At 35.8% G+C, this 84,365-nt stretch carries 93 protein-coding genes and 1 pseudogene (1 of these 94 only partly in view); 90 read left to right on the top strand and 4 right to left on the bottom strand.

From position 1 onward, the window contains the following. The 5 genes from ACYPXO_RS05125 to ACYPXO_RS05145 all read left to right on the top strand — a co-directional run. Nucleotides 1-148: the final stretch of an NAD(+)/NADH kinase gene (locus tag ACYPXO_RS05125; protein WP_459639577.1), read on the top strand. 662 nt of this gene lie to the left of the window's left edge; 148 of the gene's 810 nt are visible here — the last part of the coding sequence; its start codon lies off the left edge, out of view; it ends in the stop codon at nucleotides 146-148. Between the two features lies 1 nt (nucleotide 149). Continuing rightward, on the top strand, nucleotides 150-602 hold the full coding sequence (gene argR / locus ACYPXO_RS05130) for an arginine repressor (RefSeq protein ID WP_459639578.1): 453 nt from the start codon (nucleotides 150-152) through the stop codon (nucleotides 600-602). A 9-nt stretch (nucleotides 603-611) separates the two neighbouring features. Continuing rightward, the gene (gene recN, locus ACYPXO_RS05135; protein WP_459639579.1) at nucleotides 612-2,288 is read left to right on the top strand and encodes a DNA repair protein RecN; all 1,677 of its coding nucleotides are present in this window, start codon (nucleotides 612-614) and stop codon (nucleotides 2,286-2,288) included. A 90-nt stretch (nucleotides 2,289-2,378) separates the two neighbouring features. Continuing rightward, complete coding sequence (gene spoIVB, locus ACYPXO_RS05140; RefSeq protein ID WP_459639580.1) at nucleotides 2,379-3,434, top strand: SpoIVB peptidase; 1,056 nt, start codon at nucleotides 2,379-2,381, stop codon at nucleotides 3,432-3,434. Between the two features lie 74 nt (nucleotides 3,435-3,508). After that, complete coding sequence (locus tag ACYPXO_RS05145; protein ID WP_459639581.1) at nucleotides 3,509-4,117, top strand: hypothetical protein; 609 nt, start codon at nucleotides 3,509-3,511, stop codon at nucleotides 4,115-4,117. Nucleotides 4,118-4,149: 32 nt separating this feature from the next. Here ACYPXO_RS05145 and ACYPXO_RS05150 read toward each other — a convergent pair whose 3' ends face one another. Beyond that, complete coding sequence (locus ACYPXO_RS05150) at nucleotides 4,150-4,740, bottom strand: hypothetical protein (RefSeq protein WP_459639582.1); 591 nt, start codon at nucleotides 4,738-4,740, stop codon at nucleotides 4,150-4,152. Nucleotides 4,741-4,831: 91 nt separating this feature from the next. After that, the gene (locus ACYPXO_RS05155) at nucleotides 4,832-5,479 is read right to left on the bottom strand and encodes a hypothetical protein (RefSeq protein ID WP_459639583.1); all 648 of its coding nucleotides are present in this window, start codon (nucleotides 5,477-5,479) and stop codon (nucleotides 4,832-4,834) included. A gap of 280 nt (nucleotides 5,480-5,759) precedes the next feature. Here ACYPXO_RS05155 and spo0A point away from each other — a divergent pair, with 280 nt between their 5' ends. The 51 genes and pseudogenes from spo0A to ACYPXO_RS05410 all read left to right on the top strand — a co-directional run bounded on the left by spo0A (nucleotide 5,760) and on the right by ACYPXO_RS05410 (nucleotide 51,361). Further along, the gene (gene spo0A, locus ACYPXO_RS05160) at nucleotides 5,760-6,551 is read left to right on the top strand and encodes a sporulation transcription factor Spo0A (RefSeq protein WP_459639584.1); all 792 of its coding nucleotides are present in this window, start codon (nucleotides 5,760-5,762) and stop codon (nucleotides 6,549-6,551) included. A gap of 64 nt (nucleotides 6,552-6,615) precedes the next feature. Then, entirely contained in the window at nucleotides 6,616-8,052 is a 1,437-nt protein-coding gene (gene glgA / locus ACYPXO_RS05165; RefSeq protein ID WP_459639585.1) for a glycogen synthase GlgA, read from the top strand. 18 nt (nucleotides 8,053-8,070) lie between these two features. Continuing rightward, the gene (gene metF / locus ACYPXO_RS05170) at nucleotides 8,071-8,937 is read left to right on the top strand and encodes a methylenetetrahydrofolate reductase [NAD(P)H] (protein WP_459639586.1); all 867 of its coding nucleotides are present in this window, start codon (nucleotides 8,071-8,073) and stop codon (nucleotides 8,935-8,937) included. A gap of 8 nt (nucleotides 8,938-8,945) precedes the next feature. Next, complete coding sequence (locus ACYPXO_RS05175) at nucleotides 8,946-9,590, top strand: Vitamin B12 dependent methionine synthase activation subunit (RefSeq protein ID WP_459639587.1); 645 nt, start codon at nucleotides 8,946-8,948, stop codon at nucleotides 9,588-9,590. A 3-nt stretch (nucleotides 9,591-9,593) separates the two neighbouring features. Beyond that, nucleotides 9,594-11,972 (top strand): homocysteine S-methyltransferase family protein, encoded by a 2,379-nt coding sequence (locus tag ACYPXO_RS05180; protein WP_459639588.1) that lies wholly within the window; start codon nucleotides 9,594-9,596, stop codon nucleotides 11,970-11,972. A gap of 10 nt (nucleotides 11,973-11,982) precedes the next feature. Further along, complete coding sequence (locus ACYPXO_RS05185; RefSeq protein ID WP_459639589.1) at nucleotides 11,983-13,491, top strand: 4Fe-4S dicluster domain-containing protein; 1,509 nt, start codon at nucleotides 11,983-11,985, stop codon at nucleotides 13,489-13,491. Between the two features lie 62 nt (nucleotides 13,492-13,553). Continuing rightward, nucleotides 13,554-13,676, top strand: coding sequence for a hypothetical protein (locus tag ACYPXO_RS05190; RefSeq protein ID WP_459639590.1), 123 nt, complete (start codon nucleotides 13,554-13,556; stop codon nucleotides 13,674-13,676). 149 nt (nucleotides 13,677-13,825) lie between these two features. Continuing rightward, nucleotides 13,826-16,465 carry an alanine--tRNA ligase gene (alaS, locus tag ACYPXO_RS05195; protein WP_459639591.1) on the top strand — a complete coding sequence of 880 codons (2,640 nt, stop codon included), beginning with the start codon at nucleotides 13,826-13,828 and terminating at the stop codon, nucleotides 16,463-16,465. A 143-nt stretch (nucleotides 16,466-16,608) separates the two neighbouring features. Then, nucleotides 16,609-16,785 carry a 30S ribosomal protein S21 gene (rpsU, locus tag ACYPXO_RS05200; RefSeq protein ID WP_006864570.1) on the top strand — a complete coding sequence of 59 codons (177 nt, stop codon included), beginning with the start codon at nucleotides 16,609-16,611 and terminating at the stop codon, nucleotides 16,783-16,785. A 71-nt stretch (nucleotides 16,786-16,856) separates the two neighbouring features. Further along, a complete protein-coding gene (locus tag ACYPXO_RS05205; RefSeq protein WP_459639592.1) occupies nucleotides 16,857-17,444 on the top strand; it encodes a putative ABC transporter permease in 588 nt (195 codons plus the stop codon). A gap of 12 nt (nucleotides 17,445-17,456) precedes the next feature. Next, complete coding sequence (locus ACYPXO_RS05210; protein WP_459639593.1) at nucleotides 17,457-17,645, top strand: hypothetical protein; 189 nt, start codon at nucleotides 17,457-17,459, stop codon at nucleotides 17,643-17,645. A gap of 113 nt (nucleotides 17,646-17,758) precedes the next feature. Then, nucleotides 17,759-18,130, top strand: a pseudogene (locus tag ACYPXO_RS05215) (D-alanyl-D-alanine carboxypeptidase family protein); the annotation flags it as partial. 168 nt (nucleotides 18,131-18,298) lie between these two features. Beyond that, a complete protein-coding gene (locus ACYPXO_RS05220; protein ID WP_459639594.1) occupies nucleotides 18,299-18,463 on the top strand; it encodes a hypothetical protein in 165 nt (54 codons plus the stop codon). A 270-nt stretch (nucleotides 18,464-18,733) separates the two neighbouring features. Beyond that, nucleotides 18,734-18,919 (top strand): hypothetical protein, encoded by a 186-nt coding sequence (locus ACYPXO_RS05225; RefSeq protein WP_459639595.1) that lies wholly within the window; start codon nucleotides 18,734-18,736, stop codon nucleotides 18,917-18,919. A gap of 3 nt (nucleotides 18,920-18,922) precedes the next feature. Next, a complete protein-coding gene (locus tag ACYPXO_RS05230; RefSeq protein ID WP_459639596.1) occupies nucleotides 18,923-19,279 on the top strand; it encodes a hypothetical protein in 357 nt (118 codons plus the stop codon). Nucleotides 19,280-19,444: 165 nt separating this feature from the next. Next, nucleotides 19,445-19,624 carry a hypothetical protein gene (locus ACYPXO_RS05235; RefSeq protein WP_459639597.1) on the top strand — a complete coding sequence of 60 codons (180 nt, stop codon included), beginning with the start codon at nucleotides 19,445-19,447 and terminating at the stop codon, nucleotides 19,622-19,624. A gap of 15 nt (nucleotides 19,625-19,639) precedes the next feature. Further along, nucleotides 19,640-19,798, top strand: a complete 159-nt coding sequence (locus ACYPXO_RS05240; protein ID WP_459639598.1) for a hypothetical protein — start codon at nucleotides 19,640-19,642, stop codon at nucleotides 19,796-19,798. 7 nt (nucleotides 19,799-19,805) lie between these two features. Continuing rightward, nucleotides 19,806-20,369 carry a Fic family protein gene (locus ACYPXO_RS05245; protein ID WP_459639599.1) on the top strand — a complete coding sequence of 188 codons (564 nt, stop codon included), beginning with the start codon at nucleotides 19,806-19,808 and terminating at the stop codon, nucleotides 20,367-20,369. 152 nt (nucleotides 20,370-20,521) lie between these two features. Continuing rightward, nucleotides 20,522-23,575 carry an SrtB-anchored collagen-binding adhesin gene (locus ACYPXO_RS05250; protein WP_339080857.1) on the top strand — a complete coding sequence of 1,018 codons (3,054 nt, stop codon included), beginning with the start codon at nucleotides 20,522-20,524 and terminating at the stop codon, nucleotides 23,573-23,575. 3 nt (nucleotides 23,576-23,578) lie between these two features. Beyond that, nucleotides 23,579-24,652 carry a DNA cytosine methyltransferase gene (locus ACYPXO_RS05255; RefSeq protein WP_021378170.1) on the top strand — a complete coding sequence of 358 codons (1,074 nt, stop codon included), beginning with the start codon at nucleotides 23,579-23,581 and terminating at the stop codon, nucleotides 24,650-24,652. A gap of 200 nt (nucleotides 24,653-24,852) precedes the next feature. Continuing rightward, a complete protein-coding gene (locus tag ACYPXO_RS05260; protein ID WP_032513861.1) occupies nucleotides 24,853-25,176 on the top strand; it encodes a YdcP family protein in 324 nt (107 codons plus the stop codon). Between the two features lie 16 nt (nucleotides 25,177-25,192). Next, nucleotides 25,193-25,561 carry a YdcP family protein gene (locus ACYPXO_RS05265; protein ID WP_032513863.1) on the top strand — a complete coding sequence of 123 codons (369 nt, stop codon included), beginning with the start codon at nucleotides 25,193-25,195 and terminating at the stop codon, nucleotides 25,559-25,561. A gap of 17 nt (nucleotides 25,562-25,578) precedes the next feature. Then, on the top strand, nucleotides 25,579-26,976 hold the full coding sequence (locus ACYPXO_RS05270; RefSeq protein ID WP_021378134.1) for a helicase HerA domain-containing protein: 1,398 nt from the start codon (nucleotides 25,579-25,581) through the stop codon (nucleotides 26,974-26,976). Between the two features lie 267 nt (nucleotides 26,977-27,243). Beyond that, a complete protein-coding gene (gene mobT, locus ACYPXO_RS05275) occupies nucleotides 27,244-28,470 on the top strand; it encodes a MobT family relaxase (protein ID WP_074141888.1) in 1,227 nt (408 codons plus the stop codon). Then, complete coding sequence (locus tag ACYPXO_RS05280; RefSeq protein WP_021378164.1) at nucleotides 28,454-28,597, top strand: DUF3789 domain-containing protein; 144 nt, start codon at nucleotides 28,454-28,456, stop codon at nucleotides 28,595-28,597. Before mobT ends, ACYPXO_RS05280 begins: the two co-directional genes overlap by 17 nt. Further along, complete coding sequence (locus ACYPXO_RS05285) at nucleotides 28,598-28,819, top strand: hypothetical protein (RefSeq protein ID WP_032513866.1); 222 nt, start codon at nucleotides 28,598-28,600, stop codon at nucleotides 28,817-28,819. A 73-nt stretch (nucleotides 28,820-28,892) separates the two neighbouring features. After that, complete coding sequence (locus tag ACYPXO_RS05290) at nucleotides 28,893-29,654, top strand: EFR1 family ferrodoxin (RefSeq protein WP_021378150.1); 762 nt, start codon at nucleotides 28,893-28,895, stop codon at nucleotides 29,652-29,654. A 98-nt stretch (nucleotides 29,655-29,752) separates the two neighbouring features. Beyond that, entirely contained in the window at nucleotides 29,753-29,974 is a 222-nt protein-coding gene (locus tag ACYPXO_RS05295) for a hypothetical protein (protein WP_032513868.1), read from the top strand. After that, the gene (locus ACYPXO_RS05300; protein WP_021378156.1) at nucleotides 29,971-30,456 is read left to right on the top strand and encodes an antirestriction protein ArdA; all 486 of its coding nucleotides are present in this window, start codon (nucleotides 29,971-29,973) and stop codon (nucleotides 30,454-30,456) included. Before ACYPXO_RS05295 ends, ACYPXO_RS05300 begins: the two co-directional genes overlap by 4 nt. Before the next feature lie 16 nt (nucleotides 30,457-30,472). Next, the gene (locus ACYPXO_RS05305) at nucleotides 30,473-30,976 is read left to right on the top strand and encodes an antirestriction protein ArdA (protein ID WP_021378148.1); all 504 of its coding nucleotides are present in this window, start codon (nucleotides 30,473-30,475) and stop codon (nucleotides 30,974-30,976) included. A gap of 85 nt (nucleotides 30,977-31,061) precedes the next feature. Continuing rightward, nucleotides 31,062-31,451, top strand: coding sequence for a conjugal transfer protein (locus tag ACYPXO_RS05310; RefSeq protein WP_032513869.1), 390 nt, complete (start codon nucleotides 31,062-31,064; stop codon nucleotides 31,449-31,451). After that, nucleotides 31,438-33,888 carry a conjugal transfer ATPase TcpF gene (tcpF, locus tag ACYPXO_RS05315; RefSeq protein WP_021378160.1) on the top strand — a complete coding sequence of 817 codons (2,451 nt, stop codon included), beginning with the start codon at nucleotides 31,438-31,440 and terminating at the stop codon, nucleotides 33,886-33,888. The genes ACYPXO_RS05310 and tcpF overlap by 14 nt, the downstream gene beginning before the upstream one ends. Further along, complete coding sequence (locus tag ACYPXO_RS05320; RefSeq protein WP_050585677.1) at nucleotides 33,888-36,053, top strand: CD3337/EF1877 family mobilome membrane protein; 2,166 nt, start codon at nucleotides 33,888-33,890, stop codon at nucleotides 36,051-36,053. The genes tcpF and ACYPXO_RS05320 overlap by 1 nt, the downstream gene beginning before the upstream one ends. Beyond that, nucleotides 36,050-37,060 carry a bifunctional lytic transglycosylase/C40 family peptidase gene (locus tag ACYPXO_RS05325; protein ID WP_021378140.1) on the top strand — a complete coding sequence of 337 codons (1,011 nt, stop codon included), beginning with the start codon at nucleotides 36,050-36,052 and terminating at the stop codon, nucleotides 37,058-37,060. Before ACYPXO_RS05320 ends, ACYPXO_RS05325 begins: the two co-directional genes overlap by 4 nt. Before the next feature lie 17 nt (nucleotides 37,061-37,077). After that, complete coding sequence (locus ACYPXO_RS05330) at nucleotides 37,078-37,989, top strand: conjugal transfer protein (RefSeq protein ID WP_021378154.1); 912 nt, start codon at nucleotides 37,078-37,080, stop codon at nucleotides 37,987-37,989. Between the two features lie 140 nt (nucleotides 37,990-38,129). After that, on the top strand, nucleotides 38,130-38,756 hold the full coding sequence (locus tag ACYPXO_RS05335; protein WP_021378141.1) for a TetR/AcrR family transcriptional regulator: 627 nt from the start codon (nucleotides 38,130-38,132) through the stop codon (nucleotides 38,754-38,756). Next, complete coding sequence (locus ACYPXO_RS05340) at nucleotides 38,753-39,640, top strand: ABC transporter ATP-binding protein (protein ID WP_021378142.1); 888 nt, start codon at nucleotides 38,753-38,755, stop codon at nucleotides 39,638-39,640. The genes ACYPXO_RS05335 and ACYPXO_RS05340 overlap by 4 nt, the downstream gene beginning before the upstream one ends. Then, the gene (locus ACYPXO_RS05345) at nucleotides 39,637-40,434 is read left to right on the top strand and encodes an ABC transporter permease subunit (RefSeq protein ID WP_021378153.1); all 798 of its coding nucleotides are present in this window, start codon (nucleotides 39,637-39,639) and stop codon (nucleotides 40,432-40,434) included. The genes ACYPXO_RS05340 and ACYPXO_RS05345 overlap by 4 nt, the downstream gene beginning before the upstream one ends. A gap of 179 nt (nucleotides 40,435-40,613) precedes the next feature. Beyond that, on the top strand, nucleotides 40,614-41,300 hold the full coding sequence (locus ACYPXO_RS05350; protein WP_021378152.1) for an ABC transporter ATP-binding protein: 687 nt from the start codon (nucleotides 40,614-40,616) through the stop codon (nucleotides 41,298-41,300). Continuing rightward, nucleotides 41,290-43,848 carry an ABC transporter permease gene (locus ACYPXO_RS05355; RefSeq protein WP_459639600.1) on the top strand — a complete coding sequence of 853 codons (2,559 nt, stop codon included), beginning with the start codon at nucleotides 41,290-41,292 and terminating at the stop codon, nucleotides 43,846-43,848. The genes ACYPXO_RS05350 and ACYPXO_RS05355 overlap by 11 nt, the downstream gene beginning before the upstream one ends. Nucleotides 43,849-43,912: 64 nt before the next feature. Further along, nucleotides 43,913-44,578, top strand: a complete 666-nt coding sequence (locus ACYPXO_RS05360) for a response regulator transcription factor (RefSeq protein ID WP_074138619.1) — start codon at nucleotides 43,913-43,915, stop codon at nucleotides 44,576-44,578. Between the two features lie 2 nt (nucleotides 44,579-44,580). Then, nucleotides 44,581-45,606, top strand: a complete 1,026-nt coding sequence (locus ACYPXO_RS05365) for a sensor histidine kinase (RefSeq protein WP_339080843.1) — start codon at nucleotides 44,581-44,583, stop codon at nucleotides 45,604-45,606. 283 nt (nucleotides 45,607-45,889) lie between these two features. Beyond that, on the top strand, nucleotides 45,890-46,312 hold the full coding sequence (locus ACYPXO_RS05370) for a sigma-70 family RNA polymerase sigma factor (protein WP_050585678.1): 423 nt from the start codon (nucleotides 45,890-45,892) through the stop codon (nucleotides 46,310-46,312). A 4-nt stretch (nucleotides 46,313-46,316) separates the two neighbouring features. Beyond that, on the top strand, nucleotides 46,317-46,556 hold the full coding sequence (locus ACYPXO_RS05375; RefSeq protein ID WP_032513874.1) for a helix-turn-helix domain-containing protein: 240 nt from the start codon (nucleotides 46,317-46,319) through the stop codon (nucleotides 46,554-46,556). Between the two features lie 452 nt (nucleotides 46,557-47,008). After that, a complete protein-coding gene (locus ACYPXO_RS05380; RefSeq protein WP_021378144.1) occupies nucleotides 47,009-47,860 on the top strand; it encodes a metallophosphoesterase family protein in 852 nt (283 codons plus the stop codon). Nucleotides 47,861-47,914: 54 nt separating this feature from the next. After that, the gene (locus ACYPXO_RS05385) at nucleotides 47,915-48,061 is read left to right on the top strand and encodes a hypothetical protein (protein ID WP_021378161.1); all 147 of its coding nucleotides are present in this window, start codon (nucleotides 47,915-47,917) and stop codon (nucleotides 48,059-48,061) included. A gap of 91 nt (nucleotides 48,062-48,152) precedes the next feature. Beyond that, nucleotides 48,153-49,766, top strand: coding sequence for a recombinase family protein (locus tag ACYPXO_RS05390; protein WP_066450146.1), 1,614 nt, complete (start codon nucleotides 48,153-48,155; stop codon nucleotides 49,764-49,766). Beyond that, nucleotides 49,753-49,974, top strand: coding sequence for a hypothetical protein (locus tag ACYPXO_RS05395; protein WP_459639601.1), 222 nt, complete (start codon nucleotides 49,753-49,755; stop codon nucleotides 49,972-49,974). The genes ACYPXO_RS05390 and ACYPXO_RS05395 overlap by 14 nt, the downstream gene beginning before the upstream one ends. A 302-nt stretch (nucleotides 49,975-50,276) precedes the next feature. Next, nucleotides 50,277-50,501: a hypothetical protein gene (locus tag ACYPXO_RS05400; RefSeq protein WP_459639602.1), complete on the top strand. Its 225-nt coding sequence runs from the start codon at nucleotides 50,277-50,279 to the stop codon at nucleotides 50,499-50,501. Nucleotides 50,502-50,654: 153 nt separating this feature from the next. Further along, nucleotides 50,655-51,005, top strand: a complete 351-nt coding sequence (locus ACYPXO_RS05405) for a type II toxin-antitoxin system Phd/YefM family antitoxin (protein WP_459639603.1) — start codon at nucleotides 50,655-50,657, stop codon at nucleotides 51,003-51,005. Continuing rightward, nucleotides 51,005-51,361, top strand: coding sequence for a type II toxin-antitoxin system RelE family toxin (locus ACYPXO_RS05410; protein WP_459639604.1), 357 nt, complete (start codon nucleotides 51,005-51,007; stop codon nucleotides 51,359-51,361). Before ACYPXO_RS05405 ends, ACYPXO_RS05410 begins: the two co-directional genes overlap by 1 nt. Nucleotides 51,362-51,456: 95 nt before the next feature. Here the strand turns inward: ACYPXO_RS05410 and ACYPXO_RS05415 are convergent, their stop codons facing one another. Both ACYPXO_RS05415 and ACYPXO_RS05420 read right to left on the bottom strand, forming a co-directional pair. Then, on the bottom strand, nucleotides 51,457-51,720 hold the full coding sequence (locus ACYPXO_RS05415; RefSeq protein ID WP_459639605.1) for a hypothetical protein: 264 nt from the start codon (nucleotides 51,718-51,720) through the stop codon (nucleotides 51,457-51,459). A gap of 5 nt (nucleotides 51,721-51,725) precedes the next feature. Then, nucleotides 51,726-52,091: a helix-turn-helix domain-containing protein gene (locus tag ACYPXO_RS05420; RefSeq protein WP_459639606.1), complete on the bottom strand. Its 366-nt coding sequence runs from the start codon at nucleotides 52,089-52,091 to the stop codon at nucleotides 51,726-51,728. Nucleotides 52,092-52,304: 213 nt separating this feature from the next. On the opposite strand from ACYPXO_RS05420, the gene ACYPXO_RS05425 reads away from it, so the two are divergent. The 34 genes from ACYPXO_RS05425 (at nucleotide 52,305) to ACYPXO_RS05590 (ending at nucleotide 84,281) form a co-directional block, all read left to right on the top strand. Beyond that, nucleotides 52,305-52,490 carry a helix-turn-helix domain-containing protein gene (locus ACYPXO_RS05425; protein WP_459639607.1) on the top strand — a complete coding sequence of 62 codons (186 nt, stop codon included), beginning with the start codon at nucleotides 52,305-52,307 and terminating at the stop codon, nucleotides 52,488-52,490. 287 nt (nucleotides 52,491-52,777) lie between these two features. After that, a complete protein-coding gene (locus ACYPXO_RS05430; RefSeq protein ID WP_459639608.1) occupies nucleotides 52,778-53,032 on the top strand; it encodes a hypothetical protein in 255 nt (84 codons plus the stop codon). Between the two features lie 10 nt (nucleotides 53,033-53,042). Continuing rightward, a complete protein-coding gene (locus tag ACYPXO_RS05435) occupies nucleotides 53,043-53,360 on the top strand; it encodes a hypothetical protein (protein ID WP_459639609.1) in 318 nt (105 codons plus the stop codon). A 246-nt stretch (nucleotides 53,361-53,606) separates the two neighbouring features. Further along, entirely contained in the window at nucleotides 53,607-54,527 is a 921-nt protein-coding gene (locus ACYPXO_RS05440) for a hypothetical protein (RefSeq protein WP_459639610.1), read from the top strand. Further along, the gene (locus tag ACYPXO_RS05445; RefSeq protein WP_459639611.1) at nucleotides 54,527-55,120 is read left to right on the top strand and encodes a hypothetical protein; all 594 of its coding nucleotides are present in this window, start codon (nucleotides 54,527-54,529) and stop codon (nucleotides 55,118-55,120) included. The genes ACYPXO_RS05440 and ACYPXO_RS05445 overlap by 1 nt, the downstream gene beginning before the upstream one ends. Nucleotides 55,121-55,359: 239 nt before the next feature. Then, nucleotides 55,360-55,560 carry a hypothetical protein gene (locus ACYPXO_RS05450; RefSeq protein ID WP_459639612.1) on the top strand — a complete coding sequence of 67 codons (201 nt, stop codon included), beginning with the start codon at nucleotides 55,360-55,362 and terminating at the stop codon, nucleotides 55,558-55,560. 568 nt (nucleotides 55,561-56,128) lie between these two features. Continuing rightward, nucleotides 56,129-56,575, top strand: coding sequence for a hypothetical protein (locus ACYPXO_RS05455; RefSeq protein ID WP_459639613.1), 447 nt, complete (start codon nucleotides 56,129-56,131; stop codon nucleotides 56,573-56,575). Nucleotides 56,576-56,589: 14 nt separating this feature from the next. Then, nucleotides 56,590-56,997 (top strand): hypothetical protein, encoded by a 408-nt coding sequence (locus tag ACYPXO_RS05460; protein ID WP_459639614.1) that lies wholly within the window; start codon nucleotides 56,590-56,592, stop codon nucleotides 56,995-56,997. 51 nt (nucleotides 56,998-57,048) lie between these two features. After that, the gene (locus tag ACYPXO_RS05465; protein ID WP_459639615.1) at nucleotides 57,049-57,864 is read left to right on the top strand and encodes a hypothetical protein; all 816 of its coding nucleotides are present in this window, start codon (nucleotides 57,049-57,051) and stop codon (nucleotides 57,862-57,864) included. Nucleotides 57,865-57,944: 80 nt separating this feature from the next. Next, entirely contained in the window at nucleotides 57,945-60,440 is a 2,496-nt protein-coding gene (locus ACYPXO_RS05470) for a SpaA isopeptide-forming pilin-related protein (protein WP_459639616.1), read from the top strand. 22 nt (nucleotides 60,441-60,462) lie between these two features. Next, the gene (locus ACYPXO_RS05475) at nucleotides 60,463-62,337 is read left to right on the top strand and encodes a SpaA isopeptide-forming pilin-related protein (RefSeq protein WP_459639617.1); all 1,875 of its coding nucleotides are present in this window, start codon (nucleotides 60,463-60,465) and stop codon (nucleotides 62,335-62,337) included. Further along, nucleotides 62,327-63,151, top strand: coding sequence for a class C sortase (locus tag ACYPXO_RS05480; protein WP_459639618.1), 825 nt, complete (start codon nucleotides 62,327-62,329; stop codon nucleotides 63,149-63,151). Before ACYPXO_RS05475 ends, ACYPXO_RS05480 begins: the two co-directional genes overlap by 11 nt. Further along, nucleotides 63,141-63,776: a hypothetical protein gene (locus tag ACYPXO_RS05485; RefSeq protein WP_459639619.1), complete on the top strand. Its 636-nt coding sequence runs from the start codon at nucleotides 63,141-63,143 to the stop codon at nucleotides 63,774-63,776. Before ACYPXO_RS05480 ends, ACYPXO_RS05485 begins: the two co-directional genes overlap by 11 nt. Before the next feature lie 108 nt (nucleotides 63,777-63,884). Then, a complete protein-coding gene (locus ACYPXO_RS05490) occupies nucleotides 63,885-64,382 on the top strand; it encodes an antirestriction protein ArdA (protein ID WP_459639620.1) in 498 nt (165 codons plus the stop codon). Between the two features lie 41 nt (nucleotides 64,383-64,423). Beyond that, entirely contained in the window at nucleotides 64,424-64,750 is a 327-nt protein-coding gene (locus ACYPXO_RS05495) for a DUF961 family protein (RefSeq protein ID WP_459639621.1), read from the top strand. A gap of 35 nt (nucleotides 64,751-64,785) precedes the next feature. Further along, nucleotides 64,786-65,172, top strand: coding sequence for a DUF961 family protein (locus tag ACYPXO_RS05500; RefSeq protein WP_459639622.1), 387 nt, complete (start codon nucleotides 64,786-64,788; stop codon nucleotides 65,170-65,172). A gap of 67 nt (nucleotides 65,173-65,239) precedes the next feature. Beyond that, nucleotides 65,240-65,671 carry a hypothetical protein gene (locus tag ACYPXO_RS05505; RefSeq protein WP_459639623.1) on the top strand — a complete coding sequence of 144 codons (432 nt, stop codon included), beginning with the start codon at nucleotides 65,240-65,242 and terminating at the stop codon, nucleotides 65,669-65,671. A 14-nt stretch (nucleotides 65,672-65,685) separates the two neighbouring features. Continuing rightward, nucleotides 65,686-67,125, top strand: a complete 1,440-nt coding sequence (locus tag ACYPXO_RS05510) for an FtsK/SpoIIIE domain-containing protein (protein WP_459639624.1) — start codon at nucleotides 65,686-65,688, stop codon at nucleotides 67,123-67,125. Between the two features lie 446 nt (nucleotides 67,126-67,571). Continuing rightward, on the top strand, nucleotides 67,572-68,846 hold the full coding sequence (locus tag ACYPXO_RS05515) for a replication initiation factor domain-containing protein (RefSeq protein WP_459639625.1): 1,275 nt from the start codon (nucleotides 67,572-67,574) through the stop codon (nucleotides 68,844-68,846). 1 nt (nucleotide 68,847) lies between these two features. Then, nucleotides 68,848-69,216, top strand: coding sequence for a hypothetical protein (locus tag ACYPXO_RS05520; RefSeq protein WP_459639626.1), 369 nt, complete (start codon nucleotides 68,848-68,850; stop codon nucleotides 69,214-69,216). Between the two features lie 74 nt (nucleotides 69,217-69,290). Beyond that, complete coding sequence (locus ACYPXO_RS05525) at nucleotides 69,291-69,680, top strand: TcpE family conjugal transfer membrane protein (RefSeq protein WP_459639627.1); 390 nt, start codon at nucleotides 69,291-69,293, stop codon at nucleotides 69,678-69,680. Next, a complete protein-coding gene (locus ACYPXO_RS05530; protein ID WP_459639628.1) occupies nucleotides 69,673-72,120 on the top strand; it encodes an ATP-binding protein in 2,448 nt (815 codons plus the stop codon). Before ACYPXO_RS05525 ends, ACYPXO_RS05530 begins: the two co-directional genes overlap by 8 nt. Next, a complete protein-coding gene (locus ACYPXO_RS05535; protein WP_459639629.1) occupies nucleotides 72,121-74,136 on the top strand; it encodes a CD3337/EF1877 family mobilome membrane protein in 2,016 nt (671 codons plus the stop codon). Nucleotides 74,137-74,144: 8 nt separating this feature from the next. Continuing rightward, complete coding sequence (locus ACYPXO_RS05540) at nucleotides 74,145-75,182, top strand: phage tail tip lysozyme (RefSeq protein ID WP_459639630.1); 1,038 nt, start codon at nucleotides 74,145-74,147, stop codon at nucleotides 75,180-75,182. A gap of 11 nt (nucleotides 75,183-75,193) precedes the next feature. Further along, nucleotides 75,194-75,991 (top strand): hypothetical protein, encoded by a 798-nt coding sequence (locus ACYPXO_RS05545; protein ID WP_459639631.1) that lies wholly within the window; start codon nucleotides 75,194-75,196, stop codon nucleotides 75,989-75,991. 11 nt (nucleotides 75,992-76,002) lie between these two features. Continuing rightward, nucleotides 76,003-76,914, top strand: coding sequence for a conjugal transfer protein (locus ACYPXO_RS05550; protein ID WP_459639632.1), 912 nt, complete (start codon nucleotides 76,003-76,005; stop codon nucleotides 76,912-76,914). Between the two features lies 1 nt (nucleotide 76,915). Further along, nucleotides 76,916-77,122, top strand: coding sequence for a hypothetical protein (locus tag ACYPXO_RS05555; protein ID WP_459639633.1), 207 nt, complete (start codon nucleotides 76,916-76,918; stop codon nucleotides 77,120-77,122). Nucleotides 77,123-77,397: 275 nt separating this feature from the next. Further along, a complete protein-coding gene (locus tag ACYPXO_RS05560; protein ID WP_459639634.1) occupies nucleotides 77,398-78,975 on the top strand; it encodes a recombinase family protein in 1,578 nt (525 codons plus the stop codon). A 19-nt stretch (nucleotides 78,976-78,994) separates the two neighbouring features. Next, a complete protein-coding gene (locus tag ACYPXO_RS05565) occupies nucleotides 78,995-79,957 on the top strand; it encodes a DNA/RNA non-specific endonuclease (protein ID WP_459639635.1) in 963 nt (320 codons plus the stop codon). Next, a complete protein-coding gene (locus ACYPXO_RS05570) occupies nucleotides 79,957-80,772 on the top strand; it encodes a D-alanyl-D-alanine carboxypeptidase family protein (protein WP_459639641.1) in 816 nt (271 codons plus the stop codon). The genes ACYPXO_RS05565 and ACYPXO_RS05570 overlap by 1 nt, the downstream gene beginning before the upstream one ends. Nucleotides 80,773-80,828: 56 nt before the next feature. Next, entirely contained in the window at nucleotides 80,829-81,698 is an 870-nt protein-coding gene (locus ACYPXO_RS05575; protein ID WP_459639636.1) for a metallophosphoesterase, read from the top strand. Between the two features lie 11 nt (nucleotides 81,699-81,709). Continuing rightward, a complete protein-coding gene (locus tag ACYPXO_RS05580; protein ID WP_459639637.1) occupies nucleotides 81,710-82,459 on the top strand; it encodes a segregation and condensation protein A in 750 nt (249 codons plus the stop codon). 14 nt (nucleotides 82,460-82,473) lie between these two features. Next, a complete protein-coding gene (scpB, locus tag ACYPXO_RS05585; RefSeq protein ID WP_459639638.1) occupies nucleotides 82,474-83,043 on the top strand; it encodes an SMC-Scp complex subunit ScpB in 570 nt (189 codons plus the stop codon). A 68-nt stretch (nucleotides 83,044-83,111) separates the two neighbouring features. After that, entirely contained in the window at nucleotides 83,112-84,281 is a 1,170-nt protein-coding gene (locus ACYPXO_RS05590) for a D-alanyl-D-alanine carboxypeptidase family protein (protein WP_459639639.1), read from the top strand. Nucleotides 84,282-84,365: the final 84 nt, after the last annotated feature.

Raw genomic sequence — 84,365 nt, forward strand, 5'->3', positions numbered from 1 at the left:
GGTTGTTGCCTTTGATGGAACAGATGTGTTAAAAGTGCGGACAGGGGATAGGATTAGAGTAAAAAAAGCAGATGAAACAATGAAACTGATGAAAATAAATCAAGTGAGTTTTTTGGAAACACTTAGAAGAAAAATGAAAGGAAACTAAAATGAAAGTAAAAAGACACGCGAAAATCGTAGAATTGATTCACAAATATGATATTGAAACACAGGAAGAATTGGCGGATTACTTAAATGAAGCCGGATTTCAAGTGACTCAGGCAACAGTTTCCAGAGATATTAGAGATTTGCGGCTGACAAAAGTACCTACCAGCACAGGAAGACAAAAATATATCGTACTTCGTACACCGGATGAGGATTTGAGAGATAAGTATCGCAGAGTGTTGCAGGACGGTTATCTTTCTATGGATAAGGCACAAAATATTCTTGTTATAAAAACTGTTCCGGGAATGGCTATGGCTGTTGCGGCAGCATTAGATGCGATGAAATGGAATGAAGTTGTGGGGTGTATTGCGGGAGATGATACTATTATGTGTGCAATACGAAGTGAAGATGCAACAACAGAAGTTATGGAAAAAATCAGCAAGATTGTTTTTCAATAGGAGAAGGGAATGCTACAAAATTTACACATAAAAAATCTCGCGTTGATTGACGAGATTGAAGTTGATTTTGAAAAAGGTTTAAACATACTGACTGGGGAAACCGGTGCGGGAAAATCTATTATTTTAGGTTCGATTCATTTGGCGCTTGGTGGAAAGTATAATGCCGATATGTTGAGAAAAGGCGCGTCCTATGGGTTGGTAGAACTAATCTTTCATATACAGGAAGAAGAAACGAAAAAGGCGTTGGAAAGGTTGGACATATTTCCGGAAGAAAATGAGATTGTATTCAGTCGTAAATTAATGGAAGGACGTAGTGTCAGCAGAATTAATGGGGAAACTGTTTCCATAAGTAAAGTAAAAGAGGCGGCGGCAATACTTATTGATATTCACGGACAGCATGAACATCAGTCTTTGCTGTATAAGAAAAATCATTTAGATATATTGGATGCTTTTGCGAAAGAAAGCATTGCTGAAATAAAATTAGAAGTAAAAGAAAAGTATGCGGCGTATAAGGCACTTAAAGATGAACTGGAGCAGGCAAAAACAGATGAGGCAGATAGAGCAAAAGAGATAGATTTTATTCAGTTTGAAGTGAAACAGATTCGAGAGGCAAATCTAAAATCAGGCGAAGACGCAGACTTAGAAGAACAGTACAAAAAAATGGTAAACGGTAAGAGAATAGTAGAGAATGTAGATGAAGTTGTCGGCTATATGGGAGAATATACCGGAGATGGAATTAGTGATATGCTAAATCGGGCAATTCGCTGTCTTGGAGAAATTTCTCATATAGATACCTTTTCCGCTACTCTGTATGAACAACTTTCGGACATAGATAATCTGTTGAATGATTTTAATCGGGAACTTTCGGAATACAGACATACTTTAGAATTTTCTGAGGAAGAATTTTATGAAACAGAAACAAGATTGAATGAAATTAATAGATTGAAGGCAAAATATGGACAGACAATAGAAAAAATTCTCTTGTATTGTGAAGAAAAAGAAAAACGTCTTGAGTGTTTAAATGACTATGACGCCTATGTAGAACAGTTACAGAAAAAATATCGTATGGCAGAGAAAGAACTGGAAAGGGTAACGAAAGAATTATCGAAATATCGACAGAAAGCTTCTCTTTTATTAAAGGATGCTATCAAAGAAGGGCTTTTGGAATTAAACTTTTTGGAAGTACAGTTTGAGATTGCTTTTGAGGAATTAAAAGAATTTACCGTCAATGGAAAAGATGCGGTTGAGTTCTTGATTTCCATGAATCCGGGAGAAACAGTAAAACCATTGGGTGAGGTCGCTTCAGGTGGTGAATTATCTCGAATTATGCTTGCTATTAAGACGGTTCTTGCTGATAAAGACGCAATAGAAACATTGATTTTTGATGAGATAGATGTGGGAATAAGCGGACGTACGGCACAGAAAGTTTCTGAAAAAATGTGTGTCATCGGGCGAAAACATCAGGTTATCTGCATTACGCATCTGGCACAGATTGCGGCTATGGCAGATACACATTTTGCCATTGAAAAAAGGGTAGATAGTGGAAAGACAAAGACGGAAATCAGTAAACTGACAGAAGAACAATCTATACAGGAATTGGCAAGAATTCTTGGAGGAGCAAAGATTACCGATAAAGTAATCGAAAGTGCGATGGAAATGAAAAATCTTGCTTTAAATGTAAAATAGTGCCAGTGTAAAACAATTAAAGATTCACATACTAAAACAGATATTCAAAAGAGTATCTGTTTTTTAATATATTTCAAGGAGGTATAGATAGTGAAAAAATACTGGTATCGTAGATGCTTGATTATTGCACTTGTATTTGCAATGGCTATAGAAGGTGGAATACTGCTTACGGAACAGCAGCGTAAACAAGAAGTAAGTGTGGAATCTATATCCAATGATTTACTTATTCCCGGAGGTGTGCCTGTTGGAATTTATATGGAAACAGACGGAGTTATGATTCTTGGAACGGAGAAAATAAAGTCGGTTGATGGTGTGAAATATGAGCCTGCGAAAAGGTTAGTCAGGGAGGGGGATTATATTCAGGAAATAGATGGAGTAAAAGTAAAAAATAAAAAAGAACTGTTGAATCAAATGTCTTATGTAAATCCTTCAGGAACAGTTTTGAAGTTGAAAAGGGGAAAAGAAAATTTATCAGTCAAAATTCATCCGGTAAAATGTAAAGGAAAATCATATAAATTGGGTATATGGGTTAGGGATAACACACAAGGACTCGGAACAGTTACGTTTTTGAATAGGAATAGTAAATATGGGGCGTTGGGGCACGGAATACATGATATGGATACAGGAAAACTTTTGCAGATGTCATCGGGCAGACTTTATGAAACGAGTATTCAAGATATAAAAAAGGGTGTAGACGGTGAACCGGGTGGTATGGAAGGAATTATCATTTATAATAAGTATAATATTTTAGGAAGTATTGAAAAAAATACAGAAGAAGGAATTTATGGAAAAATGGATGTGATTCCGCCGGAATTAATGAAACAACAGCCTTTGCAAATAGGAAAAAAGGAAGAAATCAGAGTGGGCGATGCAAAAATCAGATGTTCGGTTGACGGAGAAGTAAAAGAGTACGCTATTCGTATCACCAAAGTTGATTTGCGGGAGAGAGAAATAAATAAAGGAATTATTCTCGAAGTGACAGATAAAGAATTATTGGAAAAAACAGGTGGAATTGTTCAGGGAATGAGCGGAAGTCCAATTATACAGAATGATAAGATTATCGGAGCGGTTACCCATGTGTTTGTGCAGGATTCGGCAAAAGGATATGGGATTTTTATTGAAAATATGCTGGAGGCGTTAGAATAAAGTATGACAGGGTAGTTGTCCCTGTCATTTTAATGTTACGGGTGATATAATAAGTAGTAAAGGAGGTATACAAAATGGACATAATAGTAATTGGTATTATATTTTTACTTTTATTATTAATCGCTATTGCCTTTTCAGTGTTAATCGTATTTCTTTTTCGTAATTTTCATGATGTACGAGGATTTAATCGCAATGGCATTCATCGGAATGGTACAAAATATGATGACTTTGGCTATGACAAAAATGGATATGATCGGGACGGATATGATTGTCATGGATTTAATATTAACGGATATAACAGGGAAGGATATAATAGAAGAGGTTATAATCAAGAAGGAAGAAATAGTAAAGGGCAGTATAATAGAATTTTTGATACAAATTTCGGAAAAGACGGATTTTATAGTCCCAGAACATCTTTCGTTATTGTGACAAATCATGCAAAACAACGTATGTTAGAACGTTTGCCATCTCGATTAGTACAAGATATCGATAAACTTGCATATGAAGCCTTTTGCTACGGTAAAAGTAAAAGACAAATCAAAAAAAGTTCCGCTGTATTAATAGAAGAAATTGAAAATCGATATGATGGAAGTGTCATACTGATATATGGCGGGTACATATATGTTTTTTCAAAGGACTGTAAATTGATTACAGTATATAAAAATACAAGAATCCCATTATAAACGAGAGTTTATATGATTGACTGTGTTGCGTATTATTTTATTATACCTAAAAATATCGGTAAGAATTTTAATGATAAGAAAATTCCAAAGGTAAGAAAAAATAGACCTGCTATTACCGAAATTATAGTTCCTGCCTTGACTTTTTTAATTAAAATATATACTGCCGGATGCTTGGGATCGACATATATGCTATACACATTCCCCGTTATCATATTTCGATTTAATTGTTTATAAGATATATTTTGTGTTGTTTGCTCGTGATAAATAGTTTCATTATATGTGTATTCAAATATCGGAGATTGTGTAGAAACGCCATTATTTCCGTAATAGGTATTATAACCACAGTACACACCGTCTACCTTTTCTTTGCAACGTCTTAGAGAATATAAATCATTCAAACCAACCAAAAGAAGTATTAAGCCAAACATAATTGTCCCTAGAGGATAAACCAATATTTCTCCATAAGGTAAAACTATAGATAAGATAGAAATTGTAGCAGACCCAATGAAAGAAATAAATATAATCAAACAAATCAGCGGCATAACTTTGTAACGTTTCTTTTTAAGTATTATAAAAGATGCTATAGCAAATAGCACTGTTAATATATGAATAATAATTGTCATTATCGCACCTCCGCAAAGATTATTCTAAAACTTAATAGGTGTCAATTTTTAAAATTTGACTGTATTGTTTGTGTATAAAACCGAATTTTGCTTATCCAAAATGAAATGGTACTATTAGGTCAAGAGTGGCTGCCATACCGCAAGTTAATACAAGCATAATCATTGTATCCTTTATGGTGGTTCGCCTTAAAACTATTACTGCACAAATGAATGTTATCAATTCTAATATTGAACGTATTTCAAAATAACCACTACCATAAATAAATGTCGTATTAAATAGAACAGCAAGTATCGGCACTGATAGTATAAATGCAATTTTACTTTTCCCCTTTGCATACCAGCAGATAAAAGCAAATATTGGAGAAACAATTGTAAAAACGCCCCAAATCATTGCATAATTTACAGGAAAAAATCCAGCTATGAATTTTGAATATAGGTAATAACTTGTAACCATTCCCGCAAAAAACACAAATACATTGATGGATGATCTAACAGATGAATTGCTATAAACTGAGATGCCCAAGGCAAGCAACAACCATATAGCAAAACGTCCTAAAAAATTACTAATGTCTAAATAATTCATAATGAATGGCAAATCATTTGCAGGGGTAGTGTCTAAAAACTTTGAAATAATTCCTAAAACAACCCCGATCAACAATATAGACGCAGTATTTATAATTTGCTGTTTAAGAGGTATTGGGTTTTTTGTACTTCGTACAGTATTCAAAAAGTTCTTCATTTTTTATCTCCATAATTTTAAAATTACAAATGATTATATCATGCCTAAAAGAAATCGTCACTTATTTCTTTAGATCAAATGGTTATGTAGATTTTTATTTTGGTAAATGTAAGAAGAACGGGGAAGATAAAATAATTAATACATCTGTAACATTCCTGTTCTTCTAAATAAGTAAGAAAAATGTCGAAATCGTCCGACAATATTTTCTTGTATCCGCAAAATGAGTCGGATATAATGGGCGGGTAATTATATGTTGATAAAAAGTAGGAGGTTTCGATTCATGGGAAACTTAAATGTAGCAATTGCTGACGATAATGAGAGAATTTTGGAACTTTTAGATGAAATCATAAGTACGGACAATGAACTTACCGTTGTCGGAAAGGCGAATAATGGGGAGGATATGTGTCACATCATCAAAAACAAAGAACCGGACGTAGTGTTATTGGATTTGATTATGCCGAAAATGGACGGAATTAGTGTGATGGAGAAGATAAATACAGATGATAGCATAAAGAAAAGACCTGATTTTATTGTGGTGACGGCTGTAGGACAGGAAAGAATAACGGAGGATGCCTTTAGAAAAGGGGCAAACTATTATATTATGAAGCCGTTTAATAATGAAATGATCATTAATAGGATTAAAAGCACAACGGGAGGAAGGACAAGGGTAAGTAAGAAGCAGCCGGTATCCATTTCACAGCCTCAGATATTGACAAAAGAAAGATTAGAGGAGTATGTGACAGATATGCTTCATGAAATAGGGATACCTGCGCATATTAAAGGGTATCATTATTTAAGAGATTCTATTATTATGGTAGTAGAAGATATGGACGTATTAAATGCAATTACAAAAATTTTATATCCGTCAGTGGCGAAAAAACATCAGACAACGGCGAGCCGTGTGGAGAGGGCGATACGCCATGCGATTGAAGTGGCATGGGGTAGAGGAAAACCGGACACACTGGAAGAATTGTTTGGTTATACAATCAGTAATGGGAAAGGTAAACCGACAAACTCGGAGTTTATCGCATTGATTGCAGATACAATTCAATTAAAATACAAACACAGATAAATCTTTTCAACTGGATATAATTGCGTTATAATGGAATTACTATACGAAAGGTGGAGGAACGAGTATGAGAAAAATCTTATTTGCGGCATCAGAATGCGTTCCGTTTATTAAAACAGGCGGATTGGCAGATGTAGTGGGAAGTTTACCGAAGTATTTCGATAAGAAAAAGTATGATGTTAGAGTCATGTTGCCGAAATATATGTGCATGAAACAGGAATGGAAAGATAAAATGGAGTACAAAACTCATTTTTATTTAGACCTGTCATGGAGAAAACAGTATGTAGGCATTTTAGAAATGGAATTGGATGGAATTAAGTTTTACTTTGTAGATAACGAATACTATTTTGCAGGCTCGACACCTTATGGCAATATTTACGAAGATGTAGAAAAATTTGCTTTCTTTTCCAGAGCTGTTTTGAGTGCGTTGCCATTAATTGATTTCAGACCTGATATTATCCATTGTCATGACTGGCAAACGGGATTAATTCCTGTATATTTAGATAATTTCCGTTTTGGAGGAGAATTTTATCAAGGAATTAAAACCGTGATGACAATACATAATTTAAAATTCCAAGGAATATGGGATAAAAAGACAATTCAGGATATTACAGGATTGCCGGATTATTATTTTACGGCAGATAAATTGGAAGCATATAAAGATGCCAATTATTTAAAAGGCGGTATTGTTTATGCGGATAGGGTAACGACAGTAAGCCGCTCCTATGCAGAAGAGATTAAGACGGAATTTTATGGAGAGCGTTTGGACGGGCTTATGAATGCGAGAGCGAACTGTTTATCGGGAATCGTGAACGGAATTGACTATGATGTGTATAATCCGAAAACAGATAAAATGATTGCTAAGAAATATTCGGTTGATAGTTTCCGAAGAGATAAGAAGAAAAATAAACTTGCACTTCAGGAAGAATTAGGTCTGGAAGTAAATGATAAGAAGATGATGATAGGAATTGTATCACGTCTTACAGATCAAAAAGGTTTTGATTTAATTGCATATATTATGGATGAACTGTGTCAGGATGATATTCAACTTGTTGTCTTAGGAACAGGTGAGGAAAGATATGAGAATATGTTCAGACACTTCGCATGGAAATATGATAAAAAGGTTTCTGCAAATATTTATTACTCAGAAGAAATGTCGCATAAAGTTTATGCTTCCTGTGACGCATTTTTAATGCCTTCCCTATTTGAACCTTGTGGTTTAAGTCAGTTGATGAGTCTTAGATATGGAACAGTTCCGATTGTTCGTGAAACAGGTGGGCTTCGTGATACGGTAGAGCCATATAATGAGTTTGAAAAGACAGGTACAGGATTTAGTTTTTCAAACTATAACGCACACGAAATGCTCGGTATTATTCGTTATGCAGAAAAGGTTTATTATGAGAAAAAACGTGATTGGAACAAAATCGTTGAACGTGGCATGAAGAAAGATTTCTCATGGAAAAATTCTGCTAAACAATATGAGGCACTGTACGAAGAAATGTAAACAACAAAGGAGTAAGGTATGAAGATTATTGACAGACTAAATGAAGACAGAATAAATATTTCTTTTGAGGTGTTTCCGCCAAAGACGGAAGCAGGATTTGACAGTGTAATAAAAGCGGTAGATGAGATTGCAACGGTTGACCCTGCTTTTATTAGTGTGACATACGGTGCGGGTGGTGGAACAAGCAGCAATACAGTTCATATTGCCTCGCACATTAAGCATGATTTACAAGTAGAAAGTTTGGCGCATTTGACCTGTGCATCTTCAACAAAAGAAGAAGTGCGTCAAGTTATTTCCACATTGAAAAAAGAAGGAATTGAAAATATATTGGCTCTTCGGGGAGATATTCCAAAAGAAAGAGAATTTCCTGTTGCCAGTCAGTATAGATATGCCTGTGAACTCGTTGAAGAGATAAAACAGAATGGAGATTTCTGCATTGGGGCAGCCTGTTATCCGGAAGGTCATGTGGAAAATGAACATAAGAAAGACGACATACAGTATCTGAAAGAGAAAGTCGACAGCGGGGTGGATTTTTTAACAACCCAAATGTTTTTTGACAATAGTATTCTTTATAATTTCTTATATAGGATTCGCGAAAAGGGGATTACCGTTCCGGTTTTACCGGGGATTATGCCGGTGACAAATGGTAAGCAGATGAAACGCATCTGTGAATTGTCAGGGACAGTCTTGCCACAGCGTTTTAAAGCAATTGTAGATAGATTCGGAGATAATCCGAAGGCAATGCAGCAGGCGGGTATTGCATATGCGACAGACCAGATCATTGATTTGCTGGCAAACGGAATTGAAAATATTCATATTTATTCCATGAATAAACCGGAAGTTGCAAAGGCGATTATGGCTAATTTGAAAGAAATTATAAAGTAGGAGAAAGTATGGAAAAACGAATACGGGAAGCGATTCGTTATCTTGGTTTTGGTAAAAATGCGGTGGATGACCGTACATTTGCTCTTATTATAAATTCTTTCAGAGAATTGGAAGAAGTGGCAGATGAACGGGTTGTTTATCGCATTTTTTCATTGGATATAGGACAGGATAATCGGATAAAAATCGGAAATATGATAATAGACAGTATGAATTTAAGGAAAAACCTGAAAGGATGCCACGAGGTAATTCTTTTTGGTGCTACTCTTGGCACGGGAGTGGATATGTTGATGAAACGGCGGGCAGTTACGGATATGGCGAGCGTAGTTGTTTTACAAGCGTGTGCCACGGCAATGTTGGAAGAATTTTGTGACAGGTGTGTGGATCAAATTTCAGAGGAATTAAATCGTGAAGGATTGTATCTGCGACCAAGATTTAGTGCCGGATATGGAGATTTTTCTATTTCACATCAAGAAGAAATACTAAGGATGACAGATGCGCCAAAAAAGATTGGGCTTACCATGACAAATGGAAGTATGCTGACGCCGACAAAGTCCATTACAGCGGTGCTTGGAATAAGTGATAAAAACATATTGTGTCATCGAGAAGGGTGCGAAGTGTGTGAAAAAACAGATTGTGATTACAGAAGGGAATAGACAATGATATTAGAACAACTAGGAAAAAAAATACTCTTTTTAGATGGTGGTATGGGAACGCTTTTGCAGGAGAAAGGACTTTTGCCGGGAGAACTGCCTGAAACTTGGAATATAAAAAGAAAAGAAATTGTAGCAGATATTCATCGCCAATATTTTGAGGCGGGAAGTGATATTGTTCTGACAAATACATTTGGTGCAAATGCCATTAAGTTTCATGATGATTATTATAATTTACAGGAAATTGTGGGGCAGGCAATTGCAAATGTGCATGAAGGTGCAAGAAGATGTAATAAAGCCAGAAACGATTACTGTGTTGCTTTAGATATTGGACCGACAGGAAAACTTTTAGAACCTATGGGGGATTTGTCTTTTGAAGATGCGTACAATACTTATGCGGAAGTAGTGCGTTATGGAAAAAATGCGGGGGCAGATTTAATACATATTGAAACGATGAGTGATACATATGAATTGAAGGCGGCTGTCCTTGCAGCGAAAGAAAATACAGATTTACCGATTTTTGCAACGATGATTTTTAATGAGAATGGAAAACTTCTGACAGGAGGAGATGTACCATCGGCAGTTGCAATGTTGGAAGGGCTTCGTGTTGATGCTATCGGACTAAATTGCGGAATGGGGCCAAAGCAGATGCTTCCCATTTTGAAAGAAATGAGGAAATACACATCGCTTCCGATTATAGTTAAGGCAAATGCAGGGCTTCCGAAACAAAAAAATGGGGAAACGTATTATGACATATCCCCTGAAGAATTTGCAAATGCAATGGCAGAAATCGTTGAGGAAGGCGGTTGTGTAATCGGAGGATGTTGTGGGACAACTCCAAAACATATTTCGGAAATGAAAAAAGTATGTGAACATAAGAAAATAAAAGTTCCGGAAAAGAAAAATGATACGATAGTATCTTCTTATGGAAAAGCAGTTGTTTTTGGTGAGAAACCGATTATCATCGGAGAGAGAATTAATCCAACCGGGAAAAGTAAAATGAAACAGGCTCTGAAAGAAAATCATTTGGATTATCTTTTAAAGGAAGCCATTACCCAACAAGAAAAAGGGGCGGACATTCTGGATGTGAATGTAGGACTTCCGGATATAAACGAACCTGAGATGATGAAAAAAGTTATACCGGAAATTCAAAGTGTAACAAATCTTCCTCTTCAAATTGATACGGTAAATGTGACAGCACTGGAGAGTGCAATGCGTTTATATAATGGGAAGCCTATGGTAAATTCTGTTACGGGGAAACAGGAATCCATGGATAAGGTGTTCCCGCTTATTCAGAAATATGGCGGGGTTGTAGTAGGTCTTACACTTGATGAAGAGGGGATACCAAAGACGGCAAAAGGCAGACTTGCGATTGCAGAAAAAATTATTCGTGAAGCAGCGAAATATAGTATAGATAAAAAGGATATTGTCATTGATGTTTTGACAATGACGATTAGTTCAGAACCGAAGGGTGCAAAGACAACTTTAATGGCGCTGGAAATGGTAAAAACAATGTGCGGTGTCCATACAGTTTTAGGAGTGTCAAATATTTCCTTCGGGTTGCCGGCAAGACCTGTCATTAATGCTAACTTTTATACAATGGCGATGCAGAAAGGGTTGAGTGCAGGAATTATTAATCCATCCTCAGAGGCAATGATGAATTCTTATTATGCTTATTGTGCATTGATGAATTTAGATGAAAATTGTGAAAAATATATATCAAAATGTATGTCAAAAGAGAAGGAGATAAAACCGCTCACAACTATTACACTTAAAACGGCAATTGAAAGAGGATTGCGTGAGGAGGCTTCTCAGTCGGTAAAGGAATTGCTTAAAGAAGAGAAACCGTTGGACATCATCAACAGTTATCTTATACCGGCACTGGATACGGTGGGAAAAGGATTTGAAAAAGGAACGGTCTTTCTTCCGCAACTTTTGATGAGTGCCGAGTCTGCAAAAGAAGCATTTGCCATTTTAAAGGAGGAACTATCCAAAACAGGTCAGACAGACGAAAAAAAGGAAAAAGTTATTTTAGCAACAGTAAAAGGGGATATTCATGATATTGGGAAAAATATCGTAAAAGTCCTTTTAGAAAACTATTCTTTTGACGTAATTGATTTGGGAAAGGATGTATCCCCGGAAAAGATTGTGCAAACAGCAAAGAAACAGAATGTAAAACTGGTAGGATTAAGTGCGTTGATGACAACAACTGTAGTCAGTATGGAAGAAACAATAAAACAGTTGCGTAAAGAGATTCCAAGTTGTAAAGTGATGGTAGGAGGAGCTGTTCTTAATCAGGAATATGCAGATATGATAGGGGCGGATTTTTATGGAAAAGACGCTATGCAATCAGTTTATTATGCACAGAAAATATTAAAACATTAGGAGGAGAAAAATGCGAGGACTAAAAACACCTGTAAGATACATTAGAAGAAAAGTATTTGAGGAAGTAGCAAGAGTGGGATTTACATCTACGCCGGAAACGTTAATTGAGGATATTGAAGAAATTCCATATCGTCTTGTCAATGAAGATACTGAAAAATTCAGAGAGAGCGTATACCGTTCTCGTGCGATTGTAAGAGAAAGACTTCGTCTTGCGATGGGAATGTCGCTTCGCCCTGAAGATAAGCCGGTGCATTTAACAGCGGGAATTGAAGAGAGTAATATTTCGGCAAAATATTATGAGCCGCCTCTTATGCAAGTTATTCCATCAGCCTGTGCTTCTTGCGAGGAAAAGGAATATGAAGTCAGCAATATGTGTAAGGGATGCTTGGCACATCCTTGTAAAGAGGTCTGTCCTGTAGGTGCAATTTCCATGAAAGACGGACATTCGTTTATCGATCAGACGAAGTGTATTAAATGTGGCAAATGTAAGGCAAATTGTCCGTATGATGCTATTGCAAAAAAGGAGCGTCCATGTCAAAAATCATGTGGCGTAAATGCAATTGGTTCGGATAAATATGGTCGCGCCAAAATTGATAATGATAAATGTGTTTCCTGCGGTATGTGTATGGTTTCCTGCCCATTCGGAGCAATTTCTGATAAATCGCAGATTTTCCAGTTGGCGAGAGCATTAAGAGAAGGCGGAGAAATTATTGCGGAAATTGCACCTGCATTTGTGGGACAGTTTGGTGCAAATATCACACCGAGAAATATTAAGGCAGCTTTACAGGAACTTGGATTTAAAGAAGTATATGAAGTTGCTTTGGGAGCAGATATTGGAGCAATCTCAGAGGCACATCATTATGTAGAAAAAGTTGTTACGGGAGAATTACCATTCCTGTTGACATCATGCTGTCCGTCATGGTCTGTTTTAACAAAAAAATATTTTCCGGATTTAGTAGATCAGGTTTCGCAAGAATTGACACCTATGGTTGCTACTGCAAGAACAATTAAACAGGAACACCCAAATGCAAAAGTAGTATTTATCGGACCGTGTGCATCTAAGAAACTAGAAGCATCACGCAGAACAGTACGAAGCGATGTGGATTTTGTTATTACTTTTGAAGAATTGCAGGGAATGTTTGACGCAAAAGGAATTAATTTGGAAAAATACGAAGCGGAATCATCTTTCCATGATGCTACAGGAGCAGGGCGTGGATATGCGGTGGCGGGAGGCGTTGCGTCAGCCATTGAAAAATGTATCAACGAATATTATCCTGATGTGGAAGTCAATATAGAACATGCGGAAGGACTTGCGGAATGTAAAAAAATGCTTGTTCTTGCGAAAGCAGGAAAAATGAACGGTTGTCTGATTGAAGGAATGGGATGTCCAGGAGGTTGTATTGCAGGAGCAGGAACAAATATCGAAATTCCAAAAGCAAAAAAAGCGCTTGGCGATTTTGTTGCAAAATCTTCAAAAGGTTTACCGGCAAAAGAACTGGAAGAAATAGAATTGAAATAAATCTTTTTTTGTGTTATGATAAATAAACCGTGATAAGTTTAATGTATGGAGGTGCATAGATTATGGCATTTTGGGCAACATTAATTCAAACAATCATAAAAATGGTCATCGTTGGCGCAGCAGCTTTTGGTGGCATTATGTTAGGAAAGACGTTACGCAAAAGAAAGAATGAAAAAGATAAATAAGTATGAGGACGGGATGGTTTTTCCATCCCGTTTTTCTATAGAAAGAATAAAAGAAACTTATTTGACAAAAGAAGAAACTAACTTTATAATTAATAGTTAGCAAATTAATCAGAAATGATTGTTAATATTTTATGAGCAGGAGGACAATAATGCAACCATATGGAGTAAATGAATTGAGAAAAATGTTCCTTGATTTCTTTGAGAGCAAAGGACATTTAGCGATGAAAAGTTTTTCGTTAGTGCCACATAATGACAATAGTTTATTATTAATTAACTCAGGAATGGCACCGTTAAAACCATATTTTACAGGACAGGAGATACCGCCGAGAAATCGTGTGACAACCTGTCAAAAATGTATCCGTACAGGAGATATTGAAAATGTAGGAAAGACAGCAAGACATGGTACATTTTTTGAAATGCTTGGAAATTTTTCCTTTGGCGATTATTTTAAAAGAGAAGCAATTAAATGGTCATGGGAATTTCTTACAGAAGTAGTCGGTTTGGATGCTGACAGACTTTATCCTTCCGTATATGAGGAAGATGATGAAGCCTATGAGATTTGGAATAAAGAAATGGGTATTGCACCGGAGCGTATTTTTAAATTTGGTAAAGAAGATAATTTCTGGGAACACGGTTCAGGTCCTTGTGGTCCATGTTCGGAAATTTATTATGACAGAGGTGAAAAATACGGTTGTGGAAGTCCGGATTGTACAGTAGGATGCGAATGTGACAGATATATGGAAATTTGGAACAACGTATTTACACAGTTTGATAATGACGGAAAAGGACATTATGAAGAATTAGAGCAGAAAAATATTGACACAGGTATGGGATTGGAACGTCTTGCGTCTATCGTACAAGACGTAGATTCTATTTTTGATGTAGATACATTGAAAGCACTCCGTGAACATATTTGTACACTTGCAGGAACAGAGTATGGAAAAGAATATAATAAAGACGTATCTATCCGTGTAATCACAGACCATATTCGTTCCGTAACATTTATGATTTCAGATGGTATTATGCCTTCAAATAATGGAAGAGGATATGTGCTTCGTCGTCTGCTCCGTCGTGCCTGCCGTCATGGTCGTATTTTAGGTATTGAAGGGCAGTTTTTAACAAAACTTTGTGAAACGGTTATCAACGGTTCTAAAGATGGTTATCCTGAATTGGAAGAGAAGAAAGATATGATTTTTAATGTCATTCGTCAGGAAGAAGAACAGTTTAATAAAACAATCGATCAGGGCTTAGGTATTCTGTCTGAAATGATTCAGGAGATGACAGAGAAAAAGGAAACAACATTGTCGGGAGATAATGCGTTTAAGTTATATGATACATATGGATTTCCTCTTGATTTAACAAAAGAAATTTTGGAAGAAAAGGGATTTTCAGCAGATGAGGAAGGATTTAAAGTTTCCATGGAAGAACAGCGTGTAAAGGCACGTCAGGCGCGTGGTGTAAGTAATTATATGGGTGCAGATGCAACTGTATATGATGAAATTGATCCTTCTGTTACAACAGAATTTGTCGGATATGACAATTTAACATATGATTCAGAAATTACAGTTTTGACAACGGAAAATGAAATTGTAAATACACTTTCTGAAGGTGATAAAGGGACTATTCTTGTAAATAAAACACCATTTTATGCAACAATGGGGGGGCAGGAAGGTGACAAAGGAGTTATCACAACAGATAATGCCGAGTTTGTTGTAGAAGAAACAATTAAACTATTAGGTGGAAAAGTCGGTCATGTTGGAAAGGTAACAAAAGGAAGTTTTGCAGTTGGTGAGAAAGTAAATCTTTTCGTAGAAGAAAACGGACGTGCAAATACTTGTAAAAACCACAGTGCTACACATTTACTTCAGAAAGCATTGAAAACAGTTTTAGGTTCTCATGTAGAACAGAAAGGTTCTTTAGTTACACCAGATAGACTTCGTTTTGACTTCGTACATTTTTCAGCAATGACACCGGAAGAAATTGCAAGAACAGAAGAATTAGTCAATGCTGAGATTGCAAAAAATAATGCGGTTGTTACGGAAGTAATGAATATCGAACAGGCAAAAGCAACAGGAGCAATGGCGTTATTCGGTGAAAAATATGAAGAAGACGTTCGAGTTGTATCTATGGGCGACTTTTCAAAAGAACTTTGTGGTGGAACGCATGTTGCTAACACTGGTATGATTACGACATTCAAGATTCTTTCAGAATCAGGAGTTGCTTCGGGAGTACGACGTATAGAGGCGCTTACAGGAAACGGAGTATTTGCATACTATCGTGAAATGGAAAAAGAATTGAACGAAGTGGCAAAAGTTGCAAAGGCAACACCGGCACAGTTAAAAGACAAAGTAGAACATATGTTATCTGAAATTAAATCATTACAGAGTGAAGTAGATGCATTGAAGAGTAAACTTGCTAAAGATGCACTCGGAGATGTCATGAACGAGATAATAGAGGTTAAAGGTGTGAAGTTGCTTGCAACTGCAGTAGAAGATGTTGATATGAACGGTCTTCGTGATTTAGGAGATCAATTAAAAGAAAAATTAGGAGAAGGTGTAGTTGTTATTGCATCTTCCGTAAACGGTAAAGTTAACCTAATTGCCATGGCAACAGAGGAAGCAATGAAAAAAGGTGCTCATGCGGGTAATTTAATTAAGGGAATTGCGGCACTTGTAGGCGGCGGCGGTGGTGGTCGTCCAAATATGGCTCAGGCTGGAGGCAAAAATCCAGAAGGAATTTCTGATGCAATCGCCAAAGTACAGGAAGTGTTAGAAGGACAAATTTCTTAAGAAAATTAAAAAAAGTGTTTTTTTGAAAAGAAATAGTTGACGAAACGATAAAATATGCTATAATACAGTGTAGTGCAATAAAAATACCCGAACAGTCGTATGATGCACAATATAGGGCTGGAGGGGAGGTTAGGTGTGAGACTATGTCAAATGTAATCGTAAAAGAAAACGAAACGTTAGATAGTGCTTTACGCAGATTCAAAAGAAACTGTGCAAAAGCTGGTATTCAACAAGAAATTCGTAAAAGAGAACATTACGAAAAACCAAGCGTAAGACGTAAAAAGAAATCTGAAGCTGCTAGAAAACGTAAATTTAACTAATATGTGCAAAAAATGAAGGGAGTGTTGTAAAATGCTCCCTTTTTATACTAGTATTAATGAGGATAAGATGAATGTGGAATGCAACGTTATTTGGAATTGAAAGTTATAAGATGATATTATGGTTTTTGACGTACAGTATTTTGGGCTGGGTAGTCGAATCTATTTATATGTCTATTTGTAACCGCAAATTGACAAACCGAGGATTTGCGAAAGGTCCTATCTGCCCGATTTATGGTGTGGGTGCATTGACAGTGTTCGTTATTTTAAAACCGTACAGTCATAATATGATTTTACTTTTTCTACTTGGTTCAGTGCTTGCGACAACACTTGAATATGTAACTGCAATTATTATGAATAAGATGTTTGGAGAAATCTGGTGGGATTATACGGATAAGCCGTTTAATTACAAAGGAATACTTTGTTTAGAAAGTTCGATTGCATGGGGATTTTACACGATTATTTTATTTACATTTTTGCACGGTTTTGTTGACGGATTGGTAAATCGTATTCCATTTACCGTTGGAAGAACGGTGGGTACAATTATACTGGTATTAGTTGCAATAGATTATACAATTATGATGTATAAACAAAAGAAAGAAAGTTTACCAAAACGTGTGGTGAGATTGAAAGAAAGTATTTTGTTAAAAATACGGAGATAGGAAGTGAGCAGAATGAACTCCAAAATGGACGTAAAGAAGTTTTTGATATATTACGGAATTATGTCGGTTATTATCATTGTTTTAGGAAGAATGTTTCCGGAATGGGTAAAGGATAATACGATGTTGTATTATATCATTCTTGTAGGAGCAGCGTTTCCGGCAGATATATTATCAAGACGTGGAAATAAAAAGGATAAATAAATGAGAGCATAGTTATTGGAAACGGTAACTATGCTTTTTGCATTTCGTCGTATGACATAATTCTTGCTTTTCTTGCTTATAATGGTAACATAATATAGGTAAGGAGCGATAAAATGAAAGGAATTGTATCTGTGCTGATAAGTTGTGTGCTGCTTGGACAGTGCGTTTATGCCGCACCGAAAAGTGAAATGGAAATTGAGGCAAAATCAGGAGTTGTGGTGGAAGCGTCTACAGGAAAAATGATTTATGAAAAAAATGCGGATGAAAAGTTGCCGCCGGCAAGTGTTACGAAAGTAATGACGATGCTTTTGATTTTTGATGCCGTTGAGGCTGGAAAAATAAAAATGGAAGATACGGTTACAGTGTCGGAATTTGCGGCATCAATGGGAGGATCACAGGTATTTTTAGAACCGGGGGAAACTCAAACCGTAGAAACTATGCTGAAATGTATTGCGGTTGCGTCCGCAAACGATGCGTGTGTGGCGTAGAGAGATAGGAGAACATTGAAAACCCTTATAAGACATATACATATGATAAATTAAACATTTGAATAAGTCTATATGTGTAAGAAATAAATGTAGATTTATTCTAGTGTTTAATGAGAATAGGAGAAAATTATGGATAGAAGAGTTTGGAGATGCGAGGAATAAAATATGTGTACAAATAATCAAGTAGGTCGAAGATTAGATTTCGGTAAATTTAGCAATAGAAATACAAAAATGGTTTCTTCTGAAGAAGCATTAAGAGATGTAAAGTCTATTGAATGGTCAGAAGATGTATTAAATGGAAAGCAGAAAGTTATTATTAGGAAACAATAATAAGATAGAGATGAAAAAGAAATATATGTAAAGTAGGGAGTATTGTTTTAGCGGAAAACATAAATCAGATGATAAGAATATTGAAAAAATGTTTTCTAAAGTGTTTAGTATTCTTTGAATAGGTTTTAGTGAGTGTGGGCATATAATAAATTAAATCTGTTTGTTAATCTATATGTATTATAAGTGTGTATGGGTTTATTGCGGTGCTTAATGAGAATAGAAAAATAGCATACGATTAACATTGATTGTAATTAAAAGAGGTGTTATAATATGAGTAATAAGAAGGAGGAGTCTGAAATGAACGCAATGATAAATATTGAGAGACCTTGTACAGTATCTGAATCAATCAAACAATCATGTCAGGAAGTTAAGTTAATGCGTGAAGGAAAGATTCCGAAACGTAGTTGGCGAGAGTTCCGGCAACAAATGAAAAATGATACATTAAAGGATGAATAGCGGATGCAATTTGATATTATACCAACGCCTAGATTTGAAAAAGATATTAATTACTATTTGAAGAAGAAAAATTTCAAAAACATCATGGATGATGTTGACGAGATAGTGGAGGAGTTAGAAAAAGGAAATCTTGTGGGTGATGTTATACCAGGTCTTGTATTTGAAGATAATGAAACTATAAAGGTACGTATGGCAAATACAGATACTAAGGTTGGCAAATCTAATGGATATAGAATTATATATTATGTAGTAAAAAGTGATTGCGAGATTTACTTATTGACAATTTATTACAAGAAGGAAGATAAAAATATTCCAAGTAATAAAGAATTAGAAGGATTGGTTAGAAAGTATTGTATGTAAAAACAAAAGGTATATCGGAGATGAATTTCTTCGGTATGCCTATTTTTGTCTTATTTATGTTGTTATGAATTATTTAATAAGAATATGGTGCTTTTGCGTAGAGTTGTGATATTGAGAATGTACTGTTATAATAAAAATAAAGTATGAGTGGCAAGGGAAACTGTTATGTGTGATGTAAAAAAATATGAGAAACTATATCAGGAAATAGAAAAATTAAAGCCGGAAGATACTTTGCAACTAATGTTGGAGGCTGAAACAGAAGAGCAGAGAGAGTTTTATCAGGTAGTAGGAGATTTTTTGCTTCAGAAGAAACAAAGAGAAATTATTGAGGGAAATGTGTTTTAGGAGAAAGAAAAGAACATGATAAAGGTTAGTGAAAAATGCCTTTTGGAGAACGCAGAGTTGTATATGAATAAAATTGTGGAAAAAGATGAGGATGTTATGAGTGTGAGAGACAATGGAAAAAATATTGTATTACTTTCAGAACAGCAGTTATTGAAATGGGGAAAGGAAATTTAAAAAGTATATGGATATAAACAAATTATTAGAGAAAAAACAAATTATAGATAAGGAAAAAACTTCGATTGATAAGATAACATTATCTTCTTATGAAAAGGATTTTGAGTTGACTTATACGCATAATTCAACTGCGATTGAAGGAAATACCTTAACACTTATGGAAACTAAAGTTGTATTGGAAGACGGTATTTCTGTAGGAGGAAAAGCGTTAAGGGAGATATATGAGGTAATCAATCATAAAAAGGCGTATAGATACATTAAGAAGTGTATTGCAGACGGGAAGAAGTTAGATGAAAATATTGTGAAGGATATTCATCAGATTTTGACGGAAAATATTATTGCAGGCGGTATATATCGTAATCAGGAAGTTAGAATTAGTGGTGCAGGTCATATTCCGCCAGTGAGTACGGATATGTATATTCAAATTAAGAATTTCTATGCTGACTTAGAATGGAAAGAACAGACTTTAAATCCAATCGAATATGCAGCATGGACTCATGCGGAGTTTGTGCGTATTCACCCTTTCATTGATGGTAATGTAACATTGAGATATTGTGAAAATGTGGCATAAACAGCGACAAACTTCTTTTTACAATCTCTTATAAAATTGAATAACATATAATATATTAACGGGGAACGCTAGAAATGGTGTTCCTTTTCTTATTTCAGACGTTCAAAATTGAGCGTCTATTTTTTTACCCAAAATGAAAGGAGCATTTAAGAATGAAGAACATATTAAAACGAGTATGCACGGGATTTCTCGCGTTGGCAACAGTAATCACTACCCTGCCGGCGACAACGGCTCATGCAGTGGAAAAACAATACTGGACAGAATCTGATGAGCGTGTCGGTATCGTAGAACAGGTAATGAATGACGGTTCTATCAAGGCAACATTTAACGAGGGCTATATGAAAGTCGAGGGCGAAACTGCCTATTGTATCGACATTAACACAGCTTTCCAAAATGGCTATAAGACACGAGCAGACGCAAGTACGCGTATGAGTGCCAACCAGATTTCTGATGTGGCTTTATCTATTGAATATGTAAAGCAGTATGCAGAAAAACACAAAGAATTAAATTACAAACAAGTCTATCTATTAGAACAGGTTGTTGTTTGGCAAAGATTGAGTGTGCATTTAGGCTGGCAATGCGATAACGTGCGTGCGGCATATAGTGAAATTTCAAAGGCTACACAAGAGGAAGTGTTTGCAGGCGCAAAAGCCTTTGTAAAAGAAAATAAAGGACGTTATGAATGTGGCGGATATATCTATTCCGGCGAGGGTCAGGAACTTGGACAGTTTTGGGCGAAGTTAAATGTTGGAAATGCTAAACTTCAAAAGGTTTCCAGTAATGCCGGCATTACAGATGGCAACGCCAACTATTCTCTTACCGGTGCGACTTACGGTGTCTTTGCTGATAAAGAGTGCCAAAAACAACTTGCCACTCTTACGACTGATGAAAATGGAAATACAGATGTTGTAGAGGTAAAAGCAGGCACAGTCTATATCAAAGAATTGTCTGCGCCACTTGGGTTTCAGGTGGATACAACGGTGTATTCCTTAAATGTGGAAGTTGGTAAGACTGCAACCTTAAAAGTTAGCGATACACCAAAAGTAACCGATACCTTAATTGAACTTTTTAAGATTGATATGGAAACACAGAAGAACAATCCACAGGGAACGGCTTCTTTAGCGGGTGCTGAGTTCAGATGGAATTATTATGACGGTTTCTATACAAAAGATAATCTTCCATCAAAGCCAACACGCACTTGGACAACAAAAACCGTTGAAGAAAAAGATAAGCAAGGAAATGTTCATTACATCACAAAATTAGCGGACACATACAAAGTTTCCGGCGACGCGTTCTATATGCAGAATGGAAAGGCAGTCCTTCCTCTTGGAACATTGACTGTTGAGGAAGTGAAAAGTCCGTCAGGATATTTATTAGAGGGCGCCTATATGCAGGCAAATGGAAGTTCTGAACAGATAAAAGGTGTCTATCTTACACAGATTGCAGAGGACGGCGACCTTGCGGTATTGACAGGTGCTAATCAATTTTCTGTATCGGATAAAGTTATTCGCGGTGGTGTGAAAATTCAAAAACGAGATTTAGAAACAGGCGATACCAAACCACAAGGAAGTGCCACGTTAAAAGATACTGCTTTTGACATCATTTCCTTAAATGAAAATGAAGTATTGGTTGAGGGCAAATTACACAAGAAAAATGAGGTTGTAAAAACCATTCATACGGATATTTCCGGTGTTGCAATGACTTCGGACAATCTTCTTCCTTATGGAAAATATAAGATTTCTGAACAGAAAGCACCAGAGGGATATTTGACTGATGGTGCAAAAGAAATCGAGTTTGAAATTACAGAAAACGGTAAAATCGTGGATTTAACGGATAAAGACCATTCTATCTACAATCAAATCAAACGCGGCGACATTGAGGGTGTCAAAATTGGTGCAGGTACGCATAAACGCTTGGCTGATGTTCCGTTCAAAATTACAAGCAAGACCACAGGCGAAAGCCATATTGTTGTAACTGATGATAACGGACAGTTTTCTACTTCATCAGACTGGGCGAGCCATAAGCACAATACCAACAAAGGACAGTCAAGTGAAGATGGTGTGTGGTTTGGAACTTCTGAACCGGACGACAGCAAAGGGGCACTTCCCTACGATACTTACATCATTGAAGAATTACGATGTACAAGCAATCAGGGGTTCAAACTTATTCCGCCATTTGAAATCGTGGTTTCAAGAAATAACCATGTGGTTGATCTAGGTACATTAACTGATGAATACGAAAAGGAAATTACTATTCATACAACTGCAACCGGTAAAGATGGCGAAAAAACAATCCTTGCAGGAAAAGAGGTAACAATCGTTGATACTGTGAAACTGGACGGACTTGTGAAAGGTACAAAGTATCAGTTAAAAGGCTGGCAGATGGTAAAGGAAGAAAATGCAGAACTTATCATTGATGGAAAACGTGTAGAAAATGACTATACCTTTGTCGCTGATGATGAAGAAATGAAAGTGGAAATTGCCTATACATTCAATGCGTCTGCTTTAGGTGGCAAGAACCTTGTTACCTTTGAAGAATTATATGATTTAAGCAATCCAGACGAACCGGTCAAAGTTGCCGAGCATAAGGATATTGAAGATGATGGACAGACTGTACTTATCACAGAACGCATTATCCGTATTCATACAACGGCTGCTGATCTGGACGGAAACAAGGAAATTCAGGCGGATAAAGAAATAACTATTATTGATACGGTTACTTTAGAGGGCTTGGAAGTCGGTACAAAATATCAGTTAAAGGGCTGGCAGATGGTAAAAGAAGAAAATGCAGAACTTTTGATTGATGGAAAGCGTGTAGAAAATGACTATACCTTTATCGCAGATAAGGAAAACATGACAGTAGAAATTGCATTTACCTTTGACGCCTCTACTCTTGGTGGAAAACAGTTAGTAACCTTTGAGGAACTATATGACTTGTCAAATCCTGATGAACCGAAGAAAGTGGCGGAACACAAAGATATTGAGGACGATGGACAGACAGTAACCATTAAGGAAATTCCAGAAGAACCGGAAGTTCCTGAAAAGCCGGAAGAACCAACAACACCGGAGAAACCATCTCAACCAACAGACAGTCCAAAAACCGGAGATAACACAAATGTGATGGCGTTTGTTGTGCTGTTGCTTGCTTCTGCCGGTATGCTTAGCGGTACATATCTTTGGAAAAAGTATCGTAAGAAAGAGGACTAAATCATGGCAATTACATTAGGGAGTTTGTTTGATGGGATTGGTGTATTTCCTTTGGCAGCCTCCAACTATGGCATTGTTCCTTTATGGGCGAGTGAGATTGAAAAAGTTCCTATTTCTATCACAAAGAAACACTTCCCTCAAATGCAGCATTTGGGGGATATTACAAAACTTGACGGTGCGAAGATACCACCCGTGCATATCATCACATTTGGTTCGCCCTGTCAGAATTTATCAACGATCGGAGCGCGTGAGGGGCTTGCCGGTGCAAAATCCGGTCTGTTTCATCATGCAATCCGTATCATACAGGAAATGAGGTGTGCTACTGATGGCAAATATCCAGTTATCGCTGTTTGGGAAAACGTTAGAGGAGCGTTTTCTTCAAACAACCGGTTGGACTTTAGAGCCGTGCTGGAGTCGTTCGCAGATACCGAAATTCCAATGCCTGCTTCTCGAAGATGGGCAAACGCCGGAATGGTTCGAGGGGGTAAAGTTGATGTGTGCTGGCGACTCTTGGACGCTCAGTATTGGGGAGAACCCACCCTCTCTCAAAGAAGAAAACGTATCTTCGTCGTGGCGGATTTTAGAGGACAGCGTGCCGCAGAAATATTATTTAAACCCCACAAATTGCACGCACATATTGACCCTAGCCGAAAGAGCTGGCTGTCCTCCGGCGAAAGAAATCGAATATCTGTTAATCAAGCAAGGGGGAAAATACCAGTCCTATGTCCCTTTGAGGAAAGAAGAACCAGAGGAAGTGCAAAATATCAGGACACGCAGGGGTTCGTCAGAAGTTTTGGACGGCCAAATGACCCTTTTCCCACCTTATTAGCCGGTGGTCCGGGTGTATTCTCCTTTTGGTATGAGGGCGAAGAAAAAGAGGGATTTATCCGTTATCTGACGCCGATTGAAAGTGAAAGGCTCATGGGCTTGCCGGACGATTGGACAAAGTATGGCAATACAGGAACTATCAACAGCGACTATGCAAGATGGCGAGCGTTAGGAAATGCGATTGCTGTTCCCTGTGCAGAACATATCATGGCAGGGATTGCAGAAGTCTTAAAGGAAAGTGAGGATTGAGAAAATGAAAAGACGATCAAGAGCACCGCCTAGATGTTGAATGATTTACACAAGCCATTTATGAAACTGTTTCTTTGTCGTCAGTTTTTGAAAAAAAGTGATGAGAAAAAACAGTACACTAAGGGGTATGGGGAAATGTAGTGTCCCCATGCTTTATCAGGAAAAATAGAAAACAGAGAAAGAAAAGAGGTAAAACATATATGGAATTAAAATTTGTAGTGCCAAACATGGCACAGACTTTTGGAAACTTGGAATTTGCAGGCGAAAACGAAGTCCGTCAGCAGAGAGTCAATGACAGAATGACGGTTGTAAGCCGCAGTTATAACCTGTACTCTGATGTGCAGCGTGCCGATGATATTGTGGTTACACTTCCGGCAAAAGCTGGAGAAAAGAACTTTCAGCCGGAACAGAAAGTGAAACTCATTAACCCACGCATTACCGCAGATGGCTATAACATCAATGGGCGCGGATTTACAAACTATATCTTACTGGCTGATGATATGTTACCGGTGGAAAGCAAATAAAGGAGGATTTTAGACTATGAGATTAGCAAACGGAATTATAATTGATAAAGAAAAAACATTCGGACAGTTGAAGTTTTCTGCCTTGCGTCGTGAGGTTCATGTGCAAAATGAGGACGGAACAATCAGCGAAGAAATCAAGGAAAGAACCTATGATTTGAAATGTCGTGAACAGGGACGCATGATACAGGTGTCTGTACCGGCAAATATTCCATTGAGGGATTTTGAGTATAATGCGGAAGTGGAACTTATCAATCCGGTGGCGGATACGGTTGCAAATGCGACCTATCGAGGTGCGGATATTGACTGGTACATCAAGTGCGACGACCTTGTATTAAAGAATAAAGGACAGACACCAAACAATCCAAATGCAGCGCCTAAAAAATAGGCAGATAAGGAGTAGGTATGGCTTTATTCAAATATAAAGGAAATCGTATCCGCGCAAGCGATCAGCATTTGGTCTATCGCTTTTGTATGGGCACTTTGATACTGCTGTTCCTATGTATCGTGGTGTTGCTGAACCTAAAACAGATTGTTCATACAGATTGGGGAAATTTTAATCTGACAGAGATGGAATTTCCCCTTTCTTCCTACAACTTCATAACCTTACTGATAGCGGCTGGTGTTTGTGCATTGGTCGCTTTTCTCTATTATCGGTTTTGTTATGACAGTTTCAAGAAGATGGTCCATCGGCAAAAGTTGGCGCGCATGATATTGGAGAATAAATGGTATGAAGCAGAACAGGCAAAACAAAGCGGATTTTTCACAGACTTGCCATCTTCCACAAAAGAAACAATCACTTGGTTTCCTAAAATCTATTATCAGATGAAAAATGGGTTACTGCATATTCAATGTGAAATCTCTATGGGAAAGTATCAGGAGCAGCTTCTTAATCTGGAAGATAAACTGGAAAGCGGGCTGTATTGTGAAATGACAGATAAGGTGCTGCATGACGGATATATTGAATATACCCTGCTTTATGATATGGTCGCAAACCGCATTTCCATTGAGGAAGTCAAGGCGGAGCATGGCGGACTAAAACTGATGAAAAATCTTATTTGGGAGTATGACGCACTTCCCCACGCTCTTATTGCCGGTGGTACCGGTGGCGGAAAAACCTATTTTCTGCTTACCATCATTGAAACGCTGCTACAGACCAATGCGGTACTTTTTATCTTAGACCCGAAGAATGCCGACCTTGCGGACCTGGGAACAGCTATGCCGAATGTCTATCATACAAAGGAAGAAATGATAAATTGCGTCAATTCCTTTTATGATGGTATGGTTTCACGCAGCGAAGAAATGAAACAGCACCCGAACTATAAAACAGGCGAAAACTATGCGTATTTAGGACTGGCGCCTCACTTTCTTATCTTTGATGAATATGTGGCATTTTTTGAAATGCTGGGCGCTAAGGAAAGTATGAATTTATTAAGTCAGTTAAAGAAGATCGTCATGCTTGGCAGACAGGCAGGCTATTTTCTCATTGTGGCATGTCAAAGACCGGACGCAAAGTATTTTACAGACGGGATACGTGATAATTTTAATTTTCGTGTTGGTTTGGGGCGTATGAGCGAACTTGGTTATGGTATGCTTTTCGGTTCTGATGTGAAAAAGAAATTCTTTCAAAAGCGTATCAAAGGGCGTGGCTACTGTGATGTGGGAACGAGTGTCATTAGTGAATTTTATACACCTTTAGTACCAAAAGGACACGATTTTCTAAAAGAGATTGGCAGGCTTGCAAGTAAAAGGCAGGTTCTGTTTGAAGAACAAGGAAAGGACAATGACAATGTGGTGGAATAACGAAAACAATGCAAGAAGAACGTACAGCAACAAAGCCGGTCGCGGTCAGCAGCGCGTACAAGACCGCGTCAGACCGGCGTGTTGTGGTGCAGGGCTTGCCCTGCGCCACCGTCATTGCCCCTCGGTATCTAACAGAGGGGCACAAAAAAACAGGAAACAGTCCAAAAAAGTCGTAAAAGACTGATAAACAGTGGACTTTTGCTTGTTTTAAGGCAAAGTGATAATGCCTATAAAATATCACATTTTATAAGATGGGAGTGATGATAACTGAATGATAAAGAGTGGTTAGAAGCATTTAAGGAAAAGCGAGCCTTATATGGTGTTACACAGTTACGGCTTGCGGTCATGGCAGGTATTAGCCGTGAGCATTTAAGCCGTATTGAAAGTGGCAAGGTATCGCTGACCTTAGAAATGAAAGAAAAATTATTGACAGCCTTAGAAAAATTCAATCCTGATGAACCGCTATTTCTTTTGTTTGATTATGTGCGTATTCGATTTCCCACAATGGATATAAAGCATATCATCAAAGATGTTTTAAGACTGAATATACAGTATATGTTGCATGAGGATTGGGCGTATTTCAGTTACACGGAACAATACTATATCGGCGATGTCTTTGTTTATACTTCTGCTGATGAAGAAAAAGGTGTTCTGTTGGAACTGAAAGGCAAAGGCTGTCGGCAGATGGAAAGTTATCTGCTTGCACAGGAGCGGAGTTGGTATGACTTTCTGATGGATTGTTTGGTTGAGGGTGGCATTATGAAACGCTTGGATTTGGCAATCAATGACAGAACTGGAATACTTGATATACCGGAACTGATTGAAAAGTGTAAAAATGATGAATGTGTTTCGGTATTTCGTCATTTCCGCTTCTATGCTTCCGGCGAGATTTCCCATCAGCGAGAACGCAACCACAAAGAAATGGGAACGACCATGTATATCGGCTCTATGAAAAGTGAAGTGTACTTCTGTATTTATGAAAAGAACTATGAGCAGTACATCAAGGCGGGTGTTCCGTTAGAAGAAGCACCTGTGAAAAATCGTTTCGAGATACGATTAAAAAATGAACGTGCCTATTATGCGGTGCGAGATTTGCTGACCTATTATGACGCAGAGAGAACGGCATTTTCTATCATCAACCGCTATGTGCGATTTGTAGATAAGGAAGAAAACAAGCCAGTCAGCGAGTGGAAACTGAATGAAAAATGGGCTTGGTTTATTGGCGAAGGCAGACCGCCTTTGAAATTGACAACAAAACCGGAGCCGTACACGTTAGGGAGAACATTACGCTGGATTTCAAGACAGGTTGACCCGACACTTCTTATGTTGGAAGAAATCGCAAAGAAAACAGGTGTCAATTACTTAAAAGAAATACGCCAGTACACAAAACTGACAGAAAAGCATGAGCAGATTATCCGTCAGCAGACAACAACGATAGAAGAAATCGTGTTAAGTGATGAAGAAAGGAATGAGAAAGATGTGGGTATTTTTTAAGGATTTACTGCTGGTATCTGTTGGAATGGGTATCGGCGTAGTCCTGATGTGTATATTACAAGTCGGCAAGGACGCTGACAATGTGATGAATGAATTAAAAGAAAATAAAGAAAGTGAGGAACAGTAAATGAATTTCGGGCAAAATTTGTATCAATGGTTTTTATCAAATGCACAGTCTTTAGTGCTTATGGCAATCGTAGTAATCGGTATCTATTTAGGATTTAAGAGAGAATTTTCCAAACTGATCGGTTTCTTAATCGTTGCTTTAATCGCGGTTGGATTGGTATTCAACGCCGGCGGTGTGAAAGATGTGCTTTTGGAATTGTTTAATAAGATTATCGGGGCATAGAAAGTTATTGTTGATGTAATATGTGAATGGTATAATATGGATATGTCAAAATAAAACTTTAGGAAGTGAAAAAATGATTGGAATATATTTAAGTGGTACGGGAAATACAAAACATTGCATTGAGAAACTGGTAGGATTGATAGATAATTCTGCAAAAGTATTTCCGTTAGAAATGCCTAATCTTATTGAGGAAATAAAGAAAAGCGACACGATTATTTTGGGATACCCGACACAATATTCAAATGCACCTTATATGGTAAGAGATTTTATAAAACAAAATAGTTCTTTGTGGAAAGATAAGAAAATATTTTGTGTAGCAACAATGGGTGCTTTTAGTGGAGATGGTGCCGGGTGTACTGCCAGACTATTAAAAAAGTATGGGGCTTCCATTTTAGGCGGACTTCATATAAAAATGCCCGACTCTGTATGTGATAGTAAACTACTTAAAAAGACACTTGAAGAAAACAGAGAAATAGTAAAGCAGGCTGATAAAAAAATAGAACTTGTTGCAGAAAAAATAAAACAAGGGCAATATACCAAAGATGGTATTTCCTTCTTCTCCCATCTAATAGGGCTATTTGGGCAAAGATTGTGGTTTTACAATAAAACAACAGGATACACGGATAAGTTAAAAATCAATCAAGATTGTATTGGTTGCAATTTATGTGTTTCCTTGTGCCCTATGAAAAATATTTCTATTCAAAATGGAAAGGCTGTTGCCGGCAATCAATGTACGATGTGTTATCGTTGCATTAGCCATTGTCCTAAAAAAGCAATCACGCTTTTAGGAAATCAGGTAACAGAACAATGTCAGTATGAAAAATACTGTGAATAAAATTCTCTAGTAAATTTGATATATTTATATACGCAAAGCAGTTAGTCTTTTAGATTGGCTGCTTTTTCTGTGCCTAAATTTCAGATTGGAGTGATGATATGAGCGATATTTTTAAGGATATGCAAATGAAAACAGGTTGCGAGTACATTTCCGACCTGCCCTCTCACAAGAGAATTGTTTGGAAAGAATTGAAAAAACAAAATCTTTCCCAGTATGACAAAAAACAGTTAGAGGATTTTTCCAACTATGTGTTTGGGTTATCCTATGACACTTTACAGGCTGTTATAAAGCAGCAGAAAGGACGTGAAAAACGAGTATGAAAGAATTACGTGTATGTATGGAAAGCGCGCTTCCTGATGAAGAAGTGAAAAAAGCATGGTTTACCTTGCCGATTGATGAAGAAGATGTATTAGAAAAATTGGGTGTTGATGTGGAAAGTGATGATTACCGCATTATTGAAACTGATGTACCATTCAAGACAGATATAAAAGAAAATACAAGCGTTTGGCGTCTGAATGATCTGTTCTATACCTTTCTTACGCTTCCTCATTTTATGCAGTTAGATTGTGAGTTATTGTTGGAACGATTGCCGAGTTTGGACTTGCTACACGCCTATCACGACGCAATCCATTTTTATGAGGGTGCTGTCAGCATGATCGAGGTGGCAAGGCGAAAAATGATAGAATACAATTCCGTTTCGGAAGAAGCCATACATTATATGGATTTAGAAAAGTTTGCCGGATATTTGGAAGAAAACGGACGCTTTCTAAAAACGGAGCACGGTATCTATCAGTTGCCGTAGGAATGAGGTGGTATGTATGACTGATGATATGCAGGTATATATCGCAAATCTTGGAAAATACAATGAGGGTTACTTAGTCGGCGCTTGGTTCTCTTTTCCCATTGATGAGGAAGATGTGAAAGAAAAGATTGGTTTGAATGAGAACTACGAAGAATATGCAATCCATGATACCGACAACTTTCCTATGGAAATCGGGGAATATGTTTCGATTGAAGAACTCAACCGTATGTATGAAATGATGGAAGATTTGCCGGAGTACGTTGTGGAATGTCTGGACGAGTTTGTCGGGCATTACGGCTCTTTGGAAGAAGTGGCGGAACATAAAGACGAGGTTTATTTTTACCCGGACTGTGAAACCATGACGGACGTTGCCTACTACTACATTGATGAATTGCAGACGCTTGGAGAAATTCCCTCACAATTACAAGATTATATTGACTATGAGGCCTATGGGCGCATGCTGGATATGGTTGGAACATTTATTTCCACAAGCCGAGGTATGTGCGAGATACCATATTAAAAGAAGAACGGATACGGACAGTCTGAAATACGGCTGTCCTTTCCTTTATAAAAAACACAATGGAAAGGAGTTTTAGTAAAAAGATATGAAGAAAATCAAAAGTTATACAGGAATATGGAACGTGGAAAAAGTGCTGTATGCTATCAATGATTTTAACCTGCCGTTTCCTGTTACCTTTACACAGATTACATGGTTTGTGATTACGGAATTTATCGTGATTGTATTTGCGGATATACCACCGCTTTCCATGATCGAGGGTGCTTTCCTCAAATACTTTGGTATTCCGGTGGCACTCACTTGGTTTATGAGCCAAAAGACTTTTGATGGCAAGAAACCATACAGTTTTCTAAAATCGCAACTCTGTTTTTATTTTCGACCGAAAGTAACGTATGCAGGAAAAGCCGTAAAACTGCGTACAGAAAAATTCCATGAAACGATTACGGCAGTAAGGAGTGTGAAGTATGTTCCCGATTAAATATATGGATAACAACCTTGTGTGGAACAAGGACAATGAGGTATTCGCCTATTATGAACTGATACCTTATAACTATTCTTTTCTATCTGCGGAAGAAAAATTTATCGTGCATGATAATTTCCGCCAACTGATTGCACAATCCCGTGAGGGTAAAATCCATGCACTTCAGATTGCAACGGAAAGTTCGATTAAGAATATTCAGGAGCAGTCAAAGAAATTAGTGAGCGGAAAACTTCGTGATGTGGCAATCCAAAAGATTGATGAACAGACAGACGCGCTTGTTTCCATGATTGGCGATACGCAAGTTGATTATCGCTTCTTTCTTGGATTTAAGTTAATGGTGCCTGATGAAACGCTCAATCTCAAAAATATCAAGAAATCTGCATGGCTGACGTTTCAAGAGTTTCTCCATGAAGTGAACCATACGCTGATGAATGATTTTGTATCCATGCCAAATGATGAAATCAACCGTTATATGAAGATGGAAAAATTATTGGAAAATAAAATTTCTAGGCGTTTTAAGGTGCGACGTTTGGAAGTGAGTGATTTTGGTTATTTGCTGGAACACTTGTATGGCAGAGATGGGATTGTCTATGAAGAATATGATTACCCATTACCAAAGAAGAAACTGAAAAAAGAAACGTTGATAAAAACGTATGACCTGATACGACCGACAAGATGTCTGATAGAAGAAAATCAGCGATATTTAAGGCTGGAACATGAGGACAGCGAAACCTATGTTACTTATTTTACGGTCAATGCGATTGTTGGAGAATTGGATTTTCCATCAAGTGAAATCTTCTATTATCAGCAGCAACAGTTCACATTTCCGGTGGATACTTCCATGACGGTGGAAATCGTGGAAAACAGAAAGGCACTCTCCACTGTTCGCAATAAGAAAAAGGAATTGAAAGATTTGGATAACCATGCCTTTCAATCCGGCAGCGAAACAAGTTCTAATGTGGTGGACGCTTTAGACAGTGTGGACGAACTGGAAACAGATTTAGACCAAACAAAAGAAAGCATGTATAAGTTATCCTATGTAGTACGTGTCTGTGCTGATGATCTGGACGAGTTAAAAAGGCGCGCTGATGAAGTGAAAGATTTTTATGACGATTTGAGTGTGAAACTGGTACGGCCTGCCGGAGATATGCTCGGACTTCACTCTGAATTTTTACCGGCAAGCAAGCGTTATATCAATGATTATGTGCAATATGTGAAAAGTGATTTCTTGGCAGGGCTTGGTTTTGGCGCCACACAGCAGTTAGGAGAAAACACAGGGATTTATATCGGCTATTCCGTAGATACGGGAAGAAATGTGTATCTCCAACCCTCACTTGCCAGTCAAGGCGTAAAAGGTACAGTTACCAATGCGCTTGCTTCTGCTTTTATCGGAAGTCTTGGCGGTGGAAAGTCCTTTTGTAACAATCTGCTTGTGTATTACTCTGTGCTGTTTGGCGGACAGGCAGTGATTTTAGACCCAAAATCCGAAAGAGGAAATTGGAAACAGACGTTGCCGGAAATCGCTCACGAGATAAACATTGTCAATCTGACAAGCGATAAAGAAAATGCAGGACTTCTTGACCCCTTTGTCATTATGAAAGATGTTGAGGACGGAGCGACTTTGGCAAAAGAAATCCTGACTTTTTTAACCGGTATTTCTACCCGTGACGGAGAAAAGTTTCCGGTGCTGATTCGTGCCATTGGTAAAGTCAAAGACAGTAAGCAGAGAGGACTTTTGAATGTGATAAAAGAACTGAGAAAAGAAGAAACGGTTATCGCAAACAATATCGCAGACCATATCGAAAGTTTTGTTGATTATGATTTTGCACAACTGTTATTCTCGGACGGTTCGGTAGAAAATGCAATCAGTTTGGATAATCAGTTGAATATCATTCAGGTGGCAGATTTGGTGCTACCGGATAAAGATACTTCTTTTGAGGAATACACGACCATTGAATTGTTGTCGGTGGCAATGCTGATTGTCATTTCTACCTTTGCTTTGGATTTCATTCACAGCGACCGTTCTATTTTTAAGATTGTGGATTTGGACGAAGCATGGGCGTTCCTCAATGTCGCACAGGGAGAAACCCTTTCTAACAAGTTGGTGCGTGCCGGACGAGCCATGCAATCAGGTGTTTATTTCGTTACCCAGTCTGCTTATGATGTATCAAAAGAAAGTCTGAAAAACAATATTGGCTTGAAGTTTGCATTTCGCAGTACCGACATCAACGAGATAAAACAGACCTTAGAATTTTTCGGGATTGATAAAGAGGACGAGAACAATCAAAAACGCTTGCGTGATCTGGAAAACGGACAATGCTTATTACAGGATTTATATGGCCGTGTCGGTGTGGTACAGATACACCCTGTTTTTGAAGAATTGCTCCATGCCTTTGATACAAGACCTCCGGTTTCAAGAGACGAGGTGGTGTGATGAATGAAAGATGGAAAGTTTCAAAGATAACAAAAAAGAATATCAAATCTATCAAACGATATATGACAAAACAAAAAGTATTGCGTTTTATCAAAATGACGCTTCTTGTGATTGGAATAACATTGATACTGCTCTCTTTACTTGGAACGGTGGCACAGGCGGCAGGATTGGTTGATGATACGGTCAGCGCAGAAAATCTCTACTCCAAATATCCGTTACAGAATTATACCCTAGATTTTTATGTGGATAATTCATGGGGCTGGCTGCCGTGGAACTGGCTTGATGGGATTGGAAAAAGTGTGCAGTACGGACTTTACTGTATTACCAATTTCATTTGGACAATCAGTCTATATTTAAGCAATGCCACCGGCTATGTCGTACAAGAAGCCTATAAACTGGATTTTATCAATGATATGGCAGACAGTATCGGAAAAAGCATACAGACCCTTGCAGGTGTCACGCAGAATGGGTTTTCTTCGACAGGATTTTATGTGGGATTTCTTTTACTGATTATCTTGATCGTGGGAATTTATGTTGCTTATACCGGACTGATAAAAAGAGAAACGAGCAAGGCATTTCATGCTGTGATTAACTTTGTGGTGGTGTTTTTATTATCGGCGTCTTTTATTGCCTATGCACCGGACTATATCAAAAAGGTCAATGAGTTTTCCAGTGATGTGAGCACCGCAGCACTTGATCTAGGCACAAAAATCATGCTTCCAAACTCGGACAGTGAGGGAAAAGACAGTGTAGATTTGATACGTGACAGTCTATTCTCTATTCAGGTGGAACAGCCGTGGCTGCTGTTACAGTTTGGAAATTCCAACAAGGAAGAAATCGGTGCGGAACGTGTGGAGTCCTTAGTATCCGTAAGTCCTGATGAGGAAGATGGAAAAACAAGAGAAGAAGTTGTGAAAACGGAAATTGAAGATAACGACAACACCAACCTTACGATACCGCAGGTCATCAATCGTTTAGGTATGGTGTTTTTCCTTTTGTTCTTCAATTTGGGAATTACGATATTTGTGTTTTTACTTACAGGTATTATGATTTTCAGTCAGATACTCTTCATTATCTTTGCCATGTTTCTGCCTATCAGTTTCCTGCTTTCCATGATACCGGGGTATGAAAGCATGACAAAACAGGCAATCGTGCGGGTGTTTAATACGATTATGACAAGAGCAGGCATTACGCTTATCGTAACGGTAGCGTTCAGTATTTCCAGTATGTTTTATAACATTTCCACAGACTATCCGTTTTTTATGATTGCATTCTTGCAGATTGTATGTTTTGCGGGAATTTATATGAAATTAGGCGATCTGATGAATATGTTTAGTCTAAATGCCAACGACAGTCAGGGAGTGGCGCGCCGTATCTTCCATAGACCATATATGTTTATGCGCCATCGGGCAAGAAGAATGGAACGCAGAATGACACGGGCAGCCTCTTTAGGCGTTGCGGCTGGTACAGGTGCGATGGCAGGAAGTATGGCAGGAAAACAACATACACAGGCAAATGAACAGCGTTCCCGTAATAATGTTTCCAAAGGCTCTTTCAAAGATGTTCCCCAAAAAGCCGGCGCTATGGTAGGCGCAGTGATGGATACGAAAAACAAAATGAAAGAGAAAGCCGGTGCTGTTCGTGAAAATATCAAGGATATGCCGTTGCAAGCGTCTTATGCGGTTCATTCCGTCGGCAGACAGGCGAAGGAAAGTGTTTCTGATTTTAAGCGCGGTATTGTGCAGGAACGAGAACACAGACAATCCGGTCGTGAGGAAAAGCGTCAGCAGCATAGACAGAACATTGCGGATAAGCGCATGGCATTACAAAAAATGCAGGAACAGTCTGGAATACATAAGACACATGAAAGACCGGTGGCGGTTTTCAAAGAAAATGCGTTAGAAAACAGGTCAAAAGTACAGGAAGTGAAACGACCGGTAACGAGCGAAAAATCAAATGCACCGGTTATAAAAAGACAACAGAAAATGAATGTGGAACAGATTGAAAAAGTAAGACCACTCTCCTCTTATGAGAAGAACCATCAAAATGATGGTGCAAATAGACACAGTATAAAATCACAATCGGTACAGACGGTGCAAAAATCACAGGTGCATAAGGACACAAACCGTAAGGTCGTATCAAAGAAAGGACAGAAGAAAAAATGAGATTAAAACAGGTGTTACTATTGGGAAGTCTGTTCCCTTTTCTACTGGCAGTAACGCTGTTCTTCGGTGTACTTGTGAGCGCGGATAATGATGATAGTGGCGGCGACTATTCTTCCGGTGTTACCGGAATGAATTTATCCGCAGAGGTGTTGAAACATCAGCCTATGGTGGAAAAGTATGCCAAAGAATACGGTATATCCGAGTACGTCAATATTTTATTGGCTATCATACAGGTGGAAAGCGGCGGTACAGCAGAAGATGTTATGCAGAGTTCAGAAAGTCTTGGGTTACCGCCTAATTCCTTAGATACAGAAAGTTCGATCAAGCAGGGGTGCAAGTATTTTGCGTCTCTGCTTTCTTCCTGTAAAGAACAAGGAATAACCGACATCAATGTGGCGATACAGTCTTATAACTTCGGCGGTGGTTATGTGGGATATGTTGCAGGCAATGGGAAAAAGCATACATACAATCTGGCGGAAAACTTTGCGAAAGATAAATCCGGCGGAAAGAAAGTAACTTATACGAACCTGATTGCCGTAAAAAAGAATGGTGGCTGGAGATATAGTTATGGCAATCAATTTTATGTGGAACTTGTCAATCAGTATCTTTATGTTACGCAGTTTGATGATGAAACGGTGCAGGCGATTATGAATGAAGCCTTGAAATATAACGGCTGGGAATATGTGTTTGGCGGTTCTTCCCCAACCACTTCCTTTGATTGTAGCGGACTGACGCAATGGTGTTTTGGAAAGGCTGGTATCTCTTTACCGAGAACAGCGCAGGCACAATATGACGCAACACAACATATCCCGATTGCACAGGCGAAACCGGGCGATTTGGTGTTCTTTCACAGTACCTACAATGCGGGAAGTTATGTAACTCATGTCGGTATCTTTGTTTCGCCGACACAGATGTATCATGCGGGAAGTTCCGGGATTGGATATACCGATTTGACAAGTAGTTACTGGCAACAGCATTTGATTGGCGCCGGACGTGTAAAACAATAGAAAGTGAGGATTTTCAAATGAAATGGAAGAAAAAGAAACAGACAGAAAATAAACAAGAAATGAAAGAAAAAAAGATACCTACCTTAAAAGTGGGTACGCATAAAAAATCTGTGATTGCCTTATGGGCAGTGCTGATCGTGAGTGTCAGTTTTGGAGTATATAAAAATTTTACTGCCATTGATATGCACACAGTCCACGAAAAAGAAACGGTACAACTTCGATTGAATGATACCAACGGGATAGAAAATTTTGTCAAGAATTTCTGTAAAGCCTATTACACATGGGATAACAGCAAGGAAACGTTGGAGAAGCGAACTTCTTCTATCAATGGGTATCTGACAGAAGAATTACAGGTGTTAAATGCGGATACCATCAGAACAGATATACCAACATCTTCGACCGTTAGTGATGTGCTGATCTGGAATGTGGAACAATCCGGCAATGATGAATATGAGGTATTATATGAGGTTGTGCAATCCATCAAAGAGGGCGACCAAACAAGAAGTGTGCGTTCTTCCTATATGGTTACGGTTCATGTAGATACAAAGGGAAATATGATTATCGTACAAAACCCTACCCTAGCGCCTATGATGGAAACATCAGACTATGAACCAAAGACGGTAGAAAATGACAGTCAGGTGGACGCGGATACAGTTAGCGACGCTACCGCATTTTTAGAAACATTCTTTAAGTTATATCCAACTGCAACGGATAAAGAACTTGCTTATTATGTGGAAGAAAATGTGATGGAACCAGTGCAGCGAGAATATCAGTTTGCGGAAGTTTTAAATCCCGTATTTACAAAAGACGGCGATAATATCAAAGTGAATGTATCCGTGAAATACTTGGATAATTTAACAAAGGCGGAACAGATTTCACAGTATGAATTGATACTTCATAAGGATAGCAACTGGAAGATTGTAGGATAAATGATATTAAAGCGTGTATGTCTGAAAAGAGGTACACGCTTTTCAAAAAACTTCAATTATTATGATAAGAGAGCCTTGAAAAAAATGGTCAATGACTTAAAATAATAATTGACCAGATTAGTCAAAGTGAGGTTGTTGCAATGAATGGATATGAGAAATTTTTAGAACTTCCTAATGAAAAACAATTAAGAATTATAAATGCTGGATTTGAATACTTCGGTAAATATGGGTATAAAGGTGCAAATACAGAAGATATTGCGAGCAGAGCTGAAATTTCTAAAGGATTGTTATTTTACTATTTTAAAAATAAAGAAAGTTATTATTTGTTTTTATGTGAATTTTGCCAAAATTTAATGCTGAAAAGTTTTCAAGAAACGAACTTTCAAGAAATAACAGATTTTTTTGAACTAATTGATTTTGCAACAAAAGCAAAACTAAAAATAATAGCTGAATATCCTTTTATAACAGACTTTTCGGTTAATCTCATTGCAGATAAAAGTATAAAACAAGGAAGTAAAAGTGAAGAATATGTAAACAATGCTATATATAATTCCTTTGATATTTATTTTAAGAATATTGACTTTACGCCATTTAAAGAAGAAATAGATGTAAAAAAAATATATCAAATGATGTTATGGTTGTCCGAGGGATACATAAATGAAAAAAAGAGAATGAATATGCCTGTAATTTTGGAAGATTTTTTAGTTGAATTTGCGTCATGGAAAGCACTGTTTAAAAAGATGTGTTATAAGGAGGAATATTTATGAATGTAATAGAAATCAACAATCTAACAAAAGATTTTGGAAATAATAAAGGAATATTTGATTTGTCCTTTTCTCTAAAACAAGGAGAAATTGTAGGCTTTTTAGGTTCTAATGGTGCTGGAAAGACAACGACTATCAGACATTTAATGGGGTTTATAAAAGCAAACACAGGTTCAGCAAAAATAGCAAATATGGATTGTTTTCACAATGCACATTTAGTTCAAGAGAAAATCGGTTATCTTCCGGGGGAAATTGCATTTATGGATAATATGACGGGAGAAGAATTTATTCAATTTATGGCAGATATGAAAAGCATTACAGATTTACAATATGCAAAAGAATTGATTGTATATTTTGATATTGATACAAAAATCAAAATCAAAAAAATGTCTAAAGGTATGAAACAAAAAATAGGCTTAATCATTGCATTTATGCAAGATCCGCCTATCTTGATTTTAGATGAACCAACAACGGGGCTAGACCCTCTTATGCAAACGAAGTTTGTTGATTTGATAAAAAAAGAAAAGGCTAAAGGGAAAACGATATTGATGTCATCACATATCTTTGAAGAAATCGAAAATACGTGTGAAAGAATTGTAATGATAAAAGATGGGCGTTTGGTGGCAGACGAGAATATAAATACTATGAGGAATAAAATGAATAAGCATTATGAAATTTCATTTTCAAATATGGAAGATGCAATTCATTTTCAAGAATTATATTCTACAAATAGTTATCGAAAAAACAATGTGGTGTATTTATTGTCAAATCAAAATATCAATCACTTAATTCGTGAATTAGGTAAATTCAATATTGAAGATATAAATGCAAGACACCAAACATTAGAAGAAGTATTTATGAAATATTACGGAGGTAGTGTAAAATGAGTATTCCATTACTAAAAATAGAGTTGAAATCAAACAGTAAAATTATTTTGTTATTTTTAGCGATTATTACTCTTTATGCTGGAATTATAACAGCCATGTACAACCCGGAATTAGGTGCTGGAATAAATGAACTTGCTAAGAGTATGCCACAGTTTTTCGCAGTTTTTGGAATGGAAAACCCAGGGACAACACTATTAGATTTCTTAAACAATTATTTGTATGGTTTTATCTTAATATTGATACCTTTTATATACATAATCTTAATGTGTTACAAATTAGTTGCTAAACATATTGATAAAGGTTCTATGGCATATTTATTAAATACGCATTATAGCCGCATTCAAATTATCCTTACTCAATTTATAGTTTTAGTGATTGGATTACTTGTTTTGGTCTGTTATGCAACTGGTTTGATTATTTTTATTAGTAATCTAATGTTTAAGGGAGAAATGGAAATTATAAAATTTTTGCTCGTAAATTTAGGTTTGTTCATACTTGAAGTATTTTTATCAACACTCTGTTTTATGTTTGCTTGTTTATTCAATGAACTTAAGTTTTCCATTGGACTTGGTGCAGGATTGGGAATGATTTTTTTCTTAGTACAAATGCTATCACAAGTGAGTGATGATATAGAATTTTTAAAATACTTTACCCCTTTAACACTATTCAGTCCAGAAAATATAATTAAATATGATATAGAAAGTTTTATGTATCTAGGCGTATTGTTGATTAGTGCAGTTGTGTTTTTTGTCATAACTATGAAAAAATTTAAAAAACGTGATTTGTCATTGTAAATTAAAAGACAAGTTATTAGCATTGCATGACTAAAAATGAGTTATAAAAAATGCTAAAAATAGGAGTTTGAAGTATCCATAATAAAAAAGTGAAATTTATTTCCAAACTGTAAGAAGATTGTAAGAAGTGGTTGTTATAATGAAACTGTAAAAGAAATATATGACAGGAGGTTTTTATTATGGCTATACTTGAAACAAAGGATTTGAAAAAAATATATGGTAGTGGAGAAAATGAGGTTCACGCTTTGGACGGCGTGTCGATTTCGGTGGAAGAAGGCGAATTTGTCGCTATTGTCGGTACATCGGGAAGTGGAAAATCTACATTACTCAATATGCTTGGCGGGTTAGACCGTCCGACGTCTGGTAGTGTTGTTGTTCGAGGAAAAGAACTTATGCAAATGAAAGACGAACAATTAACGATTTTCAGACGTAGAAATGTCGGGTTTGTTTTCCAAAATTACAACCTGCTTCCTATTTTGAATGTGTATGAAAATATTGTTTATCCGATTGAGATTGACGGCAGCAAGGTAGATAAAGAATTTGTCAGACAGATCATTCACAATCTTGGATTGGAACGCAAACTAAAAAATATGCCAAACAATCTTTCCGGCGGACAACAACAGCGTGTAGCGATTGCGAGGGCTCTTGCGACAAAACCGGCAATTATCTTGGCTGATGAACCGACCGGAAACTTGGACTCAAAAACAAGTATGGACGTTATTCTTCTTATGCAGTCTATCAGTAGAGAATTTAATCAGACAATCCTTATGATTACACATAATGAAGAAATTGCTCAAATGGCAGACCGCATTATCCGTATCGAAGATGGAAAAGTTGTATCGGGAGGTGTAGGTTATGCACGATAATCGAAATAAAGAGGTCATAAAACGTGTAGAAAAAGGTATGATGAAAGCCAACCGCACCCGTAACATTTTTGCGGTTGTTGCCGTTGCTCTTACAACGTTTATGATTACAACGATTTTCAGTTTGGGTATTAACTATAAAGAGAACATGGACTTAACGTCAGTTCGTACTTCCGGTACGAATGCAAATGTTTCACTTGCCATGCCGACAAACGAGCAGGAAAAAGAAATCCGTGATTTAGATTATGTAAAAACGGTCGGTACGCAATATATGATTGGCTCTGTTGCAGGGAAAAACGAAGCAGACCGCGACCTTGCGATTGCTATGCAATATTATGATAATACAGAATGGGAAAAGCATTATAAAGAAGCAATCAGCAATATCAAAGGGGAATACCCGAAAAAAGAAAATGAGATTATGTTGTCTGAGGACGCACTTTCTCAGTTAGGCATTAAAGAGCCAAAACTTGATATGGAAATTCCATTGTCCTATGTTTCAAAAGACGGAGAACAGAAAGATACCTTTACATTAAGTGGTTGGTTCCGTTCTTATACGGGAACAGGTATGGCATTTCTATCTGAAAGTTATTGTCAGGAACATGGATATACAATGCAAAACAGCGGTGTTCTTTCCATATCTTTAGACAATCCGAAAGATAATTTTTACGACATACAAGACGATATTACATTGAATGAAAATCAAACCTTTCAAGGCTCAGTTTCTATGTCATCATCAAGTGGATCTGTCTATGCAATGATTATTCTTTTGGTATTCTTTATCATTGGTAGTGGTTATCTTTTGATTTATAACGTACTTTATATTTCCATTTCAAGAGATACACGCTTCTATGGATTGATAAAGACATTAGGAACAACAGAAAAGCAAATCAAAACATTAGTAAAACGACAAGCGTTAACCTTTGGGTGTATCGGAATACCGATTGGTGTTATTTTAGCAGGTGTGCTTTCTTTTGGAATTGTTCCGGTTATTTTGGAAAATGCGTTTGATAGTGGAAAGTCTATTATGGACGCAGAAATGTTTTTCCACCCTAGTATCTTCATACTGTCCATTATTTTCTCTGCTTTGACCGTTTGGATTTCATGCAATGCACCAGCAAAAGTTGCAGGAAAGATTTCTCCGATCGAAGCGTTAAGATACCAAAATTTTGCTTCTACAAAAACAAAAAGCAGAAATTCTACCAATGGCGGAAAACTTCATGTGATGGCATACCATAACGTATTCCGAGATAAAAAACGTGCGTTCCTTGTGTTTATGTCCTTGTTTATGGGAATTACCATGATTTTAGGCGTAAATGGAATGATAGGAAGTATGAAAGCAGAAAATTATGTTGAAAAGTATATGGATTATAACTTTGAATACAGAGATGTTCAATTTGAACAATATGAGCAGCCTAATAAAGAAGTACCACAGTTTGATGAACAGTTTGTAGAACAGATTAAGCAAATCGACGGTGTTAAAAATGTAGATATTCAAAAAACAGTATGGGGCGGTATTGCTTTTGATGAAGCAGATTTAGAAGAATTTATGAAAATCAAATATGAGGACAGCAGGTATAAAACTGAGGGGCAATCGTATCAAGAAATGGTTGCAGACCTTAAGAAGTATGCCAATGCCGGCGATTATGGTTGCTATATTACAACGCTCGATGATAAAGCCGTAGAAGAATACAATACCGAACACCCAGATACACCGATTGATATAGAAAAGTTTCAGCGTGGGGAAACGGCAATTTCAGGAATGGATACGGAATATAATGCACCGAATACCGCATTGGTAGGAAAAACATTATCTTTGACTGCGGATAGTCCAGACGGTAAAGCAACGGATTTTTTGATTGATGGTTCCTTTTATTTTGGAGATTATGAGAATAATCTTTCATATAGTATGGATCAGCGCAAAGATATTTCTATTGTACCGGATATTATCTATGTCAGTGAAGCAGGTATGGAACGTTTGACAAGCGCACCTATTATTTCAGGAATTGGTATTGACATTAAAGATATGAATCAATTAGAAGAAATTGACAGTGAGTTACAGGCATTGAATGGTACATTGACAAAGACAGAATGGAGTTATCAAAGTCCGGTTGGAATAATAGAAGAATTTAATCAAATGAACTATTCTATGAATTTATTGGGTAACGGCGCAGCAGTTCTGTTGATTGTAATTGGATTGATTAACTTTATCAATGTTATGTTGACAGGTGTGGTTGCAAGAAAGAATGAATTTGCAGTCATGGAAAGTATTGGAACTTCTAAAAAACAGATTAAGAAGATATTGACCTTAGAGGGCGGTATTTACGCACTTGTAACGACAGGTCTTATTATGACACTTGGCAATGCGTTTTTACTTCTTGTTGCAGACGCAGTTCCGCACATAGCAGACTATGCAAAATTTGAATATCCATTTGCTCTTGTAATTTGCTTGATATTTGCTATATTTATCATATGTCTAAGTGTTCCGGCGATCGTATATCGTGCGGTTTCAAAAGAAACAGTCATTGAACGCTTACATGACTTAGGAAATTAGTTTTACACACAGGGCAGATATTTCTAACCTCTGCCCTGTTATTTTGATATGAGGTGGTGGTTATATGGCAAATATATTTTTATTAGAGGACGATAAGATTTTGAGTAAAGGGATTTCCATTGCATTGGAAAAAGACGGACACCATGTTACAACGGCATACGGTTATGTAGAAGCATTACAAAAATATACATTGAAAAAGTATGATCTGTTTTTGCTTGATATTAACCTGCCCGATGGAAATGGTATGAACTTCTGTCAAAAAATCAGACAGACCTCACAATTACCGGTGCTATTTTTAACCGCAAATGATACAGAGGAAGATATGCTAAACGGCTATGATGTGGGCTGTGATGATTATATCTCCAAACCTTTTTCTATTGATGTTCTGCGAAGAAAAGTATCTGCAATATTGAAAAGAACGATTACAGAAACAGCACGGATACAGTATAAAGATTTGGAAATGGATATGGAAAAATGCCTTGTGGTATTACATGGAGAAGAAATCCATCTTAGTGTAACGGAATATAAGCTGCTCTGTTATCTGATACAGCACAAAGGAACGGTTGTTACAAAAGCAATGCTGCTGGAGAATTTATGGGATAAGGACGGCAACTTTATTGATGATAATACCTTGCGCGTGAACATCAAACGATTAAGACAAAAACTAAAAGACGATAATCAAGAATATATCGTAACGGTATTCGGGATTGGTTATACGTTCGGAGAATAAACATGAAGCATTTTAAGTATATCAGAAAAATTCTTATCATTTTAGAAGTGATGATAGCCATTGCACTTGCCATAGTCCTATGTTTTATCCCGATAGATATTTTCGTAAAAGCAGGATTGCTGGTTGGAGTTGCTATCTTCTTTCTCGTATTTTATTTATTAGACCATTTGCACAACCGCTATCTTGATGACATGCTGGAAGAACTGACCTTTTTGATTGAAGAATTGGTTGGCAAGCAGGAAGTAAAAGTTTTTTCGGAATTAGAGGATACCTTGCTTTCACGACTGCAGCACCAACTTTTGAAACTGCGTTCTATCTTGATAACACAAAATAAATTATTGGATAGTGAAAAGAAACAGATTAAAGCATTGATTTCAGATATATCTCATCAGATTAAGACGCCGGTTGCTTCAGCGAACACGTTCGTACAATTATTAAATGATGATACGTTATCGGAAGAAGAACGCAAAGAATATATTGCCATCTTACAACTATCACTTGAAAAATTAACGTTTCTAGTCAATAGTCTTGTGAAGATGTCTCGTTTGGAAAGTGGCATTATTTCATTGAAACAGGAGAAAAACAGTCTGAATGATATTATCTTACAGGCAGTCAAATCGGTGTATTCCAAAGCAAAAGCAAAGGATATTATGCTTGTGTTTGATTGTGAACAAGATTATACATTGTATTTGGATTTTAACTGGACGGCAGAAGCCATCACGAATGTATTGGATAATGCAGTGAAATATACGCAAAACGGTGGAACGGTTCGTCTGAATATGACCGAGTATGCGTCTTATCTTCGCTTGGATATTACAGACAATGGAATTGGCATACCGGAAGAAGAACAGGCACAGATTTTCAATCGGTTTTACAGAGGGAAATATTCTACCGGTGTTGATGGTGTCGGGATCGGTTTATATCTGACCCGCGATATTATGACGAAACAAAAAGGATATATCAAAGTTATTTCAAATGACACGGGAACTACATTCTCTTTGTTTTTTCGATTGTATGTGGAAGAATAACAGATAAGCAGTTTTATGAAGTGCTTTAAGGGGGCTTGTATTATGGAAAGCTTTAAGAACAGTTCTTTACAATCAAACTCCACCTAACAGCACCCTATTAAAAATTGAATATATTTCGGCTTTTATGGCTCGTACAAACTATATGTTTTGTGCGGGCTTTTTTCATGACCGAAAAACTTTTTTAACTTTTTTTCAAAAAAATCATACAAATCACACTTTGCCGGACAGTGTTATGCGGAAAGAGGGAGATACCAACTTTTGCACAATGCAGAAAGGGGGTGTGATGATGAAACCGACTTCTTTTGAGGACGCTATTCGTTTACAGTTCGATACATTGATGAAGAAAGTCATTGACAAGACAATTAAGAATTATGAACGCAGTTTAACACGTAGAAATAAACGTGAAGTTCTGTTCTGTGAACTACCGGAGATTATGGTTCAGTCCTTTCCTGTCTTTGATGAATATGATTTAGATGTTGCTGATTATGATGTTTACGGTATGACAGCGCATGTATGTGATAAAGAATTATGCAACGCATTAGATCAGCTATCAGAAAAAAGGCGAAATACCATATTGTTGTTCTATTTTCTTGATATGTCAGATATTGAAATAAGCGAATTGATGAATATTACACGTTGTACTTCGTACACGCGTAGAATGACTGCTTTAAGGCAAATGAAAGAGATTTTAGAAAAGGGGAAATGATTTCATGGAAAAAGATGTTTCAAAGTGTCCGCCCTATCGCCTGATTTCATCAGCAGCGAACGGCGACGAAAAAGCAATTCAGAAAATCTTAGATTTCTATGATAACTACATATCCGCTTGTTGTATGCGGAAACTGTATGACGAATATGGAAATGTTCGTATGGCAGTAGATTTAGAGTTAAAAGGACTTGTGTGTCATGCCATGATACAGAAGATAAAAGCCTTTGAAGTAGAAATCAAGTAGTGATTATCAACAGGGTGTGATTTACCACTTCTCTCTTTCCCGCCCTGTCCATTCGTTTATCACTCTATGAAAGTCTGTTGGAAACAATAGATTTTCATAGGCTGACAAGCCGACTGTTCTTTGAAAACTGAATAAAGCCGACAGGCACGTTTGCTGTGCAGTGAGCCATCAGATTTTATACGCCATGACCTTTTTATTAAAAGTGAGCGAAATCTATATTGATCTGGGAACAGCCTTTGGAAAAGTTGTTCAGCCACGACCTGTGCAGCAGGATAATGATACGCCCGCATGGTGCGGTTCTGCCCATAAGAATGGGAATAGTTGAAATACTAGCGGAGCTTTCCAAAGCCGTCTGTCTGCTTAGAAAATACATCACGAAAGAAACTTCTAATATGTTATAATGAGAGTACAATTTTTATACTTGAAATATGATGATGTGGGAGTTGGAAGTGATGAAAATATTATATGTTACCGATTTGCATGGAGATAAAGAGAAGTACAAAAAGACGTTAGAGATTGCTATCGAAAAACAAATTGATGTGATTGTCAATGGTGGAGATATGTTGCCAAAGCAGTGTAACAGACACTTGGAACAGCCAGTCTTTATCAAACAATTTTTAAGGGAATACTTCAAAGAGTTGCAGAAACATAACATCAAGTATCTTGCTATGCTTGGAAATGATGATTTACTGGCTGTTGATGATTTGTTTGATACAGTTTGTAATGAATTTCCAAATGTTTACAATATAGCAGGAAGAAAAGTGAATATTAACGGATTTGAATTTATTGGTATGAACTATATTTTAGACCACCCTTTCGGTTGTAAGGATAGAGTGATTACAGAAATTGATTATGTGCCACAAAGACAGTTAAGCACTTTTGCAGGAACTTCTAATGAATATGACTATGACAGAATTTATAACTGGTTGGAATATTCCAAAACAGAATTACCTTATATGTGTGATGTTCTCAATCAATTACCAAAGCCAGACAATCCGCAGAAAACTGTGTATATCATGCACATGCCACCGGCAAGGTTGCGATTGGGACAGTTGCTTTATCAGGACTTGGATATAGGTTCTGTCGATATTTACAATTTTCTTAAGGAAAGGCAGCCATTGTTTTCTCTGCATGGACATATACACGAAAGTCCAGATACCGAAAAGGGAAAATGGTGCAATCAGATAGGTAATACAATCTGTATTCAAACAGGCCAAACAGAACTATTTGCCAGTGATATGGTATATGCAGAAATTGATTTGCAACATCAGGAATTTAGGCGTGAAGTAGTCAAAGTGAAATAAACAAGAGGAACACCAGAGATGGTGTTTTTTCTTGGCTCGAAATGAGGTGCAGTAATGGAACAAAAAGTAAAACAGGATATGTTGAAGATAAAAGATACAACATTTTACATTACTTCTGTTTTCTCTGGAACAGTAGATTTACAGTCTTTGATAAAAAGATTGATACGAAGTGAGATTGAACAGAAAAACGGTATGAATTAAAAACAGCAGAACAAACGGCTGATATATGACGGAAAGCGTGTTATAATTGAATAGTAAAAAGATGTTTGTTTGCTGTTGGAAAGGAGCAGAAATGTTAAAACAGCAGACAAGATTAAGAGTTAGATTATATGCACGTTTATCAAAAGATGATGGAGACGCTGATAAGGAAAGCAACAGTATTAAAAATCAGTTGCAGATGTTACGCTATAATGCAAAAGAGAAAGGATTTATCGTTGTCGGCGAGTATGTAGATGATGGTTATTCAGGAACGACATTCAATAGACCTGACCTGAACCGTATGATAAAAGACGCTATGGAAGATACGGAACCGAGTGGAATTATGGTAAAGGATATGTCAAGATTTGGTCGTAACAATGCCATGTTCATGTATTATGTAGAAGAAATCTTCCCGAACAATGATATTTTGTTTATTGCATTGAATGATGATGTTGATACAAGATTTGATGAAAACGAAATGATGCCTTTTAAGTCAATTATGAATGAGTATTATGCTCGCGATACATCAAAGAAAATTCGTAGTGTCAAGAAAACAACAGCCTTGAATGGCGGCTTCTGTGGTTCATTTGCTCCATACGGATACAGATTAGACCCGCAGAATAAGCAGAAGTTACTGATTGATGAAGAAACAGCGCCTATCGTCAAGCGTATTTTTGAATTATCAAAACAAGGAAATGGTATTCATCAGATTGCTAGAATATTGTGCGAAGATGGAATTTTAATTCCGAGAGCATACAGGGCAATGAAAAACGGTACTTTAGAAACAAGTACAGGTTTTAAGTTTCCTACGGACTGGGTAGCAAAAAATGTGAAAATGATTTTAGAAAATCAAGTATATCTTGGACACATGGTTTCGCATAAAACACAAACAAAATCATTTAAGAACAGAAAATTGGTGCCTGTTCCAAAAGAAGATTGGATTATTGTTAAGAATACACATGAACCTATTATTGATGAAGATACCTTTGAATTGGTACAGAAGTTCATTAGTGTAAAGAAACAGCCAAATAAAACTAGAAAGCCGAATATGTTTGTAGGACTTGTGAAGTGTCCGGATTGTGGGCGCAATATGGCATTGAGTGGCCGTGCTGACAGTAGTAGATGGCTACGTTGTAGAACTTATACAAGAAATACAAACTTGTGTACTTCGCATTCTATATCGTATAATGCTTTACAGCAGATAGTAATGAATGATATTCAAAAGCATATAAAAAATATGGAAGCCTTAGGCGATCAGTTTCTCGAAGAAATGAAAGAATTGAGTGAAAAAGGTGGAAATGAAAAAATTCAGCATTTAAAACAAAGTTTAGAAGTTGCTGAAAAAAGGATTGAAGAAATAGACAATGTCATTATGAAATTGTTTGAACAGAACGCTTTAGGTAAGATTTCTGATGAACGTTTTGAAAAGATGTCTATATCATACGAGAATGAACAAAGCGAATTGAAGTTGAAAAGAAATGACTTAAAGGATAAAATCGAGTCAGAAGAAAAGAAAACCCAAAGTACCAACCAGTTTTTAGAAACTATTCGTAAGTATGAAAATGTAACAGAATTAAATCGTGCTATGTTGGTGGAACTGATAGACAGCATTTATGTGTATCAGGCAGAGGGAACAGGACAAGAAAAGACTCAAAAGGTGGAAATCAATTACAGATTTCTAGCAGGTTCTCAATGTGGTATTGCATGACGGTAACGGTCGTACATCGAGGTTGATTATGAATTATCAGTTGATGTCGAAAGGTTTTTTGCCTGTATCTATTGCAAAAGAAAACAGATTAGACTATTACAATGCTTTGGAAGACTATGCGGTAAATGGAAATCTAAATCTTTTTGCCGATTTGATTGCAGATTTGGAAGAGATACAGTTGGATAATTATATCGGAATGATTTGTTAAAATAAAGCGATTTGGTAAATAGTGGTTGTTTTAATTTTATAGTGCCAGTTGAAAGAATAGAAAAAATATTAAAATGTTTGATAATAATAGGAATGTTTGTTATAGTTAAGTTGAATGAAGAAGACTACGGTCATTCGGCTCGTAGTTCGAGTTCCTAAATAAGAGTTGGTTCGCTCTTCCGAATAGGTTGAAAAACTGAACACAAAAGAACTTTATAAAAGAAGACCCAAAAAATTTCGAGGAAAGAAATAGAGTTAGCGAAAAATATAGAAAAGAGTATTGGGAAAAATTTGGTACATAATATGAAAACATTAAATCAATATATGGTTGAACAATTAAAAAATGACGAGTTTAGAAAAGCATGGGAGCATTCACAACTTGAACTTGATGTAATACGTGCAATAGTTGATTCTCAGAACTTAACAAAAAGGAATTTCTTTCCAACTGAAATGAGTATAGCCAGTAGGGATATATTCATGCAAGGCGGTAGGGCAAACGGTAGTGCGGCAGAACATGATAGAGAGTAAATTTAAGATATGAAGTATAAAAGTAGAGGAAGAATAACCTCTACTTTTTTAGTTATGAAATGAAAAATTCCTGATATTCATTTAAATTTTAATTAAAATATTGCATATAATAATAGTGAGATATATAATGATATTAAGAAAGGAGTTGAAATTATGAATGTATCATTAATTGATTTTACAAAAAAATTAGTACCTATTTCTGATTTTAGTCAAGGAAAGGCTGGAAAAATTTTTACAGATGTTGCTGAAAATAATAATGAATATATTATTTTAAAAAATAATCAACCAACGGCGGTATTAATATCTTTGCAGGAATATGAAGATACACAAAAAAAGGTATCTAAATTGGAAAGATTATTGGAAAGACTTGAAAACATTAGATTGTTAAAAATAGCAGAATCGAGGGTAAATGATAAAGGTTCTTCTTTTGAAAAATTTGTAGAAGAGGAAGGAATTTCTATGGAAGAATTAGAAGAATTAGCAGAAAGTGTGGAACTTGAATAATGTCATGGAAAATACACATAATAGATGAAGCGAAGAAGGACTATCGGAAAATCGAAGGAAGTGTGCGGAAACAAATTTTAGCAGGTATTATTAAAGTGTCAAAAGCACCTTTGCCAAATCCCAATGGATATGGAAAGCCACTCGGAAATAAAAACGGTAATAACTTAATGGGATTTTTTAAAATTAAATATAGAGGAATTGGAATTAGGGTTGTTTATACATTAGTATTAGAGGAAAGTATAATGAACATTGTTGTGATTTCTCAACGAGATGATAATTATTGTTATGATTTGGCTGCTAAATTGTATGAAAAGTATGGAGAGGAAATTTTTGAAAATGTATTTGATGATTTTTAGAGAGAATTTAATTTATACAGAGAAATAGTGTGGCAGAACATGACAGAGAGTAAATTTAAGATATGAAGTATAAAAAGTAGAGGAAAAAATAACCTCTACTTTTTTTGTGTGTGAAATTCATAAGATTTCATTCGATGAGTGTCTGATTCGATTTGATTTACGTCTTCTTTTTCAAAGTCTGAATTTATGATGTGCATTAGAGCGTGTTGGTAAGCCTCCATTTGTTGTGCAGCGTTTAAACGTGCATTGATAAAAATAGAGAAACTTCCGTCAGGATTGGAAACAACCTGTTCTTTGACAAGGTAATCCATATCAATAAGATGTACGCCGATATATTCATTCAGTAAGGGGTTGTACATAATACTTATTTGTTTTCCTGTTCCTCCAGTTTTTTCATAAATTCTAAATGTGCCTTTAGACGTTCCGGAGGCATTTTTCTAGACATATCAAAAAGGGAACGTAAATCTTTGTTTTCAAAAATCTCCTGTGCGATTTCAGCGGTTTCATCATTTAAGTAATAAGTTTCGCCACCCTCTTTTTCTTTTCCAGTAGTAAGGTATTCGAGAGAAACGTTAAAATAATCTGCAATTTTTTGCATTTTATCTTGCTTTGGAGTACTTATTCCTGTTTTCCATGAACTAAAAACAGATTGAGCAATTCCGGTTTCTTTAGATACCTTATAAGTAGATACGCCATGTTTTTGTAGTAATTGTTCAAAAATTTCGTACATTTTTAGTCACCTTTCACAAAAAATAATTACTTCTATAATATGAAGTAAAAAGTGTTGACACGGACTGAAACATGATGTATACTCTAAATATACTTCAATAATATGTAGTAAAAAATAAAAACAAGTCATATTTCAGATGTGTAGTTACTTAAAATCTCAGTAAAAGTATAACACAAAAGTGAAGTATAAGCAAAATAATTAAGGGGGTATAAGATGTACGAAAAGTTTTTGTATTTGTTGGAAGTAAACGAAGTGACAACATATCGAGTGGCAAAAGAAACAGGCATATCGCAGACATTGTTTACGAACTGGAAACAAGGCAGAAGTGAACCAAAGTTGTCAACGTTACAGAAGATAGCAAAATATTTTGGTGTAGGCGTAGAATACTTCCTTAATTAGATTTGCGAGAGAACCTTGAAAACAGAATATGCGTATTACTGCGACGTAGAACAGAGTACAGGTAAGACATCCTGAAGAGTGCAAAGCCGAACAAAGCCGGCTAAAAATGTCAAAGAATTTTACTTTTCGGTTTAAGAAAGGGAACTTAAAGCCGAGTGCGTCAAAGCAAAAAGTAAATTTGTGCGAAAGCACAGTAACTAATAGGAATACCCATATTCCCTAACCAAAATCTCCATAACAGTGGGTATTCCTTAATTAAATGGAGAAATAGAATGGAGGAAAATGTTATGAAGAAGATTAAAAATTTTTTGCAAGAGGATAATGCAGTGGAAATGGCATCTGATTTAGAGATATATAAAAAGATTAAATTTGAAAAGGAAGAGTTGCAAAAGGAACTGGAATATATGAGTAATCAGGTGATGAGTCCCAAGCAGCATGAGAAGATGAAACCTGTAAGAATGAGTTATTTAGAAAAATGCAGGGAAGAAGACAGGTTAGCGAAAAAGATTGCAGATTTGTTAGTAAGAGAATTGGCAGGATAAGGAGTTCGCTATGGTTGGAATAATGAGTTTGTTTGTGGCTGCTATCTTTCTTTTCCTTTTTGTGCGTACTTTTAAACATTCTGAAGTAACATATGATGCCGGTAATAGACGGTATAGATATTGGGTAGATATTTTTTTAGTGAATGGAGAAAAGCATCAGATAATAGTTTTTTCTGATACCATTTACAAAAACGTGACAGAGTTGTTAGAAAGAGGAAATATATTAATAGATTTCAATAAGAAATTGGTCTTTAATGAAGACGGCTATAGGAAAGAAGTATTGATGAAAGATGTTTTGCTGATGCAGATGAGGAGTGAGGTTCGGTAAAGAAAAGGTGATAAAAACTGGTAAAATAGAATGATTTTATTTACGTTAAGTTGAAAAAGTATAGGTAAATGTGTAATAATAGAGAAAGGAAATAAAATATGGTTATTTTGGTAAGTGTGTTAATATTAATATTGGTATTTATGATTGTTGTTGAAGCGATAATAATTTTTCAATTAGGTCGTTTATATAAGAGGCAGTTAGTAAAATCTGAATTATTAAGTGATATTATAGAGAGGTTTGATAAAAATGGAAAAAATATTGATACAGGGAACTTCATCGGATGCTCAAGCGGAAATAAAGAAGATTTTTAAAGATGAATGGAATTTGAGATATGTTACTATGTTCTTTGAAAAAACTAATTTTTTGATGACAAAATATATGCTTTTATCGAATTCAGTTCATTTAATTTTGGAAATGAAAGACGGGACACAAATTCAAGTGGAATCTGCAAATTGTGGATATAAAGGCGAAGGACCGAGAGCAACAGTTTCTATTCTAGAAAAGTTTGGTTTAGAGGTATCTGAAGTAGCGGATGTAATATATAGTAATGATGCGGTTAAATTTGTTGTAGAAGATGGGAAAATTATATGGTCTACTTTAAAAACGGATTATCTTTTTTATCCTAGAATTAGAGAGTGTGCAGAAGACAGTAGTTTTTATAATAAAATACCTGTAGATAGAAATGTTAGAGTAGATTTAGAAAAACGGAAAGTGTTATTATATAATCCACAGAGAGTTTGTTGGGGTGGATTTATGAATATGCTAACCCAGTTGAAAAACATGGAAATGGAATATTATTTTGGAGCAAATAGTCCGTTAGAAAATGGCTTGTATTTAGGAAAAGGCTTTAATCGAGAACTTTTATGTGGAGTGGATAAACCGGATATAGAAGGAATTGAACACGTAAATCTTGTTTTTTATGGAGAAGATATTAGAGTAGTGTGTTTGATTGATAGAACCTATGAACAAGAGGTAGTTGAGAGTGTATATTTAGGTCTTACTGGAGAGCGATTATTCAAGAAGCCTAATAGTTTAATTGTGAAAAAGAGGGATATTTTTCAAATGCTTTGGGAGAATCTTTTTACAGAAAAAAATAGTAAAATTCATGGCAAGAAAAAAATTAAGCAACGTGAATTGGGCAATGGATTAGTAAGGAGAGAAATTTAATGCTGGAGATAATAAAATTTTGGGGAGAAAAGTTTGTGATTCCCATTATAGTTACTACATTAGGTTTTATTATTCAATATTTTTTTTCTTCTAGACGAGAAAGAAAAAATCAAATTTCTCCTATGTATGTTTCAGAATTGACAAGTGCTGAGCAAGTATTAGCAATTCAACCTAAAATAGCAGAAGCTATTATTTATTTTTATAATTGTCCGCCTCAAGAAATGGATGGCATAAATATAGATGGTTTGGATATAAATTTGGTTTTTAAGCAAATTACTGTAGAACAATTAAAAGAAAAGGTTCAAGAGGGTAAGCATATGATCTATGGCTTTGAGAAGTTAGAGTATAACTCAATACAAATCATGCGTTTTGTGTATGGTAATGGAACTATCGTAGACACAGATAATAAGGTAGTCCCAAGTTTTATTTGTAAAGACTGTAAATGCTGTTTTGTATGTCCTGAAAGTGATGCTCCTTCAAGTATGATGGGGCAATATATGAATTATCCTATAAAATATGTAGTAGAAGGTAAAACAAGTGGAATTTCAAAACCTTACATAAAGAATAAGAGAAAATTTAGACGTGATAGATAGTGGAAAGAGAGAAATAGCAGGTTCGGTAACCTGTTATTTTTTTGTGAAAATAAAGAGGACAGTGGAGCATGGTCTTAACTGCCATACCCCAACCTCACATGATAAGTTCCTCTATTATATATACAATCTTTGGAGAGAAATCTGACGTCAAAAATAAAAAAAGTTGAAAGGGTGATGAAAAAAATCGGTGTTTTTAAATAGTGACTTATGAATTTATAATAATGAAAAGGAGAAAATGGATGAGTAAAAAAGAAAAGGTATTGAAAATTACTTATGAAGTTCTAGGACAAATGATAGGGAGTATCATATTAGTATTCGTCTTTTTGGGAATAGGTTATTTATTAGATGTTATGCAATATTTAAGAAAAGAGGAATTCGTAATAGGTCTTTCGTTGTGGTTACTAATAGGAGTACCAATTTTTACAGCAGTTAGAATATAATAGAAATGGTGTTATAAAAATAAGTAGTTACAATAGCAGAGATAATTGTAATAATTATAGGTAGGACAATGAAAGAAGAATCTTGGTAGGACGAATTGGAAGAACTATTGTGAGGATTAATGATAATATTAACAGAATCAATAATGAAAGTGTTCTTTTGTGTTTTGTTTTCTTTTTCGGGAAAGAAAAAGGCTTTGATTAAATCAATGAGATTGAATAGTAATTCTGAAAGTTTAATTAAGAAATTTAGCATAGATTTTCTCCTTTGGTATATATTTTTGAGGAACATACATTACAAGCAGTAATAGCAAGAGTGGGATATATTACCTAGTTTGTAAAAATAATAATTCCTCTACTATATATACAATCTTTGAAGAAATATCTGACGTCAGAATATGAAAAAATTAGAAAAATTTTATAAAGGGGTGATGATACATATGATTGATTGAAATAATAGATTATGGTATACTGAAACAGCAATAGATTTAATTGAAAAGTTTTTTGAAAATCAAATCAAAACTGTAGAAGTATATACATTTTATTTGTAATATATAGAAAGGGGACTGTTATGCTGAAGGATAAAATCAAGGAAAAGATAATGTATATATCATTTCAGGAACGAAAAAAAAGAGAATATGAAGCCTACAGTCAGAAAATACAGTATTTGAAAAGTTTGACATCGGAGCAACTGGATGCAGAGTATGTTAATACAAAGGCAAGGTATGAAAGTAAGAAAAGTATGCTTTCTTTAGTTGTCGTAACAGTTATTCTAGCGATATTAATGGAAGTATGGAAGTACTTTTTTGATTTTGTGAAGCGAGTAATTAGTTTTGCTGAAAATCAGATGCCCAATGAATTTGAAATAGCAAAATTAGGAGTTTTGCTTTCAGTAATCTTGGTGATTTTTTTAACAGTTATTGTGGTATCTGTTTTGATAGGTTATGTGAAAGAATTACGAGAAATTTATAGTTATCTTCTTATGATTGAAGAAGTACGAAAGAATACAGGACATTAATAAAAGGGGAAAAGATGGATATATTGAAAAAAGGTATAAAAATGTTAAGTTTAGAGTTGATTTATTTAATAGGTACAGTAATATTTTTAATATTCTTAAATAAGTTAAATCATGAACTTATAGCGTTAAAATTGAACGTATGGGAAATCCTTATATATAAAAATAATTTGCCGATACTATATTTTGTGATAGCATTGATTTTGATAGTGTTAGGTATATGTTTGCTGATTAGGAGAATACGACTTATTAAAAAAACAAGATATGAATTTGATGAGTTGGTGATAAGTATATTAGGAATTGTTTTAATTTTTATTTGTATACCTTTAATTATAAAAAATATATATATTCCGATTTTGAGAGCAATTATTATAGTGGTAGGTGCAATAGCAGGAATGGCATATAGTGGTGTTAATGGTTCATAAAATATTTTCTTTCTTGAATAATGTATTTGTAAAGTATAGGAGGGAAAGCGGATGAAAAAGAAAGTTGTAATCGCATTGGCAATTTTACTCACAGTTGGCAGCGTTACTGCCGGAAGTATTGCTATGAGTAATAGTTCAGATGTAGGAAAGAAACCGGATAAAAAAATAGAAGTGGTTTCTAATAAAGAAGATGACAAGAAACAGACAGATGAAAATGTAACAGATGATGAAAACGTTCTACCGGAAATTGAATCGGAAGAACAGTCTGAAGCAGATAACACAAGTTCTGCATCAGAAGAAGAGAAGGCAGACAAGACGGACAAAAAGAAAGAAAAACAGGATGAGAAAAAGTCTGAGAAAAAAGACGGTAAGAGTAAAAAAAGTGATGTTCAAAAAGTTTCTTCTACAACTACAACATCAAGTAAACCTGCCACAAATAAACCGTCTACATCTAAACCGTCCTCTTCAAAACCAAGTAATAGTACCAATACAAGTAAACCAAGCAAGCCAAGTCATACACATAATTGGGTAGCAAGTACAAAAAAGATACATCACGATGCTGTAGGTCATAATGAGAAAGTACTTGTAAAACCGGCATGGACAGAAAAAATTCCAAGATATAAAGATAAAGTAATTAGTATATGTAATACTTGTGGTGCAGATATTACAGGAAATACTAGAGAACATACGAAGAAACATACATTAGCAGGAGAAGGTGGAAGTTTTAGAACAGAAACAAAACCAGTATTTAGTCATTATGAAGAGGTAAACCATCCGGCACAGTATCGGGATAAATGGGTGGTAGATAAACCGGCATGGACGGAAACAATCACAAGTTATCATTGTTCATGTGGTGCGAAAAAATAAAAGTAAATAGAGTAAAAAATGAAGCATTCTTTTTTTTGAGTGCTTTTTTTGTTGCTTAAAATCTGAAAGGAGAGAAACAAATGAAGAAGTGGAAAAGATTTCTTGCTCTTTTTTGTGCAGTGATTTTAACTTTTTCTGTAATTCCTATATCAAATGCAGAAAATTCGGAAAAGGTTAATAAAGTTACTTTAACGCCAAAAGAGTATGAAGAAATGATGGCTTATGATGAAGCACATCATCATGAGGTTGAACAATATAATGAGGAAATTAATGACATTGATTTTCCTATAGATGAAATCCCAATGATGTTGGCGTCTGACTTAGTCTATCATGGCAAAGTACAATGGCATGGATATGACACTGGAAAATTTACGGTTGGAGGACGTACTGCATTTTGTATTCAACATAAAAAGTTGAGTCCGGCGACCGGGACTGCTTACACAACATCTACATGGAATAATGATGTAGCGAAGAAAATTTTATATTACGGTTTTCAAGGACAAAGACCTTGGGGGAAATTTCAAGGTGATGTTCACGCAAGAATGTTGACATCCTTTGCTATGAGTTATCTGATACAGGGAAGATTTTCCGGTGATAATTATGTTTGGACGACAGGAAAGTTAAATGAATTTATTAATTATTGTCGGGCTGCATCTTTGCCGAATACAAATATTTCATTTAGCAAAACAAATGTAACTGCTTATGTAGAGGGAAATGTACAGCGAACAGAAGTGGTTAAATTTAATGCCGGAGATTACTACAATACAGTAACTATCAAAGTTCCTAGTGGAATTACATTACATAATGTTTCCACCGGAGCAAAAATCACAAATGGAAATGCAACTTTAAAAGGAGGGCAATCTTTTTACATATCTGCTCCTCTTAGTCACACAGGAAGTTGGAGTACGGGTGCTTTAACAGGAACATTAAAAACAGTTACAAGTGTAACAAGAGTAAATCCAAACGGAAATAATCAGGATTTAGCGTATGCGAATTATGGTGTAGATACAAGCAAGAAAACAAGTTTAACGGTAAATTTCTTAAGTAAAGGGAAATTGAATTTAATCAAGACTTCCGCAAATCCGGAAATTACAAATGGAAGTTCTTGCTATTCTTTTGAAGGTGCTGAATTTGGGGTTTATAATAACGCAAATGTAACAAGTGGACAGGTTGGAAAATTAGTTACAGACAAAGCAGGCAAAACAAATACATTAGACTTAAACGCAGGAACGTACTGGATAAAAGAATTAAAAGCACCAAAAGGATATGCTTTGAGTTCAGAAGTGAAGAAAATAGAATTGAGTGCAGGAAAAACAGTTACCGTTACTTTTTCAGATATTCCTCAAACTGACCCGATTAATATTTTACTTGGAAAAGTAGATAGAGAAACAAACTTAAATAAACCACAAGGTTCTGCCAGTTTGCAAGGGGCAGAGTTTACGGTGAAATATTATGGTGGATTGTGGGAAAAAGATATAGATCCATCTACTTTAGGACAGAAACCAGTGCGTACATGGGTGTTTAAAACAGATAAAGATGGATTCTGTACATATGATGTTGTGGATTTGGTAAGTGGAGATGATTTGTATGTAGGTCCAAATGGAGATTTTTCACTTCCAATAGGAACAATCACAATTCAGGAAACAAAAGCACCGGAAGGTTATTTAATTAATCCTGAAGTATTTGTACGTCAAATTACACCAGAAGGAAATGACCAATTTATTGATACTTATAATCAACCAACTATTCCGGAAAATATCTTGAAGTTAGATTTAGTCAAAAAACAGGAAGGTACAGATATAGTTATTCCTGATGCGGAATTTGAACACGTTAAACCGGACGGTACAGTAGAAAAGGCTGTAACAGATGAAAACGGACAATTATCTTTCAAGGGTCTTCAGCATGGAAAACATACATTGCGTGAATTAAATGTAATGGATGGTTATCTTGTTAATGGAAACGTTCTTGAGTTTGATGTTGCGGAAGATAACACAATTACACTCACATCGAAAATTGATGATACACAGGGCAAAATTAAATTTGACATCACACCTGAAGGAAATATCAGCATTGTTGTTGAAGATAAACTTGCTCCATTTGATTTATTGGTACACAAAATAAATGATAAAAATAAAGTATTAGAGGGTGCAGAATTTACTTTATATGCAGATAAAGATTGCAAACAGGAAGTAAAAAAAGTCATAACAGATGATAAAGGATTACTAAGTATCGAAGAATTGACAGTAGGAACAAAATACTACTTAAAGGAAACAAAAGCACCGACAGGTTACAGACTTCCGGTGGATGCTTTTGGAAAACCGATTGTATATGAACTTTATACAGAAAGCACTCCGGTAAAAGATGAATTTATTTTCTATGTAAACGGAAAGGCATATACATCTACATCTGAGGGAATGTTTACAGTTACAGGAACAAAAGCAGACAGAGAAGTGAATGTAACTGTTATTAATGAAAGAGGCAGTAAACTACCAGTAACCGGATCGGCATTAATGTTGCCATTAATGTTCTGTGGTGCAGGTATGATTCTATTTAGTTATTATCGAAAGAAAAATTAAGATTAAGAAATGAGGGAATTTTATGAAGAAATTATGTGTGTTAGCATTGGCAGGAGCAATGGTATTGACAAACCTAACAGGTATTACTTCTCTTGCAGATAATTCAATAAAAGAAGAAAAGCAAATGAAAAAGACAACTGTTAGTACACAGAATGGTATTGCAGATTTTGGGGACGGTACAGCAAAAATTACGATTAAAGGAAATGAAGGACAATCTCTTGTTGGAAAAGAGTTCAATGTTTATCAACTTTTTCATGCTGAAAATTCAGCCGGAGGAGAGTCTATTCAATATACATTTAATACAGAATATGAAAATGTATTAAAAACAGTTGTTGGTAAAAAGTTAGGAAAAAATCCGCAGGATGTAACCGAATATATGGTTATTGATTATATTCAGACATTAAACAAAAATGAAGTAGAAGGAACACAGACACCACAACAGCCGGAAGGTGCTTATATGAATTTCCGCTATTTCATCGAAGAGTTAAGGGATGAGATGAAAAAACAAGGTGCTGAGAGTGATGTCGTAAAAGTGACTAATACAAAAGAAGATAATTCTGTAGATATAACAGGATTAACTTATGGTTACTATGTTATAGACGAAGTAACAGCAGTAGGTGGAACTCATGCAGCATCTTCTCTTTGCATGGTAAACACGGCTAATCCTAATGCGGAAATGAATATTAAATCAGATTACCCAATACTAATTAAAAAAATCCAAGAAGATGATAACAGAGAACAGATACAAGAATTTGGCTTAAACGATATTGGAGATTTTGAAATCGGTCAGAAAGTTCCATTTTTCTTACTATCAACAGTACCGGATATGAGAGGGTACAATGAATATTATTATGCTTGGCATGACAAGATGGACAAGGCTTTAACTTTCAATAAAGATTCACTTGAAATTATAATTGAAGGTGAAAATAGAGATGGAGATTTTACTACATACACTTTAAAAAGTGACGAATATAAACTAACTGAAAATCCTACACCGGATGAAACTTTTAAAGTAGAAATTAAAGACTTGAAAAAAATCGTAGATAGAGAATTTAATAATTATGGCATTGAAAGAACTCTTAATGAAGACCCTTGGGGAATGAGTAAATATAAATACGGACAAGCCGTTTTCTTAGTCTATAATGCAACACTAAATGATAATGCTGCAAATGATACAGGACGTCCGGGATTTGAAAATGATGTTAAATTAGAATTTTCTAACAATCCTGATTCTGACGGACAAGGCAGTACCGGAGAAACACCATGGGATACTGTTGTGTGCTTCACTTACAAACTAAATGGTTTAAAAGTAAATAATCATAATACAAAATTAGAAGGTGCTAAATTCCGATTATATTCAGACGAGGCTTGTAAAAATGAGGTTTATTTAAAGAAAACAGATGCAGGCTATAATGTAATAAATCGTGATAGTATTGGCAGAACGCTTCCTAAAAATGCAGTTGAAATGGTTTCTAATGCAAAAGGTGAGTTTAAAATTTATGGTTTAGACAGTGGAACATACTATTTAAAAGAAACAGAAGCACCGGCAGGTTACAGACCAATTTTAGACCCAATTAAAATTGAAGTAATTCCTACATATACAAAAGACAGACAGAATTACATAAAAGGTGATGGTGCAACAGATAAGACATTACAGAAACTAGAGTATGTTGCTCATATAAAACAATTTACACAGGGTTCTATGCAAGAAAATTCTATTTCTTTGGAAACAAATTCTGATGACGGTTCCGGAAACTTAACAGTAGTAAACCAAGTTGGGAATAAATTGCCAGTAACTGGTTCGGTACTTACTGTTTTAATGCTTGCTGCTGGTACATTACTTCTTGTGTATACATTTAAAAGAAAAAAAGTAAAGAATGATGTAAATGAAGTGTAGAAAAGCAGTTGGAAATATTTTCTTTTGTGTAGGAATACTATTGTGTTTGTATCCTTTTATTAGTGGGATGGTTCATCGGCAGGAACAGAAATCTGTCATTTCTACTTATGAAAGTCACATTATGCAGGATATAAAGGAAATGGATAGGGTATTTAAGAAAGCAAAAGAATATAATCGTATTTTGAATGATACAAAGGGAATTGTAGTTGAAAGTTCTCTTCAGGAAATGAATGGTTTGTCTGATGAAGAATATAACAATCAGTTAAATATGACAGGAAGCGGAGTTATGGGAAGTTTGGAAATCCCCAAAATAGATGTGAACTTGCCGATTTATCATGGAACAGAAGACAGTGTCCTGTCCAAAGGTGTGGGACATTTACAAGGAAGTAATCTTCCGGTAGGAGAAAAGAATACAAGAAGTATTTTGACAGGACATCGGGGGCTTCCTAATGCGAAACTGTTTACACGGTTAGATGAGTTGAAAAAAGGGGATTTATTTTTTATAAGGGTGTGTGGTAAAACACTTGCGTATAAAGTGGAGAAGACGGAGGTGATTAAACCGGAAGAGGCGGAAATACTTTCTGTTGTTTCGGGAAAAGATTTAGTGTCTTTGGTAACCTGTACACCTTATGGAATAAATACACACAGACTGGTTGTAACAGGAGAACGAGTAATATATGAACAGAAGATGCAGGATAATATAAAAAAGGATTTGTTTTCTTTGGAAGAGAGTGTTCTGATTGCTGTGCTGGTTGTTTTGATTGCTGTTTATATTGTGTGTCAGAAAAGGAAGGAGCGAAAAAATGAAATATAGGAAAAGGAAAATTAGGGCGATAGTTTTATCAGGATTGTTAGTGCTTGTTTTTTCCGTGACTGCGTTTGCAAAAGAAGGAACTACAGAAGAAACCGGAAGTATAACCATTGAGTTAGCGGATGCTGGTGCAGGTACAAGTAAAGAGAATGTACGGTTTACTTATACAAAAGTTGCTGATGTGGTAGACGGGAAATATGAATTGTTGGAGGAATATAAGCAGACAAATATTGATTTGAATAAGTTAAAGTATGCAGAAGAGTTGAAGGCGGCTGCTGAACAACTTGAAAAGGTTGCTAAGAAAGACGGAGAAATTGTTACAGATAAGAATGGACAGGCAGTTATTGAAAATCTTCCGATAGGTGTATATCTGTTGGATATGACTGACAGGGGGGTATACGATAATGTGACTTCATTATTGATTGCTGTTCCGACATTTTATGAAAAAGAGGGACAAATGGATTACGATGTGACGGTAACTCCGAAACATACACCTATTCCACCGGAAACTGTTAAAACAGGGGATGAGAATAGAGTGGAAAATTGGATGTTTGTCTGTGGAGCATCGGTAGTAATGATTTCAATTTTAGGAGGTGGTTGCTATGTGAGAAAAAGAGAGAAGAAATAAAGACCTGCCACCGACCAAAGCAGACAGGTCTTTATAAAATAGTAACCTGAAAAATACAGGCTGTTCTCTATTATAAAGGACAGCCTTGAAAAAAGGCAAGGTGTAAGTATGGAAGATTTACAGGTGTATCTAGTTAATTTAGGAAAGTACAATGAAGGTGAAAGTGTAGGCGCATGGTTTCATTTGCCATTGGATAAGGAAGAAGTGGTTGAGAGGCTAGGATTAAATGAAACTTACGAAGAATATGCTGTACATGATTATGAAATGCCAATGGATTTACCGGAGTATATTTCTATTGATGCTTTAAATGAAATATATGAGGATTTATGCTGTTTAGATGAAGATGGTATAGAATTTAGTGTTGTTGGTGAAATGATAAATATATGTGGAAGTCTTAAGGAATTGGTTGAACATAGGGACGATATTCAGGTTTATCCGGATGTGGATGATGAAGTTGATTTGGCATACTACTTTGTTGAAGAATGTAATAGTGAATGGCCGGAACTTGCAAAAAGATACTTTGATTATGAGGCATATGGCAGGGATTTATTAATTGAGGGACATTTTATTTTTGGAAAAAATGGAGCGTATGAAATTTGTTTGTAGTTGTTAAATGTTAAGAAAGTGAAGAAAAGGAGAAAGTAAACATGAGTGATTTGTTAAAAGGTATTGTATTGGACATGGAGAAAAGTTTTGGAACATTAAAGTATTTAGGGGCAGGACGAGTAACAGAAGGAAGAAATGCACAGAGAAGAACAGTTGTTACGGAAAGACGATATAATCTTCGTTCAAGTGAGCAGAAAGGAAATATTGAGGTAATTGTAAAAGGAAATACTCCGGCAAGAAATTTTGAACCGCTTACAAAGGTGATGTTAGTTAATCCTATTTTAAGGACAACAGGTGAGTCTATTAATGGTGGCGTTGCTTACGCAGATTATATTTTGTATGCAGATGATATTTTGGAAGTAAAATAGGAAATATTGAAAAGTAAGAAAAAAGGAGATAAACGATGAGATTAGTTCAGGAAAAATTAGTATGTGACAGTAAGGCAACTTTTGGAGATTTGATGTTTATGGAGTTTGATTCAGAGCGTTTTGAGAGAGATGAGGAAGGCAACAGTACAGGGGTAGTAACAAGACGTGCATATAACCTGTATAGTGTACGACAGGGAGAAATGATTAAAGTGTTTATTCCGGCTGAAGTACCTTTGAAAGAATTTAAGGAGGAAGAGAAGGTAGAATTGATTGATGTGAATATTAGTTCTATTGTAGATTCCGGATATGGTAATAAGCGTACATATTATATTGTTGCCGGAGATATGGTTAAAGTCGGAGAGAAAAAGGCACAGGGACAACCGGTACAAAATGGGATACCGGGAGGAAATGATAAGAAGTAATGTAAGATTGGAAAATGAGTAGTTTGTTAAACAGGCTGCTTTTTTCTGTTTAGAAAGGAAGATGTTTATGTTTGTAGAGAGAAGTTTAACAACAAAAGGAAAAGAAGAGAATATAACGGGGGTAGTAACTTTTCCGTATAATGAGGATGATGTAAAGGAACGCTTTGATGTTAAAGATATGAAAGAATTGTATTTTACGGATAAGCCGGAAGGTAAGTTGTCGGTAAAACAATTTAATTATATTATGTGTGAGGCTGAAGACCGTGTTGAAAAGTTGAAATCACAGGTTGATTCAGTTGTTGACTTTTTAAAGAAAAGAATTACGGTAAAAAAGGTTGACGGTAAAGATAAAAAAGGTGTTTCTGATGTTATTCCGCTTTCTTTTGAAGATAGTGTAGTGTGGAAATATTGTATGTCCGATTATAAACATAAGGATGAGAATGTGAAAGTTTGGCGGTATAGAAATGATTTAACGATTTTATATAAGGCTGAAGAGTAGAATTGAGGATGTAAATGTTTTTCTTATTAAAATTGTATTTATCAGGAACGAAAATTCATTATCGTGATATACATTTGGTGTATCGGACGATTGCTTATAAAATTGGATTTTTTGTTGTGCTGGGACTAGGTACATTTATTGTTTATCTTTCCAAAATAAGTAATAAGCAGGGAATACATATTTTTGAGGATATAGTGAGTATTCCTTCATATGTAGTTTTGTTATGGGGAGTAATTCTTCCGCTTGTATTAGGTGTGGGAGTGGAGTTTGCTTTTGAAAAGTTGTTTCCTGATAAGTTCAGACAATACCAGCATAGGCAGAGAATAGCACGATTGATAGTGGATAATGGTTGGTATCGTTCGGAGAAGGAAACAAAAGAGTTTGTGGAAATGCCGGAAATCTTTAAAAGGGAACAGGAAAAAATAACGTATTTTCCAAAGATGTTTTATCGAATGAAAAACGGAAAAGTTTATATTACAGTAGAAATTCCTACGGGAAAGTTGAGAGAGCCGTTATTACATTTGGATAAAGAGTTGGAAACGGGATTATTTTGTGAACTTGTTGATGAAGAATTAAAGGAGTTCTATAAAGAATATGTCTTTCTTTATGATGTTATTTGTAATCGAATATCTATCGAAGATGTGAAAGTAGAAAATGGCAAAATGCTTCTGATGAAAGGGATGTATTGGGAGTTTGACGATTTGCCCCATGCTCTTATTTGCGGTGGTACAGGTGGTGGAAAAACGTATTTTATTTTGACCTTGATAGAGGCACTTTTAAAAAGCGGAGCGGAATTGTCTGTGTTAGACCCTAAGAGAGCGGATTTGGCTGATTTGGCTGATGTAATGCCGAATGTATATTTTATGCCGGACGATATGATTGAAGAACTTAAAAAATTTTATGAAAAGATGATGGAACGAACTGCCGTTATAAAGCAAATGGATAATTATAAGACGGGTGTAAATTATGCTTATGTAGGTATGCAGCCACATTTTTTGGTACTTGATGAATATGTTGCTTTTGTAGAAATGGTTGGGCGTAAAAAAGAGGAAGTTTTGAATTATATGAAACAGATAGCCATGCTAGGACGTCAGGTGGGATGTTTTTTAATACTTGCCTGTCAGCGACCGGATGCGAAATATTTTGCTGATGGTATCCGTGACCAGTTTAATTTGCGAATTGCATTAGGAAGAAATTCTGAAATGGGATATGCGATGATGTTCGGTTCAGAGTGTAAAAAAGAGTTTTTTAATAAGCGCATTAAAGGACGAGGTTATGCAGATACGGGAACAAGTGTAATTACAGAGTTTTATTCTCCGTTCGTTCCGAAAGGGTATGATTTTCTGAAAAATATTCGTGAGATGAACTTGTTGGAAAATGCGAAAAAAGAAGAGTGTATGGTTGAAGATAATTATGTACTGGAGGTGGATGCGGAAGAAGAGGAAGATTTTTAGACGGCGCTAAGTGGTGTTCTGATGATGTGCCTGCAAACCAACCGGAATGGGTATAGACTGTAAGGCTATAGTCATTCTGGGCGGTAGGGCAAACGGTAGTGCGGCAGAACAAGAAGGGAAGTGGAAGCAGAGAGAATGCTGGGAAACAGTAGCGTAATTGGAAGCACAAGTGCGTGCAGTGTGCGGTCGGAGACAGAAGCACACAAGCGTGCGAAGTGCTGGTTTCACGTGAGGGGCGTAAGCCCCTCACGTGCTTTACCCCCGTTCAGTAATACGGGGGTACAAAATCCAACGCCAATGCCTACAAACCTAGAGTTTATAAGGGTTTGTTGGGGTTTTCAAAATGTCATATTGAGTAGTGAAATATGACATTTTTCGTTCTGATATGACATATAGTCTTAAAAACATAAAATAAAAGCGGGAAAAAGTATGAATGGAGAGAAAAAATGGAAGAAAGGGAGTTGGTTTCGAGTGATGAATGGTGGGATGCAATCGAAAATAAACGAAAAGAATATCGCATTACACAGGGACGATTAGCATTACACTTGGGAATTTCTTCAGGGCATTATAGAAATATCCGGAATGGTATTGCACCCTTAACAGAAGAAATGAAAGAGAAAATAGAAACTATGTTGGAACGTTTAAATCCGGATGTGCCCCTTTCTCTTTTGATTGACTATGTAAGAATACGTTTTCCCTCATCTGATTCCGTAACTATGCGGACGATAGCGGAGGAGTTATTAAAGATACCCTTTGAAGAAGGATTTGAAAAACAATCTCATGGCTGTAATAATTATGAAAATTGTTTTGCCTATGGAAATATATTTCTTTGTTCTTCCTGTAATACAGAATTAGGAATATTACTTGAAATGCGTGGACAGGGGTGCAGGCAGTTTGAATTATATTTAGAACATAGGGAACAGTCATGGATAGATTTTTTTGAACACGTAAGTTTGTATGACGGAGTGTATAAAAGATTGGATTTAGCAGTTAATGATGCGTATGGGATATTAGATGTGTCTTATTTGGCACAAAAGTGTGAAAATGGCGAATGTATCAGTAAAAGTAGAAAGTTTTCCGTTTGTGGAAGCGGAGAGTTACGATTTGAAAAATTTGCAATGGGTAAAACGCTTTATATAGGGAGCAGACAGAGTGAAGTTTATTTTTGCATTTATGAAAAAGATTATGAGCAGTATATAGTAAATGATATTCCTATTGAAGAAGCGGTTATAAAAAATCGTTTTGAAATACGGCTTGCAGATGAAAGAGCGGATGAGGCGGTTCACCAGTTGATTATCAAACGTTATGAAGAGGATTTTATTGAAACGGTAGTGTTTGGAATTATTAATCATTATATTCGTTTTGCGGTAAGGGATGATGAAGTGAAAAAAACGCTGTGGGAAAATGATTTAATGTGGCAGCACTTTATCGGATGTTATCGGGATAAATTAAGACTGGCAACAGAACCGAAGCCGTTCAGCAGGCGTAGAACATTAAACTGGGTAAGTAGGCAGTGTATGCCAACGATTATGGGATTGGTTGCAGATGATATACAGAAAGGAACTACTGATATTGAGGATATGATGAATAATGCTGAGCCAAGTTTGAAGATGCAGAAAATGTTAGGATTGGAAAGGAGAATTGTTGAAGAACTAAAAGTGAAAATCAACGAAAAAGGAAAAGTAAAATTTTATTGTGAAAACAAGGAGGATAAAAAATAAGATGGAAACAAAGAACACAAAAAATAAGGTGCAAGTAATGTTAAAGAAAGCAGGGCATATGTTATGGGAAAACCGGATGTTATTTATTGCGGGAGCATTTGCGATTGTGATGTGTGTATCGGCATTTCCGGTAGGGGCATTAGCTGCTACAACAAATCCGGCAGAAAACGCACGCAAATTAATTATGTCATGGCTTGAACCTGTAGTGTATATAGGTTTGGGAGTGTTTGGAGGTATTTTACTGTTCAAAAGAAAGTTTACGGAATTTATTGGATTTGCAGGAATATCAATAATAGCGGTTGCACTGGTATTCTATCCTGAAAATATAAAAAACTTTTTAGGAAGTATTGTCACAACGTTATTTGGATAAACGGAAATAAATTTTAGGAGTCTGCTTTACAGAGATGTAAAAGTAGGCTCTTTTTTTGTAAAGGGAGGTTTATTATGAAAGTAATGAAGTCATTTACAAGTGTGTGGAACGTATCAAAAAATCTCTATTTTAATATTGGTACTATAGGATTTAAAGTGAGTTTCACGTTTGCAGGATTTTGTGTTTTAACATTAATTTTTATGATGTCAGTAGGAAAATATATACCACTTTTTTACTTTGATAATCCATTGGTAAGGTACTTTGTCATTCCGCTTTTGGTTGCGTATCTGATGGATAGGAAAACTCTAGATGATAAGAAACCGATTAGTTTTCTAACAACACAGATAAAGTATTTTTGCAGACCGAGAGTTACTTATGCAGGGCAGAAAGTAGTGTATAAAAAGAAAAAGGAAAATATGCAGATAACACTTGTAGAAACAGAAAGAGGTGGAAAGAGTGTATAACGTAAAATACATAGAAGATAATTTGGTTTTTACAACAGATGGAAGAGTGTACGCCTATTATGAGATGAAAGATTACAATTATGCTTTTATTTCGTTTGCGGAAAAGCAAAAAATCAGTGATGAAATAGGGCGTTTGATAAGTCAGAGTAAATGTAAAGATATACATTTGTTACAGGTGGCTACAGAAGATAGTTTTCGCAAAATACAGGAACAATCAAAAAAATGTATAAGTGGTGATATGAAAGAATTTGCAAACCGTCTTATTGATATACAGACGGATGTATTGGTTGAAAAATATGGGGAATATCAGGTAAAATACCGCCACTATATCGGCTTTAGTTTGGAACTGGCAGATGAAAAAATGAACTTGAAACAGGCGTTGTTGGATTTATGGAAAGATTTTGTGAATTTCTTGGGAGAGGTAAGAAGTGAAGTAATGGGAGATTATCTTGTAATGAGTAAAGGAATGATTGCGAGATACCGATCTATTGAAAAAATGTTATTTTGGAAAATTTCCAATAAATTTTCTTTTAACAGATTAAAACCAAGAGATTTAGGATATTTGATAGAAAAGGAATATGGAAACATGGGTGTATCGTATAAAGATTATGAATATCAAGTGCCAAGAAAAGAAACAGAAGAAAATATCATTGTAAAAAAATATGATTTTTTGAAATTAACAAATGCGTTATTACAGGAAACCCCTCGCTGCCTTAAGATTGAAAGAGATGAGGGAAAAATATACAGTGCGTTTTTCAGTATCAGTACAATCGTAGAAGATTTGGTATTTCCCAATTCTGAATTATTGTATCATCAGCAGAGTGATGTATCATTTCCAGTAGATACATCCATTAGGATAGAGGTAATAGATAATAAATCAGCAATCAGGTTATCATACAATAAAGAAATGGAAACAAAAGATTTAATTGAACACGCTTTGAAAAAAGATGTTGAGCCTTCGGATGATGTGCTGGAAGCAAATGAAACTGCAAAAGATTTGGGAGTTGAATTAAAACGTACTAAAAGCGATATGTATAAAGTCAGTTATCTAATTCGTGTTTGGGCAAAAACAAGAGAAGAACTGGAACGGTATTGTATGGAATTAAAAGACTTTTATGACGGTTATCGGATAAAATTAGTTCGTCCGGGAAAAAATATGCTGGATTTTCATTATGAGTTTCTTCCGGGTGGAAAAAGAGCCGTTGATGATTATGTACAGCATGTTACGGAAGATTTTATAAGTGGATTAGGTTTTGGAGCAACAACGAAATTAGGAAATGATTATGGGATTTACTATGGATTTAATAAGTCAACAGGAAAGCCGGTATACATCAGACCTGAATTGGCAGCGCAAGGGGTAAAAGGGGCAATTACGAATTCTCTTGCCAGTGCTTTTTTAGGTGCGACAGGTTGGGGAAAATCTGTTGCGGTAAATACATTGTTATATTATATCTGTCTTTTTGGAGGAAGGGTATTTATTTTAGACCCGAAAAGTGAACGTGGAGATTGGGGGAAATATTTTCCGGAACTGAGGGAACAACTGAATATCATTAATTTAACTTCCGATGAAGAGAATAGGGGAATGTTAGATCCATTTGTTATTTTAACTGATGTGGAAGAAAGTAAAAGATTGGCAATAGATGTTATTACATATCTTACAGGAATGTCGGTTTCGGATGGTGATAGATTTCCGTTATTGACGAGAGCAGTTGATTTGGTTGGAAAAAGTGAAAAAAGAGGTATGCTTAGAGTTATAGAAGAATTAGAAAAAATGGAAGATGAGATTGCAAGGAAACTGGCAGGGCATATTAGAAGTTTTGTCAGTTATTCTTTTGCAAAGTTATTGTTTTCAGATGGTGAAACAGAAAAGAAAACAATATCTTTGGATAAAGGTATGAATATCTTGCAGATAGCAGATTTGATGCTGCCGGATAAAGATACGCCTGCAACAGAGTATACATCTGTAGAAATGTTATCTGTTGCTTCTATGCTTATTATAGGAACATTCGGATTAGAGTATATGCAGTCGGATAAAAGTATATTTAAAGTTATGGGAATTGATGAAGCATGGGCAATGCTTGGGACTGCACAGGGAAAGGCGCTGCAAAATAAATCTGTTAGGGCAGGACGTTCAATGAATAGTGGAATTTATTTTATTACACAGGGAGCAGATGATTTAGGAAATAAGGATATACGAAATAATATTGGTATGAAGTTTGCCTTTCATAGTAGTGAAGATAAAGAAATTGCTAATATTTTAAAATTTATGAATTTAGATACAGAAGATGAAGAACTGTATAAACTAATGAGAAGTCTTCAGCATGGAGAGTGTTTGGCAATGGATATTTATGGAAACGTAGGTGTGATGTATGTGGATTTAGTTTTTGAAGAACTGATGAGAGGCTTTAGTACAACGCCGGAATTGAAGGTGGTGGAATAAATGACGGTATGTCAGAAAAGTAAAAAAAGATTACGGATATGTTTCTTTGTAGTTTTTGCAATTTCTTTATTTGTATTGCTGACGGGAATAGTGGCAAATGCTGAAGGAATATTACCACAGGAAGTTGTAAAGGATTCAAAACTATTATATCAAAAATATCCATTACTGAATTATGAGTTGGATTTTAAATACTATACAAGTGATGGAATAGGCGGTGCAGTAGGAGATACAGTAGAAGCCCCAATAAATGCAACACTATTTGCGATATTGAGTATGTTGTGGTTTTTTTCCTTAGGAATATATCAGATTGGGGCATTTCTCATTGGACAGGCATATGAATTTGATTTTTTATCACAGGTAATAGGAAAGTTAGGAGATAGTATTAGTAAGTTGCTTGGGGTTACCAAGAATGGATTTGCTAAAGAAGGTTTTTTTCCAAGCCTTCTTATTTTTACTATTTTAATCATGGGAGCATATGTACTGATTATGGGAATATATAAGAGAAAATTTTCGCAGGCATACAGTATGGTAATTAATTATGTGCTGGTATTTGTTATGGTTGTTGTATTTGCTTTAGGCGGAGAAACATACACAAAACAGATACATGAAGTGTCTAATTCGGTGAATGAGTCAGTTTTAGAACTTGGACAAAATCTAGTGACTTCAGGAAGCGAAAAAAAGGAAGGAACACCGTCAGAAAGGGTTAAAGATATACTGTTTCAGATACAGGTTAGGAATCCGTGGATAATGCTACAGTTTGGGGAACCGCAACTTGATGAAAATTTAGTAAAAAGGGCAAAAGAATTAGAAAAGGTAAATCCGTATAAAGATGAAGATAAGCGAGAAGATTTAGTGAAAAAAGAAGTTGACGAAGAAGGAAATAGATATTTGTCAGGAGATAAGTTGCCGGAGCGAATGGGAATGGCACTTATTTTTTTATTGGTAAATATTGGGATAACATTTTTTGTTTCGGTATTGGCGGTTTTATTGATATTGGCACAAGTTTTGTTTGTTTTCTTTTCTCTGTTTTTACCGATTAATTTTATTGTTGGTTTATTACCGGGAAAATCGCAGGTGGCATATAGGGGAATTATAAGTGTATTTTCGTATATGTTTCTTCAGATAGGTGTCAGTTTTATTCTGATGATAACATTTTCAAGTTCGCAGTTGATATTTGATTTATCGTCAAAAACACCACTATTTTTTACAATGATATTACAGTTGGTATTATTTATAGGCGTGTATATGAATTTAGGAAGCATTGGAGAAAAACTTGGCGGTGGAAATGCGATAAGACAGGTAGATCAAAAGAAAAAAGAAGTAGAACGTAAAGTTATTCATAAGGCGAAAGAAAAAGGAAAAATGGCAGGAAGAACGGTTAAAGCGGTTGCTACACAGGGAAAAAGTGAAGTTTCAAGGGTGGTTTCAGAAAAGTCAAAAGGAAGAAATTCAAGTGATTTGACGAAAAAAGCCAATATGGTTGGAAAAAGTGAAGAGAAAAGTGTTGATAAGCAGTCAAGAAAACAAACAAATTTATATTCTATGCGAAAGAATACGGGTATGTCTGAGAGTTATGTAAAAGACAGTGAGCAAGCGGTGAAAATGCAACAAAGTTCTGATGAAAAGAAAAAGGATGCAAAGAAGGATAAAAGCAATTCAGAGGTATCACGGATAATAAAACGTGAGGGAACTGATACGGCAGAACAGAAGGAGAAGAAACTTGCAAGCATACATTCGGCATATGAAAACAAAGAAAAAGCGTCTTCGTCATCAGATGTATCTAAAGCAACAGAAAAGAAAAATATTCCTTCCATGGATAAAAAATTATCAAGTATGAATGGGGCTTATGAGTCTAAAGAGAATTTAAAAAATCTTAAAGGAACAGTTCGTCAAGAAAATATATCAGCAGGAAAAGAGGAGAAGAAAGGCTATGCAAGTATGAAAGGGGTGCATGATATTTCTACTGAAAAGATTTCACATGGAAAAATGAATAATTCTGGTACAAAGAAAGAATAGGTGGATGAATGAAAAAGAAGATAGGAATATGTATTTTTTTGCTTTTAAGTCCTGCAATTCTTATTATGGGCATACTTTTTGCGGTTGTATCAAGTAGTTCGGGAAGAATGTCAGATAGTTCTACTGTGCCGGGGTCAAGTCAGGCAATAGTTGAAGTGGCACTTTCACAAGTAGGAAATGTGGGTGGGGAACCCTATTGGCGCTGGTATGGATTTGATAGTTATGTAAACTGGTGTGCCAGTTTTGTTTCATGGTGTGCAGACCAATGTGGATATGTTGAAAGTGGGATTATTCCTAAATTTTCATATTGTCCTACCGGTGAGGCGTGGTTTAAGAAGTATGGAAAGTGGCAGGGCAAAGATTATATAGCAAAGGCAGGAGATATTGTATTTTATGATTGGAATGGTGATTCTGTAACAGACCATGTTGGAATTGTACAATATAGCAAGGATGACAAGATTGTTACGGTTGAAGGAAATACCAGTGATTTAAACCATGAAGGAAATGTATGTGCGGTAAAAACGAGAACAAAAGAACATGTTTATGGATACGGTGTTCCGGCATATCCATTTAATAGTAATGTGGAGGGAAGTAATTTAGAAGAACAAGTCTATAACTATTTACGTAAGGCTGGATTTTCCAAAGCAAGTACCTGCGGAATAATGGGAAATATGTATCAGGAAAGCGGTATAAACCCATCTAATATTCAAGGAGGAGGGAAAGGTCCGGCGGCAGGAATATGCCAATGGGAAAACTACACGAAAGGAACGGGACGCTGGAAACGACTGGATGATATGGCAAAAGGCAGAGGTGTTCCGTGGACAGATATAAAAGTGCAGTTGGATTTTCTTATATTTGAATTGAATGGCGGAGACCCGACAACAAAGGCATTAATGGATAGAAACTATGGAGGATTAAGTTTCTTTATGAATACACCGGATGTTGAATGGGCAACAAAAGTATTTGAAACGTGTTTTGAGAGAGCAGGAAAACCAAATATGTCGAGAAGAATAAAAAAGGCAAAAGAATATTATGAAAGATTTTAGGAGAGGTAGAGATGACAAAGAGGAAAGGAATTATTATAGGAATAATGGTTTTGGTGGCAGGTGGTATTTTATTAACTGTGCTTTTTAGTAAAGATAAAAGAGAAGAAACAAATAAAAAAGAAAAGCCACTATCAATAGAAAGCACAGAAGATACAGATAATGTTTCTGAAAAAATGAAAGAGTTTCAAGGTGAAGTTTCATTTGAAAACATGGATGGGTTATTTTTCTTCAGTCCGCAGGAACAGGAGGAGTTTAAGGCACTTATTGGAAACTGGCTGTATACAGAAGGAATTATACCTAAGAAGATAGAAGTTTATGAGGTGATAGAAGAATTGAGCCCGGATAGTTGGAAATTTTATTGCCTTATAAATGATGGTGCGTATAAAGTACAGGGGATTTTTAAGTTGGACGAAGATGTAAAACTTGCATTTACAGATAGTGTACCTGAAAAAGAAAAGGAAGAAAGTGTTTCCGGAAAGAAGCCTACAGAGGAAGAAAAGGCATTGGTAAATGAAAGTTATGATCCGGGATATGATAATGTGGATATGGGAAAAGTTGTAATTACATCAGGAAAAGAAAAACTTCCCAAAGAAATAAATCAGGAAGAACTAATTGAAAAAATGACAGAGTATTTATTGAACGCACAGGAATATCGAAGAGAAGTTGTGTTGGAAGAGGTCGAAACAGATAAAAATAAAATAGGATTGATTTTTTCTTTTGTGATTCCTCGAGTAGATGAAAAGGTATTCTGTGTAACTGTAAAAGATGCTGAGTATAAGTTTTTCTTTGGAACAAGAGTAGAAGAATAGGAAGTGAGAAGATGAAAATAGGTATAAAAAGAGAAAAGAAAGAAAAGGTGCAAAAAGAAAAAGTAAAACATGAAGGATTACATAGTAAACGTGTAATTTTTTTATGGATTTTGTTAGGCGTCAGTCTTGTTTTTGCGATTTATAAAAATTTTACGGCAATAGACAGACATACTGTCCATGAGCGAGAAGTGGTGGAAGAAAAATTGATAAATACGAATGGAATTGAAAATTTTGTCAAAGGATTTGTCAAAGAATATTTTTCTTGGGAAAACACCGGGGAAGGTATGGAGTTACGAATAAAAAAACTTGAGGAGTATGCGGATGAAGAAGTTGTTCATAGTGTGCAGGGAATGTTTCCGGCAGAGGTTACTAATCGTTCAGAAGTGTATAAGTTGGACATATGGAATGTAGAAAAGATAAAAGATAAAGAGTACAAAGTTACTTTTATTGTAGGGCAGAAAGTGGTTAGTACTTCCGGAGAAAAGAAGGTGGAACAACCATATGAAACAGTTGTGTATATGGATAAAAACGAAGATATGCTTATCACAAAATTACCAACGTTGACTGAATTACCTAAAAAATCAGATGTTGTGTTAAAAGAAGACATGGAAGCAGAAAATGTTGAAGCAGATTTGGAAGAAAGTGTAAATGAGTTTTTGGAAGATTTTTTTGCGGTATATCCAACGCTGTCAGATAAGGAACTGAAGTATTATGCAAAAGAAGGGGTTATGCCGGAAATACATACAGATAGTTATAAGTTTAATATGCTTGATAAATTTGTTATTGTATCTGCTCACAAAAATCAAGTGGAAGTACATTTGACTGTTTCTTACCAGTCACTTTTTACAAATACGATTCAACCGTTTGAATATGATTTGGTTTTAGAAAAACAGGATAATTGGAAAATTATTGAGAAAAAGTAAAATGCAGGATGGATTTACTTATTTAGAAAAAATCAGTGATGAACGGTTAGAAAAAATTTATCGTGACGTATTGGAAATGTTGAGGAAAATGAGGACAGATGCCATGTTGAGAAAAGTATACTGTGATGTGAATTTTTATGGGTTGCTGGAAAGAATAATGGAAATTCAGGAAGCGAAAGAAGAGTTAAAGCGATTACACTGGGAATAGGAGATGATAGGAAAAATTGTATATTGAAGTTATAAAAAAGAGGAATTGTTTCATATATTAAAAGAAAGAGTGAGGATAAAAGTGAACGATAAAAATAGAAAAGATGTAAAGGTAAAAGTGATTTATGGAGAAAAACCTCTTCTGGAGTGTATGAAGAATGTAATTAAAATCCATAAGAAATAGAGATGGCAAATATAACCCTTATGATGTATACTTTTGAATGGTATATGTCATAAGGGTATAATATTTTATGAAGAAAAAGGAGCAAATGCTAAATGGGAAATCGTGTAGTATTATACCTTAGATTGAGTAAAGAAGATGTAGATAAAGTAAGTGAAGGAGATGATAGTGCCAGTATAAAAAATCAAAGATTGTTATTAACTGATTATGCTTTGAAGAATAATTTCCAAATAATAAAAGTCTATTCTGATGACGATGAAAGCGGTTTATATGATGACAGACCGGGATTTGAGCAAATGATAGAAGATGCAAAATTAGGACTTTTTGATATTATTATTGCTAAAACACAGTCACGTTTTTCAAGAAACATGGAGCATATAGAAAAATATTTGCATCACGATTTTTTGAATTTAGGAATACGCTTTATCGGAGTGGTAGATGGAGTAGATACGGCGGTAGCTTCCAATAAAAAATCACGTCAGATAAACGGATTGGTAAATGAATGGTATTGCGAAGATTTGTCGGAAAATATTCGCAGTGCTTTTAAAATAAAAATGAAAAATGGACAGTTTTTAGGTTCGTCCTGTCCTTATGGATATAAACGTAATCCGGAGAATCATAACCATTTGGTTATAGATGAATATGCCGCTAATATTGTTAGAAGAATATTCAAATTGTATTTAAGCGGTTGTGGGAAAGCGAGAATAGGTTCAATCTTATCGGAAGAGGGAGTGTTAATTCCGACTTTATATAAACAGCAGGTTCGTGGAGAAAATTATAAAAACAGTAAAATCCTAAAGTCAACAAGAGTGTGGTCTTATCAGACAATACATACTATTTTAAATAATCAGACTTATGTGGGAGATTTAGTGCAAAATAAGACGAATAAACTTTCGTATAAGGATAAAAAGAAAGTATCATTGCCAAAAGAAAAATGGATTGTTGTTGAGAACACGCATGATGCCATTATAAGTAGAGAGATTTTTAGAAGAGTACAAGAAGTGCAGAAAATAAAAACGAGAAGTGTGTCAGGAAATGAAGAAAAAGGAATATTTTCTGGTATTCTTTTTTGTGCAGATTGTAAGCATAGTATGAGTAGGAAATATGAAAGGCGAGGCAATCATCAGTTTATTGGATATATTTGCAGGACATATAAACAGCATGGAAAGAAGTTTTGCAGTAGCCATAGTATTAAAAATAGTGAACTGGAAGAAATTGTTTTAAATTCAATAAAAGAAGAAGCAAAGAAGATATTGACACAGGCAGATGTTGATGAACTTAAGAAGTTTGAAGTTGTAGAATCTTGCAGAATCAATTATGAGTTCCAATTAAACCAGATGGAAAATCAAATTGAGAAGGTAGGAAATTATAAGAAGAAAACATACAATAATTTTATGGAAGAACTTATAGGAAAAGAGGAGTATATGTATTATACCGGAGAGTATAATAGACAGATTAAAGAATTGCAACTTCAAAAAGAAAATCTACTTGAGAAAATGAATATGCAGAATGAGTTAGACAGTAGGCATGATGAATGGGTTGAGGCATTTAAAAATTACATAGGTGTATCAGAACTTACAAGAGAAATGGTTTTGGAATTGATAAATAGAATTGAGGTTCACGAAAATGGTGTGATTGATATTTATTATCATTTTTCAAATCCGTATGAATAAAGGAAGGTAGGAAAGAATAATGAAAAAGAGAAATATGTTGAAAAAAATACAAGGTTTGTTATTAGTTTTTATGTTGTCTACAAATATAATTGCTTGTGGAGATGCAAAAACTACGACATCAAATCCAAAAGAAAATGAGATCGCCCTATCAGGAGGGACATTTGATTATGCGTCCATTCCGGAATATAGCGGAGAACCGTATGTGGAAGTGAATGGGAATGTTCCATATTTTACAGAAGAGGAAATTACAGATAAATCATTTGAAGCATATGGTGAGTTAGATTCTTTTGGACGATGCACAACTTCGGTTGCTTGTTTGAGTAAGGAAACAATGCCGAAAGAGAAAGAAAAAAGAGGGAAAATCGGAAATGTGAAGCCTACAGGGTGGCAATCAGTAAAATATGATTGTGTGCAGGGAAAGTTTATTTTGAATAGAGCACATTGCATTGGCTGGCAGTTAGGAGCAGAAAATGCCAATGAAAAAAATCTTGTCAGTGGAACAAGATATATGAATTTGGAAATGCTTGAGTATGAAAATCTTGTAGCAGATTATATAAGAGAAACGGGAAATCATGTGATGTATCGTGTGACGCCTATTTTTGTGGATAAAGAAATGCTTTGCAGAGGACTTCTTATGGAAGGGTATTCCGTTGAAGATAAGGGGCAGGGTGTATCCTACTGTGTATTTTTCTATAATGTACAGCCGGGAATTGAAATGAACTATCAGACAGGGGAATCGAAATATACAGGTGTATTTTTAGACAAAGATTCTGTTGCAGTGGAATATGATGGTGCAACTTCTGAGCAGGAGAAAAGTAATAAAGAAGGTTCATATATTTTAAATACAAATACGAAAAAATTTCATTTGCCAAGTTGCAAAGGTGTAAAAGATATTAAAGAGAAAAATAAAAAGACTTTTCATGGAAAGAGAGAGGATTTATTAAAACAGTCTTATTCTCCATGTAAAATGTGTAATCCGTAATTAGTCTACTATACTTAAACGCTTCATGTGTTGCGATGGCGGAGCATATTTGCGGTGATGAGCAGACGTTCGTTAAACAAATGAATAGGCGGGCGCAAAAATTGGGAATGAAAAATACTCACTTTGTGAATTGTAATGGATTGGATGCAGACGGACATCTGACAACAGCCAGAGATATAGCGATAATGTCAAGAGAGTTGATTGCGAAATATCCTGAAGTACATAAGTATACAAAAATATGGCAGGAAAACATTACACACGAAACGAAAAAAGGAACTTCAGAATTTGGTTTGACAAATACAAATAAATTCATCAGACAATACCCATATGCTACCGGATTGAAGACGGGGTCAACAGGAAAGGCAAAATTTTGCCTGTCTGCTACAGCGGAAAAGGATAAGATAAAATTGATTTCTGTCGTAATGGCTTCTCCAAATGCAAAACAAAGAGTAAAAGATGCGGTAGTGCTGATGAATTATGGATTTGGAAGATGTAAGAAATATGAAGATGAAATACCGATAAAAGATAGAAAAATACAAGTGAAACGAGGACAGAAAGAAACGGTAAAGGCGGAAACGGAAAGAGGATTTGAGTATGTTGATACATCGGGGACAGAACTTTCAAGGATAAAGAAAAAGGTAGAGGTAAAGAAAAAGATTAGTGCACCGATAAAAAAAGGACAGAAAGTAGGAAGAGTTGTGTACTATTTGAATAAGGCGGAAATCGGAAGTCTTCCGATTGTTTCTAAAGAAAGTGTAAAAGAAGTGGATTACCCATATGCTATTCAGTCTGTGCTAAGAACCTTTTTCTTGTAAATGAAGTAAAAAAACTATATAATAGTACAGAAAGACAGGAAAAAGGACGAAGAGAAGTGAAGAATTTAATCATTATATCGGGGATTGTTATTCTTTTGGTAGTTGTGGAAATTATTCGGGAGATTACTACATTTAAAGTAACTCATTATGAAATTATTTCTAAGAAACTGAAGAAAGACATGAGCGAGAAAAAGGTTGTTTTTATAAGTGATTTACATAATTATTCATATGGAAAAGAAAATGAGAAATTGCTTAAAGCGATAGAGTGTGAATATCCGGATATGATACTTTCGGCGGGAGATTTGCTCGTGGGAGATAAAAAGAAATCATCTGAACCTGCAGAAAAATTCATGAAATCTTTGGCAGCAAAATATCCGGTATATTGTGGGAATGGAAACCATGAACAGCGTATGAAAGAAGAAACGGATAAATACGGAGAAAAGTATATCGAATATAAAGAACAACTAGTGAAAACAGGTGTACATCTGTTGGAAAATAATTCGGTTTTACTTGATTGGGAAGGACAAAAAGTGCGTATTAGCGGTCTTGAAATTCCGTTGAAATATTATAGAAAATTTTCTGGGGAAAAATTGAGTGTAAAAGAAATAGAGAGTTGTTTGGGGAAGGCAAATGAAAAAGAATTTGAAATTTTGCTTGCTCACAATCCGGTTCATGCGGAAACATATGCGAAGTGGGGAGCGGATTTAACTTTATCTGGGCATCTTCATGGAGGGATGGTGCGTATTCCTTTTGGCAGAGGTGTTATTACACCGCAGGCACGTTTGTTTCCGAAATATTCGGGCGGAATGTACAAGATTGGTGAAAAAACGATAGTTGTCAGTAAAGGATTGGGAGTTCATACAATTCCCATACGTCTATTTAATGAAGCGGAAATTATCGTGCTTCACATAAAAGGAAAAGGATAGAGGAAAAGAATATGGGAATACCTGTAAAATTAGAAGCGTTTGAAGGTCCTTTGGATTTGCTTCTGCATTTGATAGAGAAAAATAAAATAGATATTTATGATATTCCGATTGTGGAGATTACAAATCAATATATGGATTACATTCGGGAGATGGAAACGAAAGACTTAAATGTAATGAGTGAATTTTTGTTAATGGCCTCTACTTTATTAGATATAAAATGTAAAATGCTGTTGCCGAAAGAAGTCAATGAAGAGGGTGAAGAGGAGGATCCTAGACAAGAATTGGTAGAACAGTTATTGCAATATAAAATGTATAAATATATGTCCTATGAACTTCGTGATCGACAGATTGAAGGGGAAAGGCTTATGTTTAGAGAACCGTCTATTCCAAAGGAAGTTTCAGAGTATTCGGATCCGGTAGATTTGGATGCTCTTTTGGATGGGATGACTTTAGCAAAACTAAAAGCGGTGTATAATGAAGTTTTGAAGCGGCAGGAAGATAAAATAGACCCGATACGAAGTAAATTTGGAAAGATTGAAAGAGAAGAGGTGGAATTGCCGGAGAAGATGTCGTTTCTGCATCAGTACGCAAAGACGCATAAGACATTTAGTTTTAGACAACTTTTGGAGAGGCAGAGATCAAAAATGCATATTGTTGTTACATTTCTGGCAGTGCTTGAAATGATGAAAACAGGAGAAATACGAGTTGTACAGGAAGATACTTTTTCTGAAATTATGATTACATCAACTGTATTTGGATAAAGAAAGGAAAACACATGGAGATTAAGCAGACTGAGGCTATCATCGAAGCAATTCTATTTACGATGGGAGAATCGGTAGAGTTAGATAAAATAGCAGATACGATAGAACACGATAAAGAAACAACAAGAAAAATTATTCGAAATATGATGATGCGATACGAGGAAGAAGATAGGGGAATACGCATCATTGAATTGGAAAATGCATTTCAGTTATGTACGAAGCAGGAAATGTATGAGTATTTAATTCGGATAGCAAAACAGCCGAAACGCCATGTACTTACGGATGTTTTACTGGAAACGCTTTCTATTATCGCTTATAAACAGCCGGTAACCCGCTTGGAAATTGAAAAGATAAGAGGGGTTAAATCAGATCACGCGGTAAATAAATTAATTGAGTATAATCTTGTGACAGAAGTGGGAAGAATGGACGCGCCTGGGAAACCTCTTCTTTTCGGAACGACAGAAGAATTTTTAAGACGCTTTAGTGTACAGTCTATAGATGAACTACCTGTTTTTGATGCGGAAAAACTGGAAGATTTTAAAGCAGAAGCGGAAGATGAAGTGCAGTTGAAATTGGACATTTAACTGAGGAATAAGAGGAGAAAATCACACATATAGTAAAGCAGACGGATTGACAAAAGGTGCGTGTGATTTTGAAAAAAAGAATAGGGATTGTGTTAATTGCGGTTATCTTTTTTGGAATAACGGCAAAGGCTATTGAAAAGCCTAAAGAATTATACGCCCAGTCAGCAGTTCTAATGGACGCAGACAGTGGGCGTATTTTATTTGAGAAAAATGGAAACAAACAACGTGCTATGGCGAGTACGACGAAAATTATGACTTGTATTCTTGCTTTGGAGAGGGGAGAATTGGAAAGTGAAGTTGTGGCATCGGAAAATGCAGCCAAGCAACCGAAAGTTCATTTGGGAGTTAAAAAAGGGGAAACTTTTCGGCTGAGGGATTTGTTGTATTCTCTTATGTTGGAATCGCACAATGACAGTGCGGTAATGATAGCGGAAAAAATTAGCGGGAACGTAGAAAAATTTGCGAAATTAATGAATGAAAAGGCTAAAGAAATCGGCTGTACAAATACATATTTTATTACGCCGAACGGACTGGATGCAAAAGATGATACAGGAAAGCATTCAACAACTGCTGTGGAATTGGCGAAGATAATGAACTACTGTATTACAGAGTCCCCTAAGAAAGAAGAGTTTTTGGCAATTACAGGACAAAAGAGTTATCAGTTTACAAATATGGATAAAACACGAAATTATATATGCCGTAACCACAATGTCTTTTTGGAAATGATGGACGGAGCAATATCCGGCAAGACCGGATTTACGGGAGAGGCGGGGTATTGCTATGTGGGAGCGTTGCGAAGAAATGACAGGACGTTTATTGTGGCTCTGCTCGGATGCGGATGGCCTAATAATAAAACATATAAATGGTCGGATACGAAAAAGTTGATGGAATATGGTTTGGATGCTTTTAGATATAAAGATATTGAACCGGAAGTTCACTTTGAAACAGTATCTGTTGAAAATAGTCTTCCGCGGCAACGATTGGAATTTATTATTAAAGGGAAAGAGAAGATTCATGAAAGAATTTTAATGAGTGATGAAGAAAGTGTGACGATAGAAACAAAAATAAAAGAAGAATGGAAAGCACCCGTAAAGCGAGGAGAGAAAGCAGGAAAAGTGATTTATTATCTGAATGATATTCCTATTCGTGAATATGAAGTGGTGACGGCAAATAATGTTGAAAAACTTACATGGAAATGGTGTTTGAAGAAAATGGTTAAGAGGTATATAAAACTATAAAAGAGCGGGAAGGACAAAGTATTTTGTCCTTCCCGTTTGAAAAATGAAAATATGAGAGAATTAGAGAGACCGTTTCAAGTTTTG

Source organism: Faecalimonas canis (genome assembly GCF_054601575.1).

Coding starts and splice junctions, on each gene's coding strand:
- argR (WP_459639578.1), top strand. CDS start 150: ATGAAAGTAAAAAGACACGCGAAAATCGTAGAATTGATTCACAAATAT.
- recN (WP_459639579.1), top strand. CDS start 612: ATGCTACAAAATTTACACATAAAAAATCTCGCGTTGATTGACGAGATT.
- ACYPXO_RS05145 (WP_459639581.1), top strand. CDS start 3,509: ATGGACATAATAGTAATTGGTATTATATTTTTACTTTTATTATTAATC.
- ACYPXO_RS05150 (WP_459639582.1), bottom strand. CDS start 4,740: ATGACAATTATTATTCATATATTAACAGTGCTATTTGCTATAGCATCT.
- ACYPXO_RS05155 (WP_459639583.1), bottom strand. CDS start 5,479: ATGAAGAACTTTTTGAATACTGTACGAAGTACAAAAAACCCAATACCT.
- spo0A (WP_459639584.1), top strand. CDS start 5,760: ATGGGAAACTTAAATGTAGCAATTGCTGACGATAATGAGAGAATTTTG.
- glgA (WP_459639585.1), top strand. CDS start 6,616: ATGAGAAAAATCTTATTTGCGGCATCAGAATGCGTTCCGTTTATTAAA.
- metF (WP_459639586.1), top strand. CDS start 8,071: ATGAAGATTATTGACAGACTAAATGAAGACAGAATAAATATTTCTTTT.
- ACYPXO_RS05175 (WP_459639587.1), top strand. CDS start 8,946: ATGGAAAAACGAATACGGGAAGCGATTCGTTATCTTGGTTTTGGTAAA.
- ACYPXO_RS05180 (WP_459639588.1), top strand. CDS start 9,594: ATGATATTAGAACAACTAGGAAAAAAAATACTCTTTTTAGATGGTGGT.
- ACYPXO_RS05185 (WP_459639589.1), top strand. CDS start 11,983: ATGCGAGGACTAAAAACACCTGTAAGATACATTAGAAGAAAAGTATTT.
- ACYPXO_RS05190 (WP_459639590.1), top strand. CDS start 13,554: ATGGCATTTTGGGCAACATTAATTCAAACAATCATAAAAATGGTCATC.
- alaS (WP_459639591.1), top strand. CDS start 13,826: ATGCAACCATATGGAGTAAATGAATTGAGAAAAATGTTCCTTGATTTC.
- rpsU (WP_006864570.1), top strand. CDS start 16,609: ATGTCAAATGTAATCGTAAAAGAAAACGAAACGTTAGATAGTGCTTTA.
- ACYPXO_RS05205 (WP_459639592.1), top strand. CDS start 16,857: ATGTGGAATGCAACGTTATTTGGAATTGAAAGTTATAAGATGATATTA.
- ACYPXO_RS05210 (WP_459639593.1), top strand. CDS start 17,457: ATGAACTCCAAAATGGACGTAAAGAAGTTTTTGATATATTACGGAATT.
- ACYPXO_RS05220 (WP_459639594.1), top strand. CDS start 18,299: ATGTGTACAAATAATCAAGTAGGTCGAAGATTAGATTTCGGTAAATTT.
- ACYPXO_RS05225 (WP_459639595.1), top strand. CDS start 18,734: ATGAGTAATAAGAAGGAGGAGTCTGAAATGAACGCAATGATAAATATT.
- ACYPXO_RS05230 (WP_459639596.1), top strand. CDS start 18,923: ATGCAATTTGATATTATACCAACGCCTAGATTTGAAAAAGATATTAAT.
- ACYPXO_RS05235 (WP_459639597.1), top strand. CDS start 19,445: ATGTGTGATGTAAAAAAATATGAGAAACTATATCAGGAAATAGAAAAA.
- ACYPXO_RS05240 (WP_459639598.1), top strand. CDS start 19,640: ATGATAAAGGTTAGTGAAAAATGCCTTTTGGAGAACGCAGAGTTGTAT.
- ACYPXO_RS05245 (WP_459639599.1), top strand. CDS start 19,806: ATGGATATAAACAAATTATTAGAGAAAAAACAAATTATAGATAAGGAA.
- ACYPXO_RS05250 (WP_339080857.1), top strand. CDS start 20,522: ATGAAGAACATATTAAAACGAGTATGCACGGGATTTCTCGCGTTGGCA.
- ACYPXO_RS05255 (WP_021378170.1), top strand. CDS start 23,579: ATGGCAATTACATTAGGGAGTTTGTTTGATGGGATTGGTGTATTTCCT.
- ACYPXO_RS05260 (WP_032513861.1), top strand. CDS start 24,853: ATGGAATTAAAATTTGTAGTGCCAAACATGGCACAGACTTTTGGAAAC.
- ACYPXO_RS05265 (WP_032513863.1), top strand. CDS start 25,193: ATGAGATTAGCAAACGGAATTATAATTGATAAAGAAAAAACATTCGGA.
- ACYPXO_RS05270 (WP_021378134.1), top strand. CDS start 25,579: ATGGCTTTATTCAAATATAAAGGAAATCGTATCCGCGCAAGCGATCAG.
- ACYPXO_RS05280 (WP_021378164.1), top strand. CDS start 28,454: ATGTGGGTATTTTTTAAGGATTTACTGCTGGTATCTGTTGGAATGGGT.
- ACYPXO_RS05285 (WP_032513866.1), top strand. CDS start 28,598: ATGAATTTCGGGCAAAATTTGTATCAATGGTTTTTATCAAATGCACAG.
- ACYPXO_RS05290 (WP_021378150.1), top strand. CDS start 28,893: ATGATTGGAATATATTTAAGTGGTACGGGAAATACAAAACATTGCATT.
- ACYPXO_RS05295 (WP_032513868.1), top strand. CDS start 29,753: ATGAGCGATATTTTTAAGGATATGCAAATGAAAACAGGTTGCGAGTAC.
- ACYPXO_RS05300 (WP_021378156.1), top strand. CDS start 29,971: ATGAAAGAATTACGTGTATGTATGGAAAGCGCGCTTCCTGATGAAGAA.
- ACYPXO_RS05305 (WP_021378148.1), top strand. CDS start 30,473: ATGACTGATGATATGCAGGTATATATCGCAAATCTTGGAAAATACAAT.
- ACYPXO_RS05310 (WP_032513869.1), top strand. CDS start 31,062: ATGAAGAAAATCAAAAGTTATACAGGAATATGGAACGTGGAAAAAGTG.
- tcpF (WP_021378160.1), top strand. CDS start 31,438: ATGTTCCCGATTAAATATATGGATAACAACCTTGTGTGGAACAAGGAC.
- ACYPXO_RS05320 (WP_050585677.1), top strand. CDS start 33,888: ATGAATGAAAGATGGAAAGTTTCAAAGATAACAAAAAAGAATATCAAA.
- ACYPXO_RS05325 (WP_021378140.1), top strand. CDS start 36,050: ATGAGATTAAAACAGGTGTTACTATTGGGAAGTCTGTTCCCTTTTCTA.
- ACYPXO_RS05330 (WP_021378154.1), top strand. CDS start 37,078: ATGAAATGGAAGAAAAAGAAACAGACAGAAAATAAACAAGAAATGAAA.
- ACYPXO_RS05335 (WP_021378141.1), top strand. CDS start 38,130: ATGAATGGATATGAGAAATTTTTAGAACTTCCTAATGAAAAACAATTA.
- ACYPXO_RS05340 (WP_021378142.1), top strand. CDS start 38,753: ATGAATGTAATAGAAATCAACAATCTAACAAAAGATTTTGGAAATAAT.
- ACYPXO_RS05345 (WP_021378153.1), top strand. CDS start 39,637: ATGAGTATTCCATTACTAAAAATAGAGTTGAAATCAAACAGTAAAATT.
- ACYPXO_RS05350 (WP_021378152.1), top strand. CDS start 40,614: ATGGCTATACTTGAAACAAAGGATTTGAAAAAAATATATGGTAGTGGA.
- ACYPXO_RS05355 (WP_459639600.1), top strand. CDS start 41,290: ATGCACGATAATCGAAATAAAGAGGTCATAAAACGTGTAGAAAAAGGT.
- ACYPXO_RS05360 (WP_074138619.1), top strand. CDS start 43,913: ATGGCAAATATATTTTTATTAGAGGACGATAAGATTTTGAGTAAAGGG.
- ACYPXO_RS05365 (WP_339080843.1), top strand. CDS start 44,581: ATGAAGCATTTTAAGTATATCAGAAAAATTCTTATCATTTTAGAAGTG.
- ACYPXO_RS05370 (WP_050585678.1), top strand. CDS start 45,890: ATGATGAAACCGACTTCTTTTGAGGACGCTATTCGTTTACAGTTCGAT.
- ACYPXO_RS05375 (WP_032513874.1), top strand. CDS start 46,317: ATGGAAAAAGATGTTTCAAAGTGTCCGCCCTATCGCCTGATTTCATCA.
- ACYPXO_RS05380 (WP_021378144.1), top strand. CDS start 47,009: ATGAAAATATTATATGTTACCGATTTGCATGGAGATAAAGAGAAGTAC.
- ACYPXO_RS05385 (WP_021378161.1), top strand. CDS start 47,915: ATGGAACAAAAAGTAAAACAGGATATGTTGAAGATAAAAGATACAACA.
- ACYPXO_RS05390 (WP_066450146.1), top strand. CDS start 48,153: ATGTTAAAACAGCAGACAAGATTAAGAGTTAGATTATATGCACGTTTA.
- ACYPXO_RS05400 (WP_459639602.1), top strand. CDS start 50,277: ATGAAAACATTAAATCAATATATGGTTGAACAATTAAAAAATGACGAG.
- ACYPXO_RS05405 (WP_459639603.1), top strand. CDS start 50,655: ATGAATGTATCATTAATTGATTTTACAAAAAAATTAGTACCTATTTCT.
- ACYPXO_RS05410 (WP_459639604.1), top strand. CDS start 51,005: ATGTCATGGAAAATACACATAATAGATGAAGCGAAGAAGGACTATCGG.
- ACYPXO_RS05415 (WP_459639605.1), bottom strand. CDS start 51,720: ATGTACAACCCCTTACTGAATGAATATATCGGCGTACATCTTATTGAT.
- ACYPXO_RS05420 (WP_459639606.1), bottom strand. CDS start 52,091: ATGTACGAAATTTTTGAACAATTACTACAAAAACATGGCGTATCTACT.
- ACYPXO_RS05425 (WP_459639607.1), top strand. CDS start 52,305: ATGTACGAAAAGTTTTTGTATTTGTTGGAAGTAAACGAAGTGACAACA.
- ACYPXO_RS05430 (WP_459639608.1), top strand. CDS start 52,778: ATGAAGAAGATTAAAAATTTTTTGCAAGAGGATAATGCAGTGGAAATG.
- ACYPXO_RS05435 (WP_459639609.1), top strand. CDS start 53,043: ATGGTTGGAATAATGAGTTTGTTTGTGGCTGCTATCTTTCTTTTCCTT.
- ACYPXO_RS05440 (WP_459639610.1), top strand. CDS start 53,607: ATGGAAAAAATATTGATACAGGGAACTTCATCGGATGCTCAAGCGGAA.
- ACYPXO_RS05445 (WP_459639611.1), top strand. CDS start 54,527: ATGCTGGAGATAATAAAATTTTGGGGAGAAAAGTTTGTGATTCCCATT.
- ACYPXO_RS05450 (WP_459639612.1), top strand. CDS start 55,360: ATGAGTAAAAAAGAAAAGGTATTGAAAATTACTTATGAAGTTCTAGGA.
- ACYPXO_RS05455 (WP_459639613.1), top strand. CDS start 56,129: ATGCTGAAGGATAAAATCAAGGAAAAGATAATGTATATATCATTTCAG.
- ACYPXO_RS05460 (WP_459639614.1), top strand. CDS start 56,590: ATGGATATATTGAAAAAAGGTATAAAAATGTTAAGTTTAGAGTTGATT.
- ACYPXO_RS05465 (WP_459639615.1), top strand. CDS start 57,049: ATGAAAAAGAAAGTTGTAATCGCATTGGCAATTTTACTCACAGTTGGC.
- ACYPXO_RS05470 (WP_459639616.1), top strand. CDS start 57,945: ATGAAGAAGTGGAAAAGATTTCTTGCTCTTTTTTGTGCAGTGATTTTA.
- ACYPXO_RS05475 (WP_459639617.1), top strand. CDS start 60,463: ATGAAGAAATTATGTGTGTTAGCATTGGCAGGAGCAATGGTATTGACA.
- ACYPXO_RS05480 (WP_459639618.1), top strand. CDS start 62,327: ATGAAGTGTAGAAAAGCAGTTGGAAATATTTTCTTTTGTGTAGGAATA.
- ACYPXO_RS05485 (WP_459639619.1), top strand. CDS start 63,141: ATGAAATATAGGAAAAGGAAAATTAGGGCGATAGTTTTATCAGGATTG.
- ACYPXO_RS05490 (WP_459639620.1), top strand. CDS start 63,885: ATGGAAGATTTACAGGTGTATCTAGTTAATTTAGGAAAGTACAATGAA.
- ACYPXO_RS05495 (WP_459639621.1), top strand. CDS start 64,424: ATGAGTGATTTGTTAAAAGGTATTGTATTGGACATGGAGAAAAGTTTT.
- ACYPXO_RS05500 (WP_459639622.1), top strand. CDS start 64,786: ATGAGATTAGTTCAGGAAAAATTAGTATGTGACAGTAAGGCAACTTTT.
- ACYPXO_RS05505 (WP_459639623.1), top strand. CDS start 65,240: ATGTTTGTAGAGAGAAGTTTAACAACAAAAGGAAAAGAAGAGAATATA.
- ACYPXO_RS05510 (WP_459639624.1), top strand. CDS start 65,686: ATGTTTTTCTTATTAAAATTGTATTTATCAGGAACGAAAATTCATTAT.
- ACYPXO_RS05515 (WP_459639625.1), top strand. CDS start 67,572: ATGGAAGAAAGGGAGTTGGTTTCGAGTGATGAATGGTGGGATGCAATC.
- ACYPXO_RS05520 (WP_459639626.1), top strand. CDS start 68,848: ATGGAAACAAAGAACACAAAAAATAAGGTGCAAGTAATGTTAAAGAAA.
- ACYPXO_RS05525 (WP_459639627.1), top strand. CDS start 69,291: ATGAAAGTAATGAAGTCATTTACAAGTGTGTGGAACGTATCAAAAAAT.
- ACYPXO_RS05535 (WP_459639629.1), top strand. CDS start 72,121: ATGACGGTATGTCAGAAAAGTAAAAAAAGATTACGGATATGTTTCTTT.
- ACYPXO_RS05540 (WP_459639630.1), top strand. CDS start 74,145: ATGAAAAAGAAGATAGGAATATGTATTTTTTTGCTTTTAAGTCCTGCA.
- ACYPXO_RS05545 (WP_459639631.1), top strand. CDS start 75,194: ATGACAAAGAGGAAAGGAATTATTATAGGAATAATGGTTTTGGTGGCA.
- ACYPXO_RS05550 (WP_459639632.1), top strand. CDS start 76,003: ATGAAAATAGGTATAAAAAGAGAAAAGAAAGAAAAGGTGCAAAAAGAA.
- ACYPXO_RS05555 (WP_459639633.1), top strand. CDS start 76,916: ATGCAGGATGGATTTACTTATTTAGAAAAAATCAGTGATGAACGGTTA.
- ACYPXO_RS05560 (WP_459639634.1), top strand. CDS start 77,398: ATGGGAAATCGTGTAGTATTATACCTTAGATTGAGTAAAGAAGATGTA.
- ACYPXO_RS05565 (WP_459639635.1), top strand. CDS start 78,995: ATGAAAAAGAGAAATATGTTGAAAAAAATACAAGGTTTGTTATTAGTT.
- ACYPXO_RS05580 (WP_459639637.1), top strand. CDS start 81,710: ATGGGAATACCTGTAAAATTAGAAGCGTTTGAAGGTCCTTTGGATTTG.
- scpB (WP_459639638.1), top strand. CDS start 82,474: ATGGAGATTAAGCAGACTGAGGCTATCATCGAAGCAATTCTATTTACG.